Source organism: Vibrio sp. E150_011 (assembly GCF_053544015.1).
Window position 1 is genome coordinate 115344 of the sequence record NZ_JBHFOL010000001.1, and the last position, 115343, is coordinate 230686.

General features: G+C 43.9%; 102 protein-coding genes and 1 tRNA gene (2 of these 103 cut by a window edge). 32 read left to right on the forward strand and 71 right to left on the reverse strand.

Annotated elements, in window-relative coordinates; translation table 11 throughout:
- A protein-coding gene (locus ACE1OE_RS00360; RefSeq protein WP_449209703.1) for an ROK family protein crosses the window boundary here: on the reverse strand, window positions 1–536 show its 5' portion. It extends 358 nt beyond the left edge of the window; 536 of the gene's 894 nt are visible here — the first part of the coding sequence; it begins with the start codon at window positions 534–536; the stop codon falls past the left edge of the window.
- 237 nt (window positions 537–773) lie between these two features.
- A complete protein-coding gene (locus tag ACE1OE_RS00365) occupies window positions 774–1757 on the reverse strand; it encodes an ROK family protein (RefSeq protein WP_449209704.1) in 984 nt (327 codons plus the stop codon).
- A gap of 255 nt (window positions 1758–2012) precedes the next feature.
- Here ACE1OE_RS00365 and ACE1OE_RS00370 point away from each other — a divergent pair, with 255 nt between their 5' ends.
- Together ACE1OE_RS00370 and manA are read left to right on the forward strand one after the other, a co-directional pair.
- Complete coding sequence (locus ACE1OE_RS00370) at window positions 2013–2912, forward strand: GntR family transcriptional regulator (protein WP_449209705.1); 900 nt, start codon at window positions 2013–2015, stop codon at window positions 2910–2912.
- A 186-nt stretch (window positions 2913–3098) separates the two neighbouring features.
- A complete protein-coding gene (manA, locus tag ACE1OE_RS00375; protein ID WP_449209706.1) occupies window positions 3099–4286 on the forward strand; it encodes a mannose-6-phosphate isomerase, class I in 1188 nt (395 codons plus the stop codon).
- 215 nt (window positions 4287–4501) lie between these two features.
- On the opposite strand, the gene ACE1OE_RS00380 is transcribed toward manA, so the two are convergent.
- Window positions 4502–5830, reverse strand: a complete 1329-nt coding sequence (locus ACE1OE_RS00380) for a PTS sugar transporter subunit IIC (protein WP_449209707.1) — start codon at window positions 5828–5830, stop codon at window positions 4502–4504.
- 365 nt (window positions 5831–6195) lie between these two features.
- Between ACE1OE_RS00380 and ACE1OE_RS00385 the strand changes: the two genes are divergently transcribed.
- The 5 genes from ACE1OE_RS00385 (at window position 6196) to ACE1OE_RS00405 (ending at window position 11097) form a co-directional block, all read left to right on the forward strand.
- Window positions 6196–6501: a PTS sugar transporter subunit IIB gene (locus ACE1OE_RS00385; RefSeq protein WP_449209708.1), complete on the forward strand. Its 306-nt coding sequence runs from the start codon at window positions 6196–6198 to the stop codon at window positions 6499–6501.
- A 148-nt stretch (window positions 6502–6649) separates the two neighbouring features.
- On the forward strand, window positions 6650–7975 hold the full coding sequence (locus ACE1OE_RS00390; protein WP_102469345.1) for a PTS sugar transporter subunit IIC: 1326 nt from the start codon (window positions 6650–6652) through the stop codon (window positions 7973–7975).
- Between the two features lie 70 nt (window positions 7976–8045).
- The gene (locus tag ACE1OE_RS00395; protein WP_102469346.1) at window positions 8046–9425 is read left to right on the forward strand and encodes a glycoside hydrolase family 1 protein; all 1380 of its coding nucleotides are present in this window, start codon (window positions 8046–8048) and stop codon (window positions 9423–9425) included.
- A gap of 65 nt (window positions 9426–9490) precedes the next feature.
- Window positions 9491–9829: a PTS N,N'-diacetylchitobiose transporter subunit IIA gene (gene chbA, locus ACE1OE_RS00400; protein ID WP_347231007.1), complete on the forward strand. Its 339-nt coding sequence runs from the start codon at window positions 9491–9493 to the stop codon at window positions 9827–9829.
- A gap of 308 nt (window positions 9830–10137) precedes the next feature.
- A complete protein-coding gene (locus ACE1OE_RS00405; protein ID WP_102469348.1) occupies window positions 10138–11097 on the forward strand; it encodes a LacI family DNA-binding transcriptional regulator in 960 nt (319 codons plus the stop codon).
- 206 nt (window positions 11098–11303) lie between these two features.
- Here the strand turns inward: ACE1OE_RS00405 and ACE1OE_RS00410 are convergent, their stop codons facing one another.
- From ACE1OE_RS00410 to ACE1OE_RS00420, 3 genes are all read right to left on the reverse strand, one after another.
- Complete coding sequence (locus ACE1OE_RS00410; RefSeq protein ID WP_449209709.1) at window positions 11304–12338, reverse strand: porin; 1035 nt, start codon at window positions 12336–12338, stop codon at window positions 11304–11306.
- 445 nt (window positions 12339–12783) lie between these two features.
- On the reverse strand, window positions 12784–13725 hold the full coding sequence (locus tag ACE1OE_RS00415; RefSeq protein ID WP_449209710.1) for an esterase/lipase family protein: 942 nt from the start codon (window positions 13723–13725) through the stop codon (window positions 12784–12786).
- Between the two features lie 342 nt (window positions 13726–14067).
- A complete protein-coding gene (locus tag ACE1OE_RS00420; RefSeq protein WP_449209711.1) occupies window positions 14068–15204 on the reverse strand; it encodes a linear amide C-N hydrolase in 1137 nt (378 codons plus the stop codon).
- Between the two features lie 223 nt (window positions 15205–15427).
- Between ACE1OE_RS00420 and ACE1OE_RS00425 the strand changes: the two genes are divergently transcribed.
- A complete protein-coding gene (locus ACE1OE_RS00425; RefSeq protein ID WP_102469352.1) occupies window positions 15428–16318 on the forward strand; it encodes a LysR family transcriptional regulator in 891 nt (296 codons plus the stop codon).
- Window positions 16319–16605: 287 nt separating this feature from the next.
- Here ACE1OE_RS00425 and ACE1OE_RS00430 read toward each other — a convergent pair whose 3' ends face one another.
- From ACE1OE_RS00430 to ACE1OE_RS00440, 3 genes are all read right to left on the reverse strand, one after another.
- Window positions 16606–17331 carry an amino acid ABC transporter ATP-binding protein gene (locus tag ACE1OE_RS00430; RefSeq protein ID WP_102469353.1) on the reverse strand — a complete coding sequence of 242 codons (726 nt, stop codon included), beginning with the start codon at window positions 17329–17331 and terminating at the stop codon, window positions 16606–16608.
- A gap of 19 nt (window positions 17332–17350) precedes the next feature.
- Window positions 17351–18298 (reverse strand): amino acid ABC transporter permease, encoded by a 948-nt coding sequence (locus ACE1OE_RS00435; RefSeq protein WP_449209712.1) that lies wholly within the window; start codon window positions 18296–18298, stop codon window positions 17351–17353.
- Window positions 18299–18408: 110 nt separating this feature from the next.
- The gene (locus tag ACE1OE_RS00440) at window positions 18409–19215 is read right to left on the reverse strand and encodes a transporter substrate-binding domain-containing protein (RefSeq protein ID WP_372063040.1); all 807 of its coding nucleotides are present in this window, start codon (window positions 19213–19215) and stop codon (window positions 18409–18411) included.
- An 828-nt stretch (window positions 19216–20043) separates the two neighbouring features.
- On the opposite strand from ACE1OE_RS00440, the gene ACE1OE_RS00445 reads away from it, so the two are divergent.
- Window positions 20044–21234, forward strand: coding sequence for an MFS transporter (locus ACE1OE_RS00445; protein ID WP_449209713.1), 1191 nt, complete (start codon window positions 20044–20046; stop codon window positions 21232–21234).
- A gap of 159 nt (window positions 21235–21393) precedes the next feature.
- Here ACE1OE_RS00445 and ACE1OE_RS00450 read toward each other — a convergent pair whose 3' ends face one another.
- The 19 genes from ACE1OE_RS00450 to ACE1OE_RS00540 all read right to left on the reverse strand — a co-directional run bounded on the left by ACE1OE_RS00450 (window position 21394) and on the right by ACE1OE_RS00540 (window position 40552).
- Window positions 21394–22386 (reverse strand): DUF5718 family protein, encoded by a 993-nt coding sequence (locus tag ACE1OE_RS00450; RefSeq protein WP_449209714.1) that lies wholly within the window; start codon window positions 22384–22386, stop codon window positions 21394–21396.
- The gene (locus ACE1OE_RS00455; protein ID WP_449209715.1) at window positions 22379–23683 is read right to left on the reverse strand and encodes an allantoate amidohydrolase; all 1305 of its coding nucleotides are present in this window, start codon (window positions 23681–23683) and stop codon (window positions 22379–22381) included. Before ACE1OE_RS00455 ends, ACE1OE_RS00450 begins: the two co-directional genes overlap by 8 nt.
- Before the next feature lie 22 nt (window positions 23684–23705).
- Window positions 23706–24938 carry a pyridoxal-phosphate-dependent aminotransferase family protein gene (locus tag ACE1OE_RS00460; protein WP_372063036.1) on the reverse strand — a complete coding sequence of 411 codons (1233 nt, stop codon included), beginning with the start codon at window positions 24936–24938 and terminating at the stop codon, window positions 23706–23708.
- Window positions 24928–26505: a gamma-glutamyltransferase family protein gene (locus ACE1OE_RS00465; RefSeq protein ID WP_449210093.1), complete on the reverse strand. Its 1578-nt coding sequence runs from the start codon at window positions 26503–26505 to the stop codon at window positions 24928–24930. Before ACE1OE_RS00465 ends, ACE1OE_RS00460 begins: the two co-directional genes overlap by 11 nt.
- The gene (locus ACE1OE_RS00470) at window positions 26505–27791 is read right to left on the reverse strand and encodes an amidase (protein ID WP_449209716.1); all 1287 of its coding nucleotides are present in this window, start codon (window positions 27789–27791) and stop codon (window positions 26505–26507) included. Before ACE1OE_RS00470 ends, ACE1OE_RS00465 begins: the two co-directional genes overlap by 1 nt.
- Before the next feature lie 16 nt (window positions 27792–27807).
- Window positions 27808–28824 carry a bile acid:sodium symporter family protein gene (locus tag ACE1OE_RS00475; protein ID WP_102469362.1) on the reverse strand — a complete coding sequence of 339 codons (1017 nt, stop codon included), beginning with the start codon at window positions 28822–28824 and terminating at the stop codon, window positions 27808–27810.
- Window positions 28825–28867: 43 nt separating this feature from the next.
- On the reverse strand, window positions 28868–29686 hold the full coding sequence (locus tag ACE1OE_RS00480; RefSeq protein WP_449209717.1) for a MurR/RpiR family transcriptional regulator: 819 nt from the start codon (window positions 29684–29686) through the stop codon (window positions 28868–28870).
- A gap of 85 nt (window positions 29687–29771) precedes the next feature.
- Window positions 29772–30500: an amino acid ABC transporter ATP-binding protein gene (locus ACE1OE_RS00485; protein ID WP_102469364.1), complete on the reverse strand. Its 729-nt coding sequence runs from the start codon at window positions 30498–30500 to the stop codon at window positions 29772–29774.
- The gene (locus ACE1OE_RS00490) at window positions 30487–31137 is read right to left on the reverse strand and encodes an amino acid ABC transporter permease (protein ID WP_102469365.1); all 651 of its coding nucleotides are present in this window, start codon (window positions 31135–31137) and stop codon (window positions 30487–30489) included. The genes ACE1OE_RS00485 and ACE1OE_RS00490 overlap by 14 nt, the downstream gene beginning before the upstream one ends.
- A gap of 12 nt (window positions 31138–31149) precedes the next feature.
- Window positions 31150–31818 (reverse strand): amino acid ABC transporter permease, encoded by a 669-nt coding sequence (locus ACE1OE_RS00495; RefSeq protein ID WP_102469366.1) that lies wholly within the window; start codon window positions 31816–31818, stop codon window positions 31150–31152.
- 14 nt (window positions 31819–31832) lie between these two features.
- Window positions 31833–32624, reverse strand: coding sequence for a transporter substrate-binding domain-containing protein (locus tag ACE1OE_RS00500; protein ID WP_102469367.1), 792 nt, complete (start codon window positions 32622–32624; stop codon window positions 31833–31835).
- Between the two features lie 626 nt (window positions 32625–33250).
- The gene (locus ACE1OE_RS00505; protein ID WP_449209718.1) at window positions 33251–33793 is read right to left on the reverse strand and encodes a DUF3156 family protein; all 543 of its coding nucleotides are present in this window, start codon (window positions 33791–33793) and stop codon (window positions 33251–33253) included.
- 52 nt (window positions 33794–33845) lie between these two features.
- Window positions 33846–34172, reverse strand: a complete 327-nt coding sequence (locus tag ACE1OE_RS00510; RefSeq protein ID WP_102469369.1) for a P-II family nitrogen regulator — start codon at window positions 34170–34172, stop codon at window positions 33846–33848.
- A gap of 39 nt (window positions 34173–34211) precedes the next feature.
- Window positions 34212–35654, reverse strand: coding sequence for an APC family permease (locus ACE1OE_RS00515; RefSeq protein ID WP_449209719.1), 1443 nt, complete (start codon window positions 35652–35654; stop codon window positions 34212–34214).
- A 231-nt stretch (window positions 35655–35885) separates the two neighbouring features.
- Complete coding sequence (locus tag ACE1OE_RS00520) at window positions 35886–37013, reverse strand: NAD(P)/FAD-dependent oxidoreductase (RefSeq protein WP_449209720.1); 1128 nt, start codon at window positions 37011–37013, stop codon at window positions 35886–35888.
- Window positions 37014–37104: 91 nt separating this feature from the next.
- On the reverse strand, window positions 37105–38511 hold the full coding sequence (locus ACE1OE_RS00525) for an FAD-dependent oxidoreductase (protein WP_449209721.1): 1407 nt from the start codon (window positions 38509–38511) through the stop codon (window positions 37105–37107).
- On the reverse strand, window positions 38504–38809 hold the full coding sequence (locus ACE1OE_RS00530; protein ID WP_102469373.1) for a (2Fe-2S)-binding protein: 306 nt from the start codon (window positions 38807–38809) through the stop codon (window positions 38504–38506). Before ACE1OE_RS00530 ends, ACE1OE_RS00525 begins: the two co-directional genes overlap by 8 nt.
- A gap of 48 nt (window positions 38810–38857) precedes the next feature.
- Window positions 38858–39256, reverse strand: coding sequence for a Rid family hydrolase (locus ACE1OE_RS00535; RefSeq protein WP_102469374.1), 399 nt, complete (start codon window positions 39254–39256; stop codon window positions 38858–38860).
- Between the two features lie 156 nt (window positions 39257–39412).
- The gene (locus ACE1OE_RS00540) at window positions 39413–40552 is read right to left on the reverse strand and encodes a tyramine oxidase subunit B (RefSeq protein WP_449209722.1); all 1140 of its coding nucleotides are present in this window, start codon (window positions 40550–40552) and stop codon (window positions 39413–39415) included.
- A gap of 228 nt (window positions 40553–40780) precedes the next feature.
- Here ACE1OE_RS00540 and ACE1OE_RS00545 point away from each other — a divergent pair, with 228 nt between their 5' ends.
- From ACE1OE_RS00545 to ACE1OE_RS00560, 4 genes are all read left to right on the forward strand, one after another.
- Window positions 40781–41614 carry an AraC family transcriptional regulator gene (locus ACE1OE_RS00545; RefSeq protein ID WP_372063029.1) on the forward strand — a complete coding sequence of 278 codons (834 nt, stop codon included), beginning with the start codon at window positions 40781–40783 and terminating at the stop codon, window positions 41612–41614.
- Window positions 41615–42126: 512 nt separating this feature from the next.
- Window positions 42127–42744, forward strand: a complete 618-nt coding sequence (locus ACE1OE_RS00550; protein ID WP_449209723.1) for a Crp/Fnr family transcriptional regulator — start codon at window positions 42127–42129, stop codon at window positions 42742–42744.
- 7 nt (window positions 42745–42751) lie between these two features.
- Entirely contained in the window at window positions 42752–43123 is a 372-nt protein-coding gene (locus ACE1OE_RS00555) for a YidH family protein (RefSeq protein ID WP_102469377.1), read from the forward strand.
- The gene (locus tag ACE1OE_RS00560) at window positions 43123–43440 is read left to right on the forward strand and encodes a DUF202 domain-containing protein (RefSeq protein WP_449209724.1); all 318 of its coding nucleotides are present in this window, start codon (window positions 43123–43125) and stop codon (window positions 43438–43440) included. Before ACE1OE_RS00555 ends, ACE1OE_RS00560 begins: the two co-directional genes overlap by 1 nt.
- A gap of 266 nt (window positions 43441–43706) precedes the next feature.
- Here the strand turns inward: ACE1OE_RS00560 and puuE are convergent, their stop codons facing one another.
- Genes puuE through ACE1OE_RS00575 form a run of 3 tightly spaced genes read right to left on the reverse strand, consistent with a single transcriptional unit; the run spans window position 43707 to window position 46124 of the window.
- The gene (gene puuE, locus ACE1OE_RS00565; protein WP_449209725.1) at window positions 43707–44651 is read right to left on the reverse strand and encodes an allantoinase PuuE; all 945 of its coding nucleotides are present in this window, start codon (window positions 44649–44651) and stop codon (window positions 43707–43709) included.
- Between the two features lie 25 nt (window positions 44652–44676).
- Window positions 44677–45420, reverse strand: a complete 744-nt coding sequence (locus tag ACE1OE_RS00570) for an aspartate/glutamate racemase family protein (protein ID WP_449209726.1) — start codon at window positions 45418–45420, stop codon at window positions 44677–44679.
- A 26-nt stretch (window positions 45421–45446) separates the two neighbouring features.
- Window positions 45447–46124 (reverse strand): GntR family transcriptional regulator, encoded by a 678-nt coding sequence (locus ACE1OE_RS00575; RefSeq protein WP_449209727.1) that lies wholly within the window; start codon window positions 46122–46124, stop codon window positions 45447–45449.
- Between the two features lie 270 nt (window positions 46125–46394).
- Between ACE1OE_RS00575 and ACE1OE_RS00580 the strand changes: the two genes are divergently transcribed.
- Window positions 46395–47834 carry an NCS1 family nucleobase:cation symporter-1 gene (locus tag ACE1OE_RS00580; RefSeq protein WP_372063020.1) on the forward strand — a complete coding sequence of 480 codons (1440 nt, stop codon included), beginning with the start codon at window positions 46395–46397 and terminating at the stop codon, window positions 47832–47834.
- A 345-nt stretch (window positions 47835–48179) separates the two neighbouring features.
- On the opposite strand, the gene ACE1OE_RS00585 is transcribed toward ACE1OE_RS00580, so the two are convergent.
- The 15 genes from ACE1OE_RS00585 to ACE1OE_RS00655 form a co-directional block, all read right to left on the reverse strand.
- Window positions 48180–48314 carry a hypothetical protein gene (locus ACE1OE_RS00585; protein WP_449209728.1) on the reverse strand — a complete coding sequence of 45 codons (135 nt, stop codon included), beginning with the start codon at window positions 48312–48314 and terminating at the stop codon, window positions 48180–48182.
- 326 nt (window positions 48315–48640) lie between these two features.
- Complete coding sequence (locus ACE1OE_RS00590) at window positions 48641–48814, reverse strand: amidase family protein (protein WP_102469395.1); 174 nt, start codon at window positions 48812–48814, stop codon at window positions 48641–48643.
- Window positions 48815–48907: 93 nt separating this feature from the next.
- Window positions 48908–49585, reverse strand: a complete 678-nt coding sequence (locus ACE1OE_RS00595) for a GntR family transcriptional regulator (RefSeq protein ID WP_102469396.1) — start codon at window positions 49583–49585, stop codon at window positions 48908–48910.
- An 11-nt stretch (window positions 49586–49596) separates the two neighbouring features.
- Window positions 49597–52443, reverse strand: a complete 2847-nt coding sequence (locus ACE1OE_RS00600; RefSeq protein WP_449209729.1) for an FAD-dependent oxidoreductase — start codon at window positions 52441–52443, stop codon at window positions 49597–49599.
- Entirely contained in the window at window positions 52440–53582 is a 1143-nt protein-coding gene (locus tag ACE1OE_RS00605) for a M20 family metallopeptidase (RefSeq protein WP_157933716.1), read from the reverse strand. The genes ACE1OE_RS00600 and ACE1OE_RS00605 overlap by 4 nt, the downstream gene beginning before the upstream one ends.
- Window positions 53583–53595: 13 nt before the next feature.
- A complete protein-coding gene (hydA, locus tag ACE1OE_RS00610; RefSeq protein WP_449209730.1) occupies window positions 53596–55002 on the reverse strand; it encodes a dihydropyrimidinase in 1407 nt (468 codons plus the stop codon).
- A gap of 8 nt (window positions 55003–55010) precedes the next feature.
- Window positions 55011–55898 carry a 4-hydroxy-tetrahydrodipicolinate synthase gene (gene dapA, locus ACE1OE_RS00615; RefSeq protein ID WP_449209731.1) on the reverse strand — a complete coding sequence of 296 codons (888 nt, stop codon included), beginning with the start codon at window positions 55896–55898 and terminating at the stop codon, window positions 55011–55013.
- A gap of 6 nt (window positions 55899–55904) precedes the next feature.
- Window positions 55905–57185 carry a TRAP transporter large permease gene (locus ACE1OE_RS00620; RefSeq protein ID WP_449209732.1) on the reverse strand — a complete coding sequence of 427 codons (1281 nt, stop codon included), beginning with the start codon at window positions 57183–57185 and terminating at the stop codon, window positions 55905–55907.
- A gap of 29 nt (window positions 57186–57214) precedes the next feature.
- Window positions 57215–57697, reverse strand: coding sequence for a TRAP transporter small permease (locus ACE1OE_RS00625; RefSeq protein WP_449209733.1), 483 nt, complete (start codon window positions 57695–57697; stop codon window positions 57215–57217).
- Window positions 57698–57708: 11 nt separating this feature from the next.
- On the reverse strand, window positions 57709–58674 hold the full coding sequence (locus ACE1OE_RS00630) for a TRAP transporter substrate-binding protein (RefSeq protein ID WP_102469403.1): 966 nt from the start codon (window positions 58672–58674) through the stop codon (window positions 57709–57711).
- A gap of 1201 nt (window positions 58675–59875) precedes the next feature.
- Complete coding sequence (locus ACE1OE_RS00635) at window positions 59876–60673, reverse strand: EAL domain-containing protein (protein ID WP_449209734.1); 798 nt, start codon at window positions 60671–60673, stop codon at window positions 59876–59878.
- Between the two features lie 218 nt (window positions 60674–60891).
- The gene (locus ACE1OE_RS00640; RefSeq protein ID WP_449209735.1) at window positions 60892–62130 is read right to left on the reverse strand and encodes a hypothetical protein; all 1239 of its coding nucleotides are present in this window, start codon (window positions 62128–62130) and stop codon (window positions 60892–60894) included.
- 59 nt (window positions 62131–62189) lie between these two features.
- Complete coding sequence (locus ACE1OE_RS00645; protein WP_449209736.1) at window positions 62190–62876, reverse strand: hypothetical protein; 687 nt, start codon at window positions 62874–62876, stop codon at window positions 62190–62192.
- A 13-nt stretch (window positions 62877–62889) separates the two neighbouring features.
- Window positions 62890–65073 carry a TcfC E-set like domain-containing protein gene (locus tag ACE1OE_RS00650; protein ID WP_449209737.1) on the reverse strand — a complete coding sequence of 728 codons (2184 nt, stop codon included), beginning with the start codon at window positions 65071–65073 and terminating at the stop codon, window positions 62890–62892.
- Between the two features lie 66 nt (window positions 65074–65139).
- Complete coding sequence (locus ACE1OE_RS00655) at window positions 65140–65634, reverse strand: hypothetical protein (protein WP_449209738.1); 495 nt, start codon at window positions 65632–65634, stop codon at window positions 65140–65142.
- Between the two features lie 479 nt (window positions 65635–66113).
- On the opposite strand from ACE1OE_RS00655, the gene ACE1OE_RS00660 reads away from it, so the two are divergent.
- Window positions 66114–66995, forward strand: coding sequence for a LysR substrate-binding domain-containing protein (locus ACE1OE_RS00660; protein ID WP_449209739.1), 882 nt, complete (start codon window positions 66114–66116; stop codon window positions 66993–66995).
- Between the two features lie 18 nt (window positions 66996–67013).
- On the opposite strand, the gene ACE1OE_RS00665 is transcribed toward ACE1OE_RS00660, so the two are convergent.
- The 5 genes from ACE1OE_RS00665 to ACE1OE_RS00685 form a co-directional block, all read right to left on the reverse strand.
- Window positions 67014–67616: a LuxR C-terminal-related transcriptional regulator gene (locus ACE1OE_RS00665; protein ID WP_449209740.1), complete on the reverse strand. Its 603-nt coding sequence runs from the start codon at window positions 67614–67616 to the stop codon at window positions 67014–67016.
- 694 nt (window positions 67617–68310) lie between these two features.
- Window positions 68311–68385 (reverse strand) — tRNA-Gly (locus ACE1OE_RS00670).
- A gap of 216 nt (window positions 68386–68601) precedes the next feature.
- A complete protein-coding gene (locus ACE1OE_RS00675) occupies window positions 68602–69945 on the reverse strand; it encodes a DUF1501 domain-containing protein (protein ID WP_449209741.1) in 1344 nt (447 codons plus the stop codon).
- A gap of 4 nt (window positions 69946–69949) precedes the next feature.
- Window positions 69950–71458 carry a DUF1800 family protein gene (locus tag ACE1OE_RS00680; protein ID WP_449209742.1) on the reverse strand — a complete coding sequence of 503 codons (1509 nt, stop codon included), beginning with the start codon at window positions 71456–71458 and terminating at the stop codon, window positions 69950–69952.
- 308 nt (window positions 71459–71766) lie between these two features.
- Window positions 71767–72939, reverse strand: a complete 1173-nt coding sequence (locus ACE1OE_RS00685; RefSeq protein WP_372063012.1) for a p-hydroxyphenylacetate 3-hydroxylase oxygenase component — start codon at window positions 72937–72939, stop codon at window positions 71767–71769.
- 232 nt (window positions 72940–73171) lie between these two features.
- Between ACE1OE_RS00685 and hpaA the strand changes: the two genes are divergently transcribed.
- Complete coding sequence (hpaA, locus tag ACE1OE_RS00690; RefSeq protein ID WP_449209743.1) at window positions 73172–74059, forward strand: 4-hydroxyphenylacetate catabolism regulatory protein HpaA; 888 nt, start codon at window positions 73172–73174, stop codon at window positions 74057–74059.
- A gap of 55 nt (window positions 74060–74114) precedes the next feature.
- Here hpaA and ACE1OE_RS00695 read toward each other — a convergent pair whose 3' ends face one another.
- From ACE1OE_RS00695 to hpaH, 9 genes are all read right to left on the reverse strand, one after another.
- Window positions 74115–75566: an NAD-dependent succinate-semialdehyde dehydrogenase gene (locus tag ACE1OE_RS00695; RefSeq protein ID WP_449209744.1), complete on the reverse strand. Its 1452-nt coding sequence runs from the start codon at window positions 75564–75566 to the stop codon at window positions 74115–74117.
- A gap of 46 nt (window positions 75567–75612) precedes the next feature.
- The gene (hpaD, locus tag ACE1OE_RS00700; RefSeq protein ID WP_449209745.1) at window positions 75613–76476 is read right to left on the reverse strand and encodes a 3,4-dihydroxyphenylacetate 2,3-dioxygenase; all 864 of its coding nucleotides are present in this window, start codon (window positions 76474–76476) and stop codon (window positions 75613–75615) included.
- A 135-nt stretch (window positions 76477–76611) separates the two neighbouring features.
- The gene (locus ACE1OE_RS00705) at window positions 76612–77577 is read right to left on the reverse strand and encodes an AEC family transporter (protein ID WP_449209746.1); all 966 of its coding nucleotides are present in this window, start codon (window positions 77575–77577) and stop codon (window positions 76612–76614) included.
- Window positions 77578–77599: 22 nt separating this feature from the next.
- Window positions 77600–77995 carry a 5-carboxymethyl-2-hydroxymuconate Delta-isomerase gene (locus tag ACE1OE_RS00710; RefSeq protein WP_449209747.1) on the reverse strand — a complete coding sequence of 132 codons (396 nt, stop codon included), beginning with the start codon at window positions 77993–77995 and terminating at the stop codon, window positions 77600–77602.
- Between the two features lie 306 nt (window positions 77996–78301).
- On the reverse strand, window positions 78302–79825 hold the full coding sequence (gene hpaE, locus ACE1OE_RS00715; RefSeq protein WP_372063006.1) for a 5-carboxymethyl-2-hydroxymuconate semialdehyde dehydrogenase: 1524 nt from the start codon (window positions 79823–79825) through the stop codon (window positions 78302–78304).
- 28 nt (window positions 79826–79853) lie between these two features.
- Window positions 79854–80621 (reverse strand): fumarylacetoacetate hydrolase family protein, encoded by a 768-nt coding sequence (locus ACE1OE_RS00720; RefSeq protein ID WP_449209748.1) that lies wholly within the window; start codon window positions 80619–80621, stop codon window positions 79854–79856.
- Window positions 80618–81268, reverse strand: a complete 651-nt coding sequence (locus ACE1OE_RS00725; protein ID WP_372063004.1) for a fumarylacetoacetate hydrolase family protein — start codon at window positions 81266–81268, stop codon at window positions 80618–80620. The genes ACE1OE_RS00720 and ACE1OE_RS00725 overlap by 4 nt, the downstream gene beginning before the upstream one ends.
- A gap of 49 nt (window positions 81269–81317) precedes the next feature.
- Window positions 81318–82121, reverse strand: a complete 804-nt coding sequence (hpaI, locus tag ACE1OE_RS00730; protein ID WP_449209749.1) for a 4-hydroxy-2-oxoheptanedioate aldolase — start codon at window positions 82119–82121, stop codon at window positions 81318–81320.
- 10 nt (window positions 82122–82131) lie between these two features.
- Window positions 82132–82935, reverse strand: coding sequence for a 2-oxo-hept-4-ene-1,7-dioate hydratase (hpaH, locus tag ACE1OE_RS00735; RefSeq protein ID WP_372063002.1), 804 nt, complete (start codon window positions 82933–82935; stop codon window positions 82132–82134).
- Between the two features lie 519 nt (window positions 82936–83454).
- On the opposite strand from hpaH, the gene ACE1OE_RS00740 reads away from it, so the two are divergent.
- The 4 genes from ACE1OE_RS00740 to hpaR all read left to right on the forward strand — a co-directional run bounded on the left by ACE1OE_RS00740 (window position 83455) and on the right by hpaR (window position 86926).
- The gene (locus ACE1OE_RS00740; protein ID WP_372063001.1) at window positions 83455–84480 is read left to right on the forward strand and encodes a TRAP transporter substrate-binding protein; all 1026 of its coding nucleotides are present in this window, start codon (window positions 83455–83457) and stop codon (window positions 84478–84480) included.
- Between the two features lie 5 nt (window positions 84481–84485).
- Window positions 84486–85043, forward strand: coding sequence for a TRAP transporter small permease (locus tag ACE1OE_RS00745; protein WP_449209750.1), 558 nt, complete (start codon window positions 84486–84488; stop codon window positions 85041–85043).
- Window positions 85044–86342, forward strand: coding sequence for a TRAP transporter large permease (locus ACE1OE_RS00750; RefSeq protein ID WP_372062999.1), 1299 nt, complete (start codon window positions 85044–85046; stop codon window positions 86340–86342).
- Between the two features lie 161 nt (window positions 86343–86503).
- Window positions 86504–86926, forward strand: a complete 423-nt coding sequence (hpaR, locus tag ACE1OE_RS00755; RefSeq protein WP_372062998.1) for a homoprotocatechuate degradation operon regulator HpaR — start codon at window positions 86504–86506, stop codon at window positions 86924–86926.
- A gap of 115 nt (window positions 86927–87041) precedes the next feature.
- Here hpaR and hpaC read toward each other — a convergent pair whose 3' ends face one another.
- On the reverse strand, window positions 87042–87569 hold the full coding sequence (gene hpaC, locus ACE1OE_RS00760; protein WP_449209751.1) for a 4-hydroxyphenylacetate 3-monooxygenase, reductase component: 528 nt from the start codon (window positions 87567–87569) through the stop codon (window positions 87042–87044).
- 253 nt (window positions 87570–87822) lie between these two features.
- Entirely contained in the window at window positions 87823–88359 is a 537-nt protein-coding gene (locus ACE1OE_RS00765; protein ID WP_449209752.1) for an outer membrane beta-barrel protein, read from the reverse strand.
- A gap of 386 nt (window positions 88360–88745) precedes the next feature.
- Here ACE1OE_RS00765 and ACE1OE_RS00770 point away from each other — a divergent pair, with 386 nt between their 5' ends.
- The 4 genes from ACE1OE_RS00770 (at window position 88746) to ACE1OE_RS00785 (ending at window position 91771) form a co-directional block, all read left to right on the forward strand.
- Window positions 88746–89909: a threonine/serine exporter family protein gene (locus ACE1OE_RS00770; protein WP_102469408.1), complete on the forward strand. Its 1164-nt coding sequence runs from the start codon at window positions 88746–88748 to the stop codon at window positions 89907–89909.
- Window positions 89910–90341: 432 nt separating this feature from the next.
- The gene (locus ACE1OE_RS00775) at window positions 90342–90551 is read left to right on the forward strand and encodes a cold-shock protein (protein ID WP_102469409.1); all 210 of its coding nucleotides are present in this window, start codon (window positions 90342–90344) and stop codon (window positions 90549–90551) included.
- A 147-nt stretch (window positions 90552–90698) separates the two neighbouring features.
- A complete protein-coding gene (locus tag ACE1OE_RS00780; RefSeq protein ID WP_372062040.1) occupies window positions 90699–91235 on the forward strand; it encodes a YaeQ family protein in 537 nt (178 codons plus the stop codon).
- Complete coding sequence (locus ACE1OE_RS00785) at window positions 91232–91771, forward strand: hypothetical protein (RefSeq protein ID WP_449209753.1); 540 nt, start codon at window positions 91232–91234, stop codon at window positions 91769–91771. Before ACE1OE_RS00780 ends, ACE1OE_RS00785 begins: the two co-directional genes overlap by 4 nt.
- A gap of 171 nt (window positions 91772–91942) precedes the next feature.
- Here ACE1OE_RS00785 and hmpA read toward each other — a convergent pair whose 3' ends face one another.
- The gene (gene hmpA / locus ACE1OE_RS00790; protein WP_449209754.1) at window positions 91943–93139 is read right to left on the reverse strand and encodes an NO-inducible flavohemoprotein; all 1197 of its coding nucleotides are present in this window, start codon (window positions 93137–93139) and stop codon (window positions 91943–91945) included.
- Between the two features lie 349 nt (window positions 93140–93488).
- On the opposite strand from hmpA, the gene norR reads away from it, so the two are divergent.
- A complete protein-coding gene (norR, locus tag ACE1OE_RS00795) occupies window positions 93489–95072 on the forward strand; it encodes a nitric oxide reductase transcriptional regulator NorR (RefSeq protein ID WP_372062124.1) in 1584 nt (527 codons plus the stop codon).
- A 90-nt stretch (window positions 95073–95162) separates the two neighbouring features.
- The gene (locus ACE1OE_RS00800; RefSeq protein ID WP_102469414.1) at window positions 95163–95522 is read left to right on the forward strand and encodes a glutaredoxin family protein; all 360 of its coding nucleotides are present in this window, start codon (window positions 95163–95165) and stop codon (window positions 95520–95522) included.
- A 194-nt stretch (window positions 95523–95716) separates the two neighbouring features.
- On the opposite strand, the gene ACE1OE_RS00805 is transcribed toward ACE1OE_RS00800, so the two are convergent.
- Complete coding sequence (locus ACE1OE_RS00805) at window positions 95717–96460, reverse strand: glutamine amidotransferase-related protein (RefSeq protein ID WP_449209755.1); 744 nt, start codon at window positions 96458–96460, stop codon at window positions 95717–95719.
- 343 nt (window positions 96461–96803) lie between these two features.
- Between ACE1OE_RS00805 and ACE1OE_RS00810 the strand changes: the two genes are divergently transcribed.
- Window positions 96804–97931 (forward strand): JmjC domain-containing protein, encoded by a 1128-nt coding sequence (locus ACE1OE_RS00810; RefSeq protein ID WP_449209756.1) that lies wholly within the window; start codon window positions 96804–96806, stop codon window positions 97929–97931.
- 117 nt (window positions 97932–98048) lie between these two features.
- Here ACE1OE_RS00810 and ACE1OE_RS00815 read toward each other — a convergent pair whose 3' ends face one another.
- The 4 genes from ACE1OE_RS00815 to ACE1OE_RS00830 form a co-directional block, all read right to left on the reverse strand.
- The gene (locus ACE1OE_RS00815; RefSeq protein WP_449209757.1) at window positions 98049–100169 is read right to left on the reverse strand and encodes a carboxypeptidase-like regulatory domain-containing protein; all 2121 of its coding nucleotides are present in this window, start codon (window positions 100167–100169) and stop codon (window positions 98049–98051) included.
- Window positions 100170–100197: 28 nt separating this feature from the next.
- Window positions 100198–101517, reverse strand: a complete 1320-nt coding sequence (locus ACE1OE_RS00820; RefSeq protein WP_449209758.1) for a glycoside hydrolase family 16 protein — start codon at window positions 101515–101517, stop codon at window positions 100198–100200.
- A gap of 124 nt (window positions 101518–101641) precedes the next feature.
- Complete coding sequence (locus ACE1OE_RS00825; RefSeq protein WP_449209759.1) at window positions 101642–103555, reverse strand: hypothetical protein; 1914 nt, start codon at window positions 103553–103555, stop codon at window positions 101642–101644.
- Window positions 103556–103654: 99 nt separating this feature from the next.
- Entirely contained in the window at window positions 103655–105913 is a 2259-nt protein-coding gene (locus ACE1OE_RS00830; protein WP_449209760.1) for a hypothetical protein, read from the reverse strand.
- Window positions 105914–106525: 612 nt separating this feature from the next.
- Here ACE1OE_RS00830 and ACE1OE_RS00835 point away from each other — a divergent pair.
- Together ACE1OE_RS00835 and ACE1OE_RS00840 are read left to right on the forward strand one after the other, a co-directional pair.
- Window positions 106526–107020, forward strand: a complete 495-nt coding sequence (locus ACE1OE_RS00835; protein WP_449210094.1) for an RNA methyltransferase — start codon at window positions 106526–106528, stop codon at window positions 107018–107020.
- Window positions 107021–107481: 461 nt separating this feature from the next.
- On the forward strand, window positions 107482–108285 hold the full coding sequence (locus tag ACE1OE_RS00840) for an SDR family NAD(P)-dependent oxidoreductase (protein ID WP_449209761.1): 804 nt from the start codon (window positions 107482–107484) through the stop codon (window positions 108283–108285).
- An 84-nt stretch (window positions 108286–108369) separates the two neighbouring features.
- Here the strand turns inward: ACE1OE_RS00840 and ACE1OE_RS00845 are convergent, their stop codons facing one another.
- The gene (locus ACE1OE_RS00845) at window positions 108370–109281 is read right to left on the reverse strand and encodes a LysR family transcriptional regulator (RefSeq protein WP_449209762.1); all 912 of its coding nucleotides are present in this window, start codon (window positions 109279–109281) and stop codon (window positions 108370–108372) included.
- 172 nt (window positions 109282–109453) lie between these two features.
- Window positions 109454–111451 carry a HAMP domain-containing methyl-accepting chemotaxis protein gene (locus tag ACE1OE_RS00850; RefSeq protein WP_449209763.1) on the reverse strand — a complete coding sequence of 666 codons (1998 nt, stop codon included), beginning with the start codon at window positions 111449–111451 and terminating at the stop codon, window positions 109454–109456.
- A 154-nt stretch (window positions 111452–111605) separates the two neighbouring features.
- Here ACE1OE_RS00850 and ACE1OE_RS00855 point away from each other — a divergent pair, with 154 nt between their 5' ends.
- The 3 genes from ACE1OE_RS00855 (at window position 111606) to ACE1OE_RS00865 (ending at window position 114720) form a co-directional block, all read left to right on the forward strand.
- Window positions 111606–112526, forward strand: coding sequence for a LysR family transcriptional regulator (locus tag ACE1OE_RS00855; protein WP_449209764.1), 921 nt, complete (start codon window positions 111606–111608; stop codon window positions 112524–112526).
- 224 nt (window positions 112527–112750) lie between these two features.
- Window positions 112751–113983 (forward strand): hypothetical protein, encoded by a 1233-nt coding sequence (locus ACE1OE_RS00860; protein WP_449209765.1) that lies wholly within the window; start codon window positions 112751–112753, stop codon window positions 113981–113983.
- A gap of 71 nt (window positions 113984–114054) precedes the next feature.
- Window positions 114055–114720, forward strand: a complete 666-nt coding sequence (locus tag ACE1OE_RS00865; RefSeq protein ID WP_449209766.1) for a hypothetical protein — start codon at window positions 114055–114057, stop codon at window positions 114718–114720.
- Between the two features lie 159 nt (window positions 114721–114879).
- Here the strand turns inward: ACE1OE_RS00865 and ACE1OE_RS00870 are convergent, their stop codons facing one another.
- Window positions 114880–115343, reverse strand: the 3' end of a protein-coding gene (locus ACE1OE_RS00870) for an ABC transporter ATP-binding protein (protein ID WP_449209767.1). The gene runs 1183 nt beyond the window's last position; only the last 464 of its 1647 coding nucleotides appear in the window; the start codon falls outside the window, past its right edge; the stop codon is at window positions 114880–114882.

Below are 115343 nucleotides of genomic sequence, written 5' to 3' on the forward strand. Positions count from 1 at the left end.
GCTAACGTCGATGCCAGATACCCTAACGTAATAGGCTTCCCATCTCGGTACTCCATGATGCTAAATCCGAATTCGCCACCGTGTAAGTGGTGCCCTTTCATGATCTGCTGATGAGTGACAATCGCGCCACCAACCCCTGTACCAATGACGACCAATGCAAAATGATTGGAATCGCTACCCGCTCCCAGCCAAGACTCAGCCAAGGCGGCGCAGCAGGCATCATTTTCCAGTTCTGTCGGCAAACCAAAACGGTCTTCATACAGCGATTTAACATCAAAGCCATGGATATACGGCAAAGCGCTACCACCATGGATAATCCCGGTGTCGACATCCACCGCACCACACGTGCTCACGGCTATACCCAAAATGTTATATTTGATTCGATATTGTTCAAATACCGGCGTAAATGCATCAAGCCACGCCTCATAAGTCTTTGCATGGCTTGTCAGCGTGAATCGCTCGACAATGTCCGCATGTCTTGTCATCACTGCGCCTTTGACTGCACTGCCACCAAAATCTAGTACTAAATAATTCATACAACCCTTAAACCATATGGTTATAGTTATAAAACATTATGTATTTATACGATCTAGTCAAAATTTTTTCCTGCCTACGGCAACGCAAGCAGGACTTGTACACCAAACCACCACAATCAAAGTGGTATACTCCGACCTAACACCAAATATAAAGTCCAGATTTAGGTATAAGGTTTGGCTCTGAGAATCACTACAACGATCTGAACCTCACCATTCTAAACATTGTCATTCTCGACATTACAATAAAGGTAAAAAGGCCGCGCCACGTACACCCGAGGAGTCACCATGGTGATTCTTCACTACTTTGGTTGTCGCGGCTTTAGTAAATGTGTAATTATTGATTTTTTGCTGAACCCTAGGATAAATCGCGTCAACATTTGACATGCCCCCACCGAGAACAATCACCTCTGGGTCAATAAAGTTAATAACCGTTGCTAAAGTGCGAGCTAATTGATCACAATAGAGGTCAAGATGTGCAATAGCATCCGCATTCCCTTGCTCGACAAGTGCCATAATCTGTTTCGAATCCGCTGAGAAATGTTTCTCGCTAAAAGTACGACCAAACCCTGAACCCGATACAAAGCTCTCAGTACAATTCATTGAACCGCAGTAACATTCAACTGGCTGACCATCGACAGACTGATTAAAGTTAGGTAGTGGGTTATGCCCCAACTCACCGCCAAGCTTGTTCAGGCCTGTCACTAGGCCGTTATTAATTATGACGCCGGAGCCACAACCCGTACCGATAATTACGGCAACACACGAATGAAGGGCATCAATAGCCGCCCCATCTTTAAACTCTGACAACGCTAAGCAATCGGCATCGTTCGCAATCGCAACAGGGACATCAATGTGACGACGTAAATCACCAATAAAGTCGGCACCATTAAGTACAGTGACATTAGCGCCTTGCATTAGCCCATCATTGCCAATCGAACCACAGCACCCAATACCAATTGACTCTACATCACCATGAGTTGCCACGTGTTCGATCACGCTCAATACGGATTGTAAGAATGCGGCATAGCTCGATGTGTTGGTCGGCTCTCGATACGTCACTAACGTTTGGTATGTGGGACTGTTGGCTTGTTGGATTAACCCAACCCCTTCAATTTTAGTTCCGCCAATATCTAAACCTACAATCATAGTTTTTCTCAACTTCACGGTGAACGATACCGCCTCAATGTGTTGCCATATCGTCCAGATAGTTTGATGACTCATCTAACGCCATAATCAAAGCATAACCCTGACGTTTGAGGAACTTGTAAAACTAATAGACCAGATATCACCCCGTTAGGACAGCGCACGCATTTAAAAACACTAGCCACGTCACACAAAGGAATACTCTTTTAAAAAAATAACCATATAGTTATTGATATGCAAAACATATAGCTTTAGCTTGGTACAATACTTTATTATGTAGCGCGTACCTTATTATCTGCCGAGTACCTTTATTATCTACCGAGTACCTTTATTATGTCGCGCGTACTGCATGCCCTCGATTTATTATTCGGGTATGGCGAGTCACCTAAAGGTGTGGCAACTATACAAGGTCTATATGGGGCGCCTAATGTAAGGCGAAAGCTACCAAACTCCGTAAAGTACATGGAACCAACAGCGAACGACAGAATGCGTGTTGTTATCGCACATCCAACAATGGAAAACGTAATGGTCAAATATCTAGATATCTACGCAACAGTGAAGGAACGTATCTTTGCGGGCCACTACAAATCAAACGCAAAGCTTCCTGATGGCACCTCATTGGCAAACGAGTTCAGTTGTAGTGAACTCACCATCAAAAAAGCGTTGGATATTTTAGTTAATGATGGCTTAGTGGTTCGTAAACGTGGCTCTGGCTCTTATGTCAAACAGCCGCCGCTCAATACGCAAACGCCTAAACATTTATACGGCACAAAAGCCAACGCCGAGGCCATTGGTCAAACCGTAAAGACCCAGGTGCTCAATTATTCTGTCGAACCTGCCAGTGACTTTTTAGCGCAGCGCCTCAACTGCCAAGAAGGCGATATGCTTTATCACATCACTCGCGTTCGAATCTTGGATAACAATCCAAATGTCATCGAAGACACCTACATGCCGATTAATGTCATCACAGGTTTATCGAAACAACATATTGAGAATTCAATCTACGACTACATCGGCAACGAACTTGGTCTTAAAATTCACAGCTCTACGTTAGAAATTACCGTGATTCCTGCCTCAGAACTAGAAGCTGAACACATGAATTTATCGGTGGGTGATTCCGTCGTCAATGTCGAACAAGTTGTCTACTTAGATAACGGAGATACCTTCGAGTATTCCAACGTTAAGCACCTGTGCGAGAACTTTAAGTTTTCAACTAATTTCGTAAAAATGTAACGAATTACGGTATGTTCAACAGAAATGACGAGGCATACAAGAAGAACCCTTAGCCACGAATTACATCGATGTAAACGACTAGAGATCATCTAGTTTCGACATACTTGGCTGACATATAGATTCCTTTGAACGGCTTAAGATAATTAGCGGTTCCTTTATAATTCCTGATTTTAGTGAGAGTATTTTATGACTACAGCGTCCTCTTTTTTTCTACTAGACAATACTATTCAGCACTACCCTTGGGGGAGTACCACCTCTATTCCAGAGCTCTTCAATGTAGAAAATACCGACAAAAAACCAATGGCGGAAATCTGGATGGGCGCCCATCCAAAAGCAAGCTCCACTATTAATGTTGATGGTGAGTCCGTCCAATTATGCGACTACATCAAACAACACGGTGCCAATGTTCTTGGTGAGCAAACACAACAGCAATTTGGTGAGCTCCCATACCTATTTAAAGTGCTTGCAGCAGCGCAGGCATTATCCATACAAGTACACCCAACCAAACAAGAAGCAGAAATAGGATTTGCCAAAGAAAACGCAAATGGTATTGCTATCGATGCCTACAACCGCAATTACAAAGATCCGAACCATAAACCCGAATTAGTGTATGCGCTGACCACGTATTACGCGATGAATGGCTTTCGAAGCTATTCGTCAATCCTTGAGCATTTTAAAGCCGTGGATAGCCACGTCTTATCAACGATTGTTGAACAGTACGCTGGCCAACAAAACGCACAGGGATTACGCACGCTTTTTGAAGCGGTGTTAACGCTAAGCGATACACAAAGAATCGACGCCACCGAAGATTTATTAAATTGGGCTCACGCCGATGGTGGGGAGTTGGCAACCTTCATCCTCGAACTCAACGAGTACTACCCTAAGGATGTCGGCTTACTGTCACCTTTGATGTTGAATGTTGTCGTCTTGCAGCCTGGTGAAGCCATGTACCTGGATGCAGGCACGCCGCATGCTTATGTCAGAGGCACGGCGTTAGAGCTCATGGCCAATTCAGATAATGTGCTACGAGCTGGTTTAACGCCGAAATACATCGACGTACCAGAGCTGCTTGCTTCTTGTCGTTTTGAGCCTTTGGTAGCAGAGCGTATCTTAACCACACCAGCACAAGAGACAGGTAGACTAGATTTTGCGGTACCGGTCAGCGACTTTGCTTTCTCAGTCTATCCGCAATCTAACCACCAAGAAGTGGCGATGAAACGCGCCGAGATTTGGTTTGCGATCGACGAAGATGCAACATTTGAAAGCACAAATGGCGAAACCATCACAATTAAGAAAGGTCAATCCGTGTTCATTCCAATCTCGACTCAAACATTTACGGTGACCAGTTTGGGAACTGTTGCAAGGGCGCATTAACATCAAGGCATAAAAAATGGGCACTCAGGTGTGCCCATTTTTTAATTAATTATTTGGTCTTAGTTTTGTCATCTGGCAAGCCACACGGCAAGGTCATACGTCCGTGTCGAAAACCGTAAACCCATTAGCAGAATTTACTGTCCCACCCGATTTTCCAGCCAAGTTAATCTTCGCCAACGTATGGCGTTAGATCCACACGCTTCCCTATCATTTTGTTACACCACCGAGGGCTGCTGATGGCGACGAAGCTTATCCGCTCGCTCTGCTTCTTGCTCAATTAATATCTTTTCATGAGCCCTAAAGAAAGGCAGATAAAGGAAATAAGCATTGATCATCGCAAAGCCCACCATACAGGCATTAATGATGCTGCCATTGGCTGCCCAAGCGGCACCAATCGGCGCAGGAACAGACCAAGGAAGCATAATGACGATGCGGTCCAGTATTCCGGCTGAAGTCAAAAACCATGCGATCGTTGCGTTGAACATTGGAACGAGCACGAAAGGGAGCAAGAACAGCGGATTCATGATGATAGGAAAGCCAAATAATATCGGTTCATTGATATTAAACAGCGAAGGAATAACCCCCACTTTCCCGACCGACTTTAATTGATTTGAGCGGCTTTTCAGCGCCAAGTAAACTAATGGAAGCGTTGAGCCCACTCCCCCAATCAGAACGAAAAAGTCCCAGAATGCTGGCAAATAAATATGCGGGACGGTCTCTAAACCTGAGGCAATAGCCTCTTGATTTTCAAGTAGATTAGACATCCAGAAAGGATTCATTATACCGGTAATGATCAGCGCTCCATGTATGCCCATAAACCAAAGTAACTGGCATACTAGAATAGAAATCAACACGGCGGCTAGGCTGTCAGAAGCAAGGACTAATGGACGAAACAGCGCTTCTATCAATGCAGGAAAATGCACCCCAAATTGGCTCTCAATCCAAACATTGAACATCGACAGTGTTGTGACCACGACAAAGATAGGGATCATCAATTTAAAGCTTTGTACCGTAAGAATGGGGACGTCTTCAGGCATCTTAATATACAAACCATGCCGAATAAAAAAGCGAACCACCTCAACCGCATACACACTGGCAATCAAAGCAGTAAAAATCCCCCCGCCGCCTAGATAACGGATATCAGCAGTGCCTAAATCATAAAAACCCACCAGCATCAGAAAGGCCATACAGCCCGTCAAACCACTTAGCCTTTCCGGGAGTTGATAGTGTTTGGCAAGGCTTGCGGATACACCAAACGCAACAATCAACCCCACGACACCGATCGTAAGTTGATACGTCGGGAGTAAAACTGGCCGAAGTGTATTCGCAAGGTCAAGCCACCAAATCGACAACATCGATTGGGGGTTAGCAAACGGCGGAAAAATAATAGGGACGAAAAAACAGCCAACAAAAATAAACGGCATCGCCAGTTGAAACCCATCACGCAGCGCCATTAAATGCTGGCTACGTGTTAGTAGCTTGGCGACGGGGTTCATCACTTGCTCTACTTGAGATGCAAAGACTCTCATGATCGAATAATTCATTGTTTGCTACCAACTTTCGGAATGGACGCAGAATACCGCAACTTTAAAGACTCTTGGAAACCGCTTATCCAAATTTGATGCATTGAACACATTTTCTCTACGATTTTCGCCCTATTCACCATCAGTCAATTCAATGTCTACACAAAATACATCGATTGCCAGAATGCGTACACAGTCGTAAACAATGCCTCATTATCATGCTTATTATCGATTTTCTTTCGTTAACCTCATCACGAAAATTTCATCATTTCTTCACTTTCAAGTGATCGTTTTCACACTCACCTGGAAATCATTTGGAAACCGGTTTCCAAATGATTTCCAAAAGAGCATAGTAAAAAGGAACTCAAGAATTAGGAAAACAAAAAATGAAAAAAATTATGCTTTGCTGCTCTGCTGGTATGTCTACATCAATGCTAGTAAAAAAAATGGAAGCGTCAGCTCAAGAACGTGGGATCGAAGCGGATATTAAAGCGTTTGGAGCGAATGAATTTAGTGCCAATGTTGGGCAATACGAAGTGGTACTTCTTGGCCCTCAAGTCAAGTATATGCAGGGTGATCTGCAAAAAGTTGCTGACGAATTCGGTATTAAAGTCGAGCCTATCAACATGATGGATTACGGCATGCAAAAAGGTGACAAGGTTTTAGATTTCGCCTTAGAGCTTATCGGCTAATCCGATACAGATTGCGCCCGTATCGTCGTACTCAAACGGGCGCCAAATGCAATCCGTTCATTTGAAACCGGTCACCGAACTCAAACGAACAGCAGTGAATATTTGAATCCAAACATCCTTAACGTTCTAACAAAAAAGAGACACTATAATGAGCGCTTTATACGATAAAATGGTCAACGTAATCGAGCAAAAGGTCACCCCAATAGCGGGAAAGATTGGCCAACAAAAATACGTGACGTCAATACGCGATGGCTTTATTGCCGCCCTACCTTTCATGATTGTTGGTTCATTCATGTTGGTATTTATCTTTCCTCCTTTTTCGCCAGACACGACCCTCGGGTTTGCACAGTCATGGCTTAGCTTTTCAGATACATACCGTGAACAACTGATACTGCCATTTAACCTCAGTATGGGGATAATGACCATATTCATATCCGTCGGGATAGGTTCGAGCCTCGCAAGGCACCATAACCTTGATCCTGTCACGACTGGCCTACTTGCTTTGATGGCGTTCTTATTGGTGGCAGCGCCAGTTCAAGATGGCAACATCTCCATGCAGTACTTCTCAGGCCAAGGTATTTTCACCTCAATTATTACCGCACTTTATGCGACAGAAGTGTATGCATTCCTCAAACGTAACAACATCACGATCAAACTGCCACCAGAAGTACCAACTGGCGTAGCGCGTTCGTTTGAAATCCTAATTCCAGTGCTGGTGATCATCTTAACGCTGCACCCTTTAAACCTTTTCATTGAATCGCAAACAGGCATGATCATCCCTGAAGCTATTATGTCACTGATTCAGCCTTTGGTTGCCGCCTCTGACTCATTACCGGCTCTGTTACTCGCTGTTCTTGTCTGTCAAATTCTTTGGTTTGCTGGCATCCATGGCGCGCTTATCGTGACTGGCATCATGAACCCATTCTGGATGGCGAACCTTTCTGTGAACCAAGCGGCTATGGCTGCTGGCGAAGCCATTCCACATATCTTTGTGCAAGGCTTCTGGGATCACTATCTATTAATTGGTGGTGTAGGTTCAACGCTTCCTTTGGCCTTCTTACTGATGCGCAGCAAGGCTATTCACCTAAGAACGATTGGTAAATTAGGCAGCGTACCGTCACTGTTTAATATCAACGAACCTATTTTGTTCGGTGCGCCAATCATTATGAACCCAGTGTTCTTCCTACCCTTTATTTTAGTGCCAATGATTAATGCAACACTTGCATGGTTTGCTTTGGACTTTGGTTTGGTTGAACGCGTTGTCTCACTCACACCTTGGACAACACCTGGACCGATCGGCGCCTCATGGGCAGCTAACTGGGCCTTCAGTCCTGTCATCTTGTGCTTCATGTGTATGATTATGTCTGCCCTTATGTACCTACCGTTCCTAAAAGCGTACGAAAAGACATTGCTAGACCAAGAAGCCAGCGAGAAAGAAGAAGCACAACCAAGCGCGCAACCTGTAACCGCTTAATTCAACCCACACGTTTTTACTCTTTTCAATTCTAGGGCAGTCAGCGCTGCCCTCTTAAAGGACCATTATCATGAACTATCAATTTCCTGAGAACTTTCGTTGGGGCAGCGCCGCTTCATCAGCTCAAACTGAAGGTGCCGCGTTTGACGGCGGTAAAGGCGAGAGCATTTGGGACCATTGGTACAAAGAACAGCCGAATCGTTTCCATAACAATGTATCGTCAACGACTGCGTCAACGTTCTACCAAAACTACAAAGCCGATATTCAATTAATGAAAGACATCGGTCACAACAGCTTCCGTACTTCCATTTCTTGGTCACGTCTCATTCCAAATGGCACGGGCGAAGTAAACCAAGAAGCGGTTGAGTTTTACAATAACGTCATCAACGAACTGGTGGCTCAAGACATCGAACCCTTCATCTGCTTGTATCATTTTGATATGCCGCTAGCGATGCAAAATATTGGTGGCTTTGAAAACCGCGAAGTGTTGGATGCATACGCTAACTTTGCTGAGGTTTGCTTCAAACTCTTTGGCGACCGTGTTAAAAGCTGGTTTACATTCAACGAGCCGATTGTTCCCGTTGAAGGTGGCTACCTTTACGACTTCCACTACCCTAATGTCGTCGACTTCAAACGTGCGGCAACGGTGGCTTACCATACCATTTTAGCGCACGCTAAAGCGGTTGAAAAATACCGAGCATTAGACACCGATGGCCGTATTGGCATCATTCTCAACCTGACGCCGTCTTACCCTCGTTCACAAAATCCGGCGGATCTAAAAGCCGCTAACATCTGTGACCTGATGTTTAATCGCAGCTTCTTAGACCCATCGGTTAAGGGAGAGTACCCACAAGAACTGGTCGAGCTTCTCACTGAGCACGGTCAAATGCCTACTGTTGAAGCGGGTGATTGTGAGCTGATTGCGAAAGGCAAAGTCGATGTACTTGGCGTGAACTACTACCAGCCACGCCGCGTTAAAGCTCGCGACAACGCCATTCACCCAGAAGCGCCATTCATGCCAGAACATTTCTTCGATTATTACGAAATGCCTGGCCGTAAAATGAATCCTCATCGCGGCTGGGAGATCTACGAAAAAGGAGTCTACGACATCCTAACTAACCTTCGCGAGAACTACGGTAACCTACCTTGCTACATTTCAGAAAATGGTATGGGTGTGGAAGGTGAAGAGAAGTTTTTAGTCGATGGACAAATTCAAGATGACTATCGCATCGACTTTATCCAAGGCCACTTGCAGTGGTTGCACAAAGGTATTGAAGAAGGTTCGGCCTGCTTTGGGTATCACCTTTGGACCTTTATTGATAACTGGTCTTGGGCTAACGCCTACAAAAACCGTTATGGCTTCTACCAACTCGACCTTAACACTCAAAAGCGTTCAGTGAAAAAGAGTGGCGAGTGGTATGCACAGGTATCTCAGAACAACGGCTTCTAGACACTGAATCACACTAACACTAACGCGGTCGATTCCGTCGGCCGCGATATCAACGATTATGACAAATTAAAGGTAACAACATGGAAAATATGGATCTTGAAGAACAAGTAATGGGCATTATCATCAATGCTGGTCAATCACGTAGCTTGTGTTATGAAGCCCTACGCCATGCTAAAAAAGGCGAATTTTCGGAAGCGGATGGTCTATTGAAAGAAGCACAAGAATTTGCCAATCAAGCTCACCTGGTTCAAACCAAATTAATTGAAGCTGATGAAGGTACTGGTAAGACTAAAATGACACTGATCATGGTTCATGCTCAAGATCATTTAATGACATCTATGCTGGCTAAAGAACTCGTCACCGAGATGATTGACCTACATAAAAAGATTGAAGCCAAGTCATAGCAGAAGCGCCTCACCCCCCTAGCCGTAGTTGTATGACCGCGTAGTCAATACAACTGCCGCTCGACGGCATTCTCTAGCAACGTCAACGCTTCTTAAGTTAATGCTTAACGCTTAACGCTTACTACTAATGATTACAGCGATATAACCTATTAACTAAAATATTCGTTCATTATTAGTAAGCGTCCTTTTCTAAGTTCGTTAATTACATCACCACACTTGAGGTTTAATGGCGATAAATAGTACAATGAAGAAATTATTGGGAACCGATTTCCCATTTTTGAAATAAAACGATAGAAAAGGCTTTCTGAATGGCGACAATCACTGATGTTTCTCTCCTTGCAAATGTTTCCAAAGCGACCGTGTCTCGTGTCATGAGCGGTACTCGCGGTGTGAAAGCAGAAAGCAGAGAAGCTGTGCTACGCGCTGCAGAAGAACTTAACTACCGCCCTAACGCTGCCGCGCAAACACTCGCCAATCAACGCTCTGACTATATTGGTGTGATTCTATCCTCTAGCGATGCAGGACAAGTGTCAACGTACTTACCCTTACTGGCCAAATCATTGAAGGCCAAAGGCAAACATATGTTGGTGCAATTCTCAGAATCACCTGAAGAGCAACTGCGCTGTGTTGAAGAATTAAACCAACGTCATTGCGATGCGATTATCACGTTAGGTGGTGACCTAACGACTTTAAATGACAAAAATATTATTGCTATTGACGGTGCCATCACTGATGCTCAGTCAGCGATTGGTTACGACTATCGTTTTGCAGCAGAGAGCGCTTGCCGTTATTTATCGAGTAAAGGTCACACAAGTATCGCCATTATTGTTGAAGACGAAGGCGCTGCTTCGAAACAAGTCTTAGAAGGCTATAAAACTTCTTTGCAGAATTCATCGATGCCCGTTAACCGTCAACTCATCGTTAGCGCCAATGGCAACAATGAACAAGCGATTATGTCTTTGCTAAACAGTTATCACCCGTTTACCGCGATTGTTGTTATGAAAGACAGCCAAGCCGCAGTGGCAATGAACTTGTTACGTAACTTTAATCTCGCTACACCTAACGAAGTCTCCATAATCTCACTCGAAGACTCTCAATTAGCCAGCCAGCTCAACCCACCATTAACGTGCATTAGTTACCCTTCCCAGCAGATTGTTGATAATGCGATGGAAAGGCTAGAAGCTTGCTTAGACGATCGCATTATCAATTCTAAACCGCTTGTTACTGGACGCTTGGTCACTCGTGAGTCGGTTGCTAACCGAGGATAACTCCCGTTAGATCCCGCGGTTCATCATTTAGCCGTATATTTAACACCGAGTTTTCAATGTATCCTGCCAACATTTGACATTTATTGATCAAAATAAGCACTAACGGAATAATCCCAATAAACGACTAACGCTTTAATAAGAAAAGCCCCAACCTGTGCGTTGGGGCTTATTATCTCAGAGTCGAAATATGGAAACGACCGCGAGAATTAGAACGTCATATTTGCACCAACACGGCCGGCAATACTGTCATCTTTTGTGCCAGAAAGGCCGTACTCTAAACCGGTATAGAGTTTAAAGTTAGGTGTGAATACATAAGACAATTCTGTTGAGACGAAACTGTCGTCATCAGGGTTCACTGCGCCATCGTTATCATGGCTTTGCGACGCATAACCCAAACGGTATGTCAGTTTGTCAGTGATATTGTATGCACCTGCTACTGCATACCCTAGCGTTTGTAGATCTGAGTCTTGAATGGTCGCATTCGTTTGGTTCACGCCAACCGATAGATACAAATCTTGGTAGGTGTAACCTAGACCCGCGGCAGCTTCAAGCGCATTATCACCACCTGAATCTTTTGCAGAGGATCCATTCAAAGACGTGTCTTTTAGGTCTTCGTAGGCGATCCCCCCACCAAGAGTAAAGCCAGCACCTAAATCTCCGACTGCTGACGCACCCAAACCATAGTTAACGACTGCCTTAAATGTATCAGTGCTTGCGTTAGAGCTTGAATAATCTTGCCCCCCACCATTTGCATTCGCTTTTAGCGTGAATGTGCCCGCATGACCGATAACTAATAGTTGGTTTTCAGTACGGTCTGCCGTTTTTAATTTAGCTTGTGCTTGTCCGGAGTAAGTATCAAAAAAATCGACAATATCCGTAACCTGACCTAACGAGCCATCCGTTTTACCATACTGCGCTTCAATATTTTCGTTGCCGATACCAACATATAAATATCGAGTTTCAAAACCACCATCTTTTGTGTATTCCCCCTCGGTAAAACCGTGCGCGAAGACACTATCGTTTATTTGTGTTTTTGCATCAAAATTAAGACGAGCCCGTGATTGGTCATTAACGGTTTGATCAGTTTTACCCGCTGCTTTAGCTTCCGAGTTATAAACGTCAGCACGAGCTTCAGCTCGACCACCAACAGAAAGAGTTAAATCTTTGCTTTGATATACCTCTGCTGCATTGGCGCCAGAAGCCATTAGTACTGCTACCGATAATATAGTTAATTTTTTCATTATAATTCCAATTTATTGTATGAGAAATTACCACCTTGGAGCTAAAACAATATATTCACTATTAAAATATGTTAAGAATAAATATTAAAAACTAATATTACATTATTGATAAATAGATTATTTAAACATATATGCAAAACTAAAAACCATGCAATCAATAGCACGCTTGAACCTTAACTTCATTTAATATCAATTACTTAGAAGGAGTCTCATTTTAGATGAAAATATACAATTATTAATTTCACTTAATTGAATTTTCATTTGAAAATTTAATTAATCAATTAGAAAAAATAGAGATAAAATAAATAACCAGAAATATTGTCAATTAAAAATAAGAAAGATAATAGATATTCACACCCCCGAGAATATCTGTTAACAATACTAATATCGACCGTGACTAATATCACACATTTCATTCATATAAAGCTTGTCCCGTTGAGTCTCCCTATATAAATCGCTGGTATATTCGATTAACCGACATGGTAAAAGTCTCAACATCTGAAGGGTCTGGCGTTGCCATCAAACCATATCTTTGCAGCACCTCAATAAGCTTCCAAGGAGTCACGGTTTCATTGCCCACAATTTCTGCATGCCCCGCATGCACGGTGATTGCCTGACCTTGCACTGAGCGATCAACCCTAGATTTAGATTGCTCTGTAAGGGAAAACACGTAGTCATCTTTTATACACTGGCCATTCGCGTCTTGGATCCGACATGTGTTGACTTCATCTGTTTTAATGATGAGGTGACGATCCAGTTGTGGCACCAACTCTCCAGGCGTTTCAATAAATTCCGCCTGCGGTGGAATATCAAGATATTTTGCGCCAGTTACCGCATAACAAATCGCATCGACTATCCCGAGTGAAGCCACTCTCAACCAAGTAGTGCCGCAATGAGACGCAACTTCAATGCCTTTAAATGGCGCGGATATTGTCGCAATCTCTAGAGGGTGATGAATGATATGTTTACCATCTGAGTCATGGTCAGTAGCGGCTCGTCGAGTGATCAACCCTCCTTGACTATGCCCTAAGACCGTTAGTTTTTGATCACCTAGTACTGGGCTTAGTGTATTAGCTGCATCAATTAGATCAGCTGCAACGTCATCTAATCTGCGTCTATCGTCATATTCAAAACAAGCCGTCTGTTGCCCTAATTCCGCATAGACTTCCGATAGTGCCTTAAATTGCCCTTCGGACGCGAAACAACCATGAACAATCAACACCAAAGGTTCATTCTTGCTTAGCCGCAGAGGCTCACTTGCACTACCGCACGAACGCACGGTTTGCTCAGGAAATAGGGTCGAAAGATCCACCGTCTCTGCATGAACACTTGAAATCATGTTAATCGCTACTGCAGTGCAGGTCGCCCAACGACGCCACTTTACCATGCTCCCCTCCTTGGGTTACTTTCAAGCTCTCATTAGAACCGTTTCAATATGATTGAAGTAATAATGCCACCAAAAGCATCATTAGTAACGACGGTTTCATCATAAAAAGCAACGTCCTAATCAATTTTCAGATTATTAGACTATCAATCTCGCGAATATTGGTCACACCTCGAGTAAATTTGAGCTTTTGTTATCGTTGAAAAGATGACGACGAATCATCTCATCGTGCTGCGAGGAATTCCGATGAGAATTACGGATCACTACTTTACACCACTCCGTAAAAAGCCGAGAAGCAAAGTTTCTCGGCTTAAACTGTAATTTCCTATCCAGTTCAGAGGTGATTTATTTAGGCGTGATGTCTTGTATTGCTTGTACCTTGTTGATGTCTAAAGGCAAGTGACGAATCGCCTTATCATCAGTAGAAAAATCTATTTTGGTTAAGTCAATCATACGTAATTGACGATTGTGTTGCGTATGATAGTAATACTTTAGGTTGTGGCTATCGGCAACCGAAGTCCAGATAGTAGAGCTTCGCATCCCTTCTAATCCTTCAAGATCAGCCTGTGGTCCTTCAGCCGCGCCGAGCGGTAGATTAAAATTATCCATAATTCGCAATACCTCATACAAAGCTTCTTCACTATTAGGTAGGTTCCTTGCCGTTTGACTATAAGCGGTTGCACGTACAAATCGAGAAGGGGGCGTAAAATCACCCGGCAAACCAAGGAAGCCACTTCCAGCACCAATGGGTGCTAAGTTTACATCTTGCTCGCCTTTAGTCAGTGTTTTGGTTGCATGATCTATTGGCGTTAATCCAACATAATTGCGTAGATTGGTCATATGCCAGTCGAAACTTGGACTATTGGTCATGACACGCAATGGATTATCAAAAATGTTCAGTTTGCCATCAAGGTATTCGACAACAATGGCTTGTCCGCTTGGTTCAATAATAGTGAGATGAATAGGGGCAGCTATGCCACCAATTGATGGCTCTGGTGTTCCAACAACACGTATGTCTTTTAGGCCACTTTTCACTTCATCAATTGTCGCAAAAGATGTCAATAGATAGTTGGCCAATTCAAGTTCGCTGACCGTTTTATCCGCTTGAGAAGCATCAAATTCTTGGAACTGAGCAAATCCTGGCAAGTATAAAACCCCAACGATTAATCCCTTCTCATTCATACCATCGGTTAAGTAGTCTTTCTCCAATGCATCTAGTGCAACAACACCATATTTTGCCTTCCATTTCATGCCGTTTCTCCCTTCCGGGGTAGAGGCTTGAAACTCATGTCCTTGCGGCACGATGGCAACGCGAGAATTAAGGTCAAATGCCCCCCACTCCATCGTGCGGCCATAGACCACCGAGCCGTCGTTTGCTTGCAAGGCAATGCTAGTGCACGCAAGGGCGCCGCCAAAGTGAAGAGCTGGAATAAGCATGGTCATAGACAATACTTTGCTGGCTGTTTTTCTTAAAATGTTCATTAGTTTCCTTATTGCAGGTACACGCTTACTTCATTTATTGGATAAAGGTATATTTTGGTTTTTCAGTCTGGATGATGACAGACTCGGTGGTGACTATTGTGTCATCCAGCGCTAGAGAGATGCGGTTGACACTTCTTGTAATATCAGTGAGAAAAATATCAAAGCTTTAAATACATTAACAATGCATTATGATAGGTAAAACCAAACATTATTGAGGGTAAGCATGTTTTCATATGAACACCTAGCGGCTTATTGTGCGACTTTCGAGGAAGGGAGTTACAGTAAGGCAGGGAGGAAACTAAACAAAGAACGCACAACGGTTCGAGAGCAAATAAAAATACTAGAAGATACCTTCAATGTTGAATTGTTTTATATCGAGGGGAAGAAAGCAATTCCCACCCAAGAGGCCGAATCCTTGTACCGTCAGGCGAAAGTTCTGGTTAAAAATAGTCAGCTACTTTATGAGCGAATGCAGGACGCGTACAAAAAGCAACTTGAAGTACTGACGGTTTATCATGATGCTCTCGTACCTAGCTCTTTAATTGCAGAAATAAACCAGTTGGTACGGGCACAAATTCCGGGCATGCGGCTAAATTGGCTACAACGGAATCGTGATGAAGTGCTCGATATACTGGCAAGAGATACGTCGTCTATTGCCATTATGCAAAGTAAGTTAAAGAGCTTACCGGAACATTCATTTCGATATATAAACTTGGGTACAAGCCTGCATAACGTTTATTGTCATTCCGGTCACACGCTGGCTAACACTAAGAATGTTCATCTCGACGAGCTTGAAATGACGACACAGTATCTCAGTGAAAATCACCATAATAGCAATCCCGAGTTGTTTTCTATTTCAACTGACCTCAGACTCGTAAGTAGCACAGAGGTTCTCCTGGAGTTACTTCAGCATGATGGTTGGTCAATCCTGAGCAAATCATTGGCTGACCCGTTGGTAAAACAAGGTGTACTCGTCGAAATATCCGTCAATGAGTTGGTAAATTCGCTGCGAATCCCACTCTCGTTTTATTGCCCACCTAGGCTAGAAGGTTTTCACGAAATTCAGGTCCTCGAAGAAATTTTAATCCATTATGCGAAAGCAGGGTTTACGTAACACGGGGGCACCGCGTAAAGGTGGACGCTCAAGACTCGCTGCCAGAGCGCCACTGAGCAATGCAAAAGTTCTTCACTCTTAACTGGACGTCACCAAAGAAGTGTCACTCGTTATCGTGTCTAGCTTATGCGTTTTTTGTTAAGCATATAGAGAAGTGAATAGGGTTGAGAATTGAAGCAGTAGGAACGCTTAAAAAAGCTGAGAAGGAAAACTCCTCAGCTAATTAAAGGTTATAGACGTAATAACATCCACGCCGTTGTGCTTTTAGCTTAAACGTATAATGCTGATTAAAGAACCTTAGAGAGGAACTGCTTGAGTCTAGGGTTACTTGGATGGTCAAAAAAGGCTTCTGGACTATCTGAAACCAGAAGTTCACCGTCTTCCATAAACAGCACTCGATCCGCGACCTCTTTAGCAAAGCCCATCTCATGAGTCACCACAACCATAGTCATACCATCCGCTGCTAGCCCTTTCATCACATCGAGAACTTCTCCAACCATTTCAGGATCCAAAGCAGAGGTAGGCTCATCAAAAAGCATGATGTTAGGCTGCATAGCAAGTGCACGCGCTATCGCCACACGTTGTTGTTGACCGCCAGACAGGTGATTAGGGTAATTGTCCATTCGATCAGCTAACCCGACCTTTTCTAATATTATCTTTGCCTCTTTCTCCACCTCAGTCTTCCCTCGTTTGGCGACTTTAAGTGGGGCTAACATGACATTGCCAAGCGCAGTTTTGTGAGGGAAAAGATTAAAACTTTGAAATACCATGCCAACTTCTTCACGCAAGGTGTTGATGTTGGTCTGCTTGTCATACATGTCGGTGCCATCAACCGTTATTGATCCGCTGCTGATGGTCTCAAGCTGATTCAATGCTCGCAAAAAGGTCGACTTTCCGGAGCCTGATGGGCCGACGACTACGACTACCTCACCGCGCCTTACGGTGACGGTGACATCTTTCAAAGCATGGCAACCATTGGGGTAAACCTTGTTAATCTTGTCGGCGACGATCATGTCCTCGCCTTGATAATCTCTAGTCACTAGCGGATAACCTCTTTTCTAGCATTTGAATTGCCCATGAAAGTGAGCTGGTGAGGACTAAGTACAGTATTGCTACAGTAAACCACACTTCAAACGGAGCAAAGCTGCCACTGACAACTTCTCGACCTGCTTTCGTAAGGTCAGTAATCGAAATAACCGAAACCAACGAAGAATCTTTGATTAGGTTAATGAACTGGCCTGCTAGCGGGGGCAACGTCCGTTTAAATGCCTGCGGTAGGATGACGTAAACCATGGCTTTGACATAGTTCATCCCCAAAGAGCGGGCTGCCTCCATCTGACCTTTGGGGATCGCTTGAATACCAGCTCGAATGATTTCAGCAACATAAGCTGCGGTGAAAACAGAGAGGGCAATCACTCCGGACGTGAAGCGCTCTAGGTCTAATACCGTGCCAATAAAGAAGTACACGATAAAAATCTGGACTAATAAAGGCGTACCTCGAATCAACTCGATATAGGTAATTGCCAACTTCTTCAACGCTATGTTGGAGGATATCCGCATTAAACCAATAAACAAGCCGATAAAAATGGCGAAAAATAGCGACCAAAGAGAGATTTGAATCGTGACAATCAGGCCTTCGGTCAAGGGACCTATCCGCCATTCTGTTGCCTCAGCTAGCTGATCACCTTCGAAGATTAGATCACCTTCGTACGCGGTGATGTTCTCAAACTGACTAAGGTTAAGTAACTCTTCTCCCGACAACGACTCAAGAACCAATTGGCCATCACCGTTTAATGCGATATTGCCATCTTCTGGAGCAGAAATTGCCGAAGCCGAGTTATCAAAGATGTAGGGAACAACACGCTCCCAGTTCCAGTTATAGTCTATGCGTTTACCTGACAAATATACCAACCCACATAAACAGGCGATAATAAGTAGGAAAACGCCATTCCAGAGAATGGGTTTTTCTCTATTTTGCATGGTCAATTCTCAAATACAGCGAGGAGAAGGAGGAAGTAGCCTAAATGAATACGATTTAGGCTACTCTAACCGACGAATATGGTTGTTTGTGATAAGGCGCTAACGAGTATTTATTGAACTTGTTTTAACCAAGCATCACTCTTGAACCATTTGTCATAAATTCGATCGTAGGTGCCATCACCCTTGATTTGGCGTAGGTAGCCGTTCAAGAAGTTAAGAAAGTCCGGATCGCCTTGACGTACAGCCCAGCCAAGAGGCTCATATGTGAACGGTTCTTCGATATGAATTAATTGACCTTTGTTTTCTGCACTATAAATAGCGTTGTAAGGTAAGTCGTAAATAAATGCATCGGCTTTACCATTAATCACCTCTAATACCGCTTCTGACTGTGTTTCGTACAGATTAGTGGTCGCTTTTGGTAGATAACGTTTAATTGCCCCTTCACCAGTCGTACCAAGCTTAGTTACGACCGTATATTTCTCATCATTGAGGTCACGGTAACTTGTCACTTTACCTTCAAGTTTCGGGCTAACCAAAATAGATTGACCGATAATGACATACGGGTCGGCGAAGTTAACCTGCATATTTCGCTGCGGAGTGATAGTCATACCACCCATAATCATGTGGCATTTTCCTGTCAGCAACGTTGGAATAATCCCATCCCATGCGGTGTTTACCGGCGTGTACTTAACACCCATTGCTCTGGCCATCTGTTTTCCAAGATCAATATCAAAACCGATGTACTGACCGTTTTTAGCCGTCATTTCGAATGGCATGTAACCTGCGTCAAAACAGACACGCAACTCACCATCTTGAGTGATTTGTTGGAGTTGGCTAGTTGTGTTAGCCGAAGCGACATTGATGGTGGCTGTGGACGCGAGCGCAATAGCCGCGACAGCGCGGAAGAAACGTTTCATAATGAATCCTTTCATTTTATGTTTTTTTAAAACTAGCCTTGATCAAACCTGAAAATAGACTAGTGCTACATGGTAACGTTATTACTTATATCAAAAATAACCGCCAAGGTAAAACAAGCATTAAAACGAAAGTTAAATAAATTGTATGAAAAAGCAACAAGATAGATCTGAGTCAATGTACATGTGAATGTATCACCACCTTAAAGAAAACAATTAAAAAAATACCGTCACCGATGCAGAAGTGAGCACGGTTTGATTCAGTATCAACACCGGCAACACCCTTGTTAAAATGAATACTATCGTTAAAAAGAACATCATAATAATAACCTTCCAGTATAATTCTGCTCAATGCACAGGTCTCCAACCAAAACCAAAATTATAGATATTTACTTTTGCTTCCATTCCTCCGGTGAATCTAAGACTTCTTGCTGTGTTGGCCGTGGTATAGAGAAGACCCGTTTCACCATAAGTGCTGTTGTGATGACTCAATCACTGAATCGACGTTGCCCCGTGCTTACTGTGCTTGCTCGTGCCTACCCACATACCGCTCTCTCATCAATCCAAAAGGTCAGAGAACCACACGGCTCGCAACAATAAGTCTTGTGGCTAATAAAAAGATAATCGCAAATACACTCTAGTACTGGAGTGAGAACTGCGAGCAATGGCCACAAACCACGACGGTAAGTAAATTGTCCAAAGCCGGTATTCGTTCGCTTACTCGTAAGCTGCTAAAAAATTGATGAAAAACAATGCCAATTACATTAGTAATACAAAATAGAATTCAGTAAAATCTAACCATTCTTTTACTATCATTACGGTAGTACACCCATGAATTCCCGTAGTCATTTCGATATTTTGTGTTTTATTGGCATTATGTTGCTCGCATTAAACTTGCGCGCGCCATTTACAAGCTTTGCACCATTAGTTGACCAGCTAATGAATGGACTTAACCTTTCTTCAAGCTTAATTGGTATTGTTACTGCTTTACCATTGGTCATGTTCGCCCTATTTTCGCCCCTGTGCCCGCGACTTATCAGCAAGATAGGCGTGGAGAAGGTACTGTGTTTAGCGTTGATGTTGATATTTTCGGGCGTGCTGATCCGTTCTTCAGGCTCGGTGATTGGCTTATACCTTGGCACCGCAAGTATTGGTATTGGTATCGCGTTTGGCAATGTGTCACTGCCGGTCGTGGTAAAACTGTCTTTTGCTGCGCGTATTGGCGTGATGACCTCGTTGTATACGCTCACGATGGGAATCGGCGCGACAGCAAGCTCAGCCTTGATGGTACCTTTATCTTATTTAGCGTTTTGGGGCTTTGAGGGTTGGCAAATTGCGCTGATGTTTAATCTAGTGTTTCCGATACTGGCCTTTACCTATTGGGGACCTAAAGTCGGTCAATCTCGCACCAGTGTCATGAAAAAAACACACGCCCACTACCCGCTTCCCAAACTCATTAAGCAGCCAATGGCGTGGTTTATTACCTTGGTACTTGGACTAAATTCTTTCACTTTTTATACATTAGCGGGCTGGATCCCTAAGATCCTTATCGATTGGTCATACAGCGAACTGCAGGCGGGGTATATCTACAGTCTGTTGCAGTTTTCAACCATCATGCCAGGCTTAGTGCTCGCGCCATTGATGGCTCGTGGTGTGAGCTCTTTTATACTCATCAAGATTGCTGCCTGCATGTCTTTTACTGGCGTATTAGGTTTGGTCCTAGCCCCACACTTTGCTGTTGCATGGGTAGTACTGTTTGGTTTTGGTAACTGCGCCACGTTTATCGTTGCCTTGTCTTTTATCAGCTTGAGAACCCATAGTCCCGGACAAGCCGCAACCTTATCGGGCATGGCTCAATCAGTCGGGTATGCACTTGCAGCGGTAGGTCCAAGCTTGATTGGTAGCCTGCACCAAGCCACGTCATCCTGGCATATCCCTATCGCACTGGTCGCTTTTTTTGCATTCATGTGCTTTGTTTTTGCTTGGCTCACGACGTTAGATATTGAATTAAAAGCGAATTAAGGTCATCGTGTTTATCAGTGATAGTGGCTTGCTAACACTAGCGCTTTTAGCTTTAAGCTATGAGCTATGAGCTATGAGCTATGAGCTGAATTAAAACTGAGGCTCTACGATAACAAATGGAATGAAGTCGGTATTATTGCCACCCGCTCCACCCATTACTTAACTCGCTGCAACGGTCACATCTTGAATCAAAGCGATAATACCCACATCCAAACCTTGCTCTCGAGACAGTGTGGACGTTTGTAGCTGCTGCGCTATTTGCTCTATCTGCCATTTACGGCTGTCGTAGAGAATAACAGCGGTTTTATCGTTATCGGCTAAGACATGCGTCTCGCCATAGGGGGTGTAACGCACCGCTCCTACAGAGACTAATATCTCAGGGGGTGAACCCGCCCCTTGCAATAGATCATGAATATTGTGCAGCGCAACCTCATAGTTTCGCGGCGCTGATACTGTGTTTTGAGTGTTCCTGACATTCTGAGTGATAATAGCTCGTTGAATCCAACTGGTGAGCTGAGCGTAGAAAAAGGTGTATTCGGTAATCGCGGTATCTTTACCACATAGCTGCCATTCATCCGCGCGACAGTGAAAGCCACACAATCGCCAATACTCAAGCTCACCGCTTACAGAAAAATCTCCAACCTCCATTGCGCTTGCCGCTAAACCCTTTGACGCTGGGCCCCAGTTTTTCTTCTCTGCAAGCTTGTTGACTTGGCGGTTTCTGTATGTGGCGTCATTCATCACCGACATCGACACTGGCGACAGAGCACACACGGTTTTACCCACGTTACGGCTGCTATCGTAATCAACAGCAAACCTCACCACTAGCTCTGGCTCCATCTGAACCTTTGCGCCTTTGTCGCTGGGGAGTTCGAGCTTAGAGGAAGAATAGGGATTGATTGCTAGGTAAGCGCCGCTTGCATCGGGGACGTAAATGGGAAACAGCGCGCGAGGCTTATCCTCTTGAGTCGCATTTGCTAACGCGTCACCTTCGCCGGTTTGGTTAAGGTGACCAGCTGTATTCCCTGCAATGCCAAACCCCGTCAGCGTACACTGTGACGCTTGTCGCGGTTGCGAACCTTGCAGCAGTGTTTGTGACGAGAATGGCTGCGCGTTAGCATTGAGCATCTGAATTTGCTTTCGGTCAGTCATTGTGAATACCCACCTTTTCGCTCGTATTTGCGCGAGTCATTGACGAGGAGGGGTTATTTGATTCAGTCGATGAACCCGCATAGCCACGAGACACCATATCGACCAAACATCTCAACGCCACCTCTACATCTTCCACCAGCACTTGTTCACGCGGATGATGACTAATGCCTTTTTCACAGCGCACAAACAACATCCCAATATCAGCGATGTTGGCCATCACCATCGCATCATGCCCTGCACCGCTTGGCAGAAAACAGGCCTTTTGACCCGTTTGGCATTCAATCACGTCAGCCCATTGCTGCTGCAAAACGTGTGAACACGGCACGGCATCGGCTTGGTAAATCACGCGCTCATCGAGTGTTAACTGACGCTTGTCAGCGATGGTAACCAGTTCTTGACGTAATACCTCACAAGCCGACAATAGCGTCTGTTGGTCTGAACTACGAATATCAAGGCTAAACTGAACCTGCCCAGGGATGACATTAACCGCGCTCGGTTTGACATCACACTTGCCCACAGTGGCGACAACATCGTGTTGGCATCCAAATTGTTCTATCGCAGTAATCATCTCTGCTGCCCCGCACAATGCGTCATTGCGAAGCTCGTGCGGTACTGTGCCAGCGTGACCTGCCATGCCATAGACGTCGAACAGGTAACGCTTAGCGCCGGCAATACCCGTGACCACACCCACCGCGCGGTCTTGGTTTTCTAATACTGGGCCTTGCTCAATATGCACCTCAAGGTAAGCTAAAGTCTCTTGCGGTGAACGACTGTCCGTGCCAGCATTTTCTGGCGATAGACCAAAACTTAGCATCGCCTCACCCATAGAGATATTGTCGGCATCTTTAATGTCCAACCACGCAGGAGAAAAACAGCCTGCAACCGCGCTTGATCCAATCAATGTCGTATCAAATCGCACGCCTTCTTCGTCGGCAAATGCCACGATATCGACGTGATATGGAAGCACATATCCTGCCAGTTGGTTGAGCGCTTCAATGCCCAGCAATATTCCCAAATTGCCATCATATTTGCCGGCATTAACGACGGTATCGCTGTGCGAGCCAATGATCAATGTCGGTTGAGTAGGGTTTGCCGAGACCTTGCGTCCCCATTGGTTGCCCACACTGTCTTGCCAGGTTTCTAGCCCTGCCTCCTTCATCCATTGTGCGAGTTGCTGATGGGCCTGTTGGTGTTGCTCGGTTAAATATGCACGCGTTAAGCCATTTTTCATGGCGCTAAAGCCCGCTAATTTATCCGCTTGTCCAAATACCTTACTGGCTGCTGTGTGTTGATTCATTAACATCCCTTTTCTCACGATTTTAAGCGTGGTAATAACTCATCGCGGCAACCACCGCTTGACCTGCTGACACCTTGACTTTGTGCTTAAGGAGCACAGATTCAAGCGCAGCTAGCGTGGTTAATACACACTCCTGTCTTGCATTAAAGCCCATCGTGCCGATACGCCAGATTTTTCCATGCAAAGGCCCAAATGACGTACCGATTTCAATACCAAAGCAGTGCAACAATTCTTGACGAACCTGCTCTCCATCCACACCTTGCGGGATGTAAACGCCGACAACATTGTTCATTTTAAACTGTGGATTACCAAATAACTCAAGTCCCATTGCTCGCAGGCCCGACGCCATCGCATCGCCCGCTTGTTTATGGCGTGCGACTACCGTATCCGCGCCCTCCTCTAAGAACAAGCGACCACACTCGCGCGCCGCGTACAGCATGCTTGTCGCTTCTGTGTGGTGGTTGAGTCGCTCCGGCCCCCAATAATCCATGATCATCGCGAGATCAAAGTAATTCGACTGAATCATGGCATCTTCACCCGCGACGTGGTGGTCGGCGCGAATGCCTGCTTCGATATGTTTACGGCGATTGATGACCTCAGCACAACGATCGCTTAGGGTTACCGGGGCACTGCCAGATGGGCCGCCTAAACACTTTTGTAGACCTGCCGATACCGCATCTAGGTGCCACTCATCGACCTTCAATTCATTACCCGCAATCGATGCCGTCGCATCGCAGTAAAATAACACCCCATGTTGCTTACAAACCTCACCAATCTCTTTAAGCGGCTGGTTCATGGTGGTTGAAGTATCGCCTTGCACCGTCGCTACCAACTTAGGTTGAAACGACTTAATCGCCTGTTCAATTTGCTCAGGCTGGCACACCTCACCCCATTCGATATCGATGGTTTTTACCGTCGCGCCCACGCGCTCAGCAATCTCACACAACAGGTGTCCAAAGCGACCAATGACTGGGATTAACACCTTATCACCTGGCTGAAGCACCGATACCAACACCGCTTCAATACCCGAGCGAGCCGTGCCATCGACCAAGAATGTTTGTTGATTCTGCGTCTCAAAAACGCCGCGATAGAGCTGCTGAACCTGATTCATATAACCCGTCATCACAGGGTCGTATTGGCCAATAAGCGCTGCAGACAAGGCTTGATGCACGCGCGGGTAAGCATTGATCGGGCCAGGGCCCATTAACAAACGCTGCGGCGGGTTTAGGGTTTCAAAAACAGTTTTAGTATTCATGTATTTCTCCAAGTAAATAGGTTCCATCGCTACGAGGATCGCTAGTGGCACTGGACTGCCCTTGTGAATCAACCACAATTGCGCCCGCATGCCCCATTAATTCATTAAGATCGTTCACCGAGGTCACGTCATGACCGCGCTGTTGTAATTCACTTCCGTATTGCTGATGCAACGCTTGCTCTAAGCGCAGGTTGGTCGTCGAACTCCCCCACGTACGGCCAAGTAACCAACGTGGCAGAGCAACCGATTCAGAAAGGCTTTGTCCTTGATAGACGTAGCGACTAAACAGGCAAGCTTGTGTTTGTGGTTGGCCCTCACCGCCCATCGTTCCATAAACCATGCGGCGCCCATCATTTAACTCAGCATAAGCTGGGTTTAAGGTATGAAAGGGCTTTTTGCCCGGCGCAAGGACGTTGTGATGGTCAGCATCAAGTGAAAAGCTCTTACTACGGATATTCCACAATACACCGCTATTGGGCAGCACGACGCCACTACCAAACTCCCAGTAAATACTTTGGATAAAGCTCACCATGGTGCCGTATTGGTCGGTGGCTCCCATCCAAACTGTATCACCGGGTTGAGCTAAATGCGGCCAAGGTAGCGAATGCTGCATAGAGATATTCGATACGCAGCGGTCAATCTCTTCATCAGTTAATAACGACTGCAACGGCTGCGCTAAACACGCCTCATCGGTCACGATGCGATCGCGCAAAATAAAGGCTTGTTTGGTGGCTTCGACCAACAGATGAATATGGTCAATCTCATCGTTTGCTTTACTCACTAGTCGATCGTAAATACCTAGAATCAGCAGTGAAGCAACGCCTTGTGTGGGAGCACCAAAGTTATAAAGTTGCCCTTTAGACGTTTTAACGGTTAACGCTGGCATCACTTTCGCTTCATGAGTGTGAAAATCATCCAGGTTTAATGGACTGCCCAACGATGCAAGATCGGTGGCCAAGCTCGCCGCGAGATCACCGCGATAAAAATCTGCAAGGCCGTTATCTGCAAGCTGTTTAAATGTCTGTGCCAGTTGATGATTGTAGACGGTATCGCCTCTTTCTAGTGGCAGACCTTGCTTGAGGTATATCTCGCTAAACCAAGGGTTGTGCCCTAGTCGCTCCAGTGTCTTAACACTTGCATCCACCAGACTTTGCGTTACTTCAACACCGTGCGCAGCCGCGTCGATGGCTGGCTGGAGTATTTGCAGCAACGAGTGTTTTCCACCGTCAAGCTGCAGGGCTTTATCCCAACCAGAAATGGTTCCTGCCATCGTTAATGCCGACTCGCCGCCCGACTCTGGCAGCTCAGAATATCGAGATTGATAGTCGGCGACGTTAACACTTGAGCCAGCAGCGCCACACGCATCAATTGCTATCGGCAGCTCACCTTGGCGACATATCAACCAAAACCCATCGCCACCAATGCTGTTCATATGAGGGTATTGTACTGACACCATAGCGGCGGCGGCCACCATGGCTTCACTTGCGGTGCCGCCCGCATCTAAGATGGCTTGGCCGGCTTGTGCGGCTTTAGCATGCGGCGCGGTGAATGCCGTTTGAAATCTCATCATCGCGCCTCCTTAACCAGTGGCTTATTTTTGGTCTCTGGGTTTGCTTCTTGGTTATTTTCCGTGTGCTTTTCGAGATGCTGAGCAAAGTTGATCAAGGTTTGTTCGCTATGAGGCAAACCAATCAATGAGATGCCAAACGGGCCATGCTCAGATTGCTCTGTCGGTATATGTAATTGCGGCAAGCCCGCCAAACCAGCTATCGCCGTTAATCCCATGAGCTCGGTACGGTACTGCGCCAAATCCTCGCCATCAATGTCCAGCTTTGGAGGCGAGGACGGTGTAGTAGGCAGCACCCAGATTGCTCCGGATACCGTCATTTCATTGATTAAGGCTTGTGTAAAATCGGCCTGCTGAGCTTTTGCAGCCTGATATTGTTGCTCAGTGATCTGTCTTGCCCACATCACGCGTTGCATGATGCTCGGATCGACACTGTCGCAGTGTTGGGCAAGCCAATCACCATGATTTTTAATGATCTCATAGCCCTGGATGGTTCGAAACAGCAAGCTTAGTGAGGCCAAATCAAGCTTCATATCGGCAAGAAATCGATTCATTTTGATTGGAACTGCTAATCGAGCGCTCCACTCTTGCAGTGTTTGTGCTCGCGCCTGCCCAAGCAGCGCAGCAAGGTCTTGATCAATACCAATTCTAGCGACTGGTTTTTCACTCAACGTAACAGGGCTACTTGCGCCCGAACCTTTGGTTAAGTCATCCGAATGTAGCGCTTGATACACATCGCTCATCACGGCTAGGTCGCGGGTAAAAATACCGGCTGTATCAAAGCTAGCCGATAACTCAAAGCAGTGTTGCAAGCTAAGCTTGCCCAATGTCGGCCTTAAGCCATATAAGCTACAGTAGCTCGCCGGTACGCGCACTGAACCGCCAGTATCGGTACCGATGGAAAAATCAGCCTCGTGATTTGCCACTGCGACAGCACTCCCGCTCGATGACCCCCCTGGTATACACAGCGGCGCAACCGGGTTTACCGGCGTGCCATAGTGGATATTGGCACCGTTTAGGCTGTAAGCCAGCTCATCGGTTTGGACACGCCCAATGCATTGTGCGCCATGATGTAACAAACGCTCAATTAATGGTGATGTTGCGACTGCTGACGAGTGCGTAGACAGCCATGTCGGGTTGCCTGCGCCAGTCACAAAACCCTCGACATCGAACAAGTCTTTAAATACAAAGGTTAGGTTATCGAGTTTTCCGCCTCGAGTTGGCGCTAGCGAATTCGGGCCCTGCGTGCAATAAACCGAGGCCTCTCGCGTTGTTTGTGTGGTCATCCGTGATCCCTAATCCTTACTTAGTTGCAGCCTGAGCGTGGTGGTTATCAATCTGTTCTTGATGATTTTTGGCGTAGCGGTTAGCCATAATCGCGCAATAGAAAATCTGGATCGGGTGATACAGCATGATTGGCAATAAAATCATCCCCAATTGCGGATCAGAGCCAAAGATAACCGCGGCCATAGGAACACCAGCGGCCAAGGTTTTCTTTGTTCCGCAAAACACAGCCGCGACTTCATCCTCATGAGAAAAACGACTACGGCGCGCTGCCCATTGAAAAGTGTGAATCATGACCATAAGTACCGCAAAACAAACGGCAATCGTCGTCAATAGCATACCGATTGAGAATGTGTGCCAGATGCCATTAGCCACCGAGTCACAAAAGGCGTTATATACGATCAACAAGATGACGTATTTATCTACTTTATTAACGATATTTTTATGCTTTTCGACGAATTTAAGCAGCAAAGGACGCATCAGTTGCCCTGCAATCATTGGGACCAATAACAGCTTAGCAATAGAGATGATCGAATCTGCCAGATTGAGTTCTGCGCCTTCCAAGCCCATAAATAGCTGAATCAAAAACGGCGTAATAAGGACACCTAGAATGCTTGATAGTGAAGCATTGAAGATGGCACCAGGTACGTTGCCCTTGCCAATACTGGTCATCGCTACCGATGAAGAAACGGTACTTGGCAACACAAACAAATAGCAAAACCCAAACGCTAATGCCGCTGGCATGTAGCTTAAAAAGGCGTTGCCAAAGATCACCCATAACAGTGGATAAAAAACGAACGTGGCACATTGGATAAACAGGTGCAGACGCCAGTTACTAAAGCCTTTTTTAATCGCACTTGGCGCAAGCCCAAGGCCGTGTAAGAAAAACACGATAGCCACACCAATCCCAGTCAGTTTATCAAGATGGATGAGGCCATTACTCTTGCCAACTTCAGGGGTAACGATAGCGAGGGCAATCGCGATGACCATGCCCACCAAGAACCACTCTTTTTTTAGTTTATTGACTATATTCATTATAAATTTCTTTTTAAATTAGAAGATTAGCGACAATGTTAACTCATTCCAGCTCGTCTAAACGAGTGTAATTTGCCGAGACTTTACCGCTGGTCTGAACCGCATCTGCGCCAAGTTGTAGATAGGTTTTATTCACCAGATGCGAGATCAAACTCATCGGCACGGCGTAGCTATCAAGCGGCGCTTGATTGTTCATATGACAGATAAAGTAATGCGTCACATCCTGGGTGTACTTTTGGCCCGACTGGTCAGTGATCAGCAACACATTATGAGCGCGTAACTGCTCAATCATCTTGGCAAAGAATTGTGGCCGTCTGCGGATGCCAATCACAATGACAAAATCATCTTGCGTCACAGCGGCTAAATCCTCACCGATGGTTTGACCAGGGAGCGGCAACAGATCCACATTAGTGCGACACTGCACTAGCTGCTGACGAAAGTGCATCGCTAACGGGTAGCTATTTCGATAGCCAATAACCTTTATCCGTTTCGCGTTACTCAACGTCGCAATAATGTCCGTCAGGTCACTTTGACTCAATTGCGCCCATAGCTGCTCTAATGCCCCTAGCTCTTGGTGAAACTCCTGCATTTCTACTGGAGCGATAATGACCGGTGTGCCTTTATCTCTCTCAACCAATAACTCATTGCGCAGCGCTAGGTGATCCTCATAGCCCAATTTACGAATAAAACGGCTAACACTGGTTTTAGACACATCACACGCCTCGGCAATCTCATGGGTCGACATAATCAGAATCTGCTCTGGATTAATCTGCAAGTAATCCGCAAGACGACGATTACTTGGCGATAACTCAGAATAATGTCGAGTAATGCGTTCGCTTAAGGGGTTACTGCTGGGACTCATGCTTGTTCCTTTATCGATATTAAGATAGCTGTGTTGGTTCTATTATCTAGTCGTGGTTATTAGGATGACAACGCTTCGCGAATCATTAACGCACCGCTGATAAAAAGCTTTGCAGCTCTGGTGTCTGCGGATTCGCGAACACCTCATTGCTACAGCCCGTTTCCCACACCTTGCCTTGATTCATGAACACCACTTTGTCGCCAACATCGCGGGCAAAATTCATTTCATGAGTGACCAATATCAACGTCATGCCCTCTTCTTTGAGGTGCTCTAACACCTTGAGCACCTCGCCAACTAACTCAGGATCGAGCGCTGAGGTGATCTCATCACAAAGCAATACCTTAGGCGACATAGCCAGAGAGCGAGCAATCGCTACGCGCTGTTGTTGCCCGCCAGAAAGATTATTCGGATAAGCATCAAACTTGTCTGCTAGGCCCACTTTTTCAAGCAAATCTCTCGCGAGTGCTTCGCACTCTTGCGCCGTTTTCTTGAGCACCAACTTGGGTGCTAACATGACATTTTCGCCTACGGTTTTATGCGGGAAAAGATTAAAGCTTTGAAACACCATACCGACGCTGCGACTCAGTAATCTTAGCTTGTAATCATCATTCTCTACCGATTGGTTATCGACAATAATCACGCCTTCTTCGTACGTTTCTAAGCCATTCATGCAGCGCAGTAGGGTACTTTTTCCGGAGCCGCTACGACCAATGATTGAGATCACTTCACCCGCTTTAACTTTCAGATCCACACCCTTGAGTACGTGGTTCTCGCCATAGTATTTATGGACTTGTTCAACGCTAACGAGTGACATGATTTTTATTCTCCAAATAACGAGCCAGTAACGACAAAGGGAAGCAAATGACAAAATATAGCAATGCCACAAAGGCAAATACTTTGAACGGTTGGAAGGTGGCGTTGTTTAACATGGTGCCGGCTTTAGTCAGTTCAACAAAACCAATGATAGAAGCCAGCGCCGTGCCCTTTACGATCTGCACTGAAAAACCAACGGTCGGGGCAATCGCCATACGCATTGCTTGTGGTGCAATGATAGTGCGCATGCTCTGGAAATAAGTGAAACCCAAGGTTCGGCAGGCTTCCCATTGCCCTTTCGGCAGCGCTTCAATACAGCCACGCCAAATATCATGAAAGAAAGCGCTACTAAATAGCGTTAGCGAGATGATGGCCGCAGACCAAGCGCTCACTTCTATGCCGATGAGCGATAAACCAAAGAAAGTGAGAAAGAGCTGCATGAGCAATGGCGTGCCTTGAAATATCTCCACGTACACCTGGATAACACGGGTAAATGCGACATTCTTAGTACTGCGTAAAAACGTCAACAGTAACCCCAATAAACCGCCACCAATAAACGCCACGATGGAGAGTAGCACCGTCCATCTTGCCGCCATCAGGAGGTTTCGTAAGATATCCCAATCAGAAAACTGCATCATATTCTGATTCTCCTATAACGATGGGTTTTTAAAACTATACTGCTTAACCATGGCGAAGGTTTGACGCATCAGCATGGATAGCACGAGATAGATAATGGCTGTGACTAAATAAGCCTCAAAGCTCAAAAAGCTACGAGATTGAGCAAAGTTGGCCGCAAACGTCAGCTCTTCTACCGAGATCTGAGATACCACCGCAGATCCAAGCATAACGATAATGCATTGGCTGGTTAGTGCCGGATAGACTCGTTGATAGGCAGGAGGAAGAATGACATGCATAAAGGTTTGGCGCGTCGTCAACCCAAGTACTTTACCTGCTTCCCACTGCCCTTTTGGTGCAGCATCAATGCCAGCGCGAATAATCTCGGCGCTGTACGCGCCCAGATTAATCACCATCGCAATACTGCCCGCTTGCCATGCTGTTAGCTTTAATCCAATGGCCGGTAGCCCGAAAAAGATAAAAAATAACTGCACGATGAAAGGGGTATTCCGAATCACCTCTACATAACTTGCACACAACCAACGCAACCAACGCTGTCTATGTGTGCGCCCTGCCGCGCAAAGCGTGCCTAGGATCAATCCACCAAGTGTTGATATCACCGTCAGTTGTATTGTTGTCCAGGCTCCAGTTAATAGTTGAGGAATATAAGGCGCCAGGCCTGGAAGATCGAGGTGGTAGCTCATAGATAAATCCTAACTTACGCGCCTAAACCAGCAGGAAACGGTGCTTTTAACCATTTCTGAGAAATGCTTTCAAGTTCACCTTCGTCTTTAGCTTGCAGGATCAATGTATTGATTTCGTTAAGTAAAGCGGTGTCGCCTTTTTTAACGCCGATGTAACAAGGCGAATCTTTCAGCATGAACTTAACCTGAGGCGCTCTTGCTGGGTTGCGGTTTGCGATCTCTGTGACCACTAGGTTGCCTGTTGCAATAAGGCCAACTTGACCAGATAGGTAAGCCGATAAAGTTGCGTTGTTATCTTCATAACGATTGAGCGTTGTGTCGCTCGGTACAAGCTTACTAAGTTCAATATCTTCAACTGAACCACGTGTAACACCGACTGTTTTACCCGCAAGCGCTTCTGGTGATGTCACATCTTCAGCATCATTACCAAATACACCGAGAAAGAACGGAGCATAGGCGTTGCTAAAATCAATGGCTCTTTCACGCTCAGGGTTTTTACCAAGACTAGAGATCACCAAGTCAACCTTACGGGTCTGAAGATACGGGATTCGGTTGGCACTTGTGACTGGCACTAGCTCTAGCTTTACATCTAGTTTCCTAGCCAGATATTCAGCCATATCGATGTCATAACCCTGTGGGTTTAGGTTGATATCGACAGAACCAAAAGGAGGAAAGTCTTGTGGTACGGCGACTTTAAGCACACCACTTTGTTTAATAGACTCAAGTTGCGTTGCGCTAACAGTGTGCGCGGTGAGCAATAATGATGCGGATAACACGGTGTTTAATATCACTTTAAACATATTCATACAGCATTCCCTTATGATTTTTATGAAACAAATGAAACATCTAATCAAAGAACTGCAACGAACGTGCCAACGCAACAAAAATAATTAACCCCTTGTTTATTAAGCTTAAATTCATATGCCACTATATTTTAAATGGTTATTATCACAATAATGCCAATGTTATGGTGCACACTGCCCTAAAACAATGCACTAAAGTATGTTGTCATAGGGATAAGGGTTGGCTTTGAAGGTTTAGACAATGCTGTCGATCATCGCGTTCACTTCATCGCCATTTGGAGTGGTCGAGAATAACTCGTTTTTTCTGCCAAGAGCCTACAGGTTAATGACCCGTTCAGTACGAATATTGTCGATAGATAACGATCGACAATACAACAAATCCGCTTTGGCCAGTGACCAAACGTATATTTTATCGCTTTGCCTGGCGGGCTAGACTCTATCACGTTCTAGATTTTGGCCCAGACTTGTTGCTGTTTGGAGTTCACGCCATTTTAGAAAGAACATCGATAAACTCTGTTCGTGGTGTTGGCTAGAAGCGAGGTGATTAGATACGGGTTTTATGGCTCACTCACAAAATGGGACTTAGCAAAAGCTTCTTTTAAAGCTTAACTCAATAGTAAGGTACACATTTACTCCATGTAGGAACTGATTTTTTTCAACACCTGAGCGATGGGCGCGACCTGCTCCGGTGGCAGCGGTATGGGGGTTCGCATTGGGGGAATGATGAGATAGACCATTCCACCTCCATAGGGTGTCAGCGTCGTTTTAACACAATCATTTTCGATATAGATTGTGAGTGATTCTAGGTCGATAGAACGCAACGTCTGTTTAAGTTCAGTATCTGCATCCAATGCGGTCAACAGATCAGCACAGAACACACCTTGTGTTTTTCCAGTGAACTGCCCGTTTCGGCTTCCCTTAAATTTCAAACAACCACTTCCTGCTTGGTCGACTTGACGAGAGAAGACGATGTTCATAGAGCACGTCCCGCCCATCCAGCGAGCCTTAAAGTCTAGGTCAATTTGTAAGCTGCCTAATCCTTCTGGCAGGTTGTTAAAATGCACGCTACCTTCATCTGATTGTTCCGCTCCTCCCCAATACGGGGAGAATGCCAACGCATTATTATATAGTGCCGATTTCGCCACTTTAAAGGCATTGTTTTTTGCTCTCATTAAGCCTTCCTTTTCTTATACCAATCTGGATTATGTAGGTTGGTATTATTGGCTATTCATCATCTTGCTCTCCAGTGCGGATGTTATAGGACTCCGTCACTGGAATGACAAACACACGACCATCTCCCCGATTACCATCGCCTGTGCGAGCGGCGTTAATAATCGTCTGAACGGCATCATCTTTCATGTAGTCCTCGACAACCGTTAAAATCATCTCTTTCGGAAGTTCTTTATAGCTGATGTCTCCAACCTTAAGTCCGCTTTGTCGACCTCGACCAATTACCGGCACCTTAGTAAGCGCTTGAATATCTACTTGAGAGAGTGCGTCTGTCACGTCAGCAATTTTTTCTGGACGGATAATCGCTTTAACTAGAAACATAATGTCATCCTTTTTTAAAATATCAGTGAATATGCAATATTAATGTTGGGGTTTGGGTTCTATACAAAATGTGGCTTGGATGCCTGCTGGCACTAAATCTTCATGAACCTTTTTCCACTCAGCCTGAGCTTCTTTGATCCCTAGTGGCTTGAAGAGCGGCTGTTTAACCACAAACTTCAACCAAACGACTGCATATACCATAGACAGTGCGACCATTACACCGACAAGGTTGTAGATAGCTTCTGCCATCTCAGGAGCGGGGGCGATATTTAAAATGGCATAACCGATACCAAGTGAACCAATAATCTGTGGCACGGGGTAAAAACGTGTCTTATATGGACGTCGCACGTTCGGATAACGAAACCTTAATATGATGACGTTGATGTGCGCGATGATGTAACAGAATAACCATGCACAACATGCTGCCAAGATGTACACAATCAGATCGGGAGAGTTGACAATGCCACCAAAGAAAAATGCCGCGATACCACCGGACATAAACAAGATACCTACCCAAGGCGTTCGGAATCTTGGATGAATTTTTCGAAATACTTTAGGTAGTTCATGACTCAAAGCCATTCCATAGAGCATACGCGGAACCACTGCTATAACAGTATTGATCGTACTGGCGCTGGCAAAAATTGAAACAATCGATATCCAGATCATGCCCGGTTTACCGAGCATCGCGAGTGCCATATCCACATGAGGATGATTAGAAGTGGTAAGTTGCTCAGCCGGAACATATTTTAATAACGCAAAACCATAAACCAAATTCACGCCAAAAATAACAACTAGGCCGGCGATCATCGCTCGTGGGATGTTTTTTTCAGCTTTCTTGGTTTCTTGAGCCATAGGGGTAACAAACTCAATACCAATGTATAACCAAATAGCCAATGCAGTGAGGCTGAACACGCCCGACCCCATTGCATTAAAAGGAATGTCAGCCATTTCTGGTGCCGGGAGAGCACCAATCCCGGTCAACCCAATAATCCCTAATAACGCAATGGAGATAATCATGGTTAACGTAAAGACAATTTGCAGTTTCGCAAATATATCGACCCCAACAATGTTCATCACCATTAGAAAACCTAGAATAAGCCCCCCGAGTAAGACGGGTGATAAACTAGGGAAAAAGGTTTCTGTTAATACGGAGCCTGCAACCGTCAACTCAGCAGGTGCAGCTAGCAAGTTAGGCACTAAATAGCCTAGTAACGTAGCAACTACCGCAGGAAAAGCCCCCATTGCCACACGCGTGTAAGTGCGAATTCCACCTGATGCCGGCATCATGCACGCAAGCTCTGCATAACTCTGTGCTGAAAAATGTTGCAGCAACCAAGCCGTAATCATTGCGATGACAAAACCACCACCTGCGATGCCCATCCCTTGACCTAATGACACTAGCGTACTTGATGCAACGACACAGCCAACTGCAACCGCGAAGCACGACCAAAAACCAAGGGTCTTTTTGAGGTTAGTACTCATTATTGTCTCTCCTTGTACATTTACTGAGGCTCAATCTAAACACTCACCTTACCGTTCATTCAGCCTGTACCCAGATTAAGTTAGTCGTCATCAAGCTGGACTATTTCCATGCTCCAGCCTTTCTAGATAACGGGATAATATTGATACTATTAACTGCCATCGCTCCTGTATTGTATTTTCGCGACATGCTTTATAACTCATTCAAGTGATGACACTTTGAATTATAAAATTCTATGCTCGATGGGAAAAACGCTCGTACCCTAGCTCGCTGATATTGATAGAAGGCATTTCGTCGCAGGCAAGTTCTGCCAAAACGGTACCGACGGCAGGCGCTATGCCAAAGCCGTGACCAGAAAGCCCACAGCCTAGAATCAAGCCCGGAACATCCTCAACCCCACTGAGAACGGGGACCTTGTCCTCGCACCAATCAATGATGCCCACCCAACTCCGCACGACCTTGGCGTGTTTCAAAGCAGGGATGTAGCCAAGGATGCCACGACATGTGTCCGCCGTAGCTTCTATTGGGGTATGATCTGAAGCGCCGCTTATCAGCTCTGAGTTCAAAGGGGATCCACCGCCGAACACAAACGATCCGTGCGCGGTCTGGTGTCCATAAAAATCTGCCATGGCAGTGCCTAGCATTTGATAAAACATCGGAGGTTGTGCATCGGTTATAAGTGTATCAAGAGCAACTGGTTTCATTGGAACATCGACACCAACACTCTGAGAGATTGCTCGGCTTTCAAGACCTGCCGCCAAAATTATTCTGTCCGCCTCAAACTCGCCATCTCTCGTCATAACCTTACGTAACACGCCTGCCACCATTTTCAATGACAGTACATGCTGCCCTGTCAAAAACCGAACACCCAGTTGGCGTGCGCCATTATGGTATGCCAACGTTGTCTGCAGCGGGTTAGCGTGACCATCACTTGGACACCAACTTGCACCGATCACTTCATCAGATAGATGCGGGCAGATTTCTCTCACCTCTTCACCGCTGATCATCTTTACATCGAGCCCTTGGTCCACAGCAGTAGCGGTCAAGCCTCTTAGAATATCTAAGTGCTCATCGGTTTTACCTAAACGCAGATTGCCGTGCTGGTAATACTCGACGTTAGTTCCCAGCTCTTCAGAGAGGTGCGGCCAGAGGTTTTGCACACCATACATGGCCAGTGGGAGTTCGCGCTTGTCGCGCCCCGACTGACGTACCCCGCCACCGTTACGACTGGAGCCGCCGTAGCCAATCACCTTACTCTTTTCCAGAACGATGACCGACTTGCCTTTTTTTGCTAGGTAGTAAGCGGTGGAGCAACCGATAATTCCGCCACCTATGATGATAACGTCTGCACTTCTCTTCATTATTTCTCTCTTCTGCAATGGTGCGGTAAATCCTAGCCGACTCCCGCGTATTCCAAGCGACCAGTGCTAACTTCTGTTAGTCAAGGCCGCTTCAGTCCTTGTCACCACCGTTGCTCCCAAAGCGCATATTGGCAAACTGCTCAATGCTCAAAGGCTTCAATGGTGTCCGAACTCGCAACGACCCGACATCAACGATATCGATTGAGCAACTATCCGCAATTATTTCTGAGATCGTTGCTGCACACATACGCCCCTGACACGGCCCCATCCCGGCCCGGGTTCTGCCTTTGATCTGCGTAGGGTGACGTGCACCCTGGCCGATAGCTTCTCGAATCTGACCTGAGGTGATTTCTTCACAGCGGCAGACCATGATATTGTCGCCTGCTGGTACTAAAGTCTGTCGGCTCGGTGGGAAAATATGGTCAAGAAAGGGGCGAATAGCTTTTTCCTTGTTGAGGTATATTTTGTGTTGTTCTGCAAGGCGGTCACGTTCTGATTCACTTATTATCTGGAGCTTATAAGCACTATCAATAGCGGCTAAATGCCCCCTAACTGTCGCCACTGGACCTCCACCAATACCGGCTGAATCGCCAGCAATCGACACGCCTTTTACGCTAGTCTGTCCCCAAATATCAAGCACCGGTTTCCAGTATCGTTGCGGCTCATACCATTCATGCTCACAGTTTAATGATTCGCTCAAACGTATATTAGGGACAACCCCTTCGTGCAGTAAAACGGTTTTGGCATCGATATCCTTCTGTCTGCCACGATAAGAAAAGCGCAACCCTTCTGCTCGCTCTCCACCAATAACCTCGAGATCGCGACACCCCATGTAGAGCGGTACACCAGCACGTTTAACCTTCCATCGCATCTGTAGACCTTTCAACAGATAACTACACCGGAGTAGAGCTCCTGGCAGGTAGGGAGCCGCCTTGATGTAATCTTTAAAACTGGCCGTTTCAACCATAGCCGCAATTTCAACGCCATTGTCCACCAGATGACAGGCAGCTAGCAGCAACAGGGGTCCGCTACCCGCGATTACGACGGGCTCATCCGGAACCATATCGGCAGATTTGAATAAAATATCCGCCGCCGCCGCCCCCATCACTCCGGGTAATGTCCATTTTTTCATTGGAACTGGTCGCTCTGTAGCACCGATACTAAGCAGCACACGACGTCCGCGTACCCGTTGTGTTTCCCCGCCAGACAACAGGTCAACATCGAAATTGTTGGCGATATTTATAACCGTCGTATTCGGTATATAGGTAGCACTGGAGGCTCTAAAGGTCTCAACTAATGGTTTGCCAGCGAAGTAATCCTTGCCGAGCACATCGACATTTTCCGAGCGACTGCGTTCCATTGAGCGATAGATCTGCCCTCCTGGCTCAGGCTGCTCATCAACCACTAAAGTCTTAAGCCCAAGACCTTCGGCGGTGACGGCCGCGGCAAGTCCACCTGGACCTGCACCAATAATAATAAGATCGTATTGATTACCCATTGGCTAGCACCTTCTTTCCATCCTGGCGATTGACTACCATTCCGTCGCTCACCTGAATGGCACAAGCCTGTTGATTTGGTACGCCATCGATCTCCATCAGGCACTCAAAGCAAACACCCATCTGACAATACCCAGCTCGTTTAACTCCGCTTATTGGCGAGGTTCGATTATACCCCGCCCCCGCCACCATCACTGAGGCTAAAACAGTTTCACCGACCGGAACCAGTAACTGCTTACCTTCAAAGGTGATAGTCACAAGCTCCGCAGCAAGACAGCCTTCATGTAACCTTTTCAACATACTTAACTCCTTGCCAATACACAGAGGCATTCGTCCCCCCTGTCATTATCAGATTAAAACTTCACACCCAACCATCGCTTCAAGCTCAATCTCAACCAACTGACTTGGGCGATTCAGCTTAGGTGTTTCAACCATGGTGAACAGTGGACGGAATTCTTTGAAAGATTCGCTATATGCCATACCGACTTCATTAGCCAAGCCCATATCGGTGACATAAGCCTTAACCTTGTAAACATCTTTGGCCTCTGCCTCTGCGCGAGCAAGGAGTTCAATAAACTTACCGAAAATGTATTGGGCCTGTTCGTAAGCAGTAGTGCCGTAAACAGAGCCGTCAGGTTGAACTGCAGTAGTGCCACAAATATGGATTTGATTGCCTATTTTGACCATACGTGAATAACCTGCGCTTTCTTCGAGTGACGTTCCTGATGAATAATTGATACGTTGCATAATGCGTAACCTTGTTAAAATAAGTTCAGAGAGGATCAAATCTGTTTAGGTATGCAGATGGGCATTAGTGGTGACTTAGACGAGCACCGAACCTTCCATAAACCTTCGTTACAGATTTGGCGGCATGGCTCCCTTTATCAGGAGCTATATCCAGAACTATTTAAGTACTGGTTCATCCCAGAGGTTCAGTGAAACGCCGATTCCTTTTTCGACAGCGTTACGATAAATCTTGGTTGCCCAAGCAACATCTTCCACTGGCATTCCACCCACCGACATAATGATGATTTCCTCGTCACTTTTACGGCCGAGCGCTTCGCCTGCAACAATTTCTCCCAGATCTTCAAGCTCGTCAGGCGTCAAAGTTCCCTCATCAATCATGTCCATAAAGCGCATCCCTGCTAGTGGAATTATATTATGTGTCGGTTTTGGCACTTCTTCATACCAAGCTTCGTACAGACCTGTGTTATCAAGCACTTTACGAACATCTGACCTTTCCATCCCCGCATCAAGTCGAACGCTTGCCGGCATAGCTAAGAATGCACCTGGTTTTACCCACTCACGCTTAACCTCTGGATAGGTAGATGGGTCTCCAGTTTCACCTGAATTACAATAAGTAATAAGATCAGAACCGCGAACGATTTCTTCAATGGTATCGACTATCTGTACATCCGTTATTTGAGGATAAGTAACGGCAAGCCAAGTGATAAAACTGTCTAAGCTATTTTTGCCTCGTCCCTTAATTTTAATTGTATTAACGTCTGGGCAAGCAGCGACGAAAGCAGCGACGGTCGTTTTTCCCATAACACCTGGTCCAAGCAAACCAATGACCTTAGCGTCTTTACGAGCTAAATAGCGGGCCCCTACCCCTGGTACAGCACCTGTACGATAAGCGGACAACAAGTTTGCCGACATGTAAGCTAATGGCGCACTTGTTTCAATATCATTGAGAATAAACATCAAGATAGATCGAGGAAGCCCTTTTTCTCTGTTGGCAATATTGGACCCGTACCATTTGACACCACAGGTCTTAAAGTCGCCACCAAGATAAGCTGGCATAGCCATCAAACGGCGGTCAGCGGTTGGCTTAGGCATGTCAGGAAAAGGGGATTCATCTGGAAACGTCACCATTGCTCCATGAGAGTCATTGTTGGCACCAGCCATTCGGTAGTCACCTTGATGAAGCAGCGCAAACATCTCTTCCATCGTATCGACACAATTTGGCATATCGGTCACGCCGGCTTTAATCATGTCCTGTTCAGAAAGGTATATAAAATCTATCTTAGTGTTGTCTGACATATCGTCACCTATATCCATATAGTTTCGGGTTTTATGCAGTACTCAATCCACTCTTAGCCGGTGTTGCTAGGCATCGTTTAACTTAAGGTATGAGTAATTGCTTTCGATACTATTTAGAACCCTCCAACCTGTATTGGATTTTTGCGACATCGGTTACTTGACGTATTTAAAGAGAAACTGGCATTCACTTTGCTTTATTCACTTATCGGATTAAAGTGAGAATTGAAAATGTCAGACTCATCATTGCTAACAAATATTTCGGGGATTCACTCAAAGCAGCCATTTTTCGTATTGAGTTCGGAGCAGTTCCTTACTCATTTACCCTCTGAAAATACTGAAGTCTCTCATTTTTACAGTTTTAAAGCAGGCCGTTCATACGAACCCACAATTGCAATCCCTGACGGTTGTATAGATATGGTATTTGACTGTGATGCAGACTCACCAAGCGGACAGATATGTGGGACTAGATTAGAAGCTGGATCGGTATTTTTTGAGCCTGGGCATCGTTACTTTGGGGTTAGATTTGTACCAGGGTTTATTCCTGATTTCTTGACGGTTTCAGCAGAAGAGTTAATTGAATATGAGCATAATATTCAAGATGTTATGGCAGATTCAATGCCGCTTATTGAGCAGATAGTCGAGTCTAATAGTTTTTCACAAAAAGTGAATATCGTGAACGCGTTTTTAAAACGAAAAAAGAAAAGAGAACCCTCTCAACTGACCAGCCAGATAATTAGAAAAATTTGTCTGCATGGAGGAAATATTCAGGTTCAAGATCTGGAGCGTTTCTCTGGCTATACAACGCGAACACTGCAACGGTTATTCAAAAGTGATATAGGATTGACACCCAAAGGATTCAGTCGAGCAATTCGTTGTCAATCAGCAGTTTATGGTATTAATCACACTGATAATCTTATTTTTTCTGATCTTGCCATTGATCTTGGTTTCAACGACCAATCTCACTTTCTCAGAGAGTTTAAAAAGTTAGTGAATGTGACACCACTAGAGTATCAAAATAGAGTAAAAGAAAAGACTTATCTGGAGCGAATTCGTTGTTATTGACCGCTCATTATTGGTGCGAACTGCACCAACAATGGATGGTGTAAGAGGTTCATTTGAATCGTCAAACTCCCCAAGAGACATTTTTAATTAGTTCGACTTCCACACTCTGAACAAATTGATCATCAAATTGAATCTGTTTCTATATTGCTGGTTTTAACTTGAAAAGAATGAGCCAAAGATAGCTTACTGCCGTATTTGTGAAAGAACCTTTTGCACCATGGGGACTCGGGGAGCACCTGATACTGGCCACGCTCTTAGAGTTCAACCAGAACAATCTTCGAAGACATTAAGGTTGATTATAAACGGACGAGAAGGCTCGGTGATCTTTAGTATTTAAGCCCAGTTAACTGTAAAAAAACAGAATATCGGTTAATTATATATCAATCTGATTGGCACAGATCACTGAATTTTGCATCAAAATCTTCTTTCGCATATTTTATGGCGATGGTCATATTTAGTCACTGATTTATGAAGTATCTTAGAAGCTGTTATCAAACAAATGGCTGGCTCTAATGATCTCTAACCTGATGCACTCACTTGAATCGCACATAGAAGTATCTAGTTTTTCGAGAAAACAGGTGATTTACCGTAATGGCGAGTCTGCAAAGGTTTTTTACCACGTCAAACAAGGTCAAATTGGTTTATACCAAGTCTCAGAAGGGGGGAAGGAATCTCTGCTTAGAATCTATGGTCCTGGTAGTTATTTTGGCTACCGCTCACTATTTACAGGACAAAACTACCCGTCAACAGCAAGAGCAATGTTGAATAGCATCGTAGTAAAGATAAATGTAAACGATTTTAAATCTCTAGATGAGATAGCGCCTAATCTTGCTAGCTACCTAATGAAGGAAGTCTGCTACGAGCTTGGGGAAGCTGAAAAAAGGTTGATGCAATTTAATGGTTTCAATGCCCGGAAACGGATTCTTGACACTATCACTTACTTCTTTGAAATGCACCCCGACTATCCGTGGACGTATCGAGAGATAGCGGAATACAGCGGAACAGATATCACCACCGTTATCCGTTACTGTAAAGGTTTAAAAGAGACCGGATTGCTGCGCAAAGACAGCCGTAAACCCACCCCCGTAGACTTGAATGTTTTAGCTGACTACCGACTATCACTGGTTTAACGTAAATATGACTAAGAAACGAATAAGAACTGCACCACGGTCATGGAGAGAAGAAGGAGAAGCCCCTGATTACCGTTTTTCTCTCGCTAACGAGCGTACCTATCTAGCGTGGATTCGAACGTCTCTTGCACTCTTAGCTGGTGCTATTGCATTGGATCAACTCACACCGGATCTGGCGAACTCGCTGGTACGCGTATTATTATCATCATTCTTATGTTTATTCTCAGGAACATTGGCCTTATTTGCCTATCGCCGCTGGGCAGATAACGAGAAAGCGATGAGAAATAGTTCGGACCTCAGATACACCCACTTTTTAAAAGTGATCAGCGGTACCATGCTGTTGCTGGCATTTATTATTGTATTAGTGATAACCGTTTGATGACGACTCGTGATAAAGGATTGCAGCCACAAAGGACATCAATGTCGTGGTTGCGCACTCAATTAGTATTGTTACTAGTCGTATTCGCATACCTCAGAGTCACATTGGCAATGGAGTACCCAACATTGATCTGTCTACTAGCTGGTGCGTTTACGATGATGGGCTCCCTTTATGCGCAGAATCGATTCTCACAAGATTTTTCCAATTCAATGGCGGTATCGCGCCTGGAATCGTTCATCAAAATCTCCTTGAGTGCGATAGTATTACTGCTCTCTACGAGTTACCTATTTATCGTCTGGCACTCATTTCTATTTTAGAATGTAACAAGTAATTTCATGCCACGCTATGGCCTAACCGCTGACAGATCACGCTACCAGCGCTTGGCATTCAATTGATCAAACGCTAGCTTGCATTCTGGTCGACCAAAGCGGTTACCTGCAACAGCTTAAGTCCAGAAGTGAACTAGCGATATCAGCAAACACTGGATAATAAAGCTGAACTTCCCAAAATCAGGATTATACCTCTGAGTCGATTATACCTTTAAATCAATTCAGTAAATGCATATCCAATATAAGGGCAAGGACTACTCACGATTAAAAGCCTTTGGGGAATGGCGTTCAATCCAGTGATCAGCGATCTGTTGACGACTTGCAACCCAAACATCCTCATGCTGTTGAACGTAATCAAGAAAACGCTTCAATGCTATCATTCTTGCGGGTTTGCCAGTAATTCGACAATGTAGACCAATAGACATCATTTTAGGTTTATGTATTCCCTCAGCATAGAGACAATCGAAGTTGTCCTTCAAGTACTGATAGAACTCGTCACTATGACTAAACCCATAAGGTGATGAGTACTTCATATCATTGCAGTCAAGAGTATAAGGGATAACTAAGTGAGCCTGGGATTGGTTCGATTGATTAGACGAATCGGTTTTACTCTGCACCCAAAAAGGTAAATCGTCACCATAATAATCACTGTCGTAAGCCAAACCAGGATGCTCCACGACTAAGCTGCGCGTATTCGGTGAATCCCTTCCTGTATACCAACCACTGATCTTTTTATCAAGCAATTGCTCCATCACTTCAATCGCTTCATGCATTTGCTGGCGTTCTTGTTCAATCGGCATATCTTGGTAGTGAATCCACTTTAATCCATGACAAACGACATCATGATTCGATTTTTTGATTGCCTCAACCAGCGGAGGATTACGCTGGAGCGCGGTTGTAACAGCAAACAATGTTAGGGGTAAATTACGCTCTTCGAACTCATTCAAAATACGCCATACACCAACGCGAGAACCATACTCATATAACGACTCAATACTCATATGTCGATCTTGATAAGCTTGTGCTCCGGCAATTTCAGACAAAAAAACCTCTGAGTGCTCATCGCCATGTAAAACACAATTTTCTCCGCCTTCTTCGTAATTAAGCACAAATTGAACGGCTATCCTTGCCTTATTCGGCCAATTTGCATCAGGTATATTGTCGGCACCATAACCAATATAATTTCTATCTTGCTGCATAACGGTACGCTTCCTTGTCGTGTAATTAGTTTGAAATGACTGCGGATAAATGTGCATAACGACCAATGTATTGTTTAGATACAGGTGCTTTGTATTGACCTTTTTTCGATGTACTAAGTCCTAGAGATACCAGAGACTCTGCAAGCTTCACAGCAGCAGTAACACCATCGATAACGGGAACTCTGAGTTGCTGGGATAACTCGTTCACAAGGTCAGTCATACCTGCGCAACCTAATACGATCGCTTCGGCGCCGTCCAATTCAATGGATCTCTGGCATTCAGAAAGCAGTAAGTTATAACTAGTTTGGTCAATTTTTTCTAACGCCAACACTGGGATATCAGTAGCCCGGACCCCGCTGCAAGAGCGCTCATAACCATATTTATGTAAAAGGTGTTTCGCTAGAGGAATCGTTTGGGTCATTGTTGTAACAATACCAAACTTGTGTGAAACCAAATTGGCCAGTTTAAATGAAGCATCAGCAACACCAATCACTGGTGCATTCGCGATTTCACGAGCAGCATCCAAACCGGGGTCACCGAAACAGGCTATGATATGTGCATCAACCCCTTCTTTATCTCGAGCGATAATTTCATCGAGCATTGCTGCGGCTGCAATCGTTTCATCAAACGCATTCTCTATGCTTAAAGGACCATGCTTCGGTGAAGACGCAACAATACTCACACTTGGACCGGCACATTGCCTGGCTGTTTCGGCTATTTTATCGGTCATCCCCTGACAGGTATTTGGATTTATAATGTTAATCTTCATGCTTCATCCTTGCTAGTAAACTGAATTTACGTGTCTTCGTGTTGATTAAATAACTGTGTAAAATCGATTGGTGTAATGTCTGTATCTGTTAAGTGGATCGTCGATTGTATCTCTACCAAATGCTCACGCATCCAAAGAACGGCTTGCTCTGTCTCTTTGTTATCAAGTAATTCAAGTAATTCAAGATGGTCTCCACCTTCACAGTGCACACTCTTTTTATTGCCGTAGACCGCAATAATAAGTGAGCTGTGATAACAAAGGCGCTCAACAAATTCCGCCAAGATACTGTTCCCTGATAACTTCGCTAACTCGTAATGAAACTTGGCCGTTAAATGAATGGCTTCAGCCAAGTCACCACAAAGGTTAGCTTGCTCCTCGAGCTCAACCATTTTGACAAAACGCTGCGAGTGCTGCACGGTCCAACTAGCCGCAATATCAGGGATTAGCAATGGCTCTATCATGATACGGCTATTTAGCACTTCTTTTGCTTGTTGGGGGCTTGGACGATTAACATGTGCCCCTTTATTCGGTTGAATCACAACCAGCTTTTCAATCGCTAACCTTTGCAGCACCTTACGAATGCCCGTACGGCTAATGTTAAATGCTTCCGCCAGCTTATCTTCCGGTAATTTGGCACCTGGAGGCAGTTCATGTTCAACGATTGCCTTTAATATCTGTTTATATACTTTGTCGTCACTTAACACTTTCAAAACCTCATAATGTATACAATAACCAAGCAAGTTGCATACCACATTGAATTCTTACTATTTACGCCTAAACAAGCTATTTCCGAGTTAAAATAGCAAAAACTCGAACGCAAACGCACTAAAATAGAACATAAAGCCTCAACTCAGTGCATTATTATAATCGTAATATCCTTTTGTCATACCTAAAACCCGTAAAAATCGACATTTCAACATTGGCATGCAAATTGTATTAGCAACATTGTATACAATTAATAAAAGGTGATGACTATGAGTAAAGGATTACCCGTCAGTAAACGACTGAGCAATGAAGATTTGGCCCCAGATAAAGAGCAAAGTTGGGGGTGGTACAGTATTTTTGCGTTTTGGATGTCTGACGTACACAGTGTGGGTGGTTATGTATTTGCAGCAAGTTTATTCGCACTTGGCTTAAACGGAATTCAAGTGTTTATTTCACTGCTAATCGGTATATCTATCGTATTAGTATTCGCAAACTTAATGGGTAAACCAGGTCAAAAAGCTGGTATTCCGTTCCCTGTTGTAGCAAGAATGTCATTTGGCGTCTTTGGTGCTAATATTCCCGCCGTGATCAGGGGTCTGATTGCAGTAGTTTGGTACGGGATACAAACCTATCTAGCATCAAGTTCATTTATCATATTGCTTCTTTATTTCTTCCCAAACACGGCAAGCCTTGCTGAATCTGAATTCCTTGGATTATCCCATTTAGGTTGGATTGGGTTTACCTCTATGTGGGTGCTTCAAGGTATTGTCTTTATGTTTGGTATGGATATGATTCGAAAGGTTATCGACTGGTCAGGACCAGCTATTTATATCGCGATGTTTGCTCTATGCGGTTATATGATTTATTTAGCAGGTTGGGACAATATCCAATTTAATCTCAGCTCTAAAAAGTTAGAGGGCTGGAACGTGTTTAGCACCATGGTTGTCGCTACCTCTCTTGTCGCGGGTTACTTTGCAGGACCAACACTTAATTTCAGCGATTTCTCACGATACTGCAAAAGTTATAAGGATTTGAAGTCTGGAAACTTTTGGGGATTACCCGTTAACTTCATTCTCTTTTCCATATTCAGTGTGATCATTGTGTCAGCCTCACTTCCTGTCTTCGGTGAAATGATTACTGACCCAGTGGAAACCGTCAAAAAACTTGACTCAGGAATCATTACAGTACTGGGGGCATTAACCTTTATTCTGGCAACGGTTGGAATAAATATTGTCGCGAACTTTGTCGCACCTGCATTCGACTTCTCTAATATTTCACCACAAAGAATCAGCTTTAAAGCCGGTGGATTTATTGCGGCATTTGGTTCTGTACTACTTATGCCTTGGAATCTATTTAACAACCCAGAAGTCATCCACTACACGGTTGATGTACTAGCCGCCATGATTGGGCCACTGTACGGCATCGTTATTATTGATTACTACTTATTGAAAAAAGGAAAAATCGATGTCGAATCTTTATATACTGAATCTAAAGAAGGTGCATACTGGTATAAAAATGGTGTCAATATGATGAGTGTATATGCGCTTATTATCTCTAGTACTATTGCAATTTTTGCCACATTTATATTCACAGCGCTAGCAAATTTTGCTCTATTTATCGGTGGGTTTTCAGCAGCAATCGCATACTATTTCCTTATGCAGCCAAAACGTGCGGCAGTCCCTACGGTGCAAGCGGAAGCCCAAAGCTAAAAGCTAAAAGTTAAAAGCTAAAACAGAATAAGCGAAACGACATTTCATGATGAGGTGTCGTTTTTTTAGACAAACCATACCACTGGTAATGCCTGAAAATTCTAGACACTCTTCAGGCCATTAGTACTGAGGCCCATTTTGAATCATCTGAACTTAAACAAAAGGCAGGGGACCACTTTAGCCACCAAATGATAAAAGCTTCTTCCCTTTTATGTGGGAGCTATTGTCTAAAGGTTCGGTAGTAATCAGCATCAACTTCTATCGTCACTGCACCGTTAGCATCAATTGCAACAAGATTCTTGCCAGCTTTAGCTATCAGCCACAACCCGTCACCACCAATGCAATTCAGTTTATATTAGGGTGTTGCACTACCATCATTAGTGCAGCGGCAACCATCGCTTCACTTGGCGTACCACCAGCATCGAGGATTTCTTGTAACGCTTTATAATGCGGTGCAGTAAAAGTGGTTTGTATGTTCATCTGGGATAGCAAGTTTTGGCTCTCCACCTGGTGTAGTAGTTAGTACCCACAAAACATGGTCAATCCTTAATACTTTAGAGATCCAATCAATAAACCTCGTCTGCTCATGCTTGGCAATTGCTTATTAGTTATTGCTTACGAGTGATACTTCTTGCCCAGTAGAGCGATACCAAAATGCAAGGGGTTAAACTATGCTGAGACTTGTTCTAACTCGACTCCCACATTACTCTGCGCCATTAGCTTATTTAAACGCTGATAGCGAAATAGAGCTACGATCGTTAATCTGTTTAGGAGAATTTACTGACTCTAAAAGACCTTGATTGATCTCAAGCCAACAACCGGCAGTAACTAGCAGGGACACGAACTGCGTCGCCAGTGTCACTTACAAGTGCAAAATCAGCGTCACCGTTTGCGACCGATGCCGCACCGCCACTTGATGGATATCCTGGCAGGCAAACTGGTGCAATTGGATTATCTGCACCAATGACATAACCTTCCACGTCAAATAAGTCTTTAAAGAATTCTAATTAGAGAGAAGTCCGTTTCCATAGGCGGGAATATGTTCAAATCCTTGGGGGCAAATAGATTTACCGTTATAAATCACCAAGCAAGCGCTGTTTAATCGACGTCAGGTGTTGTCCCATTAATTGTGTTGCAAGAAATTCGTCTCTGTTCATAAGTGCATTAAAAATGTCAATGTGTTCTTGCCACCCCGGCAAACTAGAATAAGTAGTGCGAGGTTCTTCATACAAATTACAAATGATACGCATACGTTCTATCGTTTCTTTCATCAATTGATTACCACAATTGTCGGAAATTAATGCATGAACTAAGCTATCTAAAGACCAGTGCTTTTGTGTGTCATTGTCTAAAGCACTGCTAGCCTCAATAAACTGCGTAACGACTATAAATGCGTCTCGAGGGATCCGTTTGATACATAACTTTGTGGCTTCAACTTCTAATATCAAACGCATACTTAGTGCTTGAATATACTCCTCAAGATTCACCACTTTAACACATGCCATTCGTTCACTAACTCGAGACACCAACCCTTGCCCTTCAAGCTTTTCGATTGCTTGCCTAAGCGGAGTGCGTGAGATACCAAAAAGTGCTTCAAGCTCTCGCTCTACTAGCGGAGTACCACTCTTTAATTGGTGACTAAGAATCAGCTCATGGAGCAACTCATAAGCGCATTCACGTAGTTTCATACCCTCCGCTGTAAATGCGTGTACTCTGCTTATACATAAGTCCGAATCTAAATCGATAGCCATATACTCATTCCTTAACCAAAACGTAAAGGCAAAAACTCTGCTCGTATCGAATCACGAAAACCATCAACTGCAAGTTCTGTGATCATTTTTCCCACCAAAGGTGCAAGGGTAACACCGTTACTCGTCACAACATGAAACAAACCTTTCACCTTTGTATCTTCTCCAACCACAGGTGCTCCATCAATATCGATATTCATCGCTGCCCATGTTCTAATAACATTGACATTACCGAGCATCGGCATGACGTGCTCTGCAACCCAAGCATTGCCCTTTAAGCTATTAATCATGACCGTGGAGTGGCTCGATAAAGGATCATATCCCGCCGTCCAGCCCCCTCCAATTAAGAAGTTACCTTTATTCGCTTGCTTCAAAGTTAAATGGCGGCCTACATGAGCTATCAAGCGAGTAGTCACTTTTTCTACAGGTTCTGTGACAATCATCTGTAAAGGTGCACCAAACACAGGTACGCTACCTCCTGCCATCGATGCTATTTCACCACTCCATGCACCAGCAGCATTAATAATTTTACCTGCTTTAAACTTACCTAAAGCACATTTGGCTACAAACCCGCGAGGTACCTCACTTATAGCTTGTACAGGGCAATTTTCATGAATGATAACGCCTAGATCATCCAGCTGTTTGCGCAATTCCGAAGCCACTTTATGAGGATTTACTTTACCCTCATTGTGACAAAGTGCTGCTCCGACTAGATTGTTTGAAAGTGCCGGCTCTAAGTTTCGTAATTGAGCGCGATCAATCAATTCTACATCAACACCTAAACGCCTTTCACGAGCCACTTTTTTCTCTAACTTTAGTAAACCTAGATCGTTATCCGCGACCATCAGTCCGCCCTGCTGGCTCAACTCAAAATCAGCATTCATTTCTAATTCGAGTGTCTTCCAATAGTCAATCGCTTCGCACTGTAATGAAAGCGTGTGATCTGCTGGCATTAGAGCTGATGACTCAGAAAAGTCAAATGACAGCAACTGTGCGTGTAAACTTCCCGCATTTCCTCCAGAAGCCTGACCGTTCGTTCGCCCTCCATCAAGCAACGTCACACTCATGCCGCTTTTCGCCAGATGGTAGGCAGAAAACAATCCAACTAACCCGCCTCCTATTACCACAAAATCACTTTCAGGCTTGTTATCTGCGAGAGTATCGTTACATCTCGAAAGATTCTGTACGAGGGATTTAGGTGTCGCTCGATAGTGTTTAACCCATTCTGGTTGTTCTTGACTTAAAGACCCCAGCGGAACAGGGCGAATAGGCGTTCGCTGAGTCATTGGTTCAACGTCAACGCCTTGATCATTTAATAACTGTGTCATACTTGACTGACAGTATCGGCCTTGGCAACGCCCCATCCCAATACGAGTTAACTGTTTTAACCCTCTTGCAGAACTAACGCCGGTTTTCAATGCCATTTTCACATCAATTGCTCGAACTTGTTCGCAACGGCAAATCACTGTCGCATCATCAATATCCAAAGGTGATACCGAAAAGACAGAGGCTAATGAAGATTGAAATTTTAAAACCCGTTCATAACTCCCCTTATCAGGTTTCGCTATACTTTCCAGAAGATCTAAACCAGCCGCTTCGCCCTCTAATAACGCTTTTTTGTAACCACCAATATTGCTTGCTTCACCAATAATATAAACATGGGGCAAATTACTTCTGCCATTTTTAGTATTTTCTGTTGGCTTAGCACCAAGTAATCTAGCTAGATCTCTATTAGGAACTAAACCTCCGCTCATGACTAATGTTTTACATTCTGAACGTTGTTCTTCGCCTTTATCATTTTTCCAGAACAACATTAGGCCATCCGCTACTGAAATGATCTTAATTGGCCTTATTCCTATTTGATAGCTGATACCTTTTTTCAACAGGCCTAGTCGAAAAATACCCCCCTGTTTTACTAATGAAATATCGGAAAAAACCATAGATGTCATTGGGCGTAGATTTCTAATACTATTAATTTTCGCCATTTCTAATACGGCTACGGTTTCCTCCATCGATTCTGAAACATCGTGCGCAACATTAAGCAACAATGGACCATTACCAATGAACAAATACGGTCCTTTTGGTAAAACACCAAATCGACGTTTTAATATTTGTACCCCGCCACAGGTCATTACGCCTGGTAAGTCCCAACCAGGTATTTTTACAGGTAGTTCCCTAGCACCAGTAGCAATAATGACATAACGTGCATCCACTCGATAATTATCAGCTTTACGGTTTAGCAATAGACGAACACCGCCTTCTGATTTATTTTCAGCATGCCACACCATACAGTTGATCCATGTTGTCACCCCAGACTGACAAGTCTTGCGGATCAATTCTCGACCTTGTATATGACGTAAGTCTAAGTTGTTTTCTACCTTAGAAAGTTCAGGCTGCAGTTGTTTGAAATATTGCCCTCCACTGCTGTCATTTTCATCCACAAGTAGTACCGCCATACCATTACTAGCAACGGTGTTAGCAGCTGCAAGACCTCCTGGTCCCGCACCGACGATGACAACATCGAAACTTAAATCGGTATAGGTCGAAGTGTTTTCATCAATAGGCTCTCTGACTTTAGGGGCTCGCACCACATCATGCTGTCTAGATATAGACATCCCTTCTTTTAGCTGAGTTTTACAAGCACGTTGACTTATTGCACCATCAACAGTGACTAAACACTGCTGACATTCGCCCATACCACAAAAGACACGATTGCGGCTATTTTTAGCATTTAAAGAACGCCCGGCAACGGTCAAAGCTGAGGCAATGGACTCCCCTTTCACACCATTTAACCACTCACCTTCAAACTGAAAACTAATTCGTTCTTCTGGCCAATCGAGGTTACTATCTCTCTGCATCATTTATTACCCTCGATATTCAAATAGCGGTGGATCGCATTTAAATGAATAGCGGCACTAGCTTCTAGCTCTTGTAAGCTGATCTTCTCGTTATCTGCATGTCCTTCTGCCCCATCCCCTGAACCAAAAGTTATGATTTCAAGGTTATCAGAAGAAAAATAGCGACCATCAAATGCACCCACCGCATCAATATACTGTGGCGCTTTGCCTGTAATCTTCTCTATCGCACAACCTAAACTTTCGTTCAGTTTGCCCTCCGACTTACTTTCATAAGGCTCCGTTCCGAGTAAAGTAAGTAATTCCCAGCTATCATCTGGTTCACCAAGCGAGCTTATAAACTGTTCTAGTTCCGTAAAAGCCTGATCTACACTAATACCCCAAGGGAAGCGCCTATCGATTTCTATTTCACAATAGGCAGGTACGACATTGGTATTCTCGCCACCATGAAGCTTTGAAACATTCATCGTTGAGGCAAGGCCATCGCGATCTTGCTGACTTAGTGTAGGCAAATACTGAGCCTCGACTTTCGAAAGTATCCGAACCATTCGCAATACCGCACTATCGCCAATCTCAGGCTTACCTGCATGAGCTGACTTTCCAAAAACTCGTAACTTCATCCACATAATACCGCGCTCACGGCAAATCAATTGATTATTGCTAGGTGCTGCGACAAGTAAACTGTCTACCGGCCCTAAAACTTCACCTCTGAGACTTGCGAGACCGTCTTGACCTAGCTTTTCTTCATCACACACAAATGTAAAAGTCACTTTTCCAGTAAAATTCACGTCCTGCGCCAGTTTGCTGGCTAACGCCATATGTAAGGCTGTAAGAGCTTTACAGTTAGAAATGCCAAGGCCATAAAGATTGTCGCCTTCTTGAGTAACAGTGAAGGGAGCGCTCTCCCAACCATCTCCTGGGGCAATAGTATCTACGTGGCTATTCAATACTAAGTGAGGACGGCCTTCACCTAGTGTCGCACAAACGTTGTACTTATCTGGAGCATGATTATGTAATGTCACCTGCAATGGAAATCGAGTTAATTCTTTCTCAATATACTCACAAATTTCTTTGCAAGAATTGGTTGGGTAAACACTATTTATGGAGACCAATTTATCCATATATTGTTTTATCTGTTCCATCATAACTTGGTCCTCTCTAAACAAACTCACTTGTGTCCGGCTTACCAGAAAACACAAATTGCCCTTGACCTTTTTCAGCCGTTGGTTTCCCGTCATCAAAGACGACAGCCCCTCGAGAAATTACAATTCTAGGCTTTCTTGTAAGTGACATCCCTTCGTACGGGGTATAGTCCACATTGTGATGCAATTGACTATTGCTAATTGTTTCTTGTACCGAGTCACTCCATATAACAAGATCTGCGTCAGAACCAATTGCAATCGTTCCTTTTTGGGGATAAAGACCATAGAGCCGCGCGGGAGCCGTTGCGGTCAGTTGTACAAAACGATGAATAGATAATTTTCCCGTATCTACACCATGGCTCATCAGCAATGGTAAGCGAGTCTCAATACCTGGAATACCATTAGGTACGTTATGGAAGCAACTGCCATGGTTAACGACTTTCTTACCTTTATCTCCCTCAATATCAAAAGGGCAATGATCAGACGAAAACACCTGAAAAGAACCATCTTTGAGTCCCTGCCAGATAGCATCCTGATCATATTTAGAACGTGGGGGGGGTGAACAAATATACTTAATTCCATCTTCACCACCGAGATCGTCTTGTGTCAAAAATAAGTATTGTGGGCAGGTTTCAGCAAAAATATTAACACCTCGGCGCCTCGCTCTCTGAATTTCAGATAACGACTGTTGATTAGAAACATGCACAATCAAAATCGGCACATTTACTAACTCAGACAATGCAATCGCACGAAAAGTAGCTTCTCGCTCACCTATCCGCGAATGAGCGATTGCATGATATTCAGGGCCTTTTTTTTCTTCTTGCAGCAATCGCTCTGTCAACCAACTAATACATCCATCGTTTTCCGCATGTACCATAATTAAGTTATTATTTTCTTTAGCCGCACTAAGCACATCCAATATTTGTCGGTCATCCAACTTCAAATTGTCATACGTCATGTAAATTTTAAAGTGCGAGTAACCCATTTTAGTCAGTTCTGGTACTTCTTCAGACAGTATTTTTTTATTCGGGCTCGTCATAATTACGTGGACAGCGTAATCAATACGCGCTTTGTTTTCTGCGAAACCACGATAACGAGAAACCGTATCAAAGAGCGATTCATCACCTTGCTGCAGAGCAAACGGGATAACTGTCGTTGTACCACCACAAAGCGCTGATAACGTGCCAGTATCGAAATCATCTGCCATCACAGCACCATCATCACAAGGTTGATCCATATGACAATGTGCATCCACACCACCTGGTAAAACATAACGAAATTTAGCGTCGATAACTCGATTCGCTTGAATATTGTCTGTGCCAAGGTAGGCTATTTTTCCATCTCGAATTCCAATATTAGCTATATACTGATCCGAAGCAGTCACTACGGTAGCGTTAGCCAGCACCAAATCAAATTCCATCATGATGCTCCTTATCTGATACTATCTGCCAAACCGAACTCCTGAACCATTTCTTCTGCTAGTGCAGCTAATTCAGGTGCCATCGGCAAACGCGGCGCGCGAGGGATACCGCAGTCACAACCCATAAGTGACAGTAAATGCTTACTGCCGGAAACATAGTTATGGCCCCCTACAAATCGAATTAATGGCAAGTACTTAAGATAGATTTCGCGTGCGGACAGATAATCTTGGTTTTGATCTATCATTTCGAACATTTTAGCTGTCGGGCCAGGTAAAAAATTTGAAGCTACGGATACCCAACCTACCGCCCCTTCAAGGAAGGATTCATAGCCCATAATTCCGCCAAATACGGACATTCGGTCACCACATAACTCTATGATATCTCGAATGCGAGTCACATCCATCGTTGACTCTTTGATGTAACTTACGGAATCTATTTCCGAAAGGCGAGCGACGATTTCAGGAGTAAGATCCACATTTGCCGTAGCTGGATTGTTGTAAATCATGATAGGCAAGCTACTAGCATCAGATATAGTTTTATAGTGTTGGTATAACTCGTCGGCCGTCGGACTTGAATAATAAGGGGGAATGATCATTGCACCATCAGCTCCCATGTCTTCCGCCTGCTTAATCAAGCGCACTGCCTCACGGGTATCTTCAGCCCCAGTACCTGCAAGAACTGGCACTCGACCTGCGACAGTATTGACTACCGTATCAAGCACGATTAAACGCTCTTCATCTGTCATACTTAAAAATTCACCTGTACTACCCAATGGAATCAATCCATGAATACCTTGCTGAACTTGCCATTCTGTATGTTGCTTTAAAGCGTCAACATTTACCGATTTTAAATCATCCGAAAACGGTGTCACCGTAACGGAAAAAGTCCCTTTAAACATAATATGTTATCCCATAATTGCATTTGGTAAATAAGTGGAAATAAGTGGAAAGTATGTAATTACTTGTAGAGCAAGTAACATTCCCAATAATGGTATGCGGGTTTCCTTTGCGACAATCATTGGATTGCGCTGTGAGATACTTGAGGCCACAAATAAAGTGATGCCATACGGAGGCGTCACCATTCCGACCGCCAAATTAACGACCACAATAATATTAAAATGTACAGGGTCGATACCGTAACTTTGAGCCATTGGCATCAATATAGGCACTAAAATCAAAATGGCCGATATACTCTCCATAAACATTCCAATGACCAACAATAAAATGTTTACCGCTAATAGAAATGTAATTGGAGACGAAGTAACTGAATCAATCGCACTTTTGATTACTGCCGGAATATTCTGACTCGAGATAATCCAAGAAAAGATTGAAGCTGTAGCTATAATAATCATGACAACAGCAGAGATTTTTGTCGCTTTTGCTATCAGTGCAGGCAACCCCGACCAGGTCAATTCTTTATAGACCAATAACCCCACTATAAAACCGACAACAACAGCTATAGCTGCCGCTTCAGTTGGTGTAAAGACACCAGATACGATACCACCTACAATAATCACTGGCATTAGGAATGCTGGAATAGCACGAACAAAATCAAACACCAATTTACGTAAACTAAAAGTGACTTCTGCTTGGTAGCGCCCAGGATCATTCTTAACATGAATTCGACAAGCGAACAGTAGAACTAGGACCATCAAAAAACCAGGGAAAATTCCTGCAAGAAACATTGCACCAACCGATGTTCCCGTCAAAGTTGCAATAACTATCATCATGATACTAGGTGGCAAAATAGGCCCTAAGGTACCTGCACAAGCCATGATCCCTGCGGAAAAATCAATGTTATAGTTACGGTTTCGCATTTCGGGCAACATAATTGACGAAATCGCAGCCGTATCAGCAGAACCCGAACCAGAAATTGCAGCTAACCCCGTACCAGTTAACGTTGAGACATACAGTAAACTGCCTGATATCCAACCTATTAACGAAGTAAAAAACTGAATAATACGCTCTGCAATCCCTCCTTTTTCCATCAACAATCCAGAAAGGACAAAGAACGGAATAGCCATAATGGTAAAGCTATCGAGACCAGAAAAAATACGATGACTCAGTACTACTGCTGGTATGTCATGAGTTAATATATAGAAGGTAGACGTAATCCCCATTGTGAAGAAGACAGGAACACCGAACACAAGCAAAATGGCAAATAATAATAATGCTAACGTTAACATAATAGCCCTCTTTATTTTACTTAGTTTTATTAAACCGTCTTAAACGATGTAATATTAGCTTTTTGTATAAATGAACTTATCAACTCAAGAATTATATAAGAAAGGCCAACAGGCATGACCATATATACATATTTCATAGATACCCCTAGTGCTGGAGACGTCTGTATAGAACCAATAACCAGCAACTGTTGTGTTCCCCATAACGTAATTAATAGAAAAGCCAAACAAAGAGATAACACAATATAAGAAATAATAACCTGAGATCTACGGGACAATTTAGCTATTAATACATCTACACCTGCATGCATTTTGTCTTTTACAGCGATACCTGCTCCCAAAATCACTAACCACACTTGAGAGAACGTTGCTAACTCCGTTGTCCATGCAATAGAATAGTTGAATATATATCGCCCACCGACTTGAATTATCACCGAAGTAACCATAATAAAAAATAGAATCATGGTCGTTTTCTCTATTATAAGGCGGATTGTATTTAGTAATTTCAGAAGCATAGGTTTACCTCCTAATTCAAAATAAGCGAAAGAACTTCTTTTTGTGCATCAGAAGTAACAAATTCATCATATACGCTAATCGATGCTTCTCGGAATGGAGCTGCATCGGGGTATGTCACAGTAACGCCAGCGGCCTTGATGTTTGTCAGCAAACTTTCATCCATATCAGAGTAAGCTTTACGTTCGATACTGGCTGATTCTGCTGCAGCTTCCATAATTGCTTTCTGATGCTCTGGTGATAATGAAGCAAATTTTTGTTTACTCATTATTAAATCGGCAACTAATGTCGTCCATGAGACCTGTGCCCAATATGGGGCTACCTCATAGAAGTTTTTTGCATAATAATTAGTATTCGCCGCTTCAGCACCATCAACAACGCCTGCCTCTAACGCGCCATATAGTTCAGCATAAGCTAATGGCGATGCATTCGCGCCGAACTCATTAAAAGAACTAATATGAGCAGGAATTGGCATCGTACGGATTTTTAAACCTGACAAATCGTCAATAGAATTTATTGGCTTGTCCGTCGTCATAATATGACGAATGCCTGCTTCGTAAAACGCCAACTTAACGAAACCATTTTTCTCCATGCTCTCTGTCAGTTTTGCTCCCGCTTCACCATCCATCGCAGTGTAAAGGTGATTCCGATCCTTAAACAAAAATGGTAAATCCAATACTGCCAACTCTGGAACAAAATTAGTTAATACTCCGTTGGTTGGAACCGTTATATCTAGCGTCCCAAAACTAATCCCTTCAATCATTTCCTTCTCAGTACCTAGTTGGTTATTGGGATAAATTTCCACCTCAATCTCACCATTGGTTTTTTCTTTAACCGCCTCAGCAAACGCTAACAAACCTATATGATAAGGTTCCGATTCAGAAGCGGAATGACCCGCTTTTAATGTAATTGCGCTGTAGGCATTGCTTATTGAAAAAGTAGAAACAATAGCAGCCAAAATCATATTCTTAATTTTCATAAATCATCCTTGTTTATTTTGGGATACCAAGTGGATCCAATTGGTATAAAGCAATATGCGTACCAACTACAATGTCCCCAAATTATTGACATTCTTTTCAGTAAAAGTAGGTAAGTTGCACCGTTCTAATGCGAAATGTTAATCTTTAGTGCAAATATACCTATCTAGATTGTACGAAGAATGTGCAGCGCGCTTGACATTCATCCACGTGGTTTTACGCATGGTTGAAGCACCATGAATGTAAACAAGAAGGACTGTAATCCCAAAGCCAAGAGCCAGATCGGGGTTTGAGGATATAGGAACGACCATGACAATGCTGTCGAAGAAAGCTTTTCCAGCTATTGAAAAGAGGAAGAGGTAAGTAAAAATTAACCCAACGAAAAAGGATGCTCGAATCGATATCTTCGAGTGTATCGAAATATTCTACAGCGTGAATCGAAAGTATAGTTCCAATACTCAACAGTCGCCTGTGAGGTATGAGAAGTAATATGAAAGAAGGCTAACTAGCGCATAGTGGTTTGGTGGTTATTCATTTCACTAAAAACACTTAACCTCATTGACTGTGATGTCATTGTACACGACGACATGAGTCATTTAGATATAGAGACGCGCTCGTGTGGTCAACAGTACTGCGTTCAATTCTGTCATCGAACGACAACCAAGCTGCAGATGATTTTCGTGGAGCACTCATCATACAGGTCATCAGCTCCAGTCCAAGAAGAGCGCTACATATTCAATAAGATTGTTAGGGAGAAAAAGCAGTGTAATTGAAGGATTTAAGCATAAGAATATTGAACGATATTTTAATCAATTATTTCCATGCGATGTGAATCACAACGCTCTCGCTACAATCGAAGTGATTCGCTTGTGTACTATTATCCGTGCGAGTATAAACATGAACTTTCTAAAATCACATATCTTGTAAGTGAGACAAAAAATCACTACAGCCTTCGACAGCGACAAGACTTCACGACGTACGAGAATCAATTTCGAATAACAAAAAGCTTGGGGCGCATTATTTACCTGCTTTTCTATCGGCCAATCTTTTGCTAACCTCTTACGACCACTGCAAGTTTGACCTATACAAAGCCCTCATATTTTTTGTCAGAGGTCACCGATATCGCGAAGAAACATCACCGAACAATAGATAAAAATAATGTTCTACTATTTAAACATTACTCATAGCGTTAAAATTTATTGATCATAAAAACAATGGTGTACCTCTATCGAAATAAAACCCTTGAACACCCCAAACAAATTGAGACATAGATTTTATCTCATTAAATATTTCCTTTGTTTCCACCATTTCTATAACGACTTTTTCTCTTCTAACCCGTATAAATTCTTTTAATATTATAAATTCGCTATAGTTATATGGTGCACGAATCTTCACTATGTCATATAAACCGTCATCAAGTTCGCACATTCTAAAATCATTGTCGTACAGATTGTAATCGTCAACTGCAACCAAGATGCCTTTAGATTTCAAACGTTCCAATCCACCTATAATTTCTTTACAATCACCACAAATATTTCTCTCTGTGATCTCAATGACCAGATTAAATCCAGCATTGAGTGTATTTTTATTCAACCGATTTATCATCTCAATAAGGTTAACATCACATAAATTACTCCTTTCAATGTTAACAAAAATAAACCCACCTTTGAATCCCAATCCAAACGCCTCAGTTGAAATCACACTATTCAGTCTTTCAACTAAGTCCTTTGTTAATGAAGCAAACATAAGACCATCATGAGAAGACTTTATCGGCGTTGATTTAGTTCTCACCCTATCGATTAGAACTTCACCTCCGACATAAAGCCCGCTTAAAGAAAAAATCTTTTGAATCTTATATTCATATTGAATTGGCTTTGGATCTGATAAAAATAGCAATTGGTTGGTAAATTCACAATGATGATACATAAACTCTCTCTTACATAGCCTTCCACAGTAATTTCCTAGTACATGTAGCACTAACATCGCAACTTCAAAAACCAAGCAGAAACTCTATAGATAATATCATTGACATATCTGTACATCTGACGCAATGATAATAGCATTAATTAAAAACTATAGTCGTCAATAATATAAACAACAATAAATGAAAGTTGCCTTTATAACGAAAATAATCCTAGTTCTTCTAAGATCTGCATCACTGTATTAATCTTAGTAACAAACTTATGATTCGCTAAAGCACCCTTTATGACGTACAAATTCTAAAGCGCATTATAGTCTACCTTCAACACAGTAGAGTATGATTCCCCTGGCGATTCATTATATATACGCTTCGCTTCTCCAGGTTTAGTTGAAATTTTTACATTCCCAAATGCTACGGCTGGTTTAGTATCGTCAACATCAAACTCTAGTGTTTTTCCTAATGAAAATTCAGTTCCCCCTGTTAACTGATAATTTGAAGGCAGGTCAAAATTCACGTCTAGCAACGCATACTTTGTGTTATCTCCGTCCTGAACCATTTTGCAATCGCCTTCAATCGACATATGATCGCATGTGACATTCATGCTAAATTTACGCTTATTACTTTCGAATCGATATTTTGCTGTCCCCTCAAGGTAGTCAGGCGCAACACCTGAATGTAACCACACATTTTTTGTATCGACTAACTTTATTTGGCTACTTAGAAATTCTAAAGAAGTATAAGGTAAAATCTCAACTACCAAGTCAAGAGGTATTGTCCCACTTGGTACAGAAAAATTAATATACTTTCCACCCGCATTCTGTGGGCTGGCTAAACCCAGCATATTGCTGGTGTCAAGCATTGCTCCATATGTAAATGGAAACACAGCTCTATAATTACCAGCATAATATTTCCCACTTTCCAATGATAGTTCGAATACAATGTCACTTACTTCAGCCATATTGCCGTCATTAAACTCTTTGCCTTTATTCATAACGTTATAACTAGCATAGTCCGATGAATATTTAGGTAACCGGCAATTCACCCCAGGAACATTTGGCATATCATTCAACCTAGTTACTAATATTCGCCATCCTCTGCGGTCTCCGTCTGTAAAATATCCTGGGGCGTACTGGTCACAATTACCAAGCTTGCCTCCACCAGCCCAATTCATGCTCGCAGTTTCGAATCGCACTTGCTTTACCGCGATCTTAGCATTAATAGTTCCCCCAGTGTCGGCATCTGTCAGTTCAACATCCCACTTAAATCCGGCTATAAAAGCTACTGTTGGATAAAACGGCCCACCTTGCCCAGCGTTAGGAAAAATATCTGAGTGTTTCGTGGTCCCATCATAAGCAAAGCTATCAGCAGCCCAGACTTGACTAATTTTTTCGGGGTGAGGGGGGGAGACTTGTGATACGTTACCAACCAACGGTGACATCGGATCTACACTTAACTTAATTTCAAATGCTTTAGATGCATTGATACTAATAATCATAGAAAAAAATAACACCATCAAAATAATATTTTTTTTAAACATTGTTATATTTAACCTCTAAAATATGAGTATAAACATAGACTAATACAATACACACAAGGTCAAAAATTATACGTTGAAACGACTTCATCTTCAATTGTATAACTACCACCCTTGCCTTTAATAAAGTATTCTTTCTTTGGCTCTAGTATAAACCGGCTATCTGAAATGCAATCATCATTCTCATCACAACGACGCACCTTATTAATACCTATAGTAGAATTCCCGTTATTTAAAATTCGAACACCATCATCGGAAGTGAAAACTCTCGTGTCATATTTTTTACTTTCAGGATTAACATAAAATATAGTACCTAACGATATTAAAACTTCTAAATCAGTTTTAATCGAATCAGATGCTTCAGTATCTATTTTTTCACTATCAAATAGATCAGGATAATCTTTAGAATTTACTGGGGAAAATCTGACTCTATATTTAGCTAGAGTTTCCGTTGTTTTTGCTATTACCCTGACTTCCACTGATTTTTTAGGTGGTATAACCAAGCGATTAGGGGAAATTATTAGCAAGTTTTTTTCATGGTCATCAAGTACTTGCTCATTATACTTGCCACTTTCAACATCAAGAACCAACTTGTAAATATCAACCTTAACATAGTTAGTCACGTCGCCATTATTAAAAACACGTTCATGTGTTATCGTATCATTGATATCGTAATACATTGTTCGTAAAAACAATGAGGCATTAACGGGTAAAGATAAAATCAAAAAAAACAAAATGAAATATTTCAAAACAACACCTAACTTATATAATTATGTCATCGATATATAAAACACCATCTTGTGCTCTTTTGGTATCGATAATAAACTCATCGCCATTAACAACTATCGTTGGCTCAGACAAACTCATTTGCAATACAAACAATCCATGTGTATCGGTATATGCTGTTGAAAGATGATTTTCAACTTTAACGCCATGTAGTGACTTATCATCATCATCCGTCAACCGGCCAATAACCGTGATACTTGGTATTATTGACACCTGTATAAATTTAATTTCATTTTCTGACAACTTGCCTTTAAGATCAGACAATGACAATGAATTGTTATTTTTTGATGTAAATGATATATCAAAATCCTCTCCAGGCATTATAGGTATAAAATGCGAACCAGCACCAAGTTCGCTATAACCACTAGTAGATGATGTGGTAACAGAGTCTCCGGTATTGGTTGCGTCTATGATAGACAGTATGACGCCAGATGTATTGTGGTTTGATAACATATCTACCTGATTAAAATCAGAATAAATAGTAGAGTTTAATGCAGCGACAACATTCACATCTTTATTATTACCTGACAAACTAACGCTTCCATTTAGCTTATTATGGTCAAAATCAGTTTGTGCCAGCCAAGAGGAATTACGATCATTAACTGACCCATTAACATACAATCTTTTGATTATATCTGAGTCAAAGGTTTTGTTATAACCCGCTGAATATTGCTTTGTCTGGATTCCTTCGAAGTTTCTAAGACTAAACTGTAAGTCCAAACCTGCATCTCTTGTAAAGTCGAAGGAAAAGTTAACGTAAGCAGCGGTCTCGTTAACCTCATCAGAAAACACTCGACTAATTCCATACTGTGCTCGCAGTAAATTTCCCAGAAGTTTGTAGCGAGTATGATAGTTCACTCCAATATTTTCAGAGTTGTTATCAGAAAAAGTTTTTCTATGACTTCCCGATATACTGCGATATTGACCCATATTGTAATTTAGATAAGTTGATGTATTTAATGATGTATTTGAATAATCGAGAACATTTGACAAACTAACACTTCCATTACTATATGACGATGATAGAAGGCTTGACGTCTCATTTTCTTCTGAACCATAACCTAACTCATAACGAAACTGAAAGTCGCTAATAGCTTTTTTTAACCCACCCCTTGCAGTGTATTCATCACCATAAACTTCAATCGCATAACCAACATCAAATAATGATTTGTAATTGTATGATAGATCGGTCAAAAAATATATTTCGTCATTTAGTTCGTTATTACCAAACTCATTAAACGGAACCCCAATTTGAAATGAATACGATGTGGGAACTTGGCTGTTGTAGACATAATCAGTAATTTCATACTCCGCCCCACCATCTCGCGGCTTAATCTTAATCAAAACAGGGTAATTGGATCTAGGGTAGTTTTTAGTGTCAATAACTCTAACACCAGACTCTAAAACTTGGCTATCAATTAAATCAGTACCCCTATAAACACTCACGTAACTCGCACTAGACAAGTTAATTGTTAGATTCGCAATATGGCTATTAACATTTTCACCACTTGTCGCCTGATAAAACAAACCGAAATGACTGTTAATTCTTGACGACATGTTACCGAAATACCCTAAACTGTTCGCACGAGTGTCTAACAAACCGACTTTCAAGAACCCGTCATTAGTTTTTTCTTCGCTTGAAAACTCATTCATACTTAATGAAGTCGAATTTCCAATTTTTGTATAATCAACTTGGGCATTCCATAACGTTTCACTTAACTTTATTTTCGATGACATACCAAATGAACTGGAATCCTCAGCCACAAGCGCACGACTATTCACTACCATTGAATAAACATCAGATGATGTGTTTTCTTTGTTAAATCCCTCTTTCTTATTGACTACAGCTCCTTGAAGACGGCTATTGTTCAAATCGAAGTCGAGAAAATAAATTGGACCACATGGTGTAACTTTGCTGCATTCATTTAAGTTCACCCCTTGTATCAACTTAGCTTCAACCTCCGGTTCTAACTCACCTTCAACCATTTCGACTAGTTTAATATCACCTTCTAAGTTCACTTTCACAAACCCAAGACCATTATTATGCTGCCCAAGTTGAATATCAAGCATTATAGGCTGGCTAAATAACTCATTAATAAATCTTGAATCACTTGCAAAAGCAGGGCCACACAGTAAAGTGAGAAGTATAATTTTACGCATCAAACTCTTCCAGAATGGAGGTGGCTCGTAGCACACCTCCAGATATTAGAAAATTAATGTTATCAATTAAGGGGCAGTAGCAACTGCAGCATTAAATTCGATCTCAACAGTTCCAGTATAAACACCTGACTTAGTACTGTTATCGACAATTTCCGTCACTGGTTCAATAACCAATTTTGTTTGACCAGCTTGAGAAGCAGTAGTATCCGCAGCAATAATCTCTTTAGCGGCGTTATCAATTTCGATACCACCGACAGTCGCTTTCAAATCAATTGTTTTACCGCCACTTTCTGTTAAAGCCAAGGTTGAAGTTACTTGTGCATTTATCGCTTGGCCCATACCAACTGCGTAAGAAAAATCAAAAGACAACCCTGAAAGAGTTTGCGTTACCATATTGTAAGACATTTCTTGCTCACCAGAAATAACCGACACTGGACGAAAATGAAAATCAATGGCAGGGATGTCCGCTTTAATATCAATAGCTGTTGAATCAGTTGATGCTTGCACATTAAAACCTGCAATAGCAGAGATTGCTGTTGTTAAAACTAATAATTTTTTCATTGTTTACCTCATGATATATATAAGTTGGACCACTCAAAAGCAGTGCGCACATACTAACAATTAAATATAACGTGCAATACCCCGACAAGCGCAATGCAGAAAAGTACGCATGGCTAATTCCATTATTCCTACAGCCGCAGGTAATAAAAAAGCATTAGTAACAAGTGTCATTTCATATAACAATATTGATGCCAACGAACTCCATACTCCTAGATTCCTTTCTATTAGATGGGCAAGGTTCTTACTTTCGTGTAGGTGTATAAACCATACATTCATTCCTATAAGATCCAGTTACGGCCACTCCAATGATGCTTGGAAATTATTATTGGATAATTCCCACCACAATTGTGATGCGATAATTTTGGGGCTACATTCAAAAAAGCTTGTTTACACGGTACAGCACTGCCGAGGACGAAAAGTCTAGCATTTATAGTTTTTTCCATTAGTATTGACTATACGACTAATTACTCTAAAAAATTATGAAAAGTACAATCGATCTTAATTTACTTAAAGTTTTACCGTTGCTAAATCAACATAGAAAGCTTAAAGAAGTGGCTCGTGTCCTAGGTAAGAGCGAGGCCTCTGTCAGTAAATACCTAGCACGCCTTAGGGAACAGTTTGACGATGAACTTTTTAGCTTAGACGCATATAACGGATATGAACCTACTGCTTATATGTTATCTATCTTACCAAGTATCGATAACAGTCTAGAAACGCTTGATAATATCGTCGATAGGACGCCATTTGACCCTTTAACGGTTACTAGAACTATCACTATTACTTGGACACCGTTTGCACAGTTTTTCTTGGGCCATCTGATGGTCAAACGATTAACCCAAACTTTCCCAAATGCGTCTTTCCGCATCATAACGTGGAATGATAATGCACCCAAGAATATCCTCGATGAGAAAATCGACCTAGGTTTTCATCTTTTTAATGATCTGTTACCTAAATCCATCTATCAACAGAAAATCTCTCATCGTGATTTGGTTTTAATAACACCTGCATCTTTAAAACACTTATCTTTAGAGCAAGTTTTAGCATTACCTTTTGTTTTACCTGTTTTGCCTGACTGGCAGGAATTAAAACCAGCATGGCTTAGAGTACTTGAAGAGAAAGAGATTGAGTTAGATATAGTTGCATATCTTGATAATTTCAGTTCGATATTTAAAGCTATCGAACTTATACAAGGAGCGACAATCACTACTGAACCACCTACAGAAATGCCTGGTTATACTTTTAAGAAAATTGACGCTTTTTATAATGAGACACCACCCGGAGTGGCATTAGTAAAATTAAAAAATAGACATAACGCTTTACACCAAACCTTGATAGAAATAATAAAAGAAATATTACCTTAATCAGATAAACCATACTTATTAATGTGTAGCACTCATATACAAATGCTTACTAAGCACATGTACAAATGAATCCACATTATACTTTTTCATAATTCGCGACTTATAAGTACTAATGGTTTTTTCACTTAGCAATAAATGTCGAGCAACCTCTTTGTTTGAGTGTCCTTTACCTAGTAACTCCAACACACATAACTCTCGATGTGATAACTCAACCTGAGACATATCAATTACAGCATCGTTTTTGAAAAAATTGTAGCCTTGCGAAATACTTACTATTGCGTTTGTGATGGTCGCTTTGTCTTCAAGTTTAGAGACATATCCATTGGCTCCTGCTGTCTTTGTTATACTCGAATAAGGCGTATAATCTTTAGATGAAATGAACAGTGCCTTACCATTGAAAGAACGTGCGCGAAGTCTAGAAATCATGTCAACTCCTGAGCCATCGATAAGATCGACATCTAGCAATATAATATCCGTTGGTTTCGTTATTGCATACTTGTAAGCATCACTAACTTTCGTATGTATAGTTACCCCCCTCGGGTTTAGATGCGAAACAATATCTTTTATCGCCTCAGAAAAAAGGGGCTGGTTATCCAGTATAATCACATTCGAATTATTCATAGTACACCTTGTGTTGTTTGTAGTTGTCAGCTTTTAACCAAGCAAACAATATTTTCAAATTTTATTTAGTTTAATGGATTTGCCGCCCAAAAAATTGAAATTCAAACTTGAACAAAACGAAAGTGCACGTAAGAAATGTGTATTTTTATTGTAGGTAACTGGCTGCGTTGTTTAATTCGATATGACCAAAAACTCAGCGCTACTAATCGGCTTACAACGTGCTTTTGAGGCCAACCTTTTTCAAGGGGATAACGGGGACTTAAAAATTTGGGAGCAGTGACACTCCAGAGTCGTACTGTGGTAATGAAAAGCGAACCGACACATTTTGGGACACAAATACGTTATATGATTTTCTATATTCATAAATCATGCATACGTACAGGTATCGGAAGTTCGCCTATCTTTATGCCAAGTTTTAAGGACACAGTTCAGTCTTTACTTAAATAGCGTCTTTGACGAGTTACTTGAGGTAAAAGAAGGCGATACTTATTAGATCATCTAATAATGAACTTGTGATTTTGAAGAATGACAGCAGAAGTAAACAAATTCACCCAAAAACTCGGCGGTCTCAATAAGGTCTATTCGATAGCTAGTGATATTTTTTGTTAAGATTCATTAATCTACAGGTACAAAAAATCACGCAATTAAGCGTGTAGTTTCAATAGATTACAGTGGGGACATTCTAGAAAGAGATTGGAGCGTGCAGCGGGAATCGAACCCGCATCATCAGCTTGGAAGGCTGAGGTAATAGCCATTATACGATGCACGCACATCGTTGGTACGAGGTAGATAATGCCACATTCGCTCAGAATGGAAAGCGTTATTTTGCACTTAAGTGTTTGTTTGCGCATTTTTTATTCTTAATGCTTAGTGTTTGTTCACCGCCTGTTGTCTTCAAAATAAAAACCGTGATGAAACGCACAGTTTGGTAGTCAAACTTATCGCCCACCACGGTATATTTCCTAAACAGCTATATCAGCGGTAATTAACAATCTCGAAAAATATCGAGCGTTTGCGGCGTTACGCCCCCAACCTGTGGGTCAAGTGCTGGAAACAAAAGGCTGATCCCTGACTCTCGTAACCCCAACCATTTCATCATAGTGGCGTGTACTTGGTCACTTGATGTGGTTGGTATCACACGACCACGCGACAGTAGCAGGTCACTGCCTTCTGAAATGTCAGGGTACTCGCCTAGAATGCGCGACCCTTTCACTGCGCCCCCCATCACAAACGAGTGACTGCCCCACCCATGGTCAGTACCAGCCGTACCATTTGGAATTAATGTTCGGCCGAACTCAGAATGTGTAAATGAGGTAACATGCTCATCAAGTCCTTCTGCTTCCATTGCTTGATGAAACACATCAAGCGCTTCGGCTAAATCAAACAATAGTGCTGCTTGTTTCTCAGATTGCCCAGAATGGGTATCAAAGCCTCCCAATTTGCAACTAAAATACTGTAGGCCATGGTTAAACTTGTCTCGGTTAACGATAAGCTTAAACACCGTCGCCAATTGTTGGCCGATGCCTGTTTCTGGGAATGGGTGCCCCGTCTCCATTTCCAAGATGTCAGCAAATTCCGAGTATAAATCGGTCGATTCTGTTGCTAGCGTTGCGTAGTGGCGCTCAAAGACATTATTGTAGTTTTCTTGGGTATGTAGGGCGTCAAACAACTGCCGATCTCGACCAGAGGGATCGTTAAAAAGATCATGGGGCGGTTTCACCCCCACAGAGTTCGATTGCTCAACAATCGCATTGGTCCAAATCTGTGTGCCACCAATATCAAACAAGGGCGACATCCCTTCAATTCTGTGTGCTTCGTTACCCAAAATATTCGAGGTGAGTGCGCCAAACCCTTGCTTGGACATTATGGTGCTAGCATGAGTTTGCACCATCGCAGATTGATGTGAATGGCTAAACAAATGGACAGGAAGTACCTCTGAGCTGTTACTGGTACCATTTTGTACCAGTGGCCCAACATTGGCGATCGGCAATAATCGTCCCGCTTTCCACGCCTCTGTTAACGGGCTTAATGATGGATGCATTTTTAGTTGACTCGTGTCACCTTCAGCGTTTAGCGCAACACACTCTTCATGATCCAGTGCCAGCTCACCTCTCAGTAAGTGATACTGAGGATAAATGTTATCCGCCGACGGTATCAGCATGTTGTAACCATCATTACCACCGGCAAGGTCAATCCCCACTAGCGCCTTATAGTCCGTGCTGCATTGGGTCCCTTGACTGGCCAAAGCACCAAATGAAGATAAACTTAGTGCCGATACGCCCATAGACGCGGCAGAGGTTTGCAGAAAATGTCTACGTGATACTTTCATGTCTTTATCCTTGTACTATGAATTTAGGCGACAACAATGCGTGCACAATGAGGTTTTTAATCTCTCGGTACCAGTCGGAGCGCCGACCTTTGCAACTGGCTAAATACGTGAGGTAATGCGCCTTTTCCTCGTCGGATAATTGCCCATGAAATAAATGCGTATCTAAATAGTCAACAACAGGTTGGTTATCCCAGTCACTGTCATCGTCCAATCTTGTTAGGAACAACTCAAACAGGTCAGGAGCCATAAACCATTCTCTACCTTCATTTTCTTGTCTCGCGATGAGCTCTTTAAAATGGTGGCCGTAGTCATAAATATCTTGCCATTGATAAACAGCGAATTCCGGTGCGGTAAGGTTGGAAAAATCAGGTGCATTCGGTGCATCGTCGGGCTGATAATAATAGAAGACGGATGGCGCTGACATTGGCAGTAGTCTGTCGTACCAGTTAAACTGTTTCGGCCACATTGAGATCCCGACCCTACGTTTGACACCTAAGGCTCTCATTGCATGCGTAAATACGCACATAGGATCACGGACTTTACCCACTTCATCGCCGTGGTTGTCCGCAGTTCTATCGATCAAAATAGCCTCAATTAGTGTCGCCATGTCCCCACCTGAGTTTTTGAAGGCATTGCGAACCCGCCTAACATAGGCGGGTTTTGGGTTGCTCGTTACCATCTTGGTGATAAAGAATTTTGCAACATACGTATATAGGTTGGCTTGTGACATGAGTAGATCAATGACCTGTTCTAAGTCTTCTTCAGCGCTTTGATGCGCCGAGAATCGCTGACCCAATACGGTTTTCTCCGTCGAGTCGTGCTTATCCGGGTCAACCACCATCGCATACGCGTATTTCTCGGCACCTGACGCGTTAGCAAACGTCCAACCGGTAAAGACTCTCGCCAGGTTTTCAATATCAGACTGTTGATACGATGGAACTGGTTGGCCTAAATCATCGGTGACTATCGAACCATCGCCATGCAGTTTTGCCGGACCAAGAGTAAACAACTGCAGTAGCTCTCTAGCGTAATTTTCATCGGCTTGAGTCGATTCATTCGCCACATTATTGACAAAAGTCAGGTATTCCCCCATAACCGGAGACGTTGACACCCAACGCAAAATATCTCGAAAATTCCCAAGCCCATTTCGTGCCAAGCCATCATAATAATTGCACATATATTTGCGTCTAGCGGTTGCTTTAAACGCAGGATCTACAACGCTGACGACAAAAAGCTCAGACAAGATATAAGCGATTCTCTGGCGCAAGGCATCTGGCTTCTCTACCGTCATCTGTGTCCAACTGCTAGCATAGTACAGCCCATGGCCAAGGCCTGAGTGGCTTTCTTCTAATGACTCAAACAGCGCTAGCCAGCTCGTGGCAGGGTAGGATTTTTGTGTTTCAATCCAGCGACTTGTCTCCCCTTCACGAATGAATGCTTCTATATCTTGTACCGATGGGCCAAACGTACACTGTGTCAGTGTTCTTGCGGCGTCCCTGTATTCACTTTGCATCTATCAACTCCACTGCTTTACTAAACTCATAACATGCTAGTAAAACAGAAGGCCTATGAATGTTAGCGGATGTAAAACCAAGATTCTTATGCAACTAATTGTTTTTAATTACACAGGTTGCAACACGTTATACAGATAGAAAAAGCCGCGATAACGCGGCTTTAAAGAGGGAAAGAGATGTGAGGAGTGATGGACGTTGAGTCATACTATGAAGCAATTAACGGCTACGTCTTATTCCGTTAGCGCTATCAATACTCGAATTAAGCTAAAATCTAGTTAAAGAATTGTCGAACTAAACCATTGTCGAATTAAACCATGGTTGGATCGGGTTCTAATCCCATAATCGAACGTCCTAATATCTGGGCACAAACATCATAGTCGGTGTACGCGTGCGCGCCTGTCATGTGAGAGTCACGGAACAAGCGTTGCACTTCGTTATCACTAAACCATGCCATTCCGCCCGATGCTTCAAAAAGACGGTCAACCGCTTGAATGCATGTCTTCACTGCGTAGGCTTGATTTGTTCGCCAATACGCAAGCGTCTCCGCCGACGGGTATTCTTTGCGCTCGCCATGCTCTTTATGGTCATGCCATGTCTTTTCTAAGAACGCGCGCGCCGAACCAATTTGATGCGTAGATTCTGCCAATCTCATTAACGCCGGTGTCGCCACGCCAACATTAGCCCCTGTGTACGCACGTACTCGGTTTTTTTGTTTTTCTTTATAGGTTTCCAGCATACGCTCAGCAATACCTAAACCGATTGCCGCGAATCCGCAAGCAAAATAAGGGCGGTATGGTGTATAGAAGATGTCACTTTCTGGGTAAAGGCCAAAACCCGCTGATTGACCTTCCATCATTCCTTTTGCCGTTTCAATGCGGTGCTCTGGAATAAACACATCTCGAAGCACCAAGGTCTTAGTGCCACTCGCCTTCATGCCGGCGGCATACCAGTCATCTGTGATCTTATATTGATGACGTGGAACGACCCCAAAACAGTACGTCTTATTGCCATCTTCATCGAAGCGGTGAAAGCCTAGAATAGCCCAATCCGCATGGTCGCAACCGCTACTCCAACGCATGTCACCGTTGAATGTCACTCCACCCTCGGCCTCTTCTACTTTTCCAAATGGCGCTATGCTGCTACTTGCCGTGGCTTCTGGGTCAGAGCCCCAAAATTCATCTTGAGCTTGTTTCGAGAACATCGCCATTTGGTGGCTGTGCGTCGCTAATAAACTTGCTCCCCATGCGGTTCCACCGCAAGCGCCTGCCAATGCCGCAACACAATCAGCAAACGCCGGCAATGAGATTTCTAAACCGCCATAAGCTTTAGGTTGAAACGCGCGAAAAAAACCAATCTCTCGAAGAAGACGAATGTTCTCTTCTGGTGGTGTCCTGTCGAGTTCAGCTTGCATCGCATTCGCTGCGATAGTGGGTAATACAGACTGGAGCTTTTCAAGTAGAGGATTAGGTGTTTTCATCATCGGTTCCTTTCGAAGGTTAGCCCTGTTGTTTTAATATGCTGGGCAAGTGATGACTATTATGGTGAAAGCACTCACAATGTTAAATGGATGTTACACCTTTTCCCTTGTACTTTTCGCAGTATTACCTAATATATTAAGTAAATAGATTCCCTTGATTGATTTATTAATTTCCTCGATAAATTCATACAGAAACCCCGCAAGATAGTGAGCAGGAAGCCAAGGACTCAACATTATGGAAGCTCTTACCATACCCAACCTAAATATTGGCAAAGTGTACGATGCACGATATGAAAGTAATGAGTTTCACATCGAAAAACTCGACAGCCTTGCATTATTTTTTGGCCGCAACATGCCCACCCATTACCATGACAGATACTATCAAGTGCATTGTATTTTAGAAGGGAACACCCACGTTTTACTCGACGATAATGTCTATTCTAAGCACGGTATTACGCTCTTTTTTACGCCTCCGACCGTCCCTCATTCTTTTGTCACCGACGACCATGCGCACGGTTTTGTGATAACCGCAAGCCAGCAGTTAGTCTGGCGATTGCTTGATATTGAGATAGGTCGCAATGATGTCGCGTCAACGGCGATGCAGCCATTTTGTACAGACATCCACGCACAATCGTCCTTGGTATCCCTATTTGAAAGGCTGGCGTTGGAGCAAGATTCCGAGCGCTTCATGAGCGAAATCGCTTGTCAGGCAACCTTGCAATTGATCTTAATCGAGATAATGAGACTGGCCAATGATCGGCCAATCCATACTAGTTTTAGGAGTGCTGACGTTCACGTCTTTAATCGCTTCAATCAATTGATTGAAGAGTACTACAAAGCACATTGGACGCTCCCACAGTATGCAGAAAGTATCGGTTTAACCACGGCAAGGCTTAATGATATTTGTCGTAGGGTCAGTGGATTAGCATCAAAAAAGCTCGTTGCGGATAGAGTGATGCAAGAAGCGAGGCGATTATTGCTGCTTACCGCATTGTCGGTCCAGGAAATCGCCTTTGAATTAGGTTATCAAGACCCTGCCTACTTTGCTCGTTTCTTCAAAAAAAATGAAGGACAAACGGCCAGTAACTTTCGTCTTAACGAACAAAAAAAGGTGCATCCTTGATACACCTTTTTATTAGGTTAAATTAAAAGACTCGAGCTATTCAGCGGCGCTGTTGTTATTCCAAACCGCCCATAAACATATATTTTGTTTCCAAAAACTCATCCATTCCATGGCGTGAGCCTTCTCGTCCGAGTCCTGATTCTTTAACGCCACCAAAAGGCGCAGCAGCCGTAGAGATTAACCCTTCATTGATACCGACCATCCCCGCTTCAAGCGCATCACCAACTCGCCATGCTCGCCCCAATGATTTGGTGTAAAGATACGATGCAAGGCCACTGTCGGTGTCATTGGCTCGGTTGATCACCTCTTGCTCCGAGTGGAATCGAAATAAAGGCGCTAACGGTCCAAACGTCTCCTCACTCGCCACCAGCATGTCGTCTGTCACCCCTGTTAATACAAACGGATGAACAAATTGACTTCCCTCATCATCAAATCGTCCACATCGGATTGTCGCGCCTTGTTCAAGGGCATCAGCGACATGAGCTTGTACTTTTGCTACTGCGTTGGTGTTAATTAATGGACCAATAGTCACGCCATCTGTAAAGCCATCCCCCACCTTCAATGCAGCCACGCGCTGTGACAATTTATCCGCAAAGTCGTCATACACGGCATCATGAACAAAGATTCGATTGGCACAAACACAAGTCTGTCCCGCATTTCTGAATTTGGCTATCATGGCCCCCTCAACCGCTGCATCAATATCAGCGTCATCGAAGACGATAAACGGGGCATTTCCTCCTAGCTCCAGCGCCATTTTTTTCACTGATGACGCTGATTGATTCATCAAAATCTTGCCGACATTCGTCGAGCCAGTAAAAGAGACTTTTCTCACCCGTTTACTGGATGTCAGCACGCTACCAATCTCCACCGCGTCGCCGGTAATGACATTAAATAGCCCCTTGGGAATGCCCGCTTGTTCAGCCAACTCGGCGAGTGCGAGGGCAGTAAAAGGCGTTTCTGGCGCAGGCTTTAAGATCACCGAACAGCCCGCAGCAAATGCTGGGGCGCACTTACGGGTTATCATCGCCGCAGGAAAATTCCAAGGCGTAATCGCCGCCACGATACCAATGGGTTCTTTTGTAACAACAATTTTTCCATCGGTGCGGTGGCTTGGGATGATCTCGCCATAGGCTCGCTTGGCTTCTTCGCTGTACCAAAGTACAAAACTGGCCGCATAGGCTATCTCGCCTTTTGCTTCCGCCAAGGGCTTCCCTTGTTCTAGCGTTAAGATTGTCGCCAAGTCGTCCGTGCTGTCGACAATAAGGTCGTACCATTTTCTTAGTATGACTGAGCGATGTTCGGCGGTCGTTTTTTTCCATTCAACAAATGCAGCTTGCGCAACCTCAATACTCAACTCTGCTTCTCGAGCACCCAAATTCGGTACCGTGCCCATTATTTTCTGTGTTGACGGGTTCATAATAGACTGATTACTTTGGTTCGCCGAAGTGAACCACTCGCCACCGATGTAGCATTGTTGTTTGAATAGATTTGGATTAGTTAGATTCACGTTTCATGCCCCTATTCGTTATTCTTGTTTGGTGATTCACCCATGCCTATTTACTATCGGTGACTTCAAATAAGACATTGACCTGGCCGGTTCCAGAGCTAGGAAAGTATTCCGTGATCACTTCACTTTTACCTTCATACTTGTCCCAACCAAGTGCACCAAATAACATTGCTGTATCGTGCATTCCACCTTCCCCCGAGCATAAGTTGGCGTAGTCTGGCAGCATGTCGAGAAAGGTTTTGTAATCGCGTTGCGCCCATAACTCTAAAACGCGGAGATCCACCTGTCGGTTGAACTCTTTGGAGATAGTGAAGGTGCCGTTGTTCGCTTCGTACTTTTCATTATCCCAAATCCGATGCGACAGCGACCCAGAGGCTAATAGCATGACGCGACTGTTACTCTCTTCAATGGCTTCACGAATGGCCTCACCCAATAAGCGCGACGATTCTAGATCGTGAACCGTGCACCACGCTGCAATAGAGACGATTTTAAATTGGCTGTCTTCATTCATGTAACGCATTGGCACGAGCGTGCCATATTCCAAAGACAGAGAGTCCACTTGATGTGACAAGGTAAAGACACCTTTATCAGTCGCTTTGTTGGCAATCCGGTCGCCTAAATCCGCGTTACCATAGTATTGATACTCAAGGTTCTGAATAAAATGAGGAAACTCATGGCTGGTATAGTTACCTTTAAATGATGTATTTGAATTAACGTGGTAACCCGCGTTCACGAGCCAATGTGTATCAAGCACAATGACGGTGTCGACATCTAAATCTTTCGCCATCTGAGCAATCTGTTTATGCCCGTCAATCGCGGCTTTTCGGCAGCCATGTAAACGCCCGGGTTGTTCCGACATGATCATTGTCGGGACGTGTGTGATTTTTGCTGCAACGCAGAGTTTACCCATGATTTTTTCCTTTTGAGTCTGCTTCTTTTAGGTGGTGCTGTAGGGAGAAGCATTGTTATTAATATTTTGGATGTTATTTATTACTTTGGTGACAAGCTTGGTCGCTTTAAAACCAAGCTTATTTAATAAAATAATCTAATTAAGCGCGAAAATAGTGAGTGCGACCGTTGTGATCACACTGACCGATACCATCGCAACGAGCGTGGTGGGAAGCAAAACGGCAGAGCACAATCCGCCCATATTGTATTTCTGTCCAATAACAGCGTAGACACCAAACATTGGCATACTTGCCAAGATAACGGCCACGGCTGCCATCGTCGGCTCTAAATCAAACCAAACTAACAGCATCAGTAACAAGGCCATGGGATGAATGACCAATTTGGCGAGCATCACCGTACCAATTTCCTTTTTCTTCCCCGTCACATTGACACCCACCAATCCACCACCAATGGTAAACAACGCCACTCCAGTCACTGTGCTCGCCAACATATTAATGATTCTGGTTGCCGTGTCTGGTGTAGGGATCGACATTGCTGACACCGCCATGCCCAGCGCTATGGATAATACAATGGGGTTTTTACCCAAATTCAGTACAGTGCTTCGCAATTGTTGCTTTAATGACAGGGTGCCTTTTGATGAGGTCATATCCGCAAGCCCCAAAAGAAGTGGCAACATAATCAGGTTTTCGACCACTAACGTGAGCGAAAACGGCACCAATGCTTGGGAGCCAAACAAGAAAAAAATAATCGGAAAGCCAATCAGTAAGCTATTGGAAAAACTGCCTCCCAGCCCCAATACAACGCCCTCGACCGCTCGTTTTTTTAATGCCACAACGCTGTATGCAACCACGAGTGAAAACGCCAATAACGAACCGAATGTATAAGCAAGGATGTAACTGGTATTCCAAATTTCTTCCAACGGCTTGGTACTCAGCGCGCTAAAAATAGCCGCAGGCAAGCCAACATTGAAAACAAATGCCGCTAATGCGCGGTGGCCATTTTCAGGTATCACTTGATGTTTAAAAGCAAGGTAGCCCAGGCCAATAACAAGGAATACGGGCAGAATAGTCATGAATACATGTTGAAAGTGTGCCAGTAACATCCGTTCGCGCTCCCTTACTCTTTCAAGCCTGACTTTGTTCGGTTAATTTTTGATGTATATTGTTTTTCTTATAATTCAGGTCTTTATTTAGCTCGACCATTTCAAATCCGATACTCAAATAGTGCTGGTCAAAGGCGGGTTGCAAGTAATCACAAAACACTTTAAAAATGCGCTCTGCGGCTGCTTGTCGTGTAGCAAGGTCTCGGCCCACACCAATCTTAGCGGTCAGATGGATAAAGCGATTGTTTGGGTCTTCGTCGGCAATGAGGTAATAGTCACTTTTCACGGCGCGAGTTCGAATCCCCCCTTTAGGAAACACGCCGGTGTCTATTGCTTCTCTGTGTATTCGTGTCATCAATTCGGGGATATCAATATCCGATTCTACGTTAGGCGAAAATTCCAATATGAAGTGAGGCATGGTTCTATCCTTATATGTATCTGAGCATGGCTGTGCTGAAGCATGGGTGCACCATCGACGTCAGTGTCAACGTAATATTCCGGCGTATTCCGTTAGCTACCATGAACGTAGTGCTTAGGCAAAGCTACGTTCATGGTTACTTATCATTGGCATTACACACTTATTCATGTGTGTTTTCGCGGCCGATGGGTGCACGCTTTAATAAATGCACCGTCCTACCTAGCCGTGCTCTAGCTAGTAGTGCTCTAGCATTTTTCGTTTGCGAAATGATTTTTGAACATAATCATTTTGTAGACCAGCCTAGCGTCAGACTTTACCGAGTGTCGGGACGCTATGTGTGTCGTGAGCAATACAGACGTTCTTTGTTTCCATATAAAAATCAAAGCTCCAGTCGCCACCATCACGGCCCACACCCGACATTTTCACCCCACCAAAAGGTGACGGTAAGTTGCGATTATTTTCTGAATTTACCCAGATCATGCCAGCCTCGACCTTAGACGCCATTCTCATCGCTCGGCCAGTGTTGGCCGTCCAGATATAACCAGATAATCCATAGTCAGTGTCATTGGCGATCTCGATGGCGTCCGCTTCTGATTCAAACTCAATGCACGTCAATACCGGCCCAAAGATTTCTTCTTTCGCAATGCGCATGGTATTCGTAGCATCAGTAAATAGCGTTGGGGTTAAATAGTTACCCTCTCCTTTTTCTGGTAACGCACGGCCTCCCACGGCAATCGTCGCCCCGTCTTCTTGTGCCGCAGTCATGTAGCTAAGTACTTTGTTGTAATGTGAACGATGGACGAGCGGCCCTACTTCTGTATTGGGATCCAGCGGGTGACCGACTTGCAAGCACTCAACGCGTTGTTTTAGCGCCTCAATAAATTTAGGTTTAATTCCTTGTTGGATAAGCAATCGACTCGAGCTCGTGCAGCGCTGACCATTTAGGCTATAAATCATGAAAACGACCGCATCTAAAGCACGTTCAAAATCCGCGTCATCAAACACAATCACTGGGTTTTTGCCACCGAGTTCAAAATGCACACGCTTTAGGGTGGGTGCGCCTTGTGCCTGGATCATTGACCCTGTGACGGTTTCACCGACAAACGCGACAGCTTTAATCGATTTATGTTCGGTCAGCGTTTTACCTGCCACCTCTCCAAACCCATTCACCATATTCCAGACACCCGCAGGCAACCCTGCTGCTTGTGCACACTCGGCTAAAATTGCGGCGGTCAAAGGACTGAATTCGGCAGGTTTATGAACCACGGTACAACCCGCTGCCAACGCCGGCGCTATTTTCCATGTCGATAACATGAATGGTGTATTCCAAGGCGTGATGACGCCAACAGGGCCAATCGGTGTGCGAATGGTGTAATTTGTGTGGTTGTCCTGATGAAGTGACAAGCCATTTTTCGCCTCTGGCGACTTATCTGCAAAAAATCGAAAATTCGCAGCGCCTCGGATTGCCGCTTGCTTCATAAATCGCAGTGGCTGCCCACAATCCATTGACTCAACAAGCGCAATTTCTTCTGCTCGCTCTTCTATCTTATCCGCCAATCTATGCAGCACTTTTTTACGCTCTGCCCCTGGCATATCGGCCCAAGCCGCAAACGCACTTTCAGCGGCTAAACAGGCCTGATTGACATCTTCTGCCGTTCCTTTCACCACATTGCCGAGGGTTTGATTCGTGGTGGGCGTGAGGTTTTCAAACGTCTCTCCTTCCGAACCCAGCGTCCATTCTCCATTAATGTAGTGACCGAGTGTTTTATCTTTGTATGTCGCAAGAAACTGCTCGGCTTTCAATTGATTGAGTTCTAATTGTGATGGCATAATTTTGATTCCTTTTAATGGCAATGACTTAGCGCTGAGCGTAAAAATCCGTTTCAGACAGTACTGGATTCTCGAGAGTGCCGATGCCTTCTATCGTGCATCGAACCACATCTCCTGGATGGATATCTTTTAATCCTTTCGGAGTACCCGTTGCTATCAAGTCACCCGGTTTTAGCGTCATAAACTGGCTCAAGTATTCAATTAAAAAAGGGACATCAAAAATCATATCCGCCGTTGAGCCTTCTTGGGTAAGTTCGCCATTAACGTGGGTTTGAATCTTCAAGTTCTGCAAATTGTCGATGTCATCCACATCCACAATCCAAGGCCCGATTGGACACAGCGAGTCTCGACTTTTCACGCGAAGATTTGGACGGTAGTAATTTTCAAGATAATCGCGAATCGCATAGTCATTACAGATCGTAAAACCACGAACATACTGCATTGCGTCTTCTTTACTGACGTTTCTGGCTTCCTTGCCAATCACAGCCACTAATTCACACTCATAGTGCATGAATTCAATATCATCAGGTCGATAAGACGGGGTTTGATGCGCTGTTAATGTATTGCCACCTTTTAAAAAGACTAGAGGCTCCTTTGGCGGTTCAAAAGCCAACTCCGATGCATGGTCGGCATAATTCAAGCCCAAAGCAAAAATGGTACCTGGATTCTCAACCGGTGAATGCCAATGAATCGTGTTGTTTTTAATCACATCCCCTGATGCAGTCACCGCGTCATTGTTATCATTAATGGTGACGTCAATCACTTGACCACGGTATTCAATTCTTGCGTGCTTCATGCTTGCTCTCCTCCAACAATATTTTCCAGTTGCACAACATCACCCAACCTTGACGTAACTTTGTCGTACGGTTGTAGAGGTGTACGCTCACCAGCAAAACCGATGGCAATGATGTCACCCTTCTCTAACGTCATGATATGAGAAATCTTTTCCAACAAGGCTTCAGGAGAGCGTGCCAGGCGACTCAACGGAAAGTAACGTTTCACAACACCATTCACCGATGTCGTTACTTCCAATTGCGTAACATCAGCCACATCGGATACAGACACTGGCGATGAAATCGTAGCGGAACCATCCATACACTTACCTTTAATATCAGGACGGTAATAACTGGTTTCAGGCAGAGAGAAATCATGCAGCAATGCGAATCCTTCGACATAATCAAGCGCATCGTTTTGGGTCACTCGACAACACGTTTTCCCGATGATAAGCGCAACACTTGCCCCCACGACTAACGCGTTCTCTTCTTGCGGCCATGTGATTGGGCGACTGTCTTGGTTCCATGTATTGTGCGGCTTGAAATACAAAACTGGCTCGGTTGGCAACGCTTTATACGGTGCCTGATCGAAGATTGATGCCAAGTTGTCTAACTGTTGCTGGTCGTTCAGTGCAACGCAAACGACCTTTCCTTGTAATTTCGTGTTCATTTTCATTCCCGTTCTAGTAAACGTTAGCGATTGGGCAAACATTCTTCATTTAATAAACGTTATTAATAACAGGCGCTTCTATCTGCTCGACGTGTTTTAGTTGATACGCCAATGATTCAGCACCTGTTCGCAGTAGCAACGTATCGACCCCTGCTCCGATAAACTTAACGCCACGGTCGGCATAGGCTTTAGCTTGTCTTGGATCAAGCGATAGAATGCCCGCCGCTTTACCTGAGGTTTGAATCACGTCGATGGCATGGTCGATGGCCGCCACCACATCAGGGTGGCTCGGGTTGCCGATGTGCCCCATTGAACCACTCAGATCTGAAGGACCAATAAATATGCCGTCAATGCCATCAATTTGAGAAATGGCTTCAATGTTATCAATGGCTTCTTTTGTTTCGACCTGCACCAATACACAAATATGTTCGTTCGCTCTGTGCAGGTACTGCGGGATCCGATTCCATTGTGATGCTCGTGCTAATGCGCTACCAATACCGCGATGACCCAGTGGTGGATAATAGGCAGAAGCCACCACTTGCTTCGCTTCTTCTGCAGAGTTGACCATAGGTACAAGTAATGTCTGGGCACCAATGTCCAGTAAGCGTTTGATTAAAGTTGGGTTCGCATCCTCGGCGCGCACTATCGGTGAGGCGCTATGAGGAGCAAGTGCTTGTAAGTGGTGCTTGATTGACGTGAGGTCAAACGACGCGTGTTCGCCATCTATCAACACCCAGTCAAACCCAGCGCTACCCACTATTTCTGCACAACTCGTATCAGGCAACCCCAACCATAATCCCCATAACGGCTCATCGTTACCCAAGGCTTGTTTGAAGTGATTATCTAATGTCATCACACCCTCCTTATACAAACTTGACTGAGATGCCACCCAATGGGCCAAAGTCAGCGTGGATGGTATCGCCTTCTTTAACGGGTACAGGGCGAGTAAATGATCCAGCCAGAATGACCTGGCCTGGTTCTAAAGACACACCATGCGGTGCAAATCGCTTACACACCCAGCAAATGCCGTTTGCAGGATGCCCTAAGACGCCACCTGCGAGACCCGTTTCCTCAATTTGTCCATTGAGATATAACATTGAACCAGCCCAGCGAAGATCGAGTTCAGTAGGTTTTATAGGACGTCCCCCTAAGATAATTCCCGCATTGGCAGCATTGTCAGCAATGGTGTCGTAAACTTTTCGGGTATATCCCGTTTCAGGATCGGTGCGATGGCAGCGAGCAGCGATAAGCTCTAATGCGGGAACCACATAGTCGGTGGCATTCAACACATCAAACATTGTGACGTTGTCCCCTTCAAGTTTGTCTTTTAATACAAAAGCCAACTCAACCTCTATTCTTGGATCAAGGAAGTCGGACACCTTAATCTGAGCACCATCGTTAAAAAACATGTTGTCCAGTAATACACCATAATCGGGTTGGTCTATATTAACGGCCATTTGCATGGCTCTTGACGTCAGTCCAATTTTGTAGCCTTTTACTTTTGCTCCTTCGCGTTTCTTTCTGTTGACCCACTGACTTTGGATTCGATAAGCATCATCCATCGACATATCAGGATAATCGAGAGTCAGTGCCGCTATTTGTTCACGGTTGACCTCGGCTTTGTAGAGTCGTTCTGCGGCAATTTGAACTTGCTCTTCTGTTAACATATTGCTTTCCTTTTGTTTCAAGCTGGCTTCGTGCTGTTGTCTATGTCGCGTATATGGCGTGCATTTTTGGGTGTGTACGCCTAGACAACTAATTAACATGTTAAATACTTTAGTTAATATGTTAACTAAAGTCCAGCCCCGGAGATATCACAACAAATCAACTTAAAAACAAAGGGTTACATGAAAATTCAAATTTACAGACTGACAAACTGTAAGTTGGTTGCATTAATTTTTTGCTCAGCGTCACGATTTTTAGCGTGTTTTTTAAGCAAAGTGAGACTTCTATCAACTTGATTCATTCAGTAGCGCACCATTAAATCCTCAATCATTGATCTAGTTAACATATTAAGTAATTTGAACACATTTATTTAACATTATTTCTTCGCAAATACGTGTAATTAGTTAATATATTAAGTATTCAAACAACGACCCACTGAGTGGGCATATGCTCGAGTCGACTTGAAATGCTTCAACTCGATGTGAGTAGTCAAATAACCGTGAAACGAAAGGAATAACGTTATGCGAGTCAATAAAGTTGCCGCCATCACCACCTCTGCACTCCTCCTTCTTAGCTCTTTCTCTGCGTATGCGGAACCTGAAAAGATCATAAAAATCAGTACCTGGGGATCACCAAATCACGGCATCAATAAAGTCGTATGGCCAACGTGGGGAAAATGGATTGAAGAGGCGACAGATGGCCGTGTGGGTATAAAAATCGAATACGACCTTGCTCCTCCTCAAACACAAATTGATGTCGTTACCGATGGAATTGGCGACGCGACTTGGATTTTTCATGGCCATAAAGCTGGGCGTTTTCAGTTAACTCAACTTCCTGAAATCCCAACTTTTTCAGAAGGCACCAGCTCAGAACTGATGTCCCAAGCCTATTGGCGTACCTATGACAAATACCTCAAGAAAGGTCGTGAACATCGTGGCGTAGAGGTGATGGCACTGAGCGTACACGGCCCAGGTCAGTTAATAACCAAAAACCCGGTTGAGTCACTGGCGTCATTACAAGGCAAAAAAATTCGTGTCGGTGGCGGGGTTATCTCATCGGTCGCGAAAGATATGAAAGTAACGCCAGTATTCATTCCAACCACCAAGGTGTATGAATCTATTTCACAAGGTGTTGTAGAGGGTGCATACCAACCCGTTGAAGCACTTAGTTCATTTCGCTTAGCCGAAGTCGCTGACAATACGTTAGTGATCCCGGGTGGCCTTTATCGCGGAAGCTTCGCCATTGTAATGAATCAAGATACGCTGCATAGCTTGTCAAAAGCGGATCAAGAAGCCATAAAACAGGTGTCAGGAGAGCAGCTATCTCGTTTGTTTGGCAAGATGTGGGATGACGTAGACAACAGCGCGTACACCACCGCTTTAGAAGGTGGTCACACGTTTACCCCTGCCACGCCTGAGATGATCACCGAATTGAAAAAATCCAGCCAACCGCTTGTGGCTACTTGGTATAAAGCAGCGAAGAAACGCAAGGTTGATGGGCCAGCCGCGTATGAATACTTCTACCAACAATTAGACCAAGGATTATAGTGCTTATGAATGGTTTTAGTCTCTCTAAGGCCATTCAGCGAGGGCTAGAAGCCCTCGCTGCCATCAGCTTACTACTCATGATGTTGATTACGTTTGTTGATGTGGCTGGCCGCTACTTTTTTAATATGCCAGTAATGGGCTCAACGGAACTCATCGAGATTTTATTAGCAGTGATGGTCTTTATGGCCTTCCCTCTTGTGTCTTGGAATGAGGAAAACATATGTGTCGATTTACTTGATAACTATTTCCCCAAAAAATGGGTCAGTTTTCGTCAGGTCGTGATCAACCTTATTTGCTCTTTCTCGCTCATTTTAGTGGCGATGATGAACTGGAAGCTTGCGGGTCGGTCTTTGGATTATGAAGAAGTAACCGAAATCTTAGAATTGCCACTGGGTTATGTCACCTATCTCATTTCTATCACGGGCTTTGTTGGCGGAGCATTAACGTTCATTAATGCCTTAGTTTATGGAAAAAATTTATTTCGTAACAAGGCGGAAACCAATGACTTGGCAAGCACTCATGACAAGAACAGTCATCTAACAAATAATAGCAAGGAGGCTTAAATGATCGAATCAATCATAGGGTTTGCCGCCTTAATCGTACTGGTCTTTCTGCGTCTACCTCTTGCTTTTGCGATGGGTGTTGTCGGGTTTGTCGGGTTTTGGTACATCAATGATTACAACTGGAATGCGGCGATGTCCATGGCTGCGAGACGAATCATAGACACAGGTCAGGACTACGGCTTGTCAGTGATCCCGCTGTTTATTCTTATGGGTAACTTTGTCACACGTGCCGGGTTATCTAATGAATTATATCGTGCTTGTAATGCCTTTGTGGGGCACCGAAAAGGCGGATTGTCGATGTCGACTATCCTGGCTTGTGGAGGGTTCTCAGCTATCTGTGGTTCAAGCTTAGCGACATCCGCGACGATGTCCAAAGTCGCAATGCCACCGATGCGCAAGTATGGTTATTCAGACGGACTTGCAGCGGCGTCGATTGCTGCAGGTGGCACGCTGGGCATTCTTATCCCACCCAGTGTCATGCTGGTCATTTATGGCTTGCTCACCGAGAGCAGTATTCGTGAGTTGTTTGCTGCAGGATTCTTACCCGGCTTACTGGGCATCGGTTTGTATCTTGCCGCAGTGCAATGGGTCGTCTTCCGCTCTCCAGAAAGCGCCCCCCCTGGTGAGCGCGTGGATTGGAAGGGCCGAATTATCGCGTTAAAAGGCATCTTATCCACGCTTCTTTTGTTTGTGCTGGTGATGGGCGGTATTTATGCGGGTGTATTTACACCAACAGAAGCCGCAGGTATTGGTGCTACTGGTGCATTTGCGCTCGCCGCGTACCGCAGAAAGCTGAACTATCAAGTCATGCGTGATATTTTGGTCGATACTGCAAAAACCTCTGCCTCCTTATTCGCTGTTGTTATTTGTGCACTGATTCTATCGAACTTTATCAACCGAGCGGGATTACCTACCGCGCTGGTGGAAATGATCCAAGCCGCGAATGTATCACCAATGATGGCACTGGGTCTCATACTGGTTATTTACATCATTCTAGGCTGTGTCTTTGAGAGTATGTCGATGATGTTACTTACCGTTCCTATTTTCTTCCCTGTCGTGGTAGAACTGGGTTTTGACCCAATTTGGTTTGGTATTGTTGTGGTCGTTGTCACCGAAATTAGCCTAATTACCCCCCCTGTTGGACTCAATGTCTTCGTGTTATCAGGCATAATCAAGGACATCAGCACTGGGACGATTTTCAAAGGTGTATTCCCATTTTGGGTCGCGGATATGGTGAGGCTTGCCATTATCGTACTGGTCCCAGGTATTGTACTGCTATTGCCTAATATGTTGTATTAACGCCTTTTATTGGCTTCCTTTGAGGAAGCCAATTTTACTTTTAGAGTATTCTATCTACATGGAAACAAAAGAATTAAAGTTAAGGTATATCAATAAGATGACTCTTGGGAGTATCTGATATATCTTGTTATTAGAGTGACCATTAAAACAAGGTTTGTTTTGTGACGAGATACGAAGATTCATTACCACTACAATTGATTCGCGCACGCGATGTCGCGATGGAGTACTTCCGTCCTGTGTTAGCGGAAAATGACATTACGGAACAACAATGGCGAGTGATGCGTGTTCTTGATACTAAAGGCGAAATTGACTTCACGACGTTGTCTAATGAGAGCTGTATTTTAAGCCCTAGCCTCACGGGGATCATTGGTCGACTTGAGAAATTAGGGTATGTGCAGAAGCAAAAATCAGCGAATGATGGCCGTAAGTTCTATATCCATTTGACGCCAGAAGCACAGCAATTGGTTGAACGTTTACGTCCAAAGATCGAAGACCAATATATCGCACTCAAGGCACGTATTGGTGAAGAAAAGTATACTCAACTTTCTGATTTGCTTAACGAACTTATCACTGTTAAGCGCTAGGTTTGGGTAATGTAATTGATGTTAGCCAATAGAAGATGAGTAGCCTCATAAAAAAACACCCGATAAGCGGGTGTTTTTTTATGAGGCTACTCACCACTCAGTGAGTTCGTGTTCATTAAGCCACGGCTTTTTCTTGCTCAGCGACCTCCGCTAGCACATGTTTAAACTGACGATCGAAGTAAATTAGCGCATCTTTGTTTTGCGTCGTAATGGTCTCTATTTCAACAAAAAACACGGTATGTGTGCCCGACTCTTGCATCACACCAATCTTTCCTTCAAGTGTTGCAAGTGCACCACTAAGGATCGGTACATTGTGTTGATTAAGTGTCCATTGTGGTAATTGGAAGCGCTCTTCCATCGACAGCCCTGTCATGCCAGCAAAATGCATGGACATCTCTTGATGCTCACTTGCACAGACGTTAATACACATACGACCATTCGATTTGAATATTTCATTCGATGCACTATTACGATTAACGCAAACAAGCACTGTCGCGGGCGTATCAGTGACGGAACATACCGCAGTCGCGGTAATGCCTACCGTTCCAGCGTCTCCACCAGTGGAAATAATATTAACTGCAGCGGCAAGCTTTGACATTGCAGTACGAAACTCTTGTTGTAGGGTCACATCTTGTTGAGGCATGGTCTCTTCCTTTGTATATGAGAAGTGGTATTCACAATCACTGTGTTCGTTAGTTTGAGCTGACTTATTTAAGTTTTCGCTTACTGAGCGTTATTATTTGTGATGTAAGCGATGTCGTTAAGTGTCGCTGATTACCTCAATATCGAACATAGACAGTTACCCTATTCACTTGTACTTTTCGTTGTTTCCTCAACATAGGGCACCACGCCCCAAATAAAGTGACTAATCGGCTGCTTACTTGGTCATACGTAAACTAGAACTGGTAGTGAATCCCCACCATCAATAACCCAATATCGGCATTACCCAATTCAACGCCGCTACCATGATTGAACGTTGGCATCATATACGTATAGTCAAGACGCATATTGACGCTGTTGTTCATCGCAATATTAACCCCTATGCCCGCATGCGTTCCTACACCGTAAGAGTAATCATTAACGCTTTCTTGATTTGGGTTACTGTCCCAGTTCATCAAAAATCCAGACAGCCCAACCTTGGTATACACTGCAACATTATCGTTAAAATAATAAGAAAACTTAGGGGATACTGATAACACACCCGTCACTGAATCTAGCCCTGAAATCGAAGTATCCGAACCTAATAATTGCCCTTCTAAACCAAACCAATCTGTAAAGTGATACCCCGCATAAACCGCAATAGCAGGGCTGGAGTGATTATACCGCGCGCCTTCAATATTGTTCTCGACAGAATACGTCTGCATATTACCCAGTGCCCCTCCAACAAATGCACCTTGTTTATCGGCGGCCTGAAGGCTAAGTGGCAACAACATGCTCATTGCCAATATGGGCTTTAGGGCTATTTTAACGAATGCGATTGGTTGCCTTGTGAAAAACAGTTGTTTTGCGAAAAAAGGTTGTAGTGCTAAAAGTGATGGTCTTGCAAAAAATAGCTTCAAAGTGTCCGCCTGTTATTAATGACTATGATGAATTGAGAACAGTCTATTGATTGCAATAATCGCATGCTTAGCCATGCGACGAACGACGTTATCTGCTGATGAAACGCCTTATGCTGTGACGATTGGTATTGGTAAAACTCAACCACATCCAATCACCAACAAAAAACCCATCGTTTGTATTAATAGCACTCGTCAAAACAGGCAAGCTCTGCTACCTTTACGCCACTTAAAGACAGTGACAACTTGAACTAGACGGACCTATGCCTTCACCTCAAACCATAAACAAAATCGTCCAAATTGGTGATACGTTACATCGTAGCGGTTGCGCACCTTATAAAGTGGAAAAATACGCTCAGTTTTATGCGCAAAAGCACGGCATTGATGTGATGGTTCAAGCCACACCCACCGCTATCAATTATCAGTTTCCAGATAAAAACAATACCGTGGTATTAAAGCGGCTCAAGCCCGCCTCAATTAACCTCGGCTTATTGGCAAATACGATTATTCGCATTAATCAACCGAGTAATGAACCGGTGCCAGAACCTGTTGGTTATCCGAAATGGATTGTTGCACTTGCCAACATGGGCATACCGCCCGCTTATCTTATGTTGGTTGGTAGTACGCTTGAAGCCGTCGGTTACTCGGTGATTCTTGGACTGATCGTTTGGCTAACTCAATTAGTAGTTAAGGGACGTAACTCCATCGCAGTTGAGTTCGTTGCTGCTTTATTAACCGGTATATTCGTTGCGTTTATTGCAAGCACCGGTGCGGCAATACCAGTTTGGGCCCTTTGTATTGCGACCGTCGTGCTTTTTGTTCCCGGACTTTCAATTGCCAACTCGTTGGAGTGTTTAGCTTTTAACGACTTGGTCTCAGGAACAGCCTTATTGGGGCAAAGCGCATTAACGTTAATAAAGCTATTCATCGGCGTTATTATGGGCTTAAACATTGGTGAGGCTTGGTGGGGACAAGCAGAGTCCTTGTCTTATACGAATGAAGTGCCGCTCTGGCTACACTGCTTTGGCTTGCTACTGATTTCATCGTCTATTGGCGTTATTTTTAATGCGCGACCAAAAGACATTTTACTTGGGTTACCTGTTGCAGTACTCGGGATGTGGGGACCATTTTATCTTGGCTTCAGTAGCGGCTGGATCGTCGGCACCTGGATCACAACGGTCTTGATTACCTTGTATGGTACTTGGGTCGCTAAGCGTCTCGATCTCACCGGATCCATTTATATTGTCCAAGGCATTATTATTTTAGTACCCGGAAGCCGAGTGTTAGTCAGTGCCAGCCAGTCCGTTTTCGAGCAATCGATTTTACCGATACCTAATATCGGTTTATCCGCATTATTCATGTTTTCGGCAATCGTAGCGGGGCAAATTACCGCCTACTCTTTGTACTCACCGAAAATAGACCGCTAACCAAATGACAGGGTGTCTTAATTAGAGCATCCTGTTATTCATACCATTATATTTTCCGTTTTCTTTACGAATTTATTAATTTTAGTTTAAAAATTATTCTTTTATATCAAAAGGTTAAATATTTGTTTCTTATCTGCTACATACTTTCTAATTAGCCAGATTGTCAGAGAAATGAAATGTCATGTAATTGAAATCAAAAAACGAGCTTAAGTTCAAATATTCTACACAAGCTTTACTGAGAATCGTTGACTTAACTTCGCAGTGGCTTATATTAATTTCTAGCTTGAAATGAAGTTACTTTGTTTACAAAAGACATTTACCGAATTTACTCAATTCTTTGTCGTGTTGTACGCAATAGCAATTTACGTTTTCGCGCTATAGCTGCCGAATCGGCAAAACAAAAAAGAAAATATTGAATTTTAGGATTACATTATGTCTAACACAGTAACTGGCACCGTTAAATGGTTTAACGAAACTAAAGGCTTTGGCTTCATTCAACAAGAAAATGGTCCTGACGTGTTCGCTCACTTCAGCAACATCAAAGCAGACGGTTTCCGCACTTTAGCAGAAGGCCAAAAAGTTGAGTTTAAAGTAACTCAAGGTCAAAAAGGCCCTCAAGCTGAAGAGATCATGCCAGTTTAATTACTGTTGATACTCCAGATACTATTAGCCAGCGTAAGCTGGCTATTTTTTTGCCATTTAATCCATTAACTTACCAATTCTGTACCAATTTGCCGTTAAGCTACGTAAGATACCCTGTCTTCTAATTTACTGCGTTGTAACCTACCTATGGCTATCAAACCAACCATCTACAAATTCCGTGTTGCCCTGACTGACATGAATCGTGACTATTATGATTCATTGAATCTAACCGTTGCACTGCATCCATCGGAAACTCATTTAAGAATGATGGCGCGCCTGATGGCATTTTGCTTGAATGCGTCACCTGAGCTCCAGTTCACTAAAGGTCTATCTGATGTTGAAGAGCCTGACATTTGGCAAAAATCTCTCGATGACCAAACTGAAATGTGGATAGAGATCGGTGAGCCTGACGTCGAAAGAGTGAAGAAAGCCACTCGTTTGTCTAAAGCGACCAAGGTCTACAGCTTCAATACTAAGAGCGATGTATGGTGGAAACAAAACCAAGGTAAGTTTGGCTTTCTCAATGCCAGTGTTTATCGCTTCAATAATGAATCCATTGAAGCACTGACCGGACTTGTAGCTCGTACAATGGATCTCTCTGTCATGATTACGGGGACATCGTTGTTCGTGGACGGTGAAAGTGGCTCTGTAGAAGTACTAGTAGAGGAACTGCAAGAGAAATGAGTACGCTAGAGACGCATCTGCAAACCTTCAACGTTGCACAGATGTCTGTCGTTGCCGATCAAGCTGCGCTTTTTTCTGAGCTTTGCGCTCGGGAAAATGCGCTATTCGAGCGTGCTCAAACCAACAAACCTGACACACCAATACTCGGTCTTCTATTAGGGTTGTTCACCAAGCTCAATGTTGAGTCGATTGCGTCATTGCAAACGTATTCAAGTCAAGTCCTCGCGATGCGGAAAAGCTTTGAAGATGAACTGGGCAAAGATGAAGCACAAGTGTTTAAACTGCCTGTACTTGAAGAACTCGTGCTGGTGACCCACGTCTGGTTATACATACAAGGCTGCTTGGGCATGGATTACAGCTTAGCCAATGACCACGCAGACCAGACTAGCCAGGTAATTGCAGCGTTTAACGGTAACAATGTCGATGAAACCCGTATCGCATTCACTAAAAGTTACTACCTAGGCTTTCGCTATTTTGAAGCAAACAAACCACCAGCAACCGGATGGAAGCGGTGGTTTGAAAAATGGTTTAACTAAGGCTTGCGCTCGATCATCAAGTAAATTGGCATCAAGTAAGACAGCACCAAATGCCAATCGTCATTATATTTCCGCTCTATCGCTTTAATGAAGCCATCGAACGCATTACTTAATTGACGCGTTGCTTAGCTAATTAACGCGTCGCTTAACGAATTTAAACGCGTTGCTTAACTAAAGATAAGCATGAGGTCCAAAGACTTCGTAGTGGATGTTATCACGCGCTACGCCAAGTGCTTCCAGCTGTTTAACGATGCTTTCCATGAACACCACTGGCCCACAAATATAGAAATCGCCATCATCAAGAGGCAGTTGCTCTGCAATGTTGTTGAGATCCATCAGCCCTTCATGGTCGCTGGTATTGTTAAGCGCAAGTGTTGGCTTGTTGTACCATATCTGGCTAGCCCAACCATTGCCTGTCACCAACGTATCCGTCTCGTCTAAGAATGAATGTTGCGCGTGATTTTCACAGGCGTGTAGATAGGTTACGTGCTCTTTTTTTCCTGCTTTAGAGAGCTGCTGCAGTATAGCTTGCATTGGTGTGCACCCTACACCAGCAGAGATCAACACAACAGGTTTTTGCTTTTCTACATAAAAGAAATCGCCTGCCGGTGGCATAAGGTTCACTTTGTCACCAATGCTCACTTCATCGTGTAAATAATGCGAAACTAAACCAAGTTGAGAGGCGCTGCCTTCTTTTTTCACTGAAATACGATAGTTTTCACCGTTTGGTGCTTGTGATAATGAGTACTGACGAATCTCTAGATTCTCGCCTTTAGACGGTGTCACCTCGATACCTAAGTATTGACCAGCGTTGTATCCGATAACCGGCTGACCGTCTTCTGGCGTTAACACGAAGCTCGTTACGATGTCTGATTGCTTCACTTTATCAGACACAATAAACGAACGTGCGCCAGCCCAACCACCTACGGCTGCTTCGCTTGCAGAGTACAGTGCCGATTCGCGGTCGATAAATATCTGTGCTAAGAATAGATAAGCGGCTGTCCACGCTTCTTCCACATCTGGAGTAAACGCATCGGGTGCCAATTCTCTCAGTGTTTCGATCAGGTGAAGACCAACAATTTGATAGTGTTCTGCTTTAATATTAAAACTAGTGTGTTTATGAGCGATACGCTCCACCGCGGAACTTAAAGCCGCTAAGTTTTCAATGTTTTTCGCATACGCGGCAATGGCTTCAAACAAGGCGACACTTTGACGGCCTGTTTGTTGGTGAGTCATATTGAAAATATCTTTGAGTTCAGGGTTGTGAGAAAACATTCTTTGGTAAAAATGTTGTGTAAGCGCGGGACCCGCAGATTCTAGTAGTGGAATAGTACTTTTAACGATGTCAATGTGTTGGTTGGTTAGCATATGAGCTCCCTTAAAGGCGATAATGGCTTACTTAAAATGATGAACTTACTTTACATATTGAGTTTTTGACTGTGTCCTCTGAGTGAATCAAAATAGACAATTCAGGCACCAGTACTGTTTATAATTATGTGTGTCACTGTCACCGAACGATGACGGTTATGAGTTGAGAATCATACGTATTTGTCTTTCGGCTATTATAGGTAAAGCACAGACCATGCCAATTCGTCAATTGCTTGCTATGTCATGATTCTTAACGCTATTTACTTATTTATTATGTCTAAATGACTACTTCCAAATAAGTCAATTAGACTCTATAATGCGATTTGTACTCTCTTCAGGCGAACGCCCCATGCAAGATTTTTCTCCTTCCAATCTCGTTGAACTAACGATAGGGCTTGCGAGCAGCAGCAATGATCAACAGCGTTTTGATACTTTGCTTAACACCATACGCAAAACTGTCCACTGTGATTCTGTAGCGTTACTCTCACAGCAAGGCAACACATTAGTCCCTTTAGCAATGCAAGGGTTGGCACGCGACACCATGGGCCGACGCTTTGTTATCGCCGAACACCCACGTTTTTCTCAAATTTGTTCGTCACTCTCTCCAGTCATATTCGACGCGGACAGTGACTTGCCCGACCCATTTGATGGGCTTCTAATGGATCATCACGGCGATCTTCCAATGCACTCTTGTATGGGGCTGCCATTAATATTTGGCGACAAAATGCTAGGCGTCTTAACATTAGATAGTTTATCTACTAAAGCTTTTAACGATATTCCACAACGAAGCCTAGAGGTATTATCCGCGATCGCTGCTTCCACATTAAAAATGGCCATGACATTCTCACAGCTCGAATACCAAGCCAAGCAGTCCAAACAGTTACTCGAAGAGCTAAACGTTGAGTCATGGGAGCGTGATGGTGGGGAGATGATTGGTAATAGCGCACCAATGCAAGCGATGAAATCCGATATCGAGATTGTCGCGCCTTCCGATTTTAATATATTGATCCACGGCGAAACGGGCGTAGGAAAAGAGCTCGTTGCTCGTACCCTGCATCATCAATCCACCCGCAGGCAGAACCCATTAGTGTATGTGAACTGCGCTGCCATCCCAGAAAACCTCATTGAAAGTGAGTTATTTGGTCATATTAAAGGGGCTTTTACGGGAGCTGATCGCAATCGTATGGGCAAATTTGCTTTAGCCGACGGCGGTACACTGTTTCTAGATGAAATCGGCGAGTTGCCTTTAGCCGCGCAAAGTAAATTATTACGAGCATTGCAAAACAATGAAATCCAACCCGTTGGGCGCGATGAAATACAAAAAATCAATGTACGCGTGTTAGCCGCCACCAATCGAGAATTAAAAGAAGAAGTGGAGCAAGGCAAGTTTAGGGCCGATCTATATCATCGATTAACCGTTTACCCCATTTTCGTTCCCCCATTACGTGAACGAAATGGTGATATTGAATTATTGACGGGTTTCTTCCTTGAACAGGCACGTCGAAAACTTGGGATTGCTCAGTTGAAGCTGAGCCCAAACGTGAGTGCTTACCTAAATCGTTACAACTGGCCGGGCAATGTACGCGAGCTCGAGCATGTGATTAATAGGGCAACTCTAAAAGCAAAAGCACGCATGTTTGACAAAAAAGTGATTGCGGTGAGCATCGAAGACTGCGGACAATTTGATGATGAGCCCGCACCAAGGACAATCGCATCCGCGTCAACAGCCCCTTTAAATATTGAGCTCAATCGCGGGCTTCGGGAAGTCACTGAAGAATTTCAACGCAGTATTATCTCCGATGCGTTAATTCAAGCCGATTACAACTGGGCTCAAGCAAGCCGAGTACTAAAAACTGATCGTGCGAACCTCATTCGACTAGCGAAACGCTTAGGTATTACCGTATCGAAAAATCCACAAATCAACCGAGATTAACGTGTTGTAAACGCGGTAAAGAGATGTCTGAGGCGTAAATAAAATGTTAACATCCAGGTCACAATAAAAAATTGCTCAAATAAGGTCGTTATGAAGTTCATTCGTATAATTCTTGGAAAAATCATTCTCGTACTTAATTTCGTATTTAGCCCACGTGGTGTAAAACGTACAGCCGAAGCACAAAATCAGGCCAACGAGAAAGCCAAAACGCTTTCATTATACCAATTTGAGGCTTGCCCTTTTTGCGTGAAAGTGCGCCGTGAGATGAAGCGCCAGTCTGTCAATATTACTCTGAAAGATGCGAAAAATGACGATGTCGCGCGTGAACAACTTTTGGAAGGTGGCGGTCGAGTAAAAGTACCTTGTCTAAAAATTGAAAAAAATGGCCAAGTGGAATGGATGTACGAATCAGGAGATATCGTCAACTACCTGCAAAAAGAATTCGCATAGCTGTAAAGTTATAACGTTATGCGCTTGGCGTGAGTACAAACACCGTGTAAATCACAACACTGAGTTTGTACTCATCTCTCCATTATCTCATTTGCTCTATCCACTCGCGTCAGTACTCGCTTATAGTGAGTACTCCGCAATAATCATCACTCCGTTGCAGTCATCATTCCGCTATAGTCATCAGCGATAACTTATTAACTCGTCATTTCATCGATAGGATCGGCCTGACGCTTCTGGCTACCTAACACAAAGAATGCGTCGATCCAGTGCAACACGAGGACAGAGTCTTGCGGCTTATCTATTTGCTTAAAAGCATCTTTATAATGTTGAGGTGTGATTAAGTGCTTTCTATTCTCTAGGAGCTCAGTCGTAAACTCACCGCTGAATTCGGGGTGCCCTTGAACGGTCAATACATGGTTATCTTTTACCAGCATAAAGTTGGGGCAAAACGCATTGCTAGCAACCACTTTCATTCCTTTAGGGACAATGGTCACTTGGTCTTGATGACTCACTAGAAGACGAATGGAATCCATAGAAAGATTCATCCATTTCTTTTGAGCCGTCACATGCACATCATAACTGCCTATGCCCCACCCTTTGGTCGATTTCTCTACGGTACCGCCTAATGCACGAGCAATCACTTGATGCCCGAAACAAATACCCACTAAAGGTTTTCGTCTCGCCTCACAAGCACGAATCCAATCCATTAGATCGAGAATCCAAGGAAGATCATCGTAAGCATTGTGGACGCTCCCCGTCACAATAAAACCGTGAAATTCATCGATACATGGCCGCTCGCCTTGCCGCACGTCAAAGTTCACAAACTCGCAGGCACTGTTGACTTCTGATAATGACCGTTTGATCATGTCGGCATACTGTCCATACACCTCAGACAATGGCAAATTTACTTGTCCGCACGTTAAAATCCCTATCTTCATCAGCCACCCATTCTTGTTTGATTACTCGTTGTTTGATTATTCGTTGTTTAAATACTCACGATGAATCTTATGCTTGTACTTAGACGGTCGGTGCCGTTAGCTGCTGATATCAAAGCTCGCTTAGTAAATCCGGTTACTATTCAACATCTTTACCAACAAATATTCATGCTTACTTTGATTATAGAACTGTTCTATACCAATGCCATTCAACACCCATCACATTGGTAAGATTTGTTCTTCAGCCGCTCTGTCCAAACAATTTTTTAAATAATGCGACTATTTTGTGACTCTTGCCGAGTTCTTGTTAGAATGCGCGCAGCTATTATTAGAGTAGAACCCAAACATGTATCAATTAACTTTCTCGCTTCAAGAATTTCTTGCCACATACTGGCAAAAAAAACCAACCATCATTAAAGGTGGTTTTGCCAACTTTCAGGATCCAATTTCTCCAGAAGAGCTGGCTGGACTGACCATGGAAGAGGAGGTCGACTCTCGATTTGTCTCTAATCTCAATGATGAATGGCAAGCGGAACATGGTCCATTTGACGACGAGAAGTTTGCTTCACTCGGTGAAAGTAATTGGTCATTCATTGTTCAAGCCGCCAACCATTGGCATGATGACGCCGCGCAACTGGTTAAGCCGTTCAAAGGCATGCCGCAATGGTTGTTCGATGATTTAATGATCAGTTATTCCGTTAAAAACGGCGGAGTGGGTCCTCATATTGATCAATATGATGTCTTTATTATTCAAGGTATGGGCAAACGTCACTGGCGTGTCGGTGCAAAAGATGTCGGTCAATATAAAGAAACTTGTCGCCACGAGGCACTGCGTCAGATTGAATCATTTGATGCTGAGATTGACCAAGTATTAGAGCCAGGCGACATTCTCTACATCCCACCCGGTTTCCCACACGATGGCTACGCACTTGAACCATCAATGAGTTACTCGGTTGGCTTCCGCTCTCCAAAAGAACAAGAACTCGTGAGTAACTTTGCCGATTATGTTTTGGCACACGATTATGGCGACGTACATCTGCATAAGCCTGAACTCACCACTCAAGAAAACCACGGAGCAATCAGTGCATCAGATCTCGAATCACTGACACAAATGTTGAAATCAAAACTTGACGATCCGCTCATCGTAAAAGATTTCATGGCCGCCATGCTCAGCCAATCCCGTCATCATTTAAACATCATTGCGCCTGACCCTAAATGGACGCAAGAAGAGATGGCTCAACACTTAACTAGTGGCGGTGAATTGTTTAAAGTGTCGGGTTTACGTGCCCTGCACCACGAAGACGAACCTACGATGCTTTACGTCAACGGCGAAACCCTAAAGGTTCCAGAAGACCTCGCGCCTTTAGTTAGCGCGCTTTGTCATAGCAGCGTAATTCAGCTTCCTAACCCTTCAACCAGTGCGGTTTCGTTCCTTACTGAACTGGTGAACAAAGGGTATTGGTTCGCTGAATAGCTTATAAAACTATTGGTTCAGAACAGCTCAGTCATGAGCAGAAAAAGAGCGCCTAGGCGCTCTTTTTAATGGCTAATTTTTCGCTATTCGCTAATTATCGACATCTCACATTTTCAATCAATAAAAATAGAGATTATCGAGATAAACACTATCGCTAGTCGTTCCCCATAACGCCATACCTAATTGCGTCATTTTTGTTTTGTCATACTGGCTAGTTGCGCCTAATGCATCAAATGATAGTTCAACGGATATCCATTCCTCTGTGGTGATGTTTTCCATCATAAGCAACAGCGGACCACTTTCAGACAGTAACTGGAACTGAGCTTGCGTCACGCCAGAAGTCGCATAAAAATCGAACCGCAGCCCTGTCATTTGCGATGCGTCAACTGGGCTGCCCGGTTCAACACCGTACTGAATACCTGTTGTTCCACCCGCCACACCATCTGGCGTAATTTGGAATTTCGACGTTTGATTCCCCAAAATTGAGATCATTGAATGAACTGGCGGGTTCCACCACGCATCTGACCAATAAGTAACGTAGTGAGGGCTAGACAGTGAGTCACTAAATAGCGCAATGACATCTTCATTGGCAACCGTCGGTATAGGGGCCGCCATACTAGGCTGCGATGCCAATGGAGTAAGCGAAAGCGTCAGGTCATTCACACTACCAATGACAGTTAGTACTTGTGTAATACCGTATCCATCCGCCAATGCTTTAATTTTTTGAGTACCTTGCGTTAACGTCAGAACTGCGATGCCGCTATCACTTGTTTTTACTGTATAGGGTTCATCAAAGTCACCACTAACGCCGACCAACACGTCAGCACTCGCTAAAGGAAGCCCTTGCTCATCCTTCACCAACACATTGATATCATATTGATTAGATGTGCCTGAAAAGTAAAAATTATCGACAAATATTGCTTTTGTTTCTGCTCCCCAAAGTTGAATGCCAGCCATCTGCAATTGTGCCGTGTTCAACGCTGCATTACCGTTAAGCGTCATATCTGAAAATGGAATCGCAAGCGACAACCATTGTCCTGTCTGAGGATTATCCAATGCGTATGTTGCCGAACCATCCGTCGAAACTAATTGCAGCACCACCTTGCTAATACCTGATTCTATGTAGAGATCAACATTCCACGTATCATGATGTGATACATCAACGCTGCCGTATTCAATACCAAATTGAATACCTGTCACGCCACCTTGGGAGCCTTCTCCTACAATTTCATAACGTGCGTAATAGTCACCATTCATGCTTTCTTCAGAGTAAAATGGCGCATTCCACCAGTTCTCATTCCAGAGTGAGACAAATTTGTCTTCATTTAGGCTGTCGCTATAAATTGAAAAAACATCAGCATCAGAAACAGTCGGGATTGGCGCAGAAACCGATGGTTCACTCTTTTGTACGGTTTTATTTATCAAAGAAATATCACTGATTAACACTGATGCCTCTACCTCACTCGGAAAGGTTAAAGCAAACCAACGAAGTTGAGTCGTAGCAGGTATTGCCACCTCAAACTGTCTCCAACCATCCGCCAATGCCGTGCCAGAGCTGGTAAGTAGAGTAATGCTAAAATTAGGAATATTGAAGCCTTGAACATGGACTTCAACCTTCTCAAATCCATTGGATTTTAAGTTAAAACGTGCGTAATTATACATCGAGGCATCAATGCTGTTTGCTTGCTCATTTCCCCAAGCAATACCCGCGCCTTTGCCCCAGTTAATCCCACTACTTAATTCAAGTACTTTACTAAAGTTATCATCAACGACTTGGTTAGAAATTGTCGCCCCCGAACCCCAATCATCCCCCCAAAACTCCATATAATAGGAGTCATCGTGCTCTGAGTGGAACACATACATTTCTTCTGGTGCTGGCTCATCAACATCTTGTTCTAGGACTATTGAAACTGTCTGGTCACTTTCTTCAAGTTGGACTGATTTTTGTTCAGAGACATACCCCGACTTTGTCGCCAGTACGATGTAACTACCTTGCTCTAAGTCATAATAGGCCGAGCCTTGAGCGTTAGTCGTCCTTGATTCACCTGAAATCATCAATGACACACCGTTGATCGGCGCCTGACTGTTAGCGTCGGTTAATTGTAAGGTTAATCGCTGTGTTGTTTCTTCTTGCGGTGGCGTTGACCCACTCGGGCCACTCTCCGTTCCGTCTCCTCCACCGCCACAACCGAACAATGTTGTGCATAACAGCATCGCGCCTAATTTTTTCCACATCATATTCGAGTTCCTTCTAATTACATTTAAATTAACGACGACGCTGCCTTAGTAAGGCACATCCAAATAGGCTTAATAAAATGAATAAACCGCTGCTTCCACCCGATGAGTCAGACGAACCATGAGGCGCCGGCTCAATATCTCCAGCGGTCATTACTTGGAATTCAATGTCATCTTGGTCAGACAAGGCTGAATTTGAGTTGTGGCGAAGCGCCACTTCGACACGGTAAGTCCCATCGGTCATTGAAGATGGGTCAAAAACGAGGGTGTTATAGCGAGTTTCAGGGCTAGGAAGTGCTTGAGACTGCCAAATGAGGGAATAGTCTTCTTCTGTACCATCCGCTAACTCAAGGTTTGCAATTAACGTCACTATGCCGTTTTCTGGGTCAACAAGAGACGTTGTTTTACCATCTTGTTGCATCGTCAAGTAAACATCGGGAAGGGAAGGGGCTGGCGATGTATTATCCGAGACAGGTGTTTGCTCATTACAATATTCAGCGCTACTGGTTTCACTCTTTTGGCAATGAGCAACGTAATCGATTTCCAACTTAGCGGTGCTTAAATCAGGGTCGATATTTCCACCTAGGTTCCCACCCATTGCCAGGTTGAGTAACACAAACATGGGTTCCTTATATTGCGGGCACTGACTGACATCGTGAGCGGCAACTAAGGTATCGTTCACAAAGAAACGAATATCGTCATGTGTCCACTCCATCGCATATTGGTGCCATTCTTTGACTTGTAGACGGCCATTAGGGTAAGGGTAGCGGACTTCATGGCCGCAACCATTCGCATTGTAGAAATTGGTAATGTAAACGTCTGGCTGATTAGCAAACCACTCCCACACATCAATTTCTCCCGCACCGGCCAAGGGCCAGTTCACACTATCGCCATCGCCTTTAATTGGTTGTTCAAAAATACGATTTTCCAACATCCAGAAAGCCGGCCACGTCCCAGCTTCTAGATTGTGAAATCGAATTCGAGCTTCCACACGGCCGTATAAAAACTCCTGCTTATCTTTGGTGTTGATGCGACCAGAAGTCCACGTCCGTTGCTGCCCACCAAGCGTCATGCAATTATGGGTTTTCTTGCGTGAAATGATCTTCAGGGTACCGTCTGATACTTCGTAATTTCGCAAATCAGAATAATCATCGGAGGTATAGCATTGTACCTCGTTGTTATAGTTGGCTTTGGTTTGTGGTGTCCATGCGCTCCAATCCACCCCATTTCCATCGAATCGGTCAATCCATTGAACCTCCCACCCGGCGTAAGCAGGCTGAGCGAACCCCATCATTATTCCCGCCAGTAATATCATTCTGTACAACATCATCGCCTCAACTTTTTCAGACAAAGTTCACCCGCACGATGGCAAATCGCCCTCATGGAAATAAACAATATTAGATAGCGGCGATAGCCAAGGATTCAGCTATCGCACATTTGAACGCGCCCTTCAGCGCATCAAAGAATCGCCTACGCTACTCTAACCAAGAGATATTCCTGATTTCTATATCGCTACGAGTCGGTGCACTACCACCAGATTCTGAATAGACATCTCCAATAGTAAATGGAGAGTTAACAACGCTTAGATCAGCATTGGCTGCATTAGAGAAGTCGCTAAGGTCAATCGTATATTTGACCCAGTCCGTTGTCAGGGTGTAACCCTGTCCAGCGTTAAATCTTACCCAGTGATTCGACCCACCAGAAGCCGTCGTTTGGTAGCCCAAATCAAACCCGAATCGTGCCAAGACACTTTCTCCGCCGTCAACGCCACGGATCTCAAACGTCATTTTCGTTGACTGGGTTAAGTTACTGGTTTGGTTGTTAATGCCAACACCAGCGCCCCACCCCCAATCTTTCGCCGTTGCCGGGTTAGCCGCGATAGTCAATACACCAGTGTCAGCATCCACCCCCGCCCATGCCGTGGCAGGGTTATCCCAACCATAGGCAATAGCACCGTCATAAAGAACGCTTCCTAATACTCTAAACTCGCCATCTTGTGGCGGCGCTGTCACTGGCGCATACGGAGGAGGCAGCACCGAATCCATCAATGTCAGTTCATCCCCACCAAAACTGGCAGTGAATGAAGACACATCGCCACGGGTCAACCCAAGATCATTGAGCGTATCAACCTTATCCCATGCCAAGTACTTGACGTTGCCATCAATATCAATCAGTCCAAAGTGTTTTTCAGAGTGGGTTGGATTGTTTGGGTCACCTTTCCAAGGCTCATCAAATGCTTGGAAATAGAACAGAGACGCACCAAAGTCATTGGTAAAATCGCGCATATCGTCATAGAAGATTTTCTGTTTATATTCATCCGCCGCTTGTGTTCCGCCAGCGCCAAACATTTCTGAAGACACGGAAGACCAACCCGTTTCCCCTATGTGAATAGGCAGGCTTGAATCAATGTTATGAACGAAAGTTTGCACGTCGGCAAATTGATCGAGGGTACGGTCAAACGCTTTATCCATTGACGCATCGATTTGCTCTTTCAGCGTTGAACTCTGAAGGCTTTCTGGGACTTTCCATTGTTCAGAGAATGTTGGATCATAATAGGTGTCGTGGTGGGCATAAGAGTGCATAGAGACATAATCAACGGTTTCGATTAAGGCCTTTAGACTCGCTTGGTCACCGGTATTACCGCTTGGGTCCGTACCCGCCCACACCGCATAGTTGTCCGAAGAGGTAACCCAGATACGAGAGGTGCTTTGATCATCAAATTTCCAGCTTTGTAAATCCGTCACATGATCCAAAATAATTTTAGGCACCACATGGTACTCAGCCCAGTTGACCATTGCTTCGTTACCCACAGCAATCACTTTGACAATTTCCGGATAGGCTAACGCCAGCTCTTTCGCTTTTGCTATTTCCAACGCATTTTTAGGGCTTTCTTGGTCATGAATGACCGGCTGATCGGTCCAAGAGTTTAGCGCTTCAATCCAAACCCCCAACATTACATACATTTCAAAACTGCTGTCTTCGGCTTTCAACTCCCTAATCGCTTGTAAGAGATTTTCTGTATTACTCTTACCATCTAACCCGATAAAACCTCGCGTGTTATACGTTCGCAGCACCTTAATTCCCATTGCTGCCAAAATTTTCATGTCTTCTTTTTGTTGGTCGACAGTGGGCACGTTGGCACCGGACTCTCGAACCGTCGTGCGCCATGCTCCATAAGATATAGCAAGATAATCAGGGTTACCCAATAAAGCATCGCCGTTAGCCGCGGTAGGTTGAATAAGCGGGATTGGCTGAGGAGTTAACTCCGTAGAATCAGACCCACCTCCACCGGGCGTTGAAGGCGTGGCGGTGAGTTGTTCATCGCCACATCCCGACATCGCAAGCGTTAAACCGACTAGCATTGCTGCTTTTAAACTGCATTTTTTCATTGCTTCTTCCTTGCACACTTTTATTTTTATGTCTATCGCGATTCATTTCATCAATTATAAAGGCCCCTAGAACACCCGTTCCAGAGACCTGAGGCAGTATTAATTTGCAGTAATAGAAACGTTATCGAAATACGCCGTCACTTCGCATCCTGCGACCGCGCCACACACCGGCTGTAGCAGCATAGAGACGCCCCATTCAACATCAGATCCAGTAGTCACATCGAAGCTATGACTTACCCAATCATCGGTAGGCATAATAGATAGTAATGGGTCTGTCTTAGACACCCCTGCCGATCCTTCGGAGAACAGTAGTGCATTAACAACGCCTCCATCACTCGCCGAGCCCTTCAAATCAAAAGATACCGTTAAACTTTGACCAGCCGTGATCACACCTTCTCCAATTCGATCTTGTTTAATGAATGGGTTTTGCGCCTCAGGTGCGACTAACTTGGCCAAATACGTTCCACCGGTATCTTGTTCAACAGTCATATGCGCGCCTTCCACCGCCCAGCCTTCAAAACTACCCAGTTCAAACCCACCATTCACGACTAAACCCGTATCACCAATATCCCCTACACCGTCAGTCGGCCCGTCCGGCACGGCTGGCACATCCGGCTCTTGCGTGGCGCCAGTAGCGAAGAAATTGACGTTATCGATATGGAACACCGCACCATTGCCTGTTCCCCATGCTGGAAATACCATCACCAAGTCTATGGCACTTAGATTCACGCCTTGTTTGGCGAAATCTGCCAGGTTAAAGCTAAAGTGTTGCCAATCGGACGTCGGGGCACTCGGCAAATCAACCTCAAGGGGCACACCTTCTACACTTTCAATTTTTAACTTCCAGGTTGCGGCGCCATCCGTTGGCGGAGTCACGAGTTTAAGGTCAAACTCTAATGTCCCTGTCTCTGCAAGCGCGCTTGCGTCATAAGGCACACCATCCACGGCGGTATGGCCAGTATCTTGAGCATCGCTTCGAGTCGTAAACCCGAGTACGGTTGCACCCACTACTTCAAATTTCGTGACGTTACCGTATTCGCCATCCTCAACAATAGAAGGGGTTGTGCCACCACAGCAGTCCCACGCCGCCCATTTAGGGTTGGCTAAATCAGAATAAATGGTAAAAGCAGGTGTCTTTTCATCGACAGGCGGTTCCACAGGCGGCTCTACGGGTGGCGTCACTTCATCATCCGCCTCAACAAACGTCACATCATCCCAATAGAAAGTTTTGTCTTCATTGGCATCAACTAAGAAATCAAAGAAAATCGATTTTTTGTCAAAAATGTCGCTGTCATTAATTGAGCCGCTATTTAAGTCGGTAAAATCAAACGTCAGTTTTTCCCAAGATTGTGCAACCGTGGTATGCACTAATACTTCTGCAAACTGACTATCATCGGCTTGATTTTCGACCTTAAGTAAAACTGGCACGCTCGTTTCTGGTGAATAAACCCACACGGATACTTTACTACGATCAGCAGTCAAGTTCAGGCGAGTCGTGTCACCCAGCGTTGTACCCGCCCAATCTTCAGCAGACGCCGGTTTGTCGGTTTTAATCACGGTATTATTACTACTTGCGGGCGCGACATCGGTATAGATTGGATTGGTTGCATTTAGTACTGTCGTCGCTCCACCAAAATCTATCATCGCACTTGTGATGTCTAATTTATCACCGGCATCGGCGTCAGGGTTTGGTTGCGGATCCGTTGGGGTCGAGGAATTACCATCTGAGGTAAACTCAACATTATCGACACGATACACAGCGCCAGCCCCCTCTCCCCATTTAGGGAATATAAGAACGTTGTCAATGCTCGACAGATCCAAGCCGCTATTAGCAAGGTCAGCGAGTGTGACGGTGACATGCTGCCAGTTTTCTGTTGGTGTAGTCAGCTCAACCTCAACCGCTTCACCTTGATTGCCATTTTCTGGCCCGCCGTTACTTTCTAATTTCACCGCCCAAGTTGTCTCTCCAGGGCTGGTCATCAGCTTGATATCAAACTCTAGCGTACCCTCTAGTTCATAAGCACTCGCATCTAACGCGCCACGAGATTCAGCTCGAACAAAACCCAATACTGCGGGTGTATCCCCTACTCGAAACTCGGTTACCGTTCCATACTCATTTAGTTCTTCTGGATTAGTAGGCGTTGTCCCGCCACAGCAATCCCATGTCGGCCAATAGCTATTTAGCGAGTCTTTAAACACAACGAAATCGTTACCGGTTTCTGGTACTTCAGGTACATCTGGTGTTTGAGGGGTTTCATTCACCGCCAAACTATCATCCCCACAACCCACCATTGCCGCTGACAACGCTGCCACAAGTGCAACATTCGCCAGTTTAAAACTTCTATTTGATGTTCTCATTCCACATATCCTTGGTAGTCAATAACGTCATGTTTACGTGCTGCTAATCCACATCACAATGAAAGCGCTTTCTTTGTAGCTTATGAAGCCATTTAAATTTCGCCTTCTCATTGCAAGTTTAAAATCCATTATAAGCCTAATTACAACCTCAAAGGCCCATCATTCATCCAGACGCGGCGCTAATCTTCTAGATTTACTAATAGTAGCTCACCTAACACAAAAGAAAGCGCTTTCCTAAATAATCATAATAGCTCAGCTCTTTGAAAATTATTCTAGCCAACCTGACTTATAAAATCTGCCTTATCCGTTAAAAACGTGCATTAAACCATCATATATTGCTCATGAACGATGAAAATCGTGAGCAAAATCGAAATTATCAATAATTGAATTAAAATGAATAACAATCGCACAAAAACCAGACTAGCAAGCGCTTTCTATCTCCAACACGATGCAGTAGATATCAATAGCAAGAATTGACGACCTAAAACATTGCCTATCACACCGATCCCCCCACTCTTTTTACTTTTTTTAAATTCAACGCTTATCAATGCGTGATTTCTCGGTATACTCCTGAGCCTAACTGTTTAGAGGAATCCGTTTGTGGCAAATGAAATGTCTGTTGTTATTGGTCTAGTGAACCCAAAGAGCCCTACCAACGTAGGGGCGGTTATGCGTGCGGCTGGTTGTTATCAAGCATCGGAAGTTCGTTATAATGGTGAACGATTTGCTCGTGCTGCTAAATTTCAAACCGACACGAAAAATGTTCACCAAACGATTCCTCTTGTGGCTGCACAAAATCTTATTGGTAACTTAGCGCCTAATAGCGAGATTGTATGTGTTGAATTGGCGGAAGGTGCTACCCCGCTTCCTGAGTTTAGTCACCCAGAAAATGCTATGTATGTCTTCGGGCCAGAAGATGGCTCAATACCACAAGAGATTGTCGATAAAGCGAGTCATGTGGTCTATGTGCCCACTATCGGTTGCATGAATCTTGCCGCTACGGTAAATGTCTTGCTTTATGATCGATTGGCCAAATCGACTCAAGCTATTGATCATGCTGAGCGAATTAAGAGCAGTCGCGATAAGAATAATCGCCTGAAGGCGTAATCAAGCCCAGGTCTTTTTTCTGACGCAAAGTTAGGGCAAAGGCCTGCTATTCAATGCAAGTATCAACGCCACTCATCCATCGCTCTAATTACTTGGTTTACCCATACATGTCGGTTGCCATAATTTAAATTGTCGGTTGCCCCCATTTTTTCCCACCCGTTTAACGCTAAATAAATCGGTTTCAAATCTCACGCTGTGACGAACTAAAAGAAGTGAGCTTTGTTATGTCCTAACAACGAAAGCCGCTCATTATCAATAGAAACTAAAAACTGATTCGCTCTTTACCAATATTATCTTTTCAATCAATGGTGTTAGGCTTAACTATGTCGGCCGGAAGCGTCATCACCGTCGTATTACTGACTACACTAAATAGTAGTCCGTGAATAATAGATTACGGATTAATTATAAGGGATGTAGACTTTTCCAAGATGAACCCGTTTTTTCAATAAGAGAGCTCTAACATGCAAAAATCTATTCTAGTAACAGGCGCGACCGATGGTATCGGTTTGGAAACCGTTAAGATGCTTGTTACAAAGGGGCATCATGTCATCGTCCATGGCCGCAGTGCAGACAAAGTACAGCACGTAAAGGAACAACTCATCGCACTCGATTCTTCAGCGCGTGTCGATACCATCGTTGCAGATTTATCGGTAATGTCGTCCATCGACACGATGGTTACAGAGGTATCGAACAGATTTTCTTCCCTTGATGTTCTAATCAATAATGCGGGGGTATTCAACACGGTATCAACCATTACCGCTAACAATCTTGATGTACGCTTTGCAGTGAACACTCTCGCCCCTTATATACTGACATCAAAATTGATACCATTAATGGCACCATCAGGACGTATCGTCAATCTGTCTTCAGCTGCCCAATCCACCGTCAACCTTGACGCACTTGCTGGCAACAAGTCGCTATCACATGGCGAAGCGTATGCGCAAAGCAAGCTCGCACTAACAATGTGGTCACGTGTATTAGGACTGCGTAATAAGGTGCAAGGGCCAATGATTGTATCCGTTAACCCAAAATCGCTTCTGGGGAGTAAAATGGTACAAGATGCCTATGGGATTGCTGGCAGTGATTTAAGCGTCGGTGCCGATATCTTAGTGCGAGCAGCGCTTTCTGAAGAATTCGCTCAAGCACACGGTCAATATTATGATAATGACATCGAAACCTTCGCACCGCCACATCGTGATGCGCTTGACGATACGAAGGCCCAAGAGGTGATAGACGCACTTGATATCCTTTGGGCAGGTCGCTAACGTCTCGTGAACCGAATTGACTCATTAATTAACTAACAGGTATCACGTGGCAATCATGATCACGTATATACGATCTAATCAGCCCTATTGGTTTCCTTGTTGTAGCACATCCCAATAGGGCGGTTGCCCAAAGTAGTCGGCAAAGTAATCAATAAATGCGCGAACTTTTGGCGCGATAAGTCGCGAGCTGGGGTAAACAGCCCAAAGTGCCGTTTCTTGCACGAGAGGCGAATCTTTTAAAATTTCAACTAGTTGACCGCTTGCTAATCCCTGATACGCACTCCACGTTGAGTTTATTGAGATCCCTAACCCGTCGATTGTTGCTTCACGTATCGCATCACCATTATCTGTACGTATGCACCCACGTGTCTTTACCGTGACCATCCCACTCGATGTACTAAAATTCCATGAGTCTAATCCTGCAAGATTAATGCATCGGTGCTTCACTAAGTCTTGGGGCGTTTGTGGTTCTCCGTATCGCTCAAGGTACTCTGGTGAGGCACAGACGATCCGGTGATCAGGCGCAAGCTTTCGCGCCACCAGCGTTGAGTTTTTCAACTCGGCGTTACGGATTGCAATGTCAAATCCCCCTTCTACCAAATCAATCATGGTATCGGAGAAACGAAGGTCCATCGTCAAATCGGGATACTGCTGCAAAAAACCTTTCAAGGCGGGGATAAGGTGCATACGCCCAAACGACGCGGGGGCAGTAATTCGTAATGTCCCTGACGGTGAGGTATGACCTGCGCCGACAGAACCACGAGCCGCCTCAACACTCGCAAGCACTTCTTCAGCATGGGGTAAAAACGATTCGCCCTCTTCTGTAAGGGATACTTTGCGCGTTGTGCGATGAACCAAGCGTACACCTAAACTCTGCTCTAGTTTACTGATATGCGCACTTGCCACTGCAGGCGATAAGCCCAGCTCCTGGCCGGCCAAACTAATATTATGAGTAGAGGCAATGCGAACCAGTAGTTTCAAATGTTCAATATTCATGGCGATTTTCAACAAGATCTTAAAAGTAATATTAAAATCTATCTAATTATCAGGATAATCGCTAGTAAAGCAGAAAAACAACCGTCAATTGACTATTTCAGTATGACCAAAAAACTAGGCGCTCATTCATGAGCGCCTAGTTTTCATTCAAATGTAAAGCGTGGTCGAACTGCTAGCATTTAAATTGGGCAACCTGCTCATTGAGCTGTTTGACCCGTGCTGTTACATCATCGGTCACAGTGTTAGCATCGCGAGATTGTTGAGCCACCACTTTCAGTGATTCATTGATTTCATTGACCAAGATTGATATCGACTGCGTAGCTGAAGCTTGCTGCTCAGCGGTGGTCGCGAGTGCGCTCATCTGATCATTAACGTTTTCAACTTGCTCACCTGTCGACTTAATTCTTTGAGCGGCGTTGTTAGTATGCTCAACCGCTTGATTTGCGATGTGAGTACCAATGCTGATTTGCTCCGCTACTTTCCCTGTTGACGACTGTATCGCTTGAATGATGCCATTAATCTCACCGGTTGATTCCGTCGTCCTACTCGCCAGAAGTCGAACCTCATCGGCGACGACAGCAAAACCACGCCCTTGCTCTCCGGCTCTTGCGGCCTCAATCGCGGCATTTAACGCCAGAAGATTGGTCTGCTCGGCCAACCCTTCAATCACCTCGGTTACTTTACCGATCGCTTGACTCTCTTGGCTCAAGGTTTCAACCAATCGTTGTGTTTTCTCTATGGCTTCAGATAACGAAATCATACTGTCTTGATTAGCCCTTAGTGCGACCTCACCATTTTGAAGCTCGGCCTTGGAGTTAAATAAGGTCGTTGATGAATCTTGGACTTGTTGCGCAGTTTGCTCTGCGCCAACGGCGACTTCTGACAATGAATGTCCAATCTCATCTACGTGCTGTGATTGACGCTCCATACGTTGCAAACCGTCCTGACTCGATTGTATCAACTGTGTCATTCTTTCTTGCACTGATGTGGCATTCTCCGTCACGCCACCGACAAGATTCGCCAAGGACAGGTTCATTGTGTTTACCGAGCGAGTCAACTCTGACAATTCATCACTCCCTTTAATGACCAGAGCTGGATTTGACACATCCCCTGCCGCGATTTGTTGTGCTCGACCGGCGATGGTTCGAATACGCGCCCCTATATGTTGTCCCATCACACTCGAAACAACCAATGCAGATAACAACGCGATACCACAACTTGCCATCAGGATCACCACAACAGTCGCAATGCTAGTTGCAATGTTTCGTTCCGTGTTGGACGCATTAGTTTGTTGTTCAGACACAATGGTATCTAAGCGAGTTTGCATGTTATCGACAGCAGGAATTAATGAGGCGGTCATCAAATAACTCGCTTGGTCCCAATCAGAAGATTGACGAATTTTGATCACTTGGTCTGCAAGTGGAAAATAGAGAGCTTTCATCTCATTAAATAACGACCACAAACTTTGGTCACTCGCACTAAGCAACGCTGTTTTGCTCGCGATTTCGTTCACAACCTGTTTGTGGTATTTCATCAAATCATTGTACTTTTCAAGATAGTCTTGCTGTCCATACTGCAAGTAATCACGCAATGCTGCTAACGCATTAGCAAGCGAGGTATATCCATCAGCATACAGCTTAAACAAGCGTTTTCGCTCGCCACCCTCAGATCGACCCGCTTCATCGTTAATCAAACCTTGCAACTGATCGAGGGCAACTTCGGCAATCGGAGCGGCTTCGTTCATGAACATAGAGTGAGCAGGAAGGTTGTCGTCACTGTGGCTCAACGTTAGAATTTCTTGAGCCGTACTTTTTATCTCACTCCAAGACTCATCGAGCCCGTTATAATGCGGAACTGAAATTAATGACTCTAAACTGATCAGTTGAATATCGGTCGTATCAAAGGCATTTAATACGAGTTGCTGGCCACTTTCACGTTCTGCTTCAGAACTATTTAGTAGCATGTAACCTCGTAATAGAGACACCGTAGCCTGAAGAGATTGTCCAACTTGACGGCTCGCATCAACCGTTGGGAGATCATACTGCAACAAAGAGCGAGTTTGGTCTTGTACCTGCGTAATACTTCGATAAACAAATAACGAAGAGACGATAAACAGTACACCAAGCGCTAGAAAACTCATCCTGAGCTTACCCGATATCGAAAGCGTCATTCTTAAATCCTTTTATAAATCCTTTAACCTCAGTCACTATATCGGCAAGCGTAACAAAATCTACATAATTTATTGTAATTTATGTTAATTACCCTTTACGCCCCATAACATTTATTCTTACTATGAATAGGTCACTTGTCGTTAAGGATACCGTATGGCTAAAGATCTCTTTTCTAATCTCGACCTCAATTTATTGCGTACGTTTCTTATTTTGAATCAAGAACGCAATATGAGAAAAGCCTCCGAACGCTTGTTTGTCTCTCAACCGGCAGTGAGTAAAGCCTTACAGCGCTTAAGAGACCACTTTGATGATGAACTCTTTGTCAAAACTCATCATGGCTTAAGAGCGACAGAGAAAGCCAACATTCTCGCAGAGTCTCTCTCCCCTATATTAGATGAGCTATCCAATGCCGTGAATCATTCATCAGAATTTGATCCCAGTGCATTAGATGGCACCATCAAGATTGCAATGTCACCTTTTTTCTTATCTAGCACCGCAAGTAAATTGTTTCGCTCAATAAGAGAAGAAGCGCCGAACACACAGATTCAGCTATTAAACTGGGGTAAAACAACACTACAAGATATCGTTAATGATGATGTTCAACTCGGTCTCAACTATTCAATCGCACACGCCCCCAAAGAGTTGGTTCAAACGCGCCTAACTACCGATACTTTTAAAGCTTATGTTAGAAAAGGTCACCCTTACGACAAAGATGTCATTCAGATGCAAGATGCTGGGAGTTTTGAAGTGGCGACATTAATCGCTGCAGATTGGAACTCAAACTTATCTAACACAGAAAAAGTCTTAAAAGTTAAGGGGATCGAACCCAACGTTGTATTCCGATCCGAGTTGCCATCGGCAGTTATCGATGTAGTTAAAAACTCCGACATTCTCTTTCCAGGCTCCATGTATCTGAACCTTGACGCCCATCCTGGATTGCGTTCAATTAACATTCAATTTGGGAACTCTGCCATTAACACCGACATTAACAGTTATTATCACTACAAAAACAGAAACAATGCGACCACTCAATGGTTGAGAAAGAAACTTCGTCTAAGCCTAGAATTAGAATAAGCCCCCTCATACTCCCCTCAAAACCTTATCGTGTTCATGCTTGATAACCAGCGGTTATCAAGCCCATTCCTCTTTTTTATTAATAACTTAGTGTTATTTGTATGATAAAACCGTTTCATTAGAGCGCGTTCTTCTCAGTCCCTATACTTCTCTCATCGGCTAGGAACGCCACTTCACAAGCATGAAGCACACTTTTAGTTCCAACACACTTTTGAGAGAAAAGCATGAAACTTAAACTTATCAGCACACTTATCGCCGCGTCTTTTTTAGCTGGCTGTTCTTCTAGCGGTTCAAGTAATGGCGGCGAGTCAGGCCCTGCTCCTCAAGATGGGTTTGCAGATGTCACAACCTATGAAGGTGATATTTTCAACGCAGCGCTTATTCAAGGTGATGAAGGTGAGCACAATGCTCTTGTCGCTGTTGATAACGAAGGAAGTGGTTACATCCACTTAAATGGCGACACTTACTTTGTTAAGAACGGTGATGTTACCGATAAGAATGGTGATGCTGTCGGCAGTATTCAAGGACAAGACGATGGCTACATCTTTCATGGTAACAACGGTGGTGAAATAACTCTGACAAATGTTGATGGCCGTTTAGTTATTTCAGACTACCATCCTCCTCGCCCTGATAATGAATTACCGATCATCGACCCTGACTTTGATGGTGGAACTCTTCCGACTTACGGAGATATATTAGAGGTGGGTGGCGCTATCATAATCCAAGGTGATGATAACAACAATGCGATCATTCGTACCGATGGCGATGGTAACGCTATCATCGCCATTAACGACTACGACAACATGTACGTAGTAAAAGACGGTGCATTGATTAACGATAAAGGTGAAACCGTTGGACATATCCAACAAGATAATGGGCAATATACAGTCCGTCTTGACGATGGTACCGAGGTAGTGTTTAGAAATGAAAATGGCCGTTTGTTCGCTGCAGTCATTGCTAGACCAAATCCCGACAATGACCTTCCTATCATTGACCCTGGGTTTGATGGTGGAACCCTACCAACTTACGGCGATATTTTAGAAATAGGTGGAGCTGTTGTTATCCATGGTGACGGCGATAATAATGCAATCATTCGAACTGATGGTGACGGTAACGCTATAATAGCAGTCAATGATTACGACAATATGTATATCGTCAATGATGGCGCACTCATCGATGACCAAGGCAATACCATTGGACACATACAGAATGAAAACGGTCAATATACTGTTCGCCTTGATAATGGTACAGAAGTTGTTTTTAGAAACGAAAATGGCCGACTATTCGCCGCTGTAATCAATCAACCAAGCCCAGAAAGCACCAACAACCAAGGACAGCGCATTAATTCTGTATCCCAAGAAACTGTTAATGATGTGAAAAATAAGCTACGCAATTTATCTCAAGAGCAACGTCAGCAAATCAAACAGGCTGTAAAAGATAGAGTTAGCCGCTCGTAATACAAACTAATAATAATTAAAAAATCAAAGGAGCCGATTTAATCGGCTCCTTTTTATTTGAGTAAATACCAATGAAAAAACTATGCATATTGCTCTTGCTGCCTTTTCATCTCTATGCTGATCATCATGAGCTCGCTTATTACGAGCCAACGATGAGTGTGCAGACCTCTAAAGTCGGGGATTCTTGGGTTGGCACGGTTTCCGGCACCGTCCAGGCCACAGAAGAAATCAACCTCGGTTTCGAGGTTGATTCCACGGGATACCTAGAACTGGGTGCCGGATATGGCATGTTGCTCGGCGAAACTTACACCGAAGCGTTTGCCACATATGGCCGAGCTGATATTGTCGACATCTATAACGTCGGCTTATTCGCCGGGAACATGCTAGCGGACGATGTGCTTATTTTCGGTTCTAGCGCTTATGAATGGCGAAAGAACGTCATTGGTAAAATATTAGAAACAGGCGCAAGCGCTGATCAAGAATGGAAAAACAGTATTGGGGTCAGTTATACCCCGATTAACTGGTTGAATTTTAGTTATTCATTACATCATGAGCGCATAATGTCTGATACGGACTTAGAACCAAACATATTACACGCTGATTTTACCCTGACCTTCAAACCAAGATACGTCGAACCTTACGTGAAATATCGCTATGGACAGCACAGAGTCCGTCCAGGTGAACCTCGGACCACCGAAGGGACCTACGAGTTTGGATTTAATTTAAATTTTAAGTAGAAGTATTCGCTTGATTATCAACATATTCATTTTAACCGTTTTTACTTTAGTACTTGCCGAATTACTGATTCTAATTAGTTGATTTCCCCGAGTTTCATTGGGTACTCTCCCCCTCTAGCACTTCCTTGGCTAGAGGGATTTTTAAACTCTAAGGTATTATTAAAACGAAGATAACGACACTAACGTCTTTGTATAGTCATGTTGCGGAGAGGCAAACATCTCCTGTGTGTTCCCTTGCTCTACAATCTCCCCATTGCGCATTACTATCGTGTAATGACACAACGATTTCACCACGTTAAGATCATGGCTGATGAAGAGATACGTCAACGCATGTTTCGTTTGCAGTGACTTGAGCAAGTCGAGGACCTGCGCTTGTACTGTCCGATCTAGTGATGACGTGGGTTCATCTAGTAGAATAAACTCGGGTTTTAAAATCAATGCCCGCGCAATCGCAATACGCTGACGTTGACCACCAGAAAATTCATTGGGGTAACGATGCCGAGTGTCAGGGTCAAGATCGACCTCTGTCATCACCTCACAAATCATCTTATCTAATGTGTCGTCATCATGTGCAAAGTGGACCTGTAGTCCCTCACCAATCACCTGAGCCACCGACATTCTTG

Coding starts and splice junctions, on each gene's coding strand:
- ACE1OE_RS00585 (WP_449209728.1), bottom strand. CDS start 48,314: ATGAACATACAAACCACTTTTACTGCACCGCATTATAAAGCGTTACAA.
- ACE1OE_RS00490 (WP_102469365.1), bottom strand. CDS start 31,137: ATGATGCAGTTTTCTGATTGGGATATCTTACGAAACCTCCTGATGGCG.
- ACE1OE_RS00440 (WP_372063040.1), bottom strand. CDS start 19,215: ATGAAACGTTTCTTCCGCGCTGTCGCGGCTATTGCGCTCGCGTCCACA.
- ACE1OE_RS00745 (WP_449209750.1), top strand. CDS start 84,486: ATGAATGGTTTTAGTCTCTCTAAGGCCATTCAGCGAGGGCTAGAAGCC.
- ACE1OE_RS00485 (WP_102469364.1), bottom strand. CDS start 30,500: ATGTCACTCGTTAGCGTTGAACAAGTCCATAAATACTATGGCGAGAAC.
- hpaA (WP_449209743.1), top strand. CDS start 73,172: ATGGAAGCTCTTACCATACCCAACCTAAATATTGGCAAAGTGTACGAT.
- ACE1OE_RS00480 (WP_449209717.1), bottom strand. CDS start 29,686: ATGAGTCCCAGCAGTAACCCCTTAAGCGAACGCATTACTCGACATTAT.
- hmpA (WP_449209754.1), bottom strand. CDS start 93,139: ATGCTAACCAACCAACACATTGACATCGTTAAAAGTACTATTCCACTA.
- ACE1OE_RS00750 (WP_372062999.1), top strand. CDS start 85,044: ATGATCGAATCAATCATAGGGTTTGCCGCCTTAATCGTACTGGTCTTT.
- ACE1OE_RS00775 (WP_102469409.1), top strand. CDS start 90,342: ATGTCTAACACAGTAACTGGCACCGTTAAATGGTTTAACGAAACTAAA.
- puuE (WP_449209725.1), bottom strand. CDS start 44,651: ATGCAGCAAGATAGAAATTATATTGGTTATGGTGCCGACAATATACCT.
- ACE1OE_RS00840 (WP_449209761.1), top strand. CDS start 107,482: ATGCAAAAATCTATTCTAGTAACAGGCGCGACCGATGGTATCGGTTTG.
- ACE1OE_RS00800 (WP_102469414.1), top strand. CDS start 95,163: ATGAAGTTCATTCGTATAATTCTTGGAAAAATCATTCTCGTACTTAAT.
- ACE1OE_RS00410 (WP_449209709.1), bottom strand. CDS start 12,338: ATGAAAAAATTAACTATATTATCGGTAGCAGTACTAATGGCTTCTGGC.
- ACE1OE_RS00475 (WP_102469362.1), bottom strand. CDS start 28,824: ATGAATATAGTCAATAAACTAAAAAAAGAGTGGTTCTTGGTGGGCATG.
- ACE1OE_RS00850 (WP_449209763.1), bottom strand. CDS start 111,451: ATGACGCTTTCGATATCGGGTAAGCTCAGGATGAGTTTTCTAGCGCTT.
- ACE1OE_RS00705 (WP_449209746.1), bottom strand. CDS start 77,577: ATGTTACTGGCACACTTTCAACATGTATTCATGACTATTCTGCCCGTA.
- hpaH (WP_372063002.1), bottom strand. CDS start 82,935: ATGTTAACAGAAGAGCAAGTTCAAATTGCCGCAGAACGACTCTACAAA.
- ACE1OE_RS00580 (WP_372063020.1), top strand. CDS start 46,395: ATGAGTAAAGGATTACCCGTCAGTAAACGACTGAGCAATGAAGATTTG.
- ACE1OE_RS00445 (WP_449209713.1), top strand. CDS start 20,044: ATGAATTCCCGTAGTCATTTCGATATTTTGTGTTTTATTGGCATTATG.
- ACE1OE_RS00680 (WP_449209742.1), bottom strand. CDS start 71,458: ATGCAAAGTGAATACAGGGACGCCGCAAGAACACTGACACAGTGTACG.
- ACE1OE_RS00720 (WP_449209748.1), bottom strand. CDS start 80,621: ATGAAGCACGCAAGAATTGAATACCGTGGTCAAGTGATTGACGTCACC.
- ACE1OE_RS00770 (WP_102469408.1), top strand. CDS start 88,746: ATGCCTTCACCTCAAACCATAAACAAAATCGTCCAAATTGGTGATACG.
- ACE1OE_RS00390 (WP_102469345.1), top strand. CDS start 6,650: ATGAGCGCTTTATACGATAAAATGGTCAACGTAATCGAGCAAAAGGTC.
- manA (WP_449209706.1), top strand. CDS start 3,099: ATGACTACAGCGTCCTCTTTTTTTCTACTAGACAATACTATTCAGCAC.
- ACE1OE_RS00660 (WP_449209739.1), top strand. CDS start 66,114: ATGAAAAGTACAATCGATCTTAATTTACTTAAAGTTTTACCGTTGCTA.
- ACE1OE_RS00625 (WP_449209733.1), bottom strand. CDS start 57,697: ATGCTTCTGAAATTACTAAATACAATCCGCCTTATAATAGAGAAAACG.
- ACE1OE_RS00380 (WP_449209707.1), bottom strand. CDS start 5,830: ATGAATTATTCGATCATGAGAGTCTTTGCATCTCAAGTAGAGCAAGTG.
- ACE1OE_RS00530 (WP_102469373.1), bottom strand. CDS start 38,809: ATGTTGAAAAGGTTACATGAAGGCTGTCTTGCTGCGGAGCTTGTGACT.
- ACE1OE_RS00740 (WP_372063001.1), top strand. CDS start 83,455: ATGCGAGTCAATAAAGTTGCCGCCATCACCACCTCTGCACTCCTCCTT.
- ACE1OE_RS00545 (WP_372063029.1), top strand. CDS start 40,781: ATGTCAGACTCATCATTGCTAACAAATATTTCGGGGATTCACTCAAAG.
- ACE1OE_RS00515 (WP_449209719.1), bottom strand. CDS start 35,654: ATGAGTACTAACCTCAAAAAGACCCTTGGTTTTTGGTCGTGCTTCGCG.
- ACE1OE_RS00780 (WP_372062040.1), top strand. CDS start 90,699: ATGGCTATCAAACCAACCATCTACAAATTCCGTGTTGCCCTGACTGAC.
- dapA (WP_449209731.1), bottom strand. CDS start 55,898: ATGTTTAAAGGGACTTTTTCCGTTACGGTGACACCGTTTTCGGATGAT.
- ACE1OE_RS00650 (WP_449209737.1), bottom strand. CDS start 65,073: ATGCGTAAAATTATACTTCTCACTTTACTGTGTGGCCCTGCTTTTGCA.
- ACE1OE_RS00805 (WP_449209755.1), bottom strand. CDS start 96,460: ATGAAGATAGGGATTTTAACGTGCGGACAAGTAAATTTGCCATTGTCT.
- ACE1OE_RS00595 (WP_102469396.1), bottom strand. CDS start 49,585: ATGGCTATCGATTTAGATTCGGACTTATGTATAAGCAGAGTACACGCA.
- ACE1OE_RS00555 (WP_102469377.1), top strand. CDS start 42,752: ATGACTAAGAAACGAATAAGAACTGCACCACGGTCATGGAGAGAAGAA.
- ACE1OE_RS00425 (WP_102469352.1), top strand. CDS start 15,428: ATGTTTTCATATGAACACCTAGCGGCTTATTGTGCGACTTTCGAGGAA.
- ACE1OE_RS00540 (WP_449209722.1), bottom strand. CDS start 40,552: ATGTCAGACAACACTAAGATAGATTTTATATACCTTTCTGAACAGGAC.
- ACE1OE_RS00815 (WP_449209757.1), bottom strand. CDS start 100,169: ATGATGTGGAAAAAATTAGGCGCGATGCTGTTATGCACAACATTGTTC.
- ACE1OE_RS00560 (WP_449209724.1), top strand. CDS start 43,123: ATGACGACTCGTGATAAAGGATTGCAGCCACAAAGGACATCAATGTCG.
- ACE1OE_RS00665 (WP_449209740.1), bottom strand. CDS start 67,616: ATGAATAATTCGAATGTGATTATACTGGATAACCAGCCCCTTTTTTCT.
- ACE1OE_RS00470 (WP_449209716.1), bottom strand. CDS start 27,791: ATGACCACACAAACAACGCGAGAGGCCTCGGTTTATTGCACGCAGGGC.
- ACE1OE_RS00785 (WP_449209753.1), top strand. CDS start 91,232: ATGAGTACGCTAGAGACGCATCTGCAAACCTTCAACGTTGCACAGATG.
- ACE1OE_RS00465 (WP_449210093.1), bottom strand. CDS start 26,505: ATGAGATTTCAAACGGCATTCACCGCGCCGCATGCTAAAGCCGCACAA.
- ACE1OE_RS00550 (WP_449209723.1), top strand. CDS start 42,127: ATGATCTCTAACCTGATGCACTCACTTGAATCGCACATAGAAGTATCT.
- ACE1OE_RS00655 (WP_449209738.1), bottom strand. CDS start 65,634: ATGAAAAAATTATTAGTTTTAACAACAGCAATCTCTGCTATTGCAGGT.
- ACE1OE_RS00860 (WP_449209765.1), top strand. CDS start 112,751: ATGAAACTTAAACTTATCAGCACACTTATCGCCGCGTCTTTTTTAGCT.
- ACE1OE_RS00570 (WP_449209726.1), bottom strand. CDS start 45,420: ATGAAGATTAACATTATAAATCCAAATACCTGTCAGGGGATGACCGAT.
- ACE1OE_RS00855 (WP_449209764.1), top strand. CDS start 111,606: ATGGCTAAAGATCTCTTTTCTAATCTCGACCTCAATTTATTGCGTACG.
- ACE1OE_RS00600 (WP_449209729.1), bottom strand. CDS start 52,443: ATGATGCAGAGAGATAGTAACCTCGATTGGCCAGAAGAACGAATTAGT.
- ACE1OE_RS00370 (WP_449209705.1), top strand. CDS start 2,013: ATGTCGCGCGTACTGCATGCCCTCGATTTATTATTCGGGTATGGCGAG.
- hpaI (WP_449209749.1), bottom strand. CDS start 82,121: ATGACATTAGATAATCACTTCAAACAAGCCTTGGGTAACGATGAGCCG.
- ACE1OE_RS00430 (WP_102469353.1), bottom strand. CDS start 17,331: ATGATCGTCGCCGACAAGATTAACAAGGTTTACCCCAATGGTTGCCAT.
- ACE1OE_RS00460 (WP_372063036.1), bottom strand. CDS start 24,938: ATGAATACTAAAACTGTTTTTGAAACCCTAAACCCGCCGCAGCGTTTG.
- ACE1OE_RS00830 (WP_449209760.1), bottom strand. CDS start 105,913: ATGAGAACATCAAATAGAAGTTTTAAACTGGCGAATGTTGCACTTGTG.
- ACE1OE_RS00500 (WP_102469367.1), bottom strand. CDS start 32,624: ATGAATATGTTTAAAGTGATATTAAACACCGTGTTATCCGCATCATTA.
- hpaC (WP_449209751.1), bottom strand. CDS start 87,569: ATGCCTCAACAAGATGTGACCCTACAACAAGAGTTTCGTACTGCAATG.
- hydA (WP_449209730.1), bottom strand. CDS start 55,002: ATGATGGAATTTGATTTGGTGCTGGCTAACGCTACCGTAGTGACTGCT.
- ACE1OE_RS00675 (WP_449209741.1), bottom strand. CDS start 69,945: ATGAAAGTATCACGTAGACATTTTCTGCAAACCTCTGCCGCGTCTATG.
- ACE1OE_RS00865 (WP_449209766.1), top strand. CDS start 114,055: ATGAAAAAACTATGCATATTGCTCTTGCTGCCTTTTCATCTCTATGCT.
- ACE1OE_RS00525 (WP_449209721.1), bottom strand. CDS start 38,511: ATGGGTAATCAATACGATCTTATTATTATTGGTGCAGGTCCAGGTGGA.
- ACE1OE_RS00495 (WP_102469366.1), bottom strand. CDS start 31,818: ATGAGCTACCACCTCGATCTTCCAGGCCTGGCGCCTTATATTCCTCAA.
- ACE1OE_RS00825 (WP_449209759.1), bottom strand. CDS start 103,555: ATGAAAAAATGCAGTTTAAAAGCAGCAATGCTAGTCGGTTTAACGCTT.
- ACE1OE_RS00620 (WP_449209732.1), bottom strand. CDS start 57,185: ATGTTAACGTTAGCATTATTATTATTTGCCATTTTGCTTGTGTTCGGT.
- ACE1OE_RS00455 (WP_449209715.1), bottom strand. CDS start 23,683: ATGAATCAACACACAGCAGCCAGTAAGGTATTTGGACAAGCGGATAAA.
- ACE1OE_RS00415 (WP_449209710.1), bottom strand. CDS start 13,725: ATGGTAAAGTGGCGTCGTTGGGCGACCTGCACTGCAGTAGCGATTAAC.
- ACE1OE_RS00725 (WP_372063004.1), bottom strand. CDS start 81,268: ATGAACACGAAATTACAAGGAAAGGTCGTTTGCGTTGCACTGAACGAC.
- ACE1OE_RS00835 (WP_449210094.1), top strand. CDS start 106,526: ATGTCTGTTGTTATTGGTCTAGTGAACCCAAAGAGCCCTACCAACGTA.
- ACE1OE_RS00520 (WP_449209720.1), bottom strand. CDS start 37,013: ATGAAGAGAAGTGCAGACGTTATCATCATAGGTGGCGGAATTATCGGT.
- ACE1OE_RS00810 (WP_449209756.1), top strand. CDS start 96,804: ATGTATCAATTAACTTTCTCGCTTCAAGAATTTCTTGCCACATACTGG.
- ACE1OE_RS00385 (WP_449209708.1), top strand. CDS start 6,196: ATGAAAAAAATTATGCTTTGCTGCTCTGCTGGTATGTCTACATCAATG.
- ACE1OE_RS00845 (WP_449209762.1), bottom strand. CDS start 109,281: ATGAATATTGAACATTTGAAACTACTGGTTCGCATTGCCTCTACTCAT.
- ACE1OE_RS00450 (WP_449209714.1), bottom strand. CDS start 22,386: ATGACTGACCGAAAGCAAATTCAGATGCTCAATGCTAACGCGCAGCCA.
- ACE1OE_RS00435 (WP_449209712.1), bottom strand. CDS start 18,298: ATGCAAAATAGAGAAAAACCCATTCTCTGGAATGGCGTTTTCCTACTT.
- ACE1OE_RS00395 (WP_102469346.1), top strand. CDS start 8,046: ATGAACTATCAATTTCCTGAGAACTTTCGTTGGGGCAGCGCCGCTTCA.
- ACE1OE_RS00765 (WP_449209752.1), bottom strand. CDS start 88,359: ATGTTGTTGCCACTTAGCCTTCAGGCCGCCGATAAACAAGGTGCATTT.
- ACE1OE_RS00535 (WP_102469374.1), bottom strand. CDS start 39,256: ATGCAACGTATCAATTATTCATCAGGAACGTCACTCGAAGAAAGCGCA.
- ACE1OE_RS00710 (WP_449209747.1), bottom strand. CDS start 77,995: ATGCCTCACTTCATATTGGAATTTTCGCCTAACGTAGAATCGGATATT.
- ACE1OE_RS00685 (WP_372063012.1), bottom strand. CDS start 72,939: ATGATGAAAACACCTAATCCTCTACTTGAAAAGCTCCAGTCTGTATTA.
- hpaD (WP_449209745.1), bottom strand. CDS start 76,476: ATGGGTAAACTCTGCGTTGCAGCAAAAATCACACACGTCCCGACAATG.
- ACE1OE_RS00420 (WP_449209711.1), bottom strand. CDS start 15,204: ATGAACATTTTAAGAAAAACAGCCAGCAAAGTATTGTCTATGACCATG.
- norR (WP_372062124.1), top strand. CDS start 93,489: ATGCAAGATTTTTCTCCTTCCAATCTCGTTGAACTAACGATAGGGCTT.
- ACE1OE_RS00630 (WP_102469403.1), bottom strand. CDS start 58,674: ATGAAAATTAAGAATATGATTTTGGCTGCTATTGTTTCTACTTTTTCA.
- ACE1OE_RS00510 (WP_102469369.1), bottom strand. CDS start 34,172: ATGTTTCTAGTTAAAGCGATTATCCGTCCAGAAAAAATTGCTGACGTG.
- ACE1OE_RS00640 (WP_449209735.1), bottom strand. CDS start 62,130: ATGTTTAAAAAAAATATTATTTTGATGGTGTTATTTTTTTCTATGATT.
- ACE1OE_RS00505 (WP_449209718.1), bottom strand. CDS start 33,793: ATGAGAGCAAAAAACAATGCCTTTAAAGTGGCGAAATCGGCACTATAT.
- ACE1OE_RS00605 (WP_157933716.1), bottom strand. CDS start 53,582: ATGATGGAACAGATAAAACAATATATGGATAAATTGGTCTCCATAAAT.
- hpaE (WP_372063006.1), bottom strand. CDS start 79,825: ATGCCATCACAATTAGAACTCAATCAATTGAAAGCCGAGCAGTTTCTT.
- ACE1OE_RS00405 (WP_102469348.1), top strand. CDS start 10,138: ATGGCGACAATCACTGATGTTTCTCTCCTTGCAAATGTTTCCAAAGCG.
- ACE1OE_RS00365 (WP_449209704.1), bottom strand. CDS start 1,757: ATGAGTCATCAAACTATCTGGACGATATGGCAACACATTGAGGCGGTA.